Raw genomic sequence first — 111,914 nt, forward strand, 5'->3', positions numbered from 1 at the left:
CCTACTTTTTCGCCCCCCCCCCCCCCCCGCCGGGGGGGGGGGGGGGGGGGGGCCGCCGCCCCCCCCCCCCCCCCACCCCACCTGCTGTGTGTGCGCAGAACACGCGCGCACGTGTGGGCCTTCGCACACTCTCCCGTCGCAGGTCAAGAGCGAGTTGACGGGCCTTCGCGGGGCGTGGTGGACTGCCGGAGCCAAATACGGCGGCAGGAGAGGAAGCCGGTGCGAATCCGGCGCGGTCCCGCCACTGTCACCGGGGAGCGCTCCCCCACACGGAAGTCACGGCCCGTACGGATGGGTTGGAAGGCCGGGGGAAGCGTAGATCCGGGAGCCAGGAGACTCTCACCGCCGGTCACGTCGAACCAGGGCGCGGACCCTGAGTGAGGACATATCGCCATGCGCGGCTGCCGGTTGCCCGATGAGTTGAGCAGTACGAGGAATCTTCCAGGCGTATCGGCGGGCTGACCCCATGCCACCGGCTGATCCGACGCATCCCGCTGGTCGCATGTATCCGGCTGGACCCAGGTATCCGGCCGTTCCAATGCATGCCGAACGTGCCGGGCGCGGGCGCGTCTTCGCGTACGGTGCCGCCGCCGGCCTCCTGGGCGACCTGCTCCTCGGCGATCCGCGCCGGGGCCATCCGGTCGCCGCGTTCGGCCGTGCCGCGGCCGCCGTGGAGGGTGCGCTGTGGCGGGACCACCGCGGGTGGGGCGCGCTGCACACGGTGGTGTGCGCCGGGGGTGCGACCGCTCTCGCCGCGCTGGCCGGCCGTTCCGTACGCACCTCACGTACCGCCTCCGTCGCGCTGACCGCCGCCGCGACCTGGGCCGTGGTCGGCGGCACCTCGCTGGGCCGCGAGGCGCGGGCCGTCGGCGGGGCGCTGGCCGCCGGGGACATCGAGGCCGCGCGGGAGCGGCTGCCCCATCTGTGCGGGCGGGATCCTCAGGCGCTGGATGCCGACGGCATCGCGCGGGCCGTGGTCGAGTCCGTCGCCGAGAACACGTCGGACGCCGTGGTGGGTGCGCTCGTGTGGGGCGCGGTGGGCGGTGTGCCGGGGCTGGTCGGGTTCCGGGCCGTCAACACGCTGGACGCGATGGTGGGGCACAAGTCGCCGAAGTACCGGCGGTACGGGTGGGCTTCCGCGCGGCTCGACGACGTGGCCGGGTGGCCGGGGGCGCGGCTCACCGCGGTCCTCGCCGCCGTTGCCGGTGGCAATCCGCGCGGGGCCATTCGGGCTTGGCGGGCGGATGCCGGGAAGCACCCGAGTCCCAACGCCGGGGTTGTTGAGGCCTCGTTTGCGGGGGCGCTCGGCGTGCGGCTCGGGGGGACCCTCTCCTACGGAGGGAGGGTTGAGCACCGGCCCGTGCTCAACGAGTCCGGCCGCCCTGTCGAGGTCGGGGACATCGAGCGGGCCGTACGGCTTTCTCGGCGGGTCAGTTGGCTTGCTCTTGGAGTGGGTGCCCTCTCGGCGTCTTTGCGGGACTTGGCCCAAAGGCGCCGCGCGTCGTGGGCTGCGCCCACCCTCCCCCAAGCTCTCGGCTTCGCTCGAGCAGAGGGGACCCCCATCGCCCCGCGGAACGCCTGCCCACAGCAGTACCAGCAGGACCAACCAGGAGGGAACCCATGAGCGGTGGCGGGCTATTGGTGGCCGGGACCACCTCCGATGCCGGGAAGAGTGTTGTCACCGCCGGGATCTGCCGGTGGCTCGTGCGGCAGGGGGTCAAAGTCGCGCCCTTCAAGGGGCAGAACATGTCCCTGAACTCGTTCGTCACGCGCGAGGGTGCCGAGATCGGGCGGGCGCAGGCCATGCAGGCGCAGGCGGCGCGCGTCGAGCCGACGGCGCTCATGAACCCCGTACTGCTCAAGCCGGGCAGCGACCGCAGCAGCCAGGTGGTCCTCATGGGCAAGCCGGTCGGTGAGTTGAGTGCCCGGGGCTACCACGGTGGGCGACAGGAGTCCCTGCTCGGCACCGTCCTGGAGTGCCTGGAGGAGTTGCGGGGCACGTATGACGCGGTGATCTGTGAGGGGGCGGGCAGCCCCGCCGAGATCAATCTGCGGCGTACCGACATCGTCAACATGGGCATCGCGCGGGCCGCGCGGCTGCCGGTCGTCGTCGTGGGCGACATCGACCGCGGCGGTGTCTTCGCGTCGTTCTTCGGTACGGTCGCGCTGCTCAGCCCGGAGGACCAGGCGCTGATCGCGGGGTTCCTGGTCAACAAGTTCCGCGGGGACGTGTCCCTCCTCGAGCCGGGGCTCGACATGCTGCAGCAGCTCACCGGCCGCCGTACGTTCGGTGTGCTGCCGTACCGGCACGGGCTCGGGATCGACGAGGAGGACGGGCTGCGGGTCTCGCTCCGCGGCGCGGTCCGGGAGTCCACCGTCGCCCCGCCCGTCGGCGAAGACGTGCTGCGGGTCGCCGTGTGCGCGATCCCGCTGATGTCCAACTTCACGGACGTGGACGCGCTCGCCGCCGAACCGGGCGTCGTCGTGCGGTTCGTGGACCGCCCCGAGGAGCTCGTCGACGCGGATCTCGTCGTCGTGCCCGGCACCCGCGGCACCGTACGCGCCCTGGAGTGGCTGCGCGAGCGCGGCCTCGCGGACGCGATCGCGCGCCGGGCCGCCGAGGGGCGTCCGGTCCTCGGTATCTGCGGCGGGTTCCAGGTCCTCGGGGAGCGCATCGAGGACGAGGTCGAGTCCCGCGCGGGTCAGGTCGAGGGCCTCGGGCTGTTGCCCGTGCGCGTGCGGTTCGCGAAGGAGAAGACCCTCACGCGGCCGTCCGGCACGGCGCTCGGCGAACCCGTCGAGGGGTACGAGATCCATCATGGCGTCGCGGATGTGACGGGTGGGGAACCGTTCCTCGAAGGCTGCCGCGTCGGCGAGGTGTGGGGCACGCACTGGCACGGCTCGCTGGAGTCGGACGGCTTCCGCCGCGCGTTCCTGCGCGAGGTGGCGCAGGCCGCCGGCCGCCGCTTCGTCCCCGCGCCCGACACCAGCTTCTCGGCCCTGCGCGAGGAGCAGCTGGACCTGCTCGGCGATCTGATCGAAGAACACGCGGACACCGACGCGCTGCTCCGCCTGATCGAGACCGGTGCACCCTCCGGTCTCCCCTTCATTGCTCCGGGGGCACCCTCATGACCGTCCTGCTTCTGTCCACCGCCGACACGGATCTGCTGGCGGCCCGCGCCTCCGGCGCCCCGTACCGGATCGGCAACCCCGCGCGCGTCGACGCGGCGGCCGACCTGCCCGCGCTCATCGACGGCTGCGACATCGCCGTCGTACGTCTCCTCGGCGGCAAGCGCGCCTGGGAGGACGGGCTCGCCGTACTGAAGTCGTCCGGGATTCCGACCGTGCTGCTGGGTGGGGAGGCGGTGCCGGACGCCGAGTTGATGGCCGAGTCGTCCGTGCCCGCGGGCGTCGTCGCGGAGGCGCTGCGCTACCTCGTCGAGGGCGGGCCGGGGAACTTCGTGGAGCTGGCGCGCTTCCTGTCCGACACCGTGCTGCTGACGGGGCACGGCTTCGCCGAGCCGCAGAAGATGCCCGAGTACGGCGTCCACGGCGGGCGCGCTCACGATCCGGCGCGCTCGACCGTCGGCGTGCTGTTCTACCGCGCCCACGAGCTGTCCGGGAACACCGCGTTCGTGGACACCCTGTGCGACGCGATCGAAGCCCGGGGCGCCAACGCACTGCCCGTGTACTGCGGTTCGCTGCGGGGTGCGGACGCGGGCCTGTACGAGATCCTCGGGCAGGCCGACGCGCTGGTGGCCACCGTGCTGGCGGCCGGAGGCACGCACGCGTCCGAGGCGTCTGCGGGCGGCGACGAGGAGGCATGGGACATCGGCGCCCTCGCCGACCTGAACATCCCCGTCCTGCAGGGGCTCTGCCTGACCTCCTCGCGCGCCGCCTGGGAGGAGTCGGACGCCGCCCTCTCCCCCATGGACGCGGCGATGCAGGTGGCGATCCCCGAGTTCGACGGGCGGTTGATCACCGTCCCGTTCTCCTTCAAGGAGCAGGGGCCGGACGACGTCCCGGTGTACACGGCCGACCCGGAGCGGGCAGCGCGGGTCGCCGGAATCGCCGTACGCCACGCCCGGCTGAAGCACAAGCCGAACGCCGAGAAGAAGCTCGCGCTGGTCTTCACCGCGTACCCGACCAAGCACTCGCGGGTCGGCAACGCGGTCGGACTCGACACCCCGGCATCGGCCGTCCGCGTCCTCGACGCGCTGCGCGACGCGGGCTACGTGGTCGAGGGCCACCCCGCGGGCGGCGACGAACTGATCCACCGGCTCATCGATGCGGGCGGCCACGACGTGGAGTGGCTCACCGAGGAGCAGTTGGCCGCGGCCCCCGCGCGCGTGCCGCTCGCCGACTACCGCGCGTGGTTCGACAAGCTCGACCCCGAGCTGCGGGACGCCATGCTGGAGGCGTGGGGCGAGCCGCCGGGCAGCCTGTACGTGGACGGCGACGACATCGTGCTGGCCTCCCTGCAGTTCGGGAACGTCGTGGTCATGATCCAGCCGCCTCGCGGCTTCGGCGAGAACCCGATCGCGATCTACCACGACCCGGACATGCCGCCGTCGCACCACTACATGGCGGCGTACCGCTGGCTGGAGGCTGCACCATCGGAGGGGGGCTTCGGCGCGGACGCCATCGTCCACATGGGCAAGCACGGCACGATGGAGTGGCTGCCGGGGAAGGGGCTGGGGCTCTCCAAGGCCTGCGCGCCGGACGCCGTCCTCGGGGACCTGCCGCTGATCTATCCCTTCATCGTGAACGACCCCGGCGAGGGCACCCAGGCCAAGCGCCGCGGGCACGCCACGGTCGTCGACCACCTCGTGCCGCCGATGGCCCGCGCGGACACCTACGGCGACCTGGCCAAGCTGGAGCAGCTCCTCGACGAGTACGCGCTGGTCAGCGATCTGGACCCGGCGAAGGCCCCGGCCGTCCGCGCCCAGATCTGGACCCTCGTCAAGGCCGCCGAGCTCCACAACGACCTGCATGTGGACGCGCAGCCGGACGACGACGAGTTCGACGAGTTCGTCATGCACATCGACGGCTATCTGTGCGAGATCAAGGACGTGCAGATCAGGGACGGCCTGCACATCCTGGGCGGCGGTCCGGTGGGAGAACCCCGGGTCAACCTCGTACTGGCCGTGCTGCGGGCCTCGCAGGTGTGGGGCGGGCAGGCGAACGCGCTGCCGGGCCTGCGGGCTGCGCTGGCCGAGCACTTCGGCCTCGTCGAGAAGGAACTGCTGGGTGAGCCCGGCGCGGCGGTGAAGGTGCCGGACGGGCTGACCTCGCTCGTCGAGGGCCCGTGCCGTACGGCCTCCGACGCGATCGACCTGCTGGAGCAGCTGTGCCGGCGGGTCGCGGAGGGCATGGAGGAGCGTGCCTGGGCGACCGCGGAGGCTCGTGGTCTCGTACGGGAGGTGCTGGGCTTCGAACTCGCCGACGCCGTAGCGGTGCTGGAGTTCGCGTGCCGCGAGGTCGTGCCGCGGCTGGCACGGACGACGGACGAGATCGACCACATCCTGCGGGCGCTGGACGGCGGTTACGTCCCTGCGGGCCCGTCCGGTTCGCCGACGCGCGGGCTCGTCAACGTTCTGCCGACCGGCCGGAACTTCTACTCCGTGGACCCCAAGGCGATCCCGTCCCGCCTGTCCTGGGAGGTCGGGCAGTCGCTGGCGGACTCGCTGGTGGCGCGGTACCTCGCGGACACGGGCGAGTACCCGAAGTCCGTCGGCCTGACGGTCTGGGGCACGTCCGCCATGCGCACCCAGGGCGACGACATCGCGGAGATCCTGGCGCTCCTTGGCTGCCGCCCGGTGTGGGACGACGCGTCGCGGCGTGTGACCGGCTTCGAGGTGGTGGGCCTGGAGGAGCTGGGCCGCCCGCGCATCGACGTGACGGTCCGCATCTCGGGCTTCTTCCGGGACGCGTTCCCGCACGTCGTCGGGCTGATCGACGACGCGGTACGGGCGGTCGCGGAGCTCGACGAGCCCGCGGACCGGAACTACGTACGGGCGCATGCGGACGAGGACACCGCCGTCCACGGCGACCGGCGGCGCGCGACGGCCCGTATCTTCGGCTCGAAGCCGGGCGCGTACGGGGCGGGTCTGCTGCCGCTGATCGACGCCCGCAACTGGCGGAGCGACGCGGATCTGGCCGAGGTGTACGCGGTGTGGGGCGGCTACGCCTACGGCCGCGGGCTCGACGGGCGGGCGGCTCGCGGCGACATGGAGACGGCGTTCCGGCGGATCGCGGTGGCGGCGAAGAATGTGGACACGAGAGAACACGATCTCGTCGACGCCGACGACTACTTCCAGTACCACGGCGGCATGGTGGCCATGGTGCGGCATCTGACGGGGGCCAGCCCCGAGGCGTACGTCGGCGACAGCGCAGTACCGGACCAGGTGAAGACGCGCACGCTCGGCGAGGAGACGCACCGGGTTTTCCGGGCGCGGGTCGTCAATCCGCGCTGGATGGCGGCCATGCGGAGGCACGGCTACAAGGGTGCTTTCGAGATGGCCGCCACCGTGGACTACCTGTTCGGGTACGACGCGACGGCGGGCGTCGTGGACGACTGGATGTACGAGAAGCTCAGCGCGGAGTACGTCTTCGACCCGGAGAACCGGGACTTCATGAAGCAGTCCAACCCCTGGGCGCTGCGCGGCATCACGGAACGCCTCCTTGAGGCGGCGGACCGCGGCCTGTGGGCCGAGCCGGACGCAGAGACGCTGGAGCAGTTGCGGGCCACGTATCTGGAGCTCGAGGGCGATCTGGAGGGCGACGAGTGAGTACCCCCTATCCGTTCACCGCGATCGTCGGGCAGGACGATCTACGGCTGGCGCTGCTGCTCAACGCGGTCTCGCCGGCCGTGGGCGGCGTGCTCGTGCGCGGTGAGAAGGGCACGGCGAAGTCGACCGCCGTGCGGGCGCTGTCGGCCCTGATGCCGGATGTCGAGGTCGTCGCCGGGTGCCGGTTCTCCTGCGACCCCGCCGCGCCCGACCCGAAGTGCCCGGACGGGCCGCACGAGCCGGGCGGCGGTACCGCGCGGTCCGCGCGGATGGTCGAGCTGCCCGTCGGTGCCTCGGAGGACCGGCTCGTGGGCGCGCTCGACATCGAGCGGGCGCTCGCGGAGGGCGTGAAGGCGTTCGAGCCGGGACTGCTCGCCGCCGCGCACCGCGGGATCCTGTACGTCGACGAGGTCAACCTCCTCCACGACCACCTGGTCGACCTGCTGCTCGACGCCGCCGCCATGGGTGCCTCGTACGTCGAGCGTGAGGGTGTGTCCGTCCGGCACGCCGCGCGTTTCTTGCTGGTCGGGACCATGAATCCCGAAGAGGGCGAGCTGCGGCCGCAGTTGCTGGACCGGTTCGGGCTGACCGTGGAGGTCGCGGCCTCGCGGGAGCCCGAGCAGCGGGTCGAGGTCGTACGGCGACGGCTCGCGTACGACGACGATCCGGCCGCCTTCGCCGCGCGCTGGGCCGACGAGGAGGCCGCGGTGCGGGCACGCATCGTGGCGGCGCGGAAGCTGCTTCCGTCCGTGCGGCTCGGCGACGGGGCGCTGCGGCAGATCGCGGCGACCTGTGCCGCCTTCGAGGTCGACGGCATGCGCGCCGACATCGTGATGGCCCGGACCGCGACCGCGCTGGCCGCGTGGGCCGGGCGTACGGATGTACTCGCCGAGGATGTGCGGCAGGCCGCGCTGCTCGCGCTGCCGCACCGGCGTCGCCGCAATCCCTTCGACGCCCCCGGTCTCGACGAGGACAAGCTCGACGAGACGCTTCAGGAGTTCGGCGGGGACGAGGACGACGACCCGGATCCGGACGGGCCGGGCGGTGGCGGCGGGCAGTCGCCCCAGGACAGCGGGCCGGACGCACCGCCTCCGGCCCGTGCGGAGGACGCCCCGGAGCCGGACGGCGGCAGCACTGGGCAGCCGGACGCCGGGGATGCTTCCGCCGCGGCCCGCCCCGGCGAGGCCTCCGACGACGCCGAGGGCCGCGGCGGTCCCGGTCGCGAGCAGACCGCCGTGCGGGCCACGGAGCCGTTCCGTACGAAGACGCTGACCGTGCCCGGCCTCGGTGAGGGTGCTGCCGGGCGGCGGTCGCGGGCGCGCACCGAGCACGGCCGTACGACGGGTGCCCGGCGACCGCAAGGGGCACTCACCAAGCTGCACTTGGCGGCCACCGTGCAGGCCGCGGCGCCGCATCAGCGGGCACGCGGCCGCAGCGGTCCGGGTCTTGTGGTCCGGCGGGACGATCTGCGGCAGGCGACGCGGGAGGGCCGCGAGGGCAACCTCGTGCTCTTCGTCGTGGACGCCTCAGGGTCGATGGCGGCCCGACAGCGGATGAGCGCCGTGAAGGGCGCGGTGCTGTCGCTGCTGCTTGACGCGTACCAGCGGCGGGACAAGGTGGGGCTGATCACCTTCCGCGGGTCGGCGGCCGACGTGGCGCTGCCGCCCACCTCGTCGGTGGACGCGGCCGCGGCGCGGCTCGAGTCGCTGCCGACGGGCGGCCGTACGCCGCTCGCGGCCGGGCTGCTGAAGGCGCATGACGTGCTGCGCGTGGAGCGGCTGCGGGATGCGGCGCGGCGGCCGCTGCTGGTCGTGGTGACGGATGGGCGGGCCACGGGCGGTCCCCAGCCCGTGGAGCTCGCCCGGCGTGCGGCGCGGCTGCATGCGGCCGAGGGCACCGCGTCCGTGGTCGTCGACTGCGAGTCGGGGCCGGTACGGCTCGGGCTCGCCGCGCAGCTCGCAGGCGATCTCGGCGGGACGGCCGTCACGCTCGACGAGCTGAGGGCCGACGCCATCGCCGGACTCGTACGTGACGTTCGGGACGTTCAGGGAACCAAGAGGAGGGCCGCGTAATGCCGCAGGGACAGCCGGCCGTCGTACCGGACGACGGACTCACCACCCGCCAGCGCCGCAACCGGCCGCTCGTCGTCGTGCACACCGGCATCGGCAAGGGCAAGTCGACCGCCGCCTTCGGTCTTGCGCTGCGCGCCTGGAACCAGGGGTGGCCGATCGGGGTGTTCCAGTTCGTCAAGTCGGCGAAGTGGAAGGTCGGCGAGGAGAACGCGCTCAAGGTGCTCGGCGCCTCCGACGAGGGCGGGTCGGTTGCGTGGCACAAGATGGGCGAGGGCTGGTCGTGGATCCAGCGCGCCCCGTCCGACGGGGAGCTCACGAACGAGGAGAAGGCCCGCGAGGGATGGGAGCAGGTCAAACGTGACCTGGCCGCGGAGACGTACCGCCTGTACGTGCTGGACGAGTTCGCGTACCCCATGCACTGGGGCTGGATCGACACCGACGAGGTGATCTCCGTGCTGCGCGACCGGCCCGGCACCCAGCATGTGGTGATCACCGGGCGCAACGCCCCCGAGAAGCTGGTGGACTTCGCGGACCTCGTGACCGACATGTCCAAGGTCAAGCATCCGATGGACGCCGGCCAGAAGGGCCAGAGAGGCATCGAGTGGTGAGCGGTGGCGCGGTGAGCGGCTCGGGCTGCCGGGTCCCCCGGCTGGTCATCGCCGCTCCCTCGTCGGGCAGCGGCAAGACCACCGTGGCCACGGGGCTGATGGCGGCGTTCGCGGAGCGCGGTCTCGCCGTGTCGCCGCACAAGGTCGGGCCCGACTACATCGATCCCGGCTATCACGCGCTGGCGACGGGGCGGCCCGGGCGGAACCTCGATGCGTACATGTGCGGGCCCGAGTTGATCGCGCCCCTGTTCGCGCACGGGGCGCGGGGGTGTGATCTCGCCGTCGTCGAGGGTGTGATGGGGCTGTACGACGGGGCGTCCGGCCGCGGTGAGCTGGCCTCGACCGCACAGGTGGCCAAGCTGTTGCGGGCGCCTGTGGTTCTCGTCGTCGACGCGTCGTCGCAGTCGCGCTCGGTTGCCGCGCTTGTGCACGGGTTCGCCTCGTGGGATCCGGAGGTGCGGATCGGGGGCGTGATCCTCAACAAGGTGGGGTCGGAGCGGCACGAATCGCTGCTGCGAGAGGCGTTGGACGAGTCCGGAGTGCCCGTTCTCGGCGCGTTGCGGCGGGTCCGGCAGGTTCGTACGCCGTCTCGGCATCTGGGGCTCGTACCTGTTGCCGAGCGGCGGGGTGAGGCCGTGGAGTCTGTGCGGGCCCTTGCTGAGCAGGTTCGGCAAGGGTGTGATCTTGAGGGGTTGTTGGCGTTGGCGCGTAGTGCGCCGGCGTTGGCTGGTGGGGGGTGGGATCCGGCTGAGGCTGTTGCCTGCGGCGGCTCTTTCCCCGCTGTGCCCTTTCAGCGCGCTCCGCGCGCGGGCACCCCATCCCGAAACCGGGGCTTCGCCCCGGGCCCCCCTTCGCTGGCCGAGGGCGGTTCTTCGGGTGCGGGCGGGGGGCCGGTTGTGCCCACCCTCCCCCAAGCTCTCGACTCCGCTCGAGCAGGGGGGACCCCCATCGCCGTGCGGAACGCCTGCCCACAACCGGCGCAACCGCCTCGCGTAGCCGTCGCCGCCGGGGCCGCCTTCACCTTTTCCTACGTCGAGCACTCCGAGTTGCTTGCCGCCGCTGGGGCCGAAGTCGTCACCTTTGATCCCCTCCGCGACGAGCAACTGCCCGAGGGCACGCAGGGGCTGGTCATCGGGGGTGGGTTCCCCGAGGTGTACGCGCCGGAGCTGTCCGCCAACGAGACGTTGCGTAAGGCCGTTGCCGAGTTGGCCGGCTCCGGGGCGCCCGTCGCGGCCGAGTGTGCTGGGCTGCTGTACCTGGCTAGGTCCCTGGACGCGAAGCCGATGTGCGGTGTGCTCGACGCCGACGCGCGGATGTCGGAGCGGCTGACGCTCGGCTACCGGGAGGCCGTGGCGGTGTCCGACAGTGTGCTCGCGGCCGCCGGTACGCGGATGCGCGGGCACGAGTTCCACCGCACGGTGCTGGAACCGGGGGCCGGAGCGGCTCCCGCCTGGGGGTTCACCGCCGCCGCGGCAGCCGAACGCCGCGTCGAAGGCTTCGTCCAGCAGGGCGTGCACGCCAGTTATCTGCATACGCACTGGGCCGCCGAGCCCGGTGTGGCCCGTCGGTTCGTCGAGAGGTGCGCAAGGTCATGAGCAGCAGGCTGATAGGTGTCGGGGTCGGTCCCGGCGACCCGGAGCTGGTGACCGTCAAGGGCGTCAACGCCCTTCGCGCCGCTGACGCCGTCGTCGTACCCGTGATGGCCGCGCCCGGCGGGCAGGACGGCGGCGAGCCGGGGCGCGCGGAGGCGACCGTGCTCCACTACGTCCCCGAGGAGAAGGTCGTACGCGTCGTCTTCGCCCTCAACGAGCGCACCGACCGGGCCCGGCGCGAGGCCGCCTGGGACGCAGCGGGCGAGCGGGTGGCCGGGCTGCTGCGGCGGCACGGCACGGTCGCGTTCGCCACGATCGGCGACCCGAACGTGTACTCCACCTTCACGTATCTCGCGCAGACCATCACCGAGTCGGTGCCGGGAACGGTGATCGAGACGGTGCCCGGCATCACCGCGATGCAGGATCTGGCGGCACGGTCGGGTGCCGTGCTGACGGAGGGCACGGAGCCGCTGACGCTGGTGCCCGTCACGGCGGGCTCGGCCGTCCTGAAGGACGCGCTGTCCGGGCCCGGCACCGTGGTCGCGTACAAGTTCGGGCGGCTCGCCGGTGAGGTGGCGGCCGCGCTGCGCGAGACCGGGCGGATCGACGACGCGGTGTGGGGCTCCGCGCTCGGCCTGCCCGAGGAGTCGATCAGCCAGGCCGCGGAGCTGGACGGCGACGCGGTGCTGCCGTATCTGTCGACGCTCATCGCACCCGCGCGGCGCGACGGCGGCCGCGGCGGAAAGCTGTGAGGCCGCATCACTCCCTTCTCCCCGTGAACGACGTGAACGACCCGAGAGGACGACATCCCATGGCCGATGTGGCCGATGCCAACGCCGGCAAGGTGACCTTCGTCGGTGCCGGACCGGGCGCCGCCGATCTGCTCACGTTCCGTGCCGCGCGCGCCATCGCGGACGCCGACGTCGTCATCTGGGCGGCCAGCCTGGTGCAGGCGGAGGTCCTCGAGCACGCGCGCGAGGGCGCCGAGATCCTCGACTCGGCGACGATGTCGCTCGAGGACGTCGTCGCCGTCTACCAGCGGGCCGCGGCCGAGGGCCTGAAGGTGGCGCGTATCCACTCCGGCGACCCGGCGCTGTGGGGCGGTACGCAGGAGCAGGTGGACCGGTGTGCGGAGATCGGCATCGAGACGGAGATCGTGCCGGGCGTGTCGTCGTTCTCGGCGGTCGCCGCGATCGCGCAGCGCGAGCTGACGATCCCGGAGGTGGCCCAGTCGGTGATCCTCACGCGGCTCGGCGGCGGCAAGACGCCGATGCCGCCGGGCGAGGAGGTACGGGAGTTCGCGCGGCACGGCACGACGATGGCGCTGTTCCTGTCGGCCGCCCGCAGCGGCCAGCTGGTGCGGGAGCTGCTGGAGGGCGGCTATCCGACGACCACGCCGGTCGTCGTCGCGTACCAGGCGACCTGGCCGGAGGAGCTCGTCCTCACGTGCACGATCGGCACGCTGGAGGAGACGGTCAAGGAGCACAAGCTGTGGAAGCACACGCTGTTCCTGGTCGGCCCGGCGCTGGACGCGCACGGCACCCGCTCGCACCTCTACCACCCCGGCCACTTCCACGGCTTCCGCAAGGCTGACCCCGAGGCCCGCAAGGCCCTTCGTACGCAGGGCGCGAAACCATGACCGTGATCACGGTCGTCGGTACGGGCACGGGGGCGCCCCTGCCGCCGGACGCCGAGGCCGCTCTCGCCGGCGCCGGTCTGGCGGTCGGCGCACGTCGTCATCTCGACGCCGCCTCGGACTCGCTGCCGGCCGTGGCGCAGCGCATCGTGCTGGGTCCGCTGGCGCCCGCCCTGGACGCGCTCGAGCAGTACGTGAAGGAGTACCGGGAGCAGCCCGGAGCCGTCGGCCCGGTCGTCGTGCTCGCTTCGGGCGACCCGGGGTTCTTCGGGATCGTACGTGCGCTGGCGGAGCGGTTCGGGTCAGCGGCGCTCGACGTACGGCCGGGCGTTTCGTCCGTGGCGGCCGCCTTCGCTCGGAACGGGCTGCCGTGGGACGACGCGGTCGTCGTGAGCGCGCACGGGCGCGATCTGCGTACGGCGGTGAACGTCTGCCGGGCGCATCCGAAGGTGGCGGTGCTGACCGGTCCGGGCGCGGGGCCCGCCGAGCTGGGCGCCGCGCTCGCCCGCTCTTCCCGCGGGCGGACCCTCGTCGTCGCGACCGCGCTCGGCGACCCCGGACGCGAACGCGTCGAGCGGGTCACGCCCGCCGAGGCCGCCGCGCGCGACTGGGGTCCGGCGGTGAACGTGGTCCTGTGCCTGGACGAGTCGCGTGCCCTCGCACCCATGCGCAGTGTCGCCGGGCCTCGGCCCGGACCCGCCCGATGGGCGCTGGACGAGACCGAGTTCGAGCACCGCGACTCGATGATCAGCAAGTTCGAGGTACGGGCGCTGGCCCTGGCCAGGCTCGGGCCGCGCGTCGGCGACCTGGTCTGGGACGTGGGGGCGGGCTCGGGCTCCGTCGCCGTGGAGTGCGCGCGGTTCGGCGCGGCCGTCGTCGCCGTGGAGAAGACGGCCGACGGCGTCGCGCGCATCGCGGCCAACGCCGCGGCGCACGGCGTCGACGTGCAGGCCGTGCACGGCGCCGCGCCCACCGTACTGTCCGATCTGCCGGACCCGGACGCCGTGTTCGTCGGCGGCGGGGGCCGGGAGCTGCCCGCGATCGTCACCGCGTGCGCGCGGCGGGCGCGGCGCGCGGTGGTCGTGGCGATGGCCGCACTGGACCGCGTGCCCGCGGCCCGGGCCGCCCTGACCGGGGCCGGGTTCGTCTGCGACGGGGTCCTGCTGTCCTCGTCCCGGCTTGCGCCGCTGCCGGGGGACGTGACCCGGCTGGCGGCGACCAATCCCGTTTTCCTGCTGTGGGGCACGCGTCCCGCGCCTGCTGAAGGAGTGACCCAGTGATCGGCCTGATCTCCGCGACCGCGGCGGGCGCCGTGGGCTGTGAGCGGCTGGCCGCCGCCTGGCCCGGGCGGACCCGGGTGTACGACGGGGCCGTGGGGGACGCCGTGCGGCGGGCCTTCGGTGAGTGTGAGCAGCTTGTGTGCTTCCTTGCCACGGGGGCCGTGGTTCGCCTTGTCGCCCCCTTGTTGGGCGACAAGGCGTCCGACCCCGGGATCGTGTGTGTCGACGAGGCGGGGCGGTTTGCCGTGTCCCTCGTGGGGGGACACGGCGGGGGCGCCAACCGACTCGCCCAGGAAGTGGGCGAGGTTCTTGGTGCGCAGCCCGTCGTGACCACCGCGACCGACTCCGTCGGGGTGCCTGGGCTCGATACGCTTGGGTTTCCCGTTGAGGGGGACGTTGCGGGGGTTTCTCGGGCCATGCTTGACGGGGAGCCCGTTGCCCTTCAGGCGGAGGTGGCTTGGCCGTTGCCGGCCCTGCCGTCCAACGTGACGTACGACGCGCAGTACCCGCCGTCGTGGGTTGTGCCCACCCTCCCCCAAGCTCTCGGCTCCGCTCCAGCAGGGGGGACTCCCATCGCCCTGCGGAACGGCCCACAACAGTTGCGCGTCACCGATCGGCTGGTTGAGCCCGTCGACGGGCAGGTCGTCCTTCGGCCTCCCTCCCTCGTCGTCGGAGTCGGTGCCTCCAAAGGCGCCCCCGCCGACGAGATCCTCGACCTCATCCGTACCGCTCTCCGTGACGCCGCGCTCTCCCCCCTCTCCGTCGCCGAGCTGGCCACCGTCGATGCGAAGGCCGGCGAGGCCGGGATCGTCGAGGCTGCCCGGCAGCTCGGGGTTCCCGTCGTGACCTACGGCGCGGACGAGTTGGCGGGGGTCGACGTGCCGAATCCGTCGGGGGCGCCCCTCGCCGCTGTAGGGACCCCGTCCGTGGCGGAGGCCGCGGCCCTGGTGCGCGGTGGTGAACTCCTCGTGCCGAAGCGGAAGTCCACGCGACCCGACGGTCAGCCCGCCATGGCCACCTGTGCTGTCGTGCGCAGGCCCGGGCGCGGGCGACTCGCCGTCGTCGGGCTGGGTCCCGGTGCGCGGGACCTGCTCACGCCGCGCGCCAAGGACGAGCTGCGCAGGGCGTCCGTGCTGGTCGGGCTCGACCAGTACGTGGACCAGATCCGCGATCTGCTGCGGCCGGGCACCCGGATCCTGGAGTCGGGTCTCGGTGCGGAGGAGGAGCGGGCCCGTACCGCCGTGGCCGAGGCGCGGCGCGGGCAGGCCGTCGCCCTGATCGGAAGCGGCGACGCGGGCGTCTATGCCATGGCCTCCCCCGCGCTGGCCGAGGCCTCCGACGACATCGACGTGGTCGGCGTGCCGGGCGTGACGGCGGCGCTGGCCGCCGGGGCGATCCTCGGCGCTCCGCTCGGGCACGACCACGCCTCCATCAGCCTCTCCGACCTGCACACTCCGTGGGAGGTCATCGAGCGGCGGGTGCGGGCGGCGGCCGAGGCGGACATCGTCGTCACCTTCTACAACCCGCGCAGCCGCGGCCGCGACTGGCAGCTGCCGAAGGCGCTCGCGATCCTCGCCGAGCACCGGGAGCCGACGACGCCCGTCGGTGTCGTGCGCAACGCCTCGCGCGCGGACGAGTCGAGCCGGCTGACCACCCTGGCCGAACTCGACCCGGCGACGGTCGACATGATGACCGTGGTGACCGTCGGCAACACGGCGACCCGTGAGATCGCGGGCCGCATGGTCACGCCGCGCGGCTACCGCTGGCAGGAGGGGACCGAATGAACCGCGTCGTCCATCCCATCGAGCAGGAGTCGTTCCGGCGGCTGCGCTCCCGCCTCGACACCTCGCACTTCCCGCCGTTGACGCGGGCGGTCGTGGAGCGGGTCATCCACTCCGCGGCCGATCTCGACTACGCGACCGATCTCGTCACCGACGAGAGCGCGCTGGAGAAGGCGCACGCCACGCTGCACTCCGGGGCGCCGGTCGTCGTGGACGTGGAGATGGTGGCCGCGGGCATCACGCGCCGCGAGACCGTGTGCCGGCTGAAGGACGCCAAAGCCACACCTTCGCTGACGCGTTCGGCGCACGCGGTCCGGCTCGCGTACGAGCAGGTCGGACCGGGTGCGCTGTGGGTGATCGGCTGCGCACCGACCGCCCTTGAGGAGCTGCTCACGCTCGACGCCGCGCCGGCGCTGGTCATCGGCCTGCCGGTCGGCTTCGTCGGTGCGGCGGAGTCCAAGGCGGCGCTGCGCGAGAGCGGCCTGCCCGCCGTCAGCAACATCTCTGAGAAGGGCGGTTCGGCGGTCGCCGCGGCCGCGCTGAACGCCCTGCTGTACCACCCTGTTTCAAAGGCTCCGAAGGAGAATCCGTGACCACCCCGCCCGCTCTGCTCATCGCCGGCCACGGCACCCGGGACGAGGCAGGCGCCGAGGCCTTCCGCGACTTCGTACGGGAACTGGGCCGCCGCCACCCCGAACTGCCCGTCGCGGGCGGGTTCATCGAGTTGTCGCCGCCCCCGCTCACCGAGGCGGTGGGCGGGCTCGTGGAGCAGGGGGTACGCCGTTTCGCGGCCGTACCGCTGATGCTGGTGTCCGCCGGGCACGCCAAGGGCGACATCCCGGCGGCCCTGGCCCGCGAGAAGGAGCGGCACCCCGGCATCTCGTACGCCTACGGGCGCCCGCTGGGCCCGCACCCCTCCCTCCTCGCCGTCCTCGAGCGGCGGCTCGACGAGGCGCTGGGCGGCGCGGCCCGCACGCCCGCGGACCGCGCCGACGTGACCGTGCTGCTGGTCGGCCGGGGTTCGACGGACCCGGACGCCAACGCCGAGGTGCACAAGGCGGCGCGACTGCTGTGGGAGGGCCGCGGCTACGCAGGCGTGGAGACCGCGTTCGTGTCCCTCGCGGCACCGGACGTGCCGTCGGGCCTGGACCGCTGCGCGAAGCTGGGCGCGCGCCGCATCGTCGTACTCCCCTACTTCCTCTTCACCGGCATCCTCCCCGACCGGGTGCGGCAGCAGACGGAGGGCTGGGCAGCGGCGCACCCGGACATCGAGGTGCGCTCGGCCGACGTCATCGGCCCCGAGGAGGAGCTGCTCGACCTGGTGATGGAGCGGTACGAGGAGGCGGTCAAGGGCGATCTGCGGATGAACTGCGACTCGTGCGTGTACCGCATCGCGCTGCCCGGCTTCGAGGACAAGGTGGGCCTGCCCCAGCAGCCGCACTTCCACCCGGACGACGACGGCCACCACCACGGACACGGACACCACCACCAGGGCGGCCATGCACACGCCCACTGACGCCGACGGGCCGGATCTGCGGCATCACGGCGACGTCGAGGTACGCGGTGCCTCCGGGCTGACGGACCTCGCGGTGAACGTACGCGCGGGCACTCCGCCGGACTGGCTGAAGGCGCGCATCGCGGCATCCCTCGACTCACTGGCCGCCTACCCGGACGGCCGGACCGCACGGGCCGCGGTGGCACAGCGACACGGACTGCCGCCGGACCGCGTGCTGCTGACGGCAGGCGCGGCGGAGGCTTTCGTCCTGCTCGCACGCGCACTGAAGCCCCGTAATCCCGTTGTCGTGCACCCGCAGTTCACCGAGCCCGAGGCGGCCCTGCGGGACGCCGGACACGAGGTGGGCCGGGTGCTGCTGCGCGAGGAGGACGGCTTCCGCCTGGACCCGGCGGCCGTTCCCGAGGACGCCGACCTGGTCGTGATCGGCAACCCGACGAACCCGACGTCCGTGCTGCACCCGGCCGCGCTCATCGCCGAACTCGCCCGCCCGGGGCGGACGTTGGTCGTGGACGAGGCGTTCATGGACGCCGTACCGGGTGAGCGGGAGGCACTGGCGGATCGCACGGACGTGCCGGGGCTGGTCGTGCTGCGCAGCCTCACGAAGACGTGGGGACTCGCGGGCCTGCGCATCGGCTACGTCCTCGCGGACCCGGAGACGATCAGCACGCTGGAGCACGCCCAGCCGCTCTGGCCCGTCTCGTCGCCCGCCCTCGCGGCCGCCGAGGCGTGCTGCGAGCCGACCGCACTGGCCGAGGCCGAACAGGCCGCGCTCCACATCGCCGAGGACCGCGCCCACCTGGTCGCCGGTCTGGGCGAGTTCGACCAGGTACGGCATGTGGTGGGCCCCGCCGAAGGCCCCTTCGTACTCGTCCGCATCCCCGGCGCCGACCAGGTCCGCGACCGCCTGCGCGACCTCGGCTTCGCGGCCCGCCGCGGCGACACCTTCCCGGGCCTGGGCCCGGACTGGCTCCGCCTGGCGACCCGGGACCGGGCCACGACGGACGCGTTCCTGCTTGCCCTCGGCAAGGCGCTTCAGGGCTGAGTCCGGTGGGCCTACCGGCCCTCGCGTCGGGGTTTCGTCGGCAGGTGCGGCCCGGTGGCCGGTTCTGTGCCCACCCTCCCCCATTGCCTTAAGGGCGTGGGAGGTACCCCCATCGCCCTGCGGAACACCTGCCCACAGAACCGGCGGCGGGCCCCCCTCCAGCCCGCCGCCCGCCCGATCACGCCCGGTCCCCGCCCGCTCAGCGGGGCCGGCCGAGCCAGCCCCGCGACCCGCGGCTCAGCCCTGCCGACGCCGACGCGTCAGCACGAGCGCACCGCCGCCCGCCGCCACCAACACGGCCGCGACGCCCGCGATGTAGGGCGTGGCAGAGCTGCCCCCGGTCTCCGCGAGATCCCCCTCGACGGGTTCCCCGGCGGCCCCCTGCGCCCGTACGTCCTTCTCGGCGCCGGACGTGCCGGACGCGTCCTCTCCGGAAGGCGCGTCGTCGGACTCCTGCGCCGAAGGCGCGTCCGGCGCCTCGCACGTGGCGCCCGCCAGCGTCACGGTGCCCTCCACCTCGGCCACGTTGAGCTTCAGCGGGTTGACGGACACCTTGAGTTCGAGCGCGGTGGCCGCGGCCGTACGCGTCGTGGTGTGCGTCTTCGACAGGTCGAGCCGCACCTCGCCGACGCCCGGCACCTTCACCTCCGACGTGCCACCCGCGGTCAGCGTCACCTTCTTGCCGAACACCGTGACCGCGCCCAGCACGTTGGACTCGGCGACGGGCTGCTTCCCGGCTTCGCAGACCGCCTTCGAGGTGACCTTCTCGACCTCGATGAGCGACAGCAGCGGCAGCCCCGGCACCTGCACCTTGGCGTGTGCGAGGTTGGTGTACCCCTCGGCCTTGTGCTCGTCGACCGTGGCCTTCGCGGTGGCGACGTCCGCACGGAGCACGCTGAACGGCTTGCCGCCGTCGACGCCGTCCAACTGCGCGGTGAGCGCGGTCTTCTCGGCGCTCTGCGGGGCCTGCACCTCGTTGAGCGAGACCGTGAGCGGCACGTTCACGGACTTGTCGAGCAGGGAGACGTCGAGGCCGGTACGGAGCACGACGGCACTCGACTTGCCTCCGTGACCACCGGTCGCCTGGGCGGGGACCGCCGAGGCGAGGACGGCGGGACCCGCGGCGAGTGCGCCGACGGCAGCGGCGGCGGTGAGACGGCGTGCGGGCGTGCGGAACGAGTAGCTGTTCAAGGTGGTGGGACCCCTACAAGAGACAGGAAAACGCGAAGAGAAGACGCACGTGCCGGAGATGACAGGGCGTCACACGACGCCGTCGGTCGCCCCGCCATGGGGACCTCGGCAGTGCGCACCGACGACGCCGATGCGGGAATCCTCACCCACGAGGCTTGAACGATCAGCTACCTGCCGGGAGTTCACTCCAAAGTGAATTTTCCGTGCATCTTTTCGATTCCTGTGACACGTACGTGCCCCCGCGTCACCCGTACCACGTAACGGACAGCCCGCCAGAAAGCGGCCGAAAGGCGCGGGCTAGCCCACCACCCGCCCGTTCAGCACCACCCGCCGCGGAGCCGCCAGCACCCGTACGTCGGCCCGCGGATCGCCGTCGTACACCACGAGGTCCGCCGCGGCGCCCTCCGTCAGGCCGGGGCGGCCCAGCCATGCGCGGGCGCCCCACGCCGTGGCGGAGAGGGCCTCGACGGGCGGGATGCCCGCGGTGACCAGCTCGGCGACCTCGGCGGCGACCAGGCCGTGGGCCAGCGAGCCGCCCGCGTCGGTGCCGACGTAGACGGGCACCCCGGCGTCGTAGGCCGCGCGAACGGTGTCGTAGCGGCGCTCGTGCAGCCGGCGCATATGGGCCGACCAGCGCGGGAACTTCGACTCGCCGCCGTCCGCGAGGCGCGAGAACGTGGCGATGTTGACGAGGGTCGGGACGATGGCGACGCCGCGCTCGACGAAGAGCGGGATCAGGTCCTCCGTCAGACCCGTCGCGTGCTCGATGCAGTCGATGCCTGACTCGACGAGGTCGCGCAGGGACGCGGCGGCGAAGCAGTGCGCGGTCACTCGGGCGCCGAGCCGGTGGGCCTCGGCGATGGCCGGTTCGACGGCCTCGCGCGGCCAGCAGGCGGTCAGGTCGCCGGCCTCGCGGTCGATCCAGTCGCCGACGAGTTTGACCCAGCCGTCGCTGCGGCGGGCCTCCTGGGCGACGTAGGCGACGAGCTCGTCGGGCTCGATCTCGTGCGCGAAGTTGCGGATGTAGCGGCGGGTGCGGGCGATGTGCCGGCCGGCGCGGATGATCTTCGGGAGGTCGTCGCGGTCGTCGATCCAGCGGGTGTCGGAGGGCGAGCCGGCGTCGCGGATCAGCAGGGTTCCGGCGTCGCGGTCCGTGAGCGCCTGCTTCTCGGAGACGTCCTCGGGGACGGGGCCGTGGGTGTCGAGGCCGACGTGGCAGTGGGCGTCGACCAGGCCGGGGAGGACCCAGCCCTCCACCGTCCGGACGTCGCGGGCGGCGGGCCGCTCGTAGGTGATGCGGCCGCCGACCACCCACAGGTCGTCCCGGACGTCCTCGGGGCCGACGAGTACTCGTCCCTTGACGTGGAGCACGGCGTGATCGCTCATGCCTCGCACCCTAACGCTGCGGTGTGCTGGGGCCGTACCCCCCGGTTGCCCTCATGCTTTGCGGTACCCGCCGTCGTGGGCTGTGCCCACCCTCCCCCAAGCCCTCGGCTCCGCTCGAGCAGGGGGACCCCCATCGCCCTGCGGAACGCCTGCCCACAGTGGGTCAGGCCTGGTCCGCCGTCTTTCCCGTTCCCTCCTCCACGTCCGCCGCCGCCGGGTCCAGGACCCTCGCCAGGAAGTGGCGGGTTCGCTCGTGTTGGGGGTCGCCGATGACCTGGGCCGGCGGGCCCTGTTCGACGATCACTCCGCCGTCCATGAAGACGACGCGGTCGGCGACCTCGCGGGCGAAGGTCATCTCGTGCGTGACGACCATCATCGTCATGCCCTCGTCGGCGAGCATTCGCATCACCGCGAGCACGTCGCCGACGAGCTCGGGGTCGAGCGCGGAGGTCGGCTCGTCGAAGAGCATCACCTCGGGGCCCATCGCCAGGGCGCGGGCGATCGCGACGCGCTGCTGCTGCCCGCCGGAGAGCGACGAGGGGTAGGCGCCGGCCTTGTCGGACAGGCCGACACGCTGGAGGTTCTCCGCGGCGGTCCGTGCCGCCCGCGCCTTGTCGCGGCCGAGCACGCGGCGCTGCGGCAGCGTGAGGTTCTCGGTCACCGACAGGTGCGGGAAGAGGTTGAACTGCTGGAACACCATGCCGATGCGGCGGCGCACCGCGTCGATGTCGACATCCGGGTGCGTGAGCTCGCTGCCGCCCACGAAGACCTGGCCCGCGGTCGGGGTCTCCAGCAGGTTGACGCAGCGCAGCAGCGTGGATTTGCCGGAGCCCGACGGGCCGATGACGCAGACGACCTCGCCGGCGGCGATCTCCAGGTCGATGCCGCGCAGCACCTCGTTGTCGCCGAACGACTTGTGCAGGCCGAGGACCTGGATCTCGGGGCGGGCGGTGCCGTCGGTCTTCTTCATCGTGCCCTTCACGGGAGTCTCTGGATTCGCGGAATTCGCGGGGTCCACCGGACTGGACGGGGCTGCCGGGCCGGTCATCGGGGCTCCCCCGCCCTGCCCTCGAGGCGGCGTACGACGAAGCCGAGCGGCACCGTGACGAGCAGGTAGCACAGGCCGGCGACGAGGATCGGCGTGGAGTTGGCGGTCTGGCTGGCCAGGTCCCGCCCGAACTTGGCGAGTTCGCGCTCCTCCAGTGTGACGCCGAGGAACAGCACGAGCGAGGAGTCCTTGAACAGCAGGACGAGCTCGTTGGTGAGCGGCGGGATCACGATCCTGATGGCCTGCGGGATGATGATCGACACCATGGCGCGGGTGTGCGAGAAGCCCAGCGAGCGGGCGGCCTCCATCTGGCCCTTGGGCACGGCCTGGATGCCGGCGCGGATGGTCTCGGCCATGTACGCGGCGGAGACGAGACCGAGGGCCAGCGCGACCTTGCCGTACGTGCCACCGGGGATCTCGGTGCCGGGGAAGGCGAGCGGCACGGCCACGCCGACGAAGATGAAGATCAGCAGGGCGGGCAGGCCGCGGAAGATCTCGATGTAGACGCCGGCGACCCAGCGGTAGGGGCCCACCGACGACAGCCGCATCAGGGCGATGATCATGCCCAGGACCAGGCCGAACACGAAGCCGGACATCGTGTACAGCACGGTGTTGCGCAGCGCGATGGTGATGATGTCCGGGAACAGCTGCTTCGCGAGATCGGGCTGGGCGAACTGGTTCGCCAGCCGGTCCCAGTCGGCGGTGGCGCCGATGGCGACGATCACCGCCACGAAGATCGCGTACTGGGCGCCGCGCGAGACGGCGCGCCGCTGCCGCCGGGTCAGCCCGGACTTGGTCGGCGTCCCGTCGGGGGCCTGGTCACGGGTGGAGCTGCCGGCAGCGCTCATGAGGCGGAGGCGGAAGCGGCCGGGGATGCGGCGGCCTCGTCGTACGGCCCGATCCACTGCTCGTAGAGCTTCTTGTACGTGCCGTCGGCCTTGGCTTCCTTCAGGGCCTTGTTGATCGCGTCGACGAGCGCGGTGTTGCCCTTCTTGACCGTGAAGCCGTACTGCTCACCGGTGTTGAGGTTGTCCACGACCTTGAAGGCGTCGGCGTTGGCCTTGTCCTTCAGCCAGCCCTGCACGACCGGGTAGTCGATGATGACGGCGTCGACCTGGCCGGTGCGCAGGCCGTTGAGCACGGCGTCGGAGCTCTCGAAGGAGACGGAGTCGAAGCCCTTGCTCTGCGCGTACTCCTCGCCGGTGGTCTGGGCCTGGGAGCCGAGCTTCTTGCCCTTGGACTTGATGTCGTCCAGTGAGGTGATGCCGCTCTTCTTGTCGACGAGGACGGCCTGGGTGGCGTTGAAGTAGGGGTCGGAGAAGTCGACGTTCTTCTTGCGCTCCTCGGTGATGGTCATGCCGGCCGCGGCGAGGTCGCACTGGCCGGAGTTGAGGAACGCGCCCGTTTTGAAGTTCTCGAAGGGCGTGTCGACGATGTCCTGCTTGACGCCGAGGTCCTTGGCGACCAGGTCGATCAGCGATACGTCGAAGCCCTGCACCTTGCCGTCGATCTCCGACTGGAACGGCGGGTACGGCAGGTGGGTGCAGGTGGTGAGCTTGCCGGCCTGGACGAGCTGGACGCCGCCCGCGGTGGTCTTCCCGCCCCCGTCGTCGTTCGACGAGCAGCCGGCTGCCAGCAGCAGTCCGGCGGCCGCCGCGGCGGCGGCCAGGGTTCGGGTCCTGCGGCCGTGGACCGTGTTCACGGGATACCTCCTGAGGGATGTCGGGTGATGCGAATCCGCACGTGGGGGGGCAGAGTCCCGAGCCCTCGGGTCGCGGGCAGCACGGAGCGCGCGCTTCCGATTATAAGGAGAGGTTTGGGTTCCTCAAATCAAAGCGATGGTCGAGGGGTCCTGACGCCTGTGATCCACCGGCTGACGGGCCCATCGGGGCGGCCGGTTACGCTCGGACAGCCCGAAAAGACCCCGGAAGAGAGCACCGCCGTGACCCACCCCTTCCTCGACCTGGCCCCGCTGAGCGCCGCGCACTTCGCCGCGATCGAGCAGCGCGTGGCGCGGCTGCTGTCCACCGAGCAGGATGTGGTGATCACGCAGGGCGAAGCCCTGCTGCCGCTGGAGGGCTGCATCCGCGGAGCCGCCCGGCCCGGCACCACGGCACTCAACGTGATCACCGGTCCGTACGGGCAGACGTTCGGGAACTGGCTGCGGGACTGCGGCGCCACCGTGATCGATCTCGCCGTGCCCTTCCACACGGCGGTGACGGCGGACCGGATCGACGAGGCGCTGACCGAGCACCCCGAGATCGACTTCGTCTCGCTGGTGCACGCGGAGGCGGCCACCGGCAACACCAACCCGGTCGCGGAGATCGGCGAGGTCGTACGGGCGCACGGCGCGCTGTTCATGCTGGACGCGGTCGCGTCGGTGGGCGCCGAGCCGCTGCTACCGGACGCGTGGGGCGTGGATCTGTGCGTGATCGGCGCACAGAAGGCGATGGGCGGTCCCGCGGGTGTGTCGGCGGTGTCGGTGAGCGAGCGGGCCTGGCAGCGCATGGCCGGCAACCCGCAGGCGCCGCGCCGCTCGTACCTGTCGCTCCTCGACTGGAAGGAGCGCTGGATCGACGGCGGCCGCAAGGCACTGCTGCACGCCCCGGCGCAGCTGGAGATGCTGGCGCTCGAGGCGTGCCTGGAGCGCATCGAGGCGGAGGGCCTGAGCTCGCTGATGACCCGCCATGCGACGGCCGCGGCGGCCACGCGCGCAGGCGCGCTCGCGCTCGGCGGGGGCCTGGAGCCGTACGTGTACGAGGCCCGGGACGCGGCTCCCGTGGCGACGACGCTGCGCACGCCGGCCGGTGTCGACGCCTCGGAGGTGGTGGCGCGGGCCCTGGCCGCGGACCCGGTGCTGCCGCTGGTCGCGGGCGGTGGCGCGCTGTCCAAGGAGATGATCCGCGTCAACCACTACGGCCCGGACGCGACGCGCGGCGTGGTCCACTCCGCGCTGGCCGCGCTCGGCGGGGCACTGGCCGAGTCCGGCCTGACGGTGAACCTGGAGGCGGCGCGGCGAGCGGTGACGGAGGCCTGGCGCTAGGCCGCGGCCGCCGCGCGCGAAGCGCGACCGTGCGCGTTCCGTAAAGGGAACTCTGGTGCGAGCCTGGCGTGCCAGGCTGCCGTGCATGACGACGACATCCGGCAGCCCGGCACCAGCCTCACCCGACGGCACCGACACGACGTACGAGGAGTACGCGACCCTCCCCGACGGCCGCCCCCTCCCGCTCCTGAGCGGCCCCGAGCGGCCCATGCTGGAGAGCTGGCTCGCGTTCCACCGCGCCACACTGGAGCTGAAGTGCAAGGGGCTCGACGACGCGCAGCTGCGGCAGGCGTCCGCCGAGCCCTCGTCGCTGACGCTGCTCGGCCTGGTGCAGCACCTGGCCGAGGTCGAACGCAACTGGTTCCAGCGGACGTTCGCCGGGCTCGACGTACCGCCCGTGTGCGCGGATGACTCGAGCGGGTACGCCCTCGACCCAGACCGCGGGCTCGCCGAGGCGCTGGCGGTCTGGCACCGGGAGATCGCCCGGGGCCGCGAGCTGTGCGCCGGCCGCTCGCTCGACGAGACCGCCCCGATTCCCGGTGACGGTCCGATGGCGGGCCTGGAGGTCAGCCTCCGCTGGATCCTCGTGCACATGATCGAGGAGTACGCGCGCCACAACGGCCACGCGGACATCGTCAGGGAGCGCATCGACGGGGTGACCGGCGCCTGAAGAGTGACCGGCACCTGAAGGGCCGCTCGGCAGCCGCCGTTCCTTCCCCGATTGTCGCGGAGCTCATTTCAGGGCGCGTTCGCCGAAATTGAGTACGAGAAGCCGAAACACTCCCGCCACAATTCCTGAATTAATTCGGTACAGCTGCCGTTACCTCTTCTGCCCGCTCTCCCGGATCCTAAACGCAAAGATTCTGCGAACACCAACCGACGTAATTCGGTCGCATCTCGCGAGAGTTACACCCATGTGACGCACTCCACATCGCGTCCGCTTCCTCCCCTATTTCCCGGGCAAAACGGTACTTCTCGCAGCCGTTTCGCGCGGCCACTCGCGCCCGCGCGATAACACAGAAACACTTCCGACGTAACCCCGCCCGGCGATGCAATTTACAGAATTGCTCGGTAAATTCACTCCGCATGACCGCTGCACAAGCAGACCTTGCACGTGCCCGACAGGACTTTGCGGAATTGCCCGCCGCGAACCGGCTCGACCGTCCGGAGGTGGCGGACGGATCCGCGATCTGGCGAATCGCCAGAGACTCGAAGACCCTCGATCTCAACTCGTCGTACAGCTATCTGCTGTGGTGCCGTGACTTCGCCGGCACCTCGCTCGTGGCGCGCGGCGCCGACGGCGAGCCGGTCGGCTTCATCACCGGCTACGTCCGGCCCGAACGCCCGGGGACCCTGGTGGTCTGGCAGGTGGCGGTGGACGAGGCGCACCGGGGCCGGGGCCTCGCCGCCGCGCTCCTGGAGGGGCTCACCTCCCGGGTGGGCGCCGAGCACGGGATCAGCTCTCTCGAGACGACGATCACGCCCGGCAACACCGCCTCGGAGCGGCTGTTCACGTCGTACGCCGAGCGGCACGGCGCCCAGGTCGTACGGGAGGTGCTGTTCGACGCGGCGCTGTTCCCCGACGGCGGGCACGACCCCGAGGTGCTCTACCGGATAGGCCCCCTCGGCCCGCTCGACTCGCTCGATCCGCTCGGCGACTGAACGCACGCACTCCCGCACCGTTCAGTCCCTCCACCGATCACTCCCCCCACCCCATCTCCCAGGAGATTCGCTGTGACCATCACCCAGCCCGACCTGAGCGTCTTCGAGACCCTGGAGTCGGAGGTGCGCAGCTACTGCCGCGGCTGGCCCACCGTCTTCGACCGTGCGCAGGGCAGCCGTATGTACGACGAGGACGGCCACGAGTACCTCGACTTCTTCGCCGGCGCCGGCTCCCTCAACTACGGCCACAACAACCCGGTGCTGAAACGCGCGCTGATCGACTACCTGGAGCGCGACGGCGTCACGCACGGTCTGGACATGTCGACGACGGCCAAGCGTGCCTTCCTCGAGTCGTTCCAGAACCTCGTCCTGCGCCCGCGCGACCTGCCGTACAAGGTCATGTTCCCGGGCCCGACGGGCACCAACGCCGTCGAGTCCGCGCTGAAGCTGGCCCGGAAGGTCAAGGGCCGCGAGGCGATCGTGTCGTTCACGAACGCCTTCCACGGCATGTCGCTCGGCTCGCTCGCCGTCACCGGCAACGCCTTCAAGCGGGCCGGCGCGGGCATCCCGCTCGTCCACGGCACGCCGATGCCCTTCGACAACTACTTCGATGGCACGGTCCCGGACTTCCTGTGGTTCGAGCGGCTTCTGGAGGACCAGGGCTCGGGCCTCAACCAGCCCGCCGCCGTGATCGTCGAGACGGTGCAGGGCGAGGGCGGCATCAACGTCGCCCGCCCCGAGTGGCTGCGCGCCCTCGCGGACCTGTGCAAGCGCCAGGACATGCTGCTGATCGTCGATGACATCCAGATGGGCTGCGGCCGCACCGGCGCGTTCTTCTCCTTCGAGGAGGCGGGCATCACGCCGGACATCGTGACCGTGTCCAAGTCCATCAGCGGCTACGGACTGCCCATGTCGCTCTGCCTGTTCAGGCCCGAGCTGGACATCTGGGAGCCGGGCGAGCACAACGGCACGTTCCGCGGCAACAACCCGGCGTTCGTCACGGCCGCCGCGGCCCTGGAGGCGTACTGGTCCGACGGTCCCGCCATGGAGAAGCAGACCCTCGCCCGCGGCCAGCAGATCGAGCAGGCCCTGGTCGCGCTCGCCGACGAACACCGGGACGAGGTCAAGGAGTACCGGGGCCGCGGCCTGGTGTGGGGCGTCGAGTTCCACGACAAGGCGCGCGCGAGCGCCGTTGCGCAGCGGGCCTTCGAACTCGGCCTGCTCATCGAGACGTCGGGCCCGGAGAGCGAGGTCGTCAAGCTTCTTCCGGCCCTCACCATCACGCCCGACGAGCTGGAGGAAGGGCTGCGGACGCTCACCCGAGCGGTGCGCGAAACCGCAGCCTGACCTTACGAACAACGAAGAAAGGCACCAACTCACCGTGATCGTCCGATCGTTCAAGGACATCGAAGGCACCGACCGGCATGTGAAGGCCGAGTCCGGCACATGGGAGAGCAAGCGCATCGTGCTCGCGAAGGAGAGGGTGGGCTTCTCCCTGCACGAGACGACCATGTACGCGGGTACGGAGACGTCGATGTGGTACGCGAACCACATCGAGGCCGTCCTCTGCGTGGAGGGCGAGGCCGAGCTGACCAACGACGAGACCGGCGAGACGCACTGGATCACGCCCGGGACGATGTACCTGCTGGACGGCCATGAGCACCACACGATGCGCCCCAAGACGGACTTCCGGTGCGTCTGCGTCTTCAACCCGCCCGTGACAGGACGGGAGGAGCACGACGAGAACGGCGTCTACCCGCTGCTGACAGAGGAGGCCTGACAGCCCATGACCACCATCACCGACCTGTACCCGACCCGTGGCGCCTCGGAGGTGGCGGTCCCCCGGCAGGACCCGGTCGTCTGGTCGGCGCCGGGCCACCCGGGGCCGATCGCCGCGGCCGACCTCGAGTCGTACGAGCGCGACGGCTTCCTGCCCGTGGAGCAGCTGATCACGCCCGACGAGGTCGCGGTCTACCGCGCCGAGCTGGAACGGCTGATCACCGACCCGGCGGTCCGCGCCGACGAGCGGTCGATCGTGGAGCCGAAGTCGCAGGAGATCCGTTCCGTCTTCGAGGTGCACCGGATCAGCGAGGTCTTCGCAGGCCTGGTGCGCGACGAGCGGGTGGTGGGCCGCGCCCGGCAGATCCTGGGCTCGGACGTGTACGTCCACCAGTCGCGGATCAACGTCAAGCCCGGCTTCGGCGCGTCCGGCTTCTACTGGCACTCGGACTTCGAGACCTGGCACGCCGAGGACGGTCTGCCGAACATGCGGACCGTGTCCGTCTCGATCGCCCTGACCGAGAACTTCGCCACCAACGGCGGCCTGATGATCATGCCCGGCTCGCACCGGACGTTCCTGGGCTGCGCGGGCGCGACGCCGACGGACAACTACAAGAAGTCGCTGCAGATGCAGGACGCGGGCACCCCGTCGGACGAGGCGCTGACGAAGTTCGCGGACCGGCACGGCATCCGGCTGTTCACCGGCCCGGCGGGCTCGGCGACCTGGTTCGACTGCAACTGCATGCACGGCTCGGGCGACAACATCACCCCGTATCCGCGCAGCAACGTCTTCATCGTGTTCAACAGCGTGGAGAACGCGGCGGTGGAGCCGTTCGCGGCGCCCGTACCGCGGCCGACGTTCATCGGCGCGCGGGACTTCACTCCGGTGAAGTGACCGCGTAGGGCTGGGGCGGGCTCGGCATCCCTTCGGGTGCCGGGCCCGTCGTGCTTTGCACCCGCGAGTGGGTCAGCCGGACAGGGCGTCCAGCAACCGGTCGACGTCCGCGGCCGAGTTGTAGAGGTGGAAGGCGGCCCGCAGATTGCCGGCCCGGTCGGAGACCTCGATGCCCGCGCGGCTCAGCTCCGGCTGCAGCCGGCCGAGCCCGGGGACGGAGACGATGGGCGACCCGGGCGCGGGCAGCGGCTCGTGGCCCAGCGAGGCGAGACCGGCGCGGAACCGGTCGGCGAGCGCCAGGTCGTGGGCGCGCACCGCCTCGACGCCGATCTCCTCGACCAGCGCGAGCGAGTGCCGCGCACCGGCGTACGAGTAGAGGCTGGGGCTCTCGTCGAACCGCCGTGCCGAGTGGGCGAGTTCCTCGACGGGTCCGTAGCAGCTGTCCCAGGGGTACTCGCCCGCGACCCAGGACGCGAAGACCGGGCTCAGGCCGCCGAAGTCCTCCGGAACGACGAGGAAGCCGACGCCGCGCGGGCAGACCAGCCACTTGTAGGTGACGGCGGCGGTGAAGTCGTCGGCGTCCGCGTCGAGGGGCAGCCAGCCGGCGGCCTGGGACACATCGACGTACGTCCGCACGCCGTGCGCCCGCGCGGCCGCGCGGATCGCGGGCAGGTCGGCGATCCGGCCGTCGGCGGACTGCGCGGCGCTCACGGCGACGAGCGCCGTGCCCGGGCGCACCGCCTCGGCGAGGCCGTCCAGCGGCACGGCGCGCACCTTCAGGTCCCGGCGGATGTGGAACGGATTGACGACGGAGCTGAAGTCGGCTTCGGCGGTGAGGACTTCGGCGCCCTCCGGCAGCGAGGCGGCGATGAGCCCGCTGTAGACGGCGACGGACGCCCCGGCCGCGACGCGGCTCACCGGGACCCCGGCGAGCCGGGCGAAGGAGGCGCGCGCGGCCTCCACGTCCGCGAACATGTCCGACGGCTTGCCCGCCGCCACGGACTCCACGGCCTGCTGCATGGCGGCGACGGTACGGGCGGGGAGAAGCCCTGTGCTCGCGGTGTTCAGATAGATCGTACGGGGCGCGAACTCGGTGGCGGCAAGGCTGCCTGCGAGAGTCTCCATGGGGCCACTGTGCCGCCCCTCCAACCCGTGGTCCATCGGGTTTCTCTTAGGGGAACCACTAAGGATTCCTTATGTTTGCCCGCTGATCTGCGCTGGACCGGCCTGGCTGAACGGCCCGCATGGCCGCCCCGGACGACCGGCCCGGACGACCGGCCTAGATCACCGGCGGGCGCCCCAGGCGGGTCATCCGCCACACCGTGGTCCATCGCATGGGCCGCCGCCCGCCGCACGGAGTGCGTACGCCCTCGATGAAGCCGCCCGCCCAGGCCCGCAGACCGCCCAGCGACCGGGTGCGGGCCAGGGTGAGAAGGGTCCAGGTGCCGAGGTAGAGAGGGATGAGCGGGTAGGGGAGGCGGCGTCGCGCCAGCCAGACGCGGTTGCGGGCGGTCATCCGGTGGTAGACGGCGTGCCGGGCCGGCGAGGTCTTGGGGTGCCGAAGGAGCAGTTCCGGCTCGTAGAGGATCTTCCAGCCGGCGTCGAGGGCCCGCCAGGCGAGATCCGTCTCCTCGTGGCAGAAGAAGAAGTCCGCCGGCCAGTTGCCGATCTCGTCGAGCATCGGCATCGAGAAGGCGTGCCCGCCGCCCAGGAACGCGGTCACTGGGCCGCGGCGCATCGGGTCCTTGGCCCGCAGGCGCGGCACGTGGCGACGCTGGGTCTCGCCATGCTCGTCGGCGATGCGGAATCCGACGATCCCCAGGCGCGGGTCGCTCGCGAACAGCTGCTGGACGGTGCGGAAGACGTCGGCGTCGACCAGCAGCCCGTCGTCGTCGAGTTCGATGACGACGTCGACGTCCCCGAACTCGCGCAGCCTGGAGATGGCGACGTTCCGTCCGCCGGGGCAGCCGAGGTTGTCGTCCAGCTCGATCACGGTCACGTCGCCGGGGAAGTCGGGGAGCGGGGAGCCGTTGCCCACCACCACGATCCGGGACGGCTGCACGTCCTGCTTGGCCACCGCCTCAAGCAGCGCGTCGACCTCCTTGGGCCGGTTGCCCATGGTCACGATGGCCACACCCAGGCGCGGTTCGGACACGGGAGGTCTCCTCATCTCGGCGACGGTGCCGGTGATCGTAGCCGTTCACCGCGCCGCCCACCCGCAGACGGGCCCTGTTCAACTCGCCCTCGAACGCCGGCACGGCGTGACGACGCCGTGCCGGCAGGCGATCGCAGTGGTGCCGTTACCGCTGGGGCACGGCGCAGCCGTCAGGCCCGCACGCCTCGCCGTCCCCGTCCGTGGCGGTGGCGATCGTGGTCAGCGGCGCGCGGCTGCTCCAGGCCTGCTCAAGGGCCTGGGCGAAGACATCGGCGGGCTGGGCGCCGGAGACGCCGTACCTGCGGTCGAGGACGAAGAACGGCACGCCGTTGGCGCCCAGTTCGGCGGCCTCGCGCTCGTCCGCGCGCACCTCTTCGGCGTACCGGGCCGGATCGGCGAGCACGGCGCGCGCCTCTTCCGCGTCCAGGCCGGCGGTGGCCGCGAGCTCCACGAGACGCTCGTCGTCGCCGAAGACGGACCGCTCCTCGGCGAAGTTCGCCTGGTACAGCACGTTGATCAGATCGTCCTGCCGGCCCTGCTCCTTGGCGAGGTGCAGCAGCCGGTGCATGTCGAAGGTGCTGCCGTGGTCGCGGCCCTCGGTGCGGTACGCGAGGCCCTCGGCTGCGGCCTGCGCGCCGAGGTTGTTCTCACCGGCCTGCGCCTGCGCCTCGCTCATCCCGTACTTCTTGGTCAGCATCCCGAGGACGGGCTCGGTGTCGCCCTTGGCGCGGTGCGGGTCGAGCTCGAACGAGCGGTGCACCACCTCGACGTCGTCACGGTGCGCGAAGGCTCCGAGCGCCTTCTCGAAGCGGGCCTTGCCCACGTAGCACCAGGGGCAGGCGATGTCGCTCCAGATCTCGACGCGCATGTCTACGGCTTCTCTCCACTCGTACGGCCGCGGAGACGCCCTCCGCAACCGTAGGTGAACGTTCAAGCAGCCCCGCTCATTCCCCCGCCACCGAAAACCGCAGGTACAGGTGGTGGTCGCCTTCGGCAGGCGGGTTCTCCGGATCGGGGATCCAGCCCTGACGGGCGTAGAAGGCCTGGGCGCGCTGGTTGTCGACGTGCACATCGAGGACGGCTGTCCGCTTGCCGTCGGCACGCCACTGCTCGACGCAGGCGGCGTGCAGCTCGGTGCCGATGCCGGTGCGCCAGTGATCGGGATCGACGTGGAACTGGAAGAGCTTGACCATGTCGGCGGGGGCGCCTTCGGGGGTGCGGAAGGAGGCGATGGCCGCCAGCCGGCTGTCGCGCACCGCGCACAGCACATGACCGTCGGGGCGGTCGACGGCCCCGCGCCAGACGGCGTGCCAGTCGACGCCGTCGTCCGGGAGCCCGTCCGGGTAGTACGTGGCGCGGGCGCGCACGTGCAGTTCGGCGACGGCCGCCGCCTCGGCGGGCAGGGCGGCCCGGATCTCCAGGGACCCGGTGGTTCGGTGCGCTCTGATCATGCGGCGGAGGACGTGCCGCGGGCCTCGGCGGTTCCGATGCGGCTGAACTGCGCCCGGTACGCACTCGGCGTGAGCCCCGTCCGTCGGACGAGGTGGCCGCGGAGGGAGTCCGCAGTGCCGAGGCCGCAGGCCCGGGCCACCTGGTCCAGAGGCAGGGCCGTCGTCTCGAGGAGTTCCTTCGCGCGCTCGATGCGCTGGTGCAGCAGCCACTGCAGGGGGCTCACGCCGCTCTCGGCGTGGAAGCGGCGGGTGAGGGTCCGCACGGAGACGCCCGCGTGCCGGGCCAGATCCGTGAGGGTGAGCGGCTTGTCGAGGTTGCGCATCGCCCACCCCCGGGTGTCGGCGCACGCGTTCCCGCGCTCCGGCGGCAGCGGCGTCTGAGTGAACTGGGTCTGCCCGCCGGGCCGTACGGGCGCGACGAGGGCGCGCCGGGCCACCTCGTTGGCGACCGCGGCACCGTAGTCGGTCCGGATGATGTGCAGGCAGAGGTCGATCCCGGCGGCGTATCCCGACGCGGTCATCATCTGCCCGTCCTGGACGTAGAGGACGTCGCCCTTGAGGTCGAGCGCCGGATAGCGCTGGCGCAGCTCCTCGGCGAGCTCCCAGTAGGTGGTGGCGCTGCGCCCGTCGAGCAGCCCGGCCTCGGCGAGCACGAACGCGCCGCTGCAGATGGAGGCGATCCGGCGGCCGTCCGCCGCGGCCTCGCGCACGGCTTCCACGGTGCGCGGGTCGGGCTCGTAGCGGTGTCCGGTGCCCGCGACGAGCACGGTGTCCGCCTCCCTCAGCGCATCGAGACCGCGGTCCACGTGCAGGCCGAGCCCTCCCGTGGTGGTGATCGGGCCGGGCTCCGGGGTGCACACCGTCACCTCGTATCCCGGACGGCCGTCCACCTCGACCTTCTCGAAGATCATCTCGGGGATCGCGAGGTTGAACATCGACACGGGGGACGGGGCGATCACGGCGATACGGTGCGCCCGGCCCGGCAGGGGCTGCGGCGAACCCGCACGGGACTGCGGCGCCCGCGACCGGCTCGGCGACGAGGAGGGCATGGCCAGAACCTCCGGATGTATGGCATTCAGGCCACTACTGTACGCGCCGGCGGATCGAGACGCTGGGGGGCATGTCAACGAACTCCGTTACGCACACCTCTGGTTCGACCGCATCAGGTGCGCCCGGCGGCTCCGGCGATCCCGGGGGCCCCGGTGCCTCTCACCGCCCCTCGCCCACTCTCACCCTCACCGCCGCCCTCCTCGGCTTTGCGTTGATCACGCTGGACGCCTCGGTGGTGAACGTGGCGCTCCCGGCGATCGGCGACGCCCTGGGCGGCGGGATGTCCGGGCTGCAGTGGGTCGTGGACGCGTACACGCTGGCGTTCGCGGCGCTGATGCTGTCCACCGGCGCGTTCTCCGACCGGGTCGGCGCCACCCACGCGTACGCGATCGGCGTCGCGGTGTTCACGCTGGCGTCGGCGGCCTGCGGCCTGGCCCCCTCGCTGCCCGTACTGATCGCCTCCCGCGTGGTGCAGGGCGTGGCGGCGGCGGTGATGCTGCCCGCCTCGCTCGCACTGGTGCGCCAGGCATACGCGGACCCGGCGAAGCGAGCGCGCGCCGTGGCGGCGTGGGCGGCGGGCGGCTCGGCGGCCGTGGCGCTGGGCCCTGTCGCGGGCGGCGCGCTCACCACCGCATGGGACTGGCGCGGCATCTTCTTCGTCAACCTGCCGCTGGGCGCCGTGGCGCTCGCGCTGCTCGTCCGCGCCCCGCGCTCGGGGCGCCGCCCGGCCCCGCTCGACCTGCCGGGTCAGCTGGCTGCGGTGGTCGCGCTCACGGCGCTGACGTTCGCGGTCATCGAGGGGGGTACGACGGGTCTGGTCGCGCTCATCGTCGCGGTGGCGGCCACCGTGGCGTTCCTGAGGATCGAGGCGCGGCAGCCGCACCCCGTCGTACCGCTCGGCCTGTTCCGCGACCGCACGGTGGCCGTCACGGTCGCCGCGGGCGCGGCGTGCAGCGTGGCCTTCTTCGGCATGGTCTTCGTCTTCTCGCTCTTCTTCCAGCAGGTGCAGGGGCGTTCGGCGCTGAACGCCGGGCTGATGTTCCTGCCGATGACCGGGCTGATCGCGGTGACGAACATCGTCGCGGGCAGGCTGGCGGGCCGTTTCGGTCCGCGGGTGCCGATGCTCGTCGGCCAGGTGCTGGCCGTGGCCGGGCTGCTGCTGGTATTGGGCGTCGATGCGCACACGCCCGGTCCGGTGCTGGCGTTCATGCTGGTGCCGCTCGCGCTGGGCTGCGCGCTGACCGTCCCGCCGCTGACCGCCGCGATGATGGACGCGGTGCCGGCGGAACGCGCGGGGCTTGCCGCGGGTGTCCTCAACGCGGCCCGGCAGGTGGCGGGTGGCCTGGGCATCGCGGCCTTCGGAACGCTCGTCTCGGACGGGTTCCTCGCCGGGATGAGGATCAGCCTCCTGATCAGCGCGGGGTTGCTGGTCGCGACAGCCGTCGCGACGCTGCGTCTCCGCCGGGGGACGGCGTCATAACCCGGCGATGGGGCACTGCGACGCCGGTCCCGGCGGCAGTGCCCCGCGCGTGTCAGGTGCCGTCCCGTCCCGCGAGTGTCAGGTGCCGTCCCGCAACCCCTGCGGCCAGTTGGGCCGGAACTCGATGCTGTCGAAGACGGCCACGCACCCCTCCCCCACCGGCGACTGCGCCATGAAGCCGACGAGGGCGGCGGCCGACTCCTCGGTGTCGCCGAGTGTGAAGAGGCGGATGAAGGTCCACTCCTTGCCGTCTCTCGACGCGTGGAAGGCGAACGCCCTGTCGGTGCGGCTGACGCGGAGCCAGACGCTGCTGCCGTCCACGACGAAGGAGTTGGCGTCGTCGGAGTGGCCCCGGGTCACCACCGTGCACACGGTGGGCAGGTCGGGCGAACGCTCCAGGCAGAGCTTGGCCCACGCCCGCTCGCCGACGTGCACGTACAGCACGCCCGCGTCGAAGGCCGCCGCGAAACCGACCGTGACCTGGGCGATCAGCTGGAAGTCCCCTTCCGGCGCACCCAGCAGCCGGGGCGCGTCGGATGCGGGGTCCATGGCCTCGCCCGTGGGAGGGACGAACCGGTCCTGGCGGGCGCCCGCCCAGCCCGTGAGTGTGCCGTCCTCGTACGACCAGTGGCCGTCGGGGCCGTAGGTGCGCAGCGGGAACGGGAGTTCGGGGAGTTCGAAATCCATCGCCACAGTGTTCCAGGTGGGCGGGGTGTTCCGCCCACGGATCGGGCATACGTCGGTGCGGGCCGCGGGCGCTCGTCGGCTGTGCCCGCGGCCATGCGTCGGCGTAAGCGGCTCAGATCTCCATGCGCCCGTTGAACCGGCGCGGCAGCCCCAGCGGGTTGTCGTCGCGCAGCTCGGGCGGGAGCAGGGCCTCGGGGGTGGTCTGGTACGTGACCGGGCGCAGCCAGCGCTCGATCGCGGTGCCGCCCACCGAGGTGGAGGTGGACGTGGTCGCCGGGTACGGGCCGCCGTGGTGCTGAGCCGGGGCGACCGCGACACCGGTCGGCCAGCCGTTGACGAGCACGCGCCCGGCGAGCGGGGTGAGTTCGGCGAGGATCTCCGCGCCGTTGCCCTGACCGGCGACCTCATCCGACGAGAGGTGGACGGTGGCCGTCAGGTTGCCGGGCAGGCGGGACAGTACGGCGGTGACCTCCGCCTCGTCCTCGTAGCGGGCGACCACCGTGACCGGGCCGAAGCACTCCTCCAGGAGGACGTCGTGCTCGCCCTCGGCGGCCAGCTTGGCGGCGGGCACGGTGAGGAAGCCGGGTGCGACGGTGTGCTCGCCGCCCGCGCCGGGGGTCACCGGGGCGTCCACGTCGGGCAGTTCGGCGCGCTCGCGGACGCCCGCGACGAAGTTGTCGCGCATGCGGTGGTCGAGCAGGACGCCCGCGTCGGTGTTGCTGACGGCCTCGGTCAGCGACTTCACCAGGCGGTCGCCCTCGGTGCCGGACGGCGCGAGGACGAGACCCGGCTTGACGCAGAACTGGCCGACGCCCAGCGTCATCGATCCGGCGAGGCCGGTGCCGATCTGCTCGGCGCGCTCGGCGGCCGCGGCCTCGGTGATCACGACCGGGTTGAGCGAGCCCAGCTCGCCGTGGAACGGGATCGGCACGGGACGGGCCGCTGCCGCGTCGAACAGCGCGCGGCCGCCGCGTACCGAACCGGTGAAGCCCGCGGCCGCGACGAGCGGGTGCTTGACGAGCTCGACGCCTGCCTCGAAGCCGTGGACCAGACCGACGACGCCCTCGGGGATGCCGTGCTGGGCGGCGGCCCGGCGCAGTACCGCGGCGACCAGCTCGGACAGCGCCGGGTGGTCGGGGTGGGCCTTGACGACGACCGGGCAGCCCGCGGCGAGCGCGCTCGCGGTGTCGCCGCCGGGCACGGAGAAGGCGAAGGGGAAGTTCGAAGCCGAGTAGACGGCGACGACGCCCAGCGGCACCTTGTAGCGGCGCAGGTCCGGGACCGGCGGGGTCGCGGTGTCGTCGGGGTGGTCGATGACGATGCCCAGGTAGGCGCCCTCGTCGACGATGCCGGCGAAGGCCCGCAGCTGGTAGCAGGTGCGGGCGAGCTCGCCGGTCAGCCGGACCGGACCGAGCGCGGTCTCGGCGTCCGCGGCCTCGACGAGCTGGTCCTTGGCGCCCTCGAGGAGATCCGCCGCGGTCCGCAGGAAAGCGGCCCGCACGGTGCGGTCGGCCAGGGCTCCCCGGGCGGCGTACGCGGCGCGGACTGCCTGGTCCACCTCCTCGGCTGTGGCCTCCACCGCAACCTGCTCGCGCTGCTTCCCGGTTCGGGGGTCGACACTCCAGACTGGTGCTGCTGCCACCGCGGGTCCCTCCTGATGTAATGCCGCAATTCTTGTGCCACTCACCAGGGCTGTTCGATATGCTGAACGCTGTCTCTGATGATGAACTCATCTCGGAGACTATTTCCCGGCGAACGAAGGGGTCAAGGGCGATGTCGGCTGGCGAGACGGGCGGCGGGGCGCAGGTCAAGTCCGCGGTACGGACCGTGGAACTGCTCGAGTACTTCGCCGGCAGGCCCGGAATGCACTCGCTGGCCTCCGTCCAGGAAGCCGTCGGCTACCCCAAGTCCAGCCTCTACATGCTGCTGCGCACGCTGGTCGACCTGGGCTGGGTCGAGACGGACGCGACGGGCACGCGGTACGGCATCGGCGTACGCGCCCTCCTCGTCGGCACGTCGTACATCGACGGCGACGAGGTCGTGACGGCCGCCCGCCCGACGCTGGACCGGCTCTCCGACGACACGACGGAGACGATCCACCTGGCGCGCCTCGACGGTACGAACGTCGTCTACCTCGCCACGCGCCAGTCGCAGCACTATCTGCGCCCCTTCACACGCGTCGGCCGCCGGCTGCCCGCCCACTCGACGTCCCTGGGCAAGGCGCTGCTGGCCACGCACACCGACGAGCAGGTGCGCAAACTGCTGCCGGAGACGCTGCCCGCGCTCACCGAGCACACGATCACCGACCGCGAGAAGCTCATAGAGGAGCTGCACCAGGTCCGCGAGCAGGGCTTCGCGGTGGACCGCGAGGAGAACACGCTCGGCCTGCGCTGCTTCGGCGTCGCGATCCCCTACCGCACCCCGGCGCGCGACGCGATCAGCTGCTCGGTGCCGGTGGCCCGCCTGACCGCGGCCCACGAGCAGATGGTCAAGGACGCCCTGTTCGACGCCCGCGACCGCCTGACACTCGCCACGCGCCGGCTCTGACCCTCGCCGCCCGCAGCCCGCCGGGCCTCGCCGCCCATCTACGCCCACGTACGCCCGCGGACGCCCGCCACCCGCAGACTCTGACGCCCGCCCCCGGAGGCTCTGATGCATGTACTGCTGCGCGAGGTCCACGACAGCGATCTGCCGGTCTTCTTCCGGCAGATGAACGACCCCGAGGCGCTGCTGATGGCCGCCTTCACCGCCCAGGACCCGTCGGACCGGGCCCGCTTCGACGCCCACTGGGCGCGCATCCGCAACTCGTCGGACGTCGTGCGGACGGTCCTCGCGGATGGCGACGTCGTGGGGAGCGCGGCGGTGTACGGAGAGCCGGGCGAGCGCGAGGTGACGTACTGGATCGACCGAGCGTACTGGGGCCGCGGGATCGCGACGGCCGCTCTTCGGGAGCTGCTGGCACTGGTCCCTGAGCGCCCGCTCTACGCCCGCGCCGCTGCCGACAACGCAGGGTCTCGCCGGGTCCTGGAGAAGTGCGGCTTCGGGGTGACGGCGCACGCCAGGGGTTACGCGAATGCCCGGGGCGAGGAGATCGACGAGGTGGTGCTGATCCTGAAAGGCTGAGCGGTCGTCACCGACTGTGAACGGCGCATACCGGCCGTGAACCGCGTATGAAGAATTCCTGAGAAACCGGGCCGAACGGCACGAGACGGGAACGATCCGCTCCGCCCCGCTCGTCCTTCTGGGCGGCATGAACAAAACGATCAGGCGCGCTTCGGTCTTCAGCCTGCTGCTCGTGCTCGCCCTGCTGGTCAGGGCGACGTGGGTGCAGTTCTACGAAGGCCAGGCCCTCGCGGACAACAAGAACAACCGGCGGATCGCGATCGAGAAGTACGCGTATCCGCTGGGCGACATCATCGTCGGCGGAGAGGCGATCACCGGCTCCGAGCGGACGACGGGCAGCGACCTCGCGTACAAGCGCACGTACAAGAACGGCAAGCTGTACGCGGCGGTGACGGGCTACAGCTCGCAGGTGTACGGGGCGACCCAGCTCGAGGGGATCTACCAGGACCTGCTCGACGGCAAGGACACCCGGCTGAAGAACCCCGTCGACACGGTCACGGGCAAGCGCGCCGATCCCGGCGATGTCGTCACCACCATCGACCCGGACGTGCAGAAGGCGGCGTACGACGCGCTCGGCGGCAAGAAGGGCGCGGCCGTCGCCATCGATCCGTCCACGGGCAAGATCCTCGGCCTGGTCTCGACGCCGTCGTACGACCCGTCGGAGATCAGCGGCACCACGGACTCCGCGGCGTGGAGCGCGCTGACCAAGGACAGCGACAAGCCGATGACGAACCGTGCGCTGCGCCAGCCGCTGCCGCCGGGCTCGACGTTCAAGCTGGTCGTCGCGGCGGCGGCGCTCGAGGATGGCCTGTACTCCTCCGTGGACACCAGGACGGACAGCCCGAACCCGTACACGCTGCCCGGCACGACCACGGTGCTGAGGAACGAGAGCTCGTCGGCGCCCTGCGAGAACGCCACGATCCGCACCGCCCTGCAGTACTCGTGCAACAACGTCTTCGCGAAGATGGCCGTCGACCTGGGCCAGGACAAGGTGAAGGCGACGGCGGAGAAGTTCGGCTTCAACGACGCCGAGCTGGATGTGCCGGTGCGGGCGTACGAGAGCGTGTATCCGTCGGACATGGACAAGGCGCAGACGGGCCTGTCCGGTATCGGGCAGTTCGACGTCACCGCGACTCCGCTGCAGATGGCGATGGTGTCGGCGGCGATAGCCAACGGCGGCGAAATGGTGTCGCCGCACATGGTGTCGCAGATCAGCGACGCGGACGGCAATGTGCTGAGGGACTACGACGACAGCACGGACACGAAGCGGATCGTCAGCTCCTCTACGGCCGAGCAGCTGCAGTCCGCGATGGTCACGGTCGTCGAGGAGGGCACGGGCACGAACGCTCAGATAGCCGGCGCGACGGTGGGTGGCAAGACCGGTACGGCACAGCACGGCGAGAACAACAGCAAGACGCCGTACGCCTGGTTCACCTCATATGCGAAGGACGACAGCAGCGGCAAGGAGGTCGCGGTCGCCGTGGTCGTGGAGCAGTCGGACGCGGCCCGCTCGGAGGTCAGCGGCAACGGGCTGGCGGCGCCGATCGCGAAGGCGATGATGCGGGCCGCGCTGCAGCAGAACTGAGCCGCCGCGCTCCCAAAGGGCCGTCCGGCCCCACAGGCGAGGGCCGCCCCCAGTCCCCCGGGGGGCGGCCCTCTTTGTCACTGAGTGGTCACTTCACGCCGAGCAGCTGCTCCAGCGGGTCGATCGCGAAGTAGACGAGGAACAGCGCGGAAGCGGCCCACAGCAGCCAGTGCACCTCGCGGGCCTTGCCCAGGACCGTCTTGATGACGACGTACGCGAGGAAGCCGGCGCCGATGCCGTTGGTGATGGAGTACGTGAACGGCATGACCGCGATGGTCAGGAAGGCGGGGATCGCGATGTCGTAGCGGTCCCAGTCGATGTGCTTGACCTGCGTCATCATCAGGAAGCCGACCGCGACGAGGGCGGGGGCGGCCGCCTGCAGCGGGACGATCGTGAGCACCGGCGTCAGGAACAGCGCCAGCGCGAACAGGCCACCCGTGATCAGGTTGGCGAAGCCGGTGCGCGCACCCTCGCCGACGCCCGCGGCGGACTCGATGTACGAGGTGCTGGAGGACGCGGACGCGGCACCGCCGGCGACCGCCGCGGCGCCGTCGATGAGCAGGACGCGGCCGAGGTTCGGCACCTTGCCGTCCTTGTCGAGCAGCCCGGCCTCGGCGCTGATGCCGACGACCGTGCCCATCGTGTCGAAGAAGTCCGACAGGATGAGCGTGAACAGCAGCAGGACCACGGTGATGACGCTGACCTCGCCGAAGGAACCGAAGAGGCTGAAGTCGCCGAGCAGTCCGAAGTGCGGGGCGGAGACGATGTCGTCCGGGATCTTGGGCGTGGTAAGACCCCAGCTCTTCGCGTCCACGTCCGCGACCGCGTTGATGACGATGGCCAGCGCGGTCATCACGACGATGCTGATGAGGATCGCGCCCTTGACCTTGCGCGCCAGCAGCCCGATGGTCAGCAGCACACCGAGGCAGAAGACGAGGATCGGCCATCCCGCGAGCGTGCCGGTGCCGCCGAGCTGAACCGGCACGGTGGTGCCCGCGACATCCGGGATACGGGTGACGAACCCGGCGTCGACGAAGCCGATGAACGCGATGAACAGGCCGATGCCGACGCTGATCGCCTGCTTCAGCGGCTGCGGAATGGCGTGCATGACGGCTTCACGGAGCCCGGTGACGACCAGGACGCAGATGAGCAGGCCTTCGAGGACCACGAGGCCCATCGCGTCGGGCCAGCTCATCAGCGGGGCTATCTGGAACGCGACGACGGCGTTCAGGCCGAGACCCGCGGCCAGCGCGAGCGGAAGGTTTCCGCCGACGCCCATGATCACGGTCATCACGGCGGCCACCAGCGCGGTGGCGGTGACCAGTTCGGGCCCGTCCAGCTGATGGCCGAACTTGTCCTTCGCGCTGCCCAGGATGATCGGGTTGAGCACGAGGATATAGGCCATGGTGAAGAACGTGGCGAAGCCGCCGCGTATCTCACGGGCGAACGACGAGCCCCGGGCGGTGATGTGGAAGAACCGGTCCACAGGGCTGGCGGCCGTGCCGCCCCCCGGCGGCCGACCGGTCACCTGGCTCGTCTTGCTGGTCTCGGGCATGGGATCGGGCTCCTTGGATCATGCATGCGGATGCTGGCTGGATTGTTCCCGTGGTGAACGCGTTTCAGGTTTTCTCCGTGTTACGGAAAGGGTTCGGCGAATCGTACGAGCCTGTGCACGCCGTTCGAATCCCTGTGTGGTCACTGGTACGCTCTCGCTCCTCGCCTCGGCGAGCACGGGGGCACCACAGACCGCACACATCACGGACACCACCGCACGCGTCTACCCGCATGCATGCGAGCAGCGCAGGGGGAAGGGGAGGAATCCGTGGGCACTGCCGTCGACGACCCGGCCGCGGAGTTCCATGCCTTCTTCGAGAACCACTACGCCGAACTGGCCCGGCTGGCCCATCTGTTGACCGGTGAGTCCGATGCCGCGGACGATCTGGCGGCCGACGCGTTATTGGCGCTGTGGCACCACTGGGACCGGGTGCGCGCGGCAGACCACCCGGTGGCGTATGCGCGGGGCGTCGTGGCGAACCTCGCCCGCACGCGCATACGCAGCGCGGTGCGGGAGCGGCGGCGTATCGCCCTGTTCTGGTCGCACCGCGACGAACGGACCGAGAACCCGGACGTGTCGGCGGTCGTCGACGTCCAAGAGGCGCTGCGGCGGCTGCCGTTCCGCAAGCGGGCCTGCGTCGTGCTGCGACACGCCTTCGACCTGTCGGAGAAGGACACCGCGCTCGCCCTCGGCATCTCGGTGGGTACGGTGAAGAGCCAGACGTCGAAAGCCATGGCGGAACTGGAGCGGTCACTGGGCGCGGTGGACGCGCCCCGGCGGATGCAGAGCGCGGCGACCGCCACGAGACTGACCCGGCCGGCGGAAGGGAGGGACTGATGGACGACGAACTGCGCACCCGGCTGCGCGAGGCCGCCGAGGCCCACCAGCCTGACCGGGCACGGATGCTGGCGCGCATCGAACGCGGCATGGCCGCCCCGGATGTGTCCGGTTCCCACCGTCTTTCCCCGCGTCCGGTGCTGGCGTGGGCGCGGATCGTCGGTGCCACGGCGGCCGTTGCGGGTGTGATGGCCGTGGGCGGCTACGCGGTCGCCTCGGCCGTACGCGACGACACCCCCGAGCAGAGGGTGGCGGTGTCGCCGACCCCGGAGCCGTCGCCGTCGGTGACGACGAGCCGTGGATCGCTGCCGGACGAGACGCCGTCGCCGTCCCCTTCGCGTCGCACCTCGAAGCCGAGCCCGAAGCAGTCGCCCACGCAGGAGCAGCAGGAGCCGTCGCGCGCCCCGCAGACACCGCCCGCGGCGCGCACCGAGGACGGGCCCCTGTGGTCGGACGGGTCGGTCGACCCTGGCAGCGGCGAGTACTGGGGTCAGAGCGATGTCACGTTCAAGACGACCAAAGTACTGACGGCGCTGACCGTCGAGCTGCGCGTCGCCCAGACCGGCGGCGTCACCTCGGCGGGCGGCTGGCGGACCCTGCCCGAGCAGGACTTCACCTTCACGGTCGAGGAGAAGAACGGGTTCCTCGTCTACCGCTGGACGCTCAAGGACGGGCGCACCGTACCGGCGGGCGAGCACCGGTTCGCGGGCCAGTACAACCACGAGCCCGGCCGCCGGGACGCCGGCGACGACTGGTACGCGGTGACGGCCGAGGCGGACGGTGAACCGTTCGCGGTACGGGGAGACTTCGCGCCCGTCTCCGACGACTGACGGCACCGGACACCGGCCCGGTCCACGCTCGACGGACCCGGAAAGACCCGACAGACCCGGAAGGATCCGACGGACCCGGAAAGAACGGACCTCGAAAAAAATCTTCCGGTCCGGGGGCAACCCCTTCCCCCGGCAGCGGCAACCACAAGACGCAGAGCGTCGGTTACCCGCACCCGGAGGAACGGATCATGACCTCAAGACCCGGAAGCCGCGCACGACATCGGCGCCGCGCCAGCCGCAGGCGCGCCGTCATCGCCGGGGCCGGCGCGTTCGCGCTGACCGGTGCCGCCCTAATGACCAGTGCGATGCTCTCCTCGGCCGGCGCGGCCGCCGCGTGGCCGACCGCGAAGGGCACCCAGGCGGTCTCCTCCACCATCGAGGTCTCGGGCACGTTCGACGGCGGCCTCAAGCGGTACTACGGCAGCGGCGACCTCGGCGGCGACGGCCAGGACGAGGGCCAGGACCCGGTCTTCAAGCTCGAGGACGGGGCCGTGCTCAAGAACGTCATCCTGGGCACGCCGGCCGCCGACGGCGTTCACTGCCAGGGCAGTTGCACACTGCAGAACGTCTGGTGGGAGGACGTCGGCGAGGACGCCGCCACCTTCAGGGGCACCGCCTCGTCGGCCGTGTACACGGTGTACGGCGGCGGCGCGAGGAAGGCGTCGGACAAGGTGTTCCAGTTCAACGGCGCCGGAAAGCTCGTCGTCACCAAGTTCCAGGTGGCGGACTTCGGCAAGCTCGTGCGCTCGTGCGGCAACTGCTCGACGCAGTACAAGCGGTCCATCATCGTCAACGACGTGGACGTGACCGCGCCGGGCAGCTCGATCGTCGGCATCAACTCCAACTACGGCGACACGGCTGCCCTGCGCAGCGTCCGGATCCACGGCGACAGCAGCAAGAAGATCAAGCCGTGCGTCCGCTTCCAGGGCAACAACACGGGCGCCGAGCCCGTTCAGATCGGCAGCGGCCCCGACGGCACGTACTGCCGCTACACGGCCTCCGATCTGACCTACGACTGACGGGACCGCGTCGCCCCCCGACGTCTGAGCCCGTCCGAAGGAGCCGCCGCCTCCCTCTTCCCCCCGTGGAGGCGGCGGCTCACCACATACGCGGGTCGGTGCACGGCAGCCGATGCCCGTCCGTGGCCGCTGTCAGTTCATGGTCGATCCGATGGTGGTCGAACCGGTCGTGAGGAACGTGGTGGCGGGCAGCGAGCCGTCCGCCTTCCGGGCGCCGTAGGCGGTCGTCGCGTCGGTGGACTTGAAGGACGGTGTTGCGATGCCGCTGTCCCAGTTGTTGCCCGCGGAGACCGTGGACGAGCCCAGCTTGGACAGGCCGCCCTTGTTGCTGACGGCGAGGTTCTTGCCGAGCCGCGCGGAGCCGGTGGCGAAGTAGAAGCCGGACTCGGTGTTGGCGTAGGCGGTGTTGCGGTTGAGGTTGATCGCGCCGGTGTTGCTGTTCTCGGTGAAGCCGTGGAGCGTGTTGTTCCAGGCCGCGTTGTTGTTGACGACGTGTGCGACCGAGGCGCCCCCGCCGCCCAGCTTGAAGCCGTTGCCGTTGCCCTCGAAGGCGCTGTCGTTCCAGCGGTTCTTGCCGTTGCCGTAGGCCCAGCTGTGCTCGATGGTGACGGGGCTGGAGAACTGCCACAGGTCGAGGCCGTCGTCGGAGTTGTTGTACAGGCGTGCGCCGGTCACCTTGTTACCGGTCCCCGAGCCGAACTTGATGGCGATGCCGTCGGCGTTCTGGCCGTGGTTCGCCGCGTCGTAGTTGCCGTAACTGTCCAGGTTCTGCACGAGGTTGTTCGTCGTGCCGTCGCCGCGCAGCGTGAAGCCGGAGTCGCCGTTGTCCGCGGTGACCAGGTTCTTGAAGGTGCCGCCGACGGAGGAGGTGGCGACGAAGCCCTGGGCGGGCGAGTTCTGGAAGGTGAGGCCGGACACGGTCCAGTAGTCGCCGTAGATCCCGGCGAGCCAGGAGCCGTCGGGGAGCTTCGAGCCGTCGATCTTCACCTTCTCGCTGCCGTACGCGGTGAGGGTGACGCGGGCCTGCGGGGTGCCGTTGGCCGTGGACTTGAGGGTGCTCGTCGGGTAGTACGTGCCCGCGCGGAGCTGAATGGTGGTGCCGGCCTGGGCGTTCGCGACCGCCGACTGCAGCTGGGCGGTGGTGGAGACGACGACGGTCGTCGCGGCGCCGGCGTTGCCGGGAGCGAGGCCGAGGTAGACGCCGCCCGCACCCGCGGCGGCCGCAACCGCGGCGGCGATCGAGAGGGTGCGGGTCCTGCGGTGGCGTCCGGAACGGAAGCTCACTGCGGTTCCTTTCCTTGGGGGGTGGGACGGAGAGGGCCGGAAACCCCCTCCGGAGAGTGCCTCCGGAGGGGTCTCCCTTCCCGCTTCCGCTCCCTGGTCGCCGCCGCGGCCGGAAAGGGTTGCCGCGGGCATACGCCGGATTTTCGGGCTACGCCGCGTAGAGGCCGCCTACTCCACGTAGTAGGTCGGGTTCGGGAACTTGTACGTCTTGTCGGCGTAGCCGCCCTCGAGGTCCGAGTACTGGTCGCCGAAGTTGGCCACGATGTCGTAACCGAGCGACTCGATGTGCTTGCGCGTCCCGGACTTGTACTGCACGGTCGTGCAGGTCCAGGTGCCCGCGTTGGCACAGTCGCTCAGATACGCGGGCGGGTCCGCCTTGTCCTTCAGGAACATGTGATCGGTGTCGAGGTTCACGTCGACGCCGACCTTCTTGAGGTTCTCGACGGCGTACGGGCGCTGCACCTCGCTCAGCCCGGAGTTGTAGAAGACCTCGATGCCCTTCTTCTCCGCGTACGCGATCAGCTCGGGCGTGCCGAAGACGGCCGGGCGGTCGGCCTTGGCCACGTAGTCGGCCCACGTGGTGCCGTTGTAGGTGTAGTTGGTTCTCTTCTCGTAGTCGAGGCTGAGCAGCAGGGTGTCGTCGATGTCGAAGACGACCGCGGGCTTGACGCCCTTGTGCTCGTCTTGGGCCGCGGCCTTGGCGATGTACTTCTTGGCGGCGGCCTCGATGCGCGCCAGGTCCTGGGCGTACGGGCTGTCCTCGGACGCCTGGTAGACGCCGTTGCTGTCGAGCGTGGTGCCGTAGTAGGAGTCGATCTCCTTGACGAGGAGCCCGATGTTGTGGGGCTCGGCCGTGGTGTTCTCCGTCGGGCGGTCGGCGGAGGCGACGCCGGTGCCGTAGAGGGCGGCGCCGGCGAGGGCACAGGAGGCAGCCGCCACGGCGGCGATGCGTATGGGCTTATGCATGACAGGTGTCTACGCGCATCACATGGCGCGGCGCGACGCCCGTTGCCCGATCGATACCGTTTCCACAGGGAAAGTTGAACGACTTCCAAGAGAAAGCGGAACAACCGGGCTCCGGTCCGCGCGCGTGGTGCGCCGGGCGTCAGTCCATCGTCGCGCCGATGGTGGTGCTGCCCGTGGTCAGGAAGGTGGTCTTGGGCAGCGACCCGTCCGACTGGCGGGCGTTGTACGTGGTCGACGCGTCCGTGGAGACGAAGGACGGGGTGGAGACCCCGGAGTCCCAGTTGTTGCCGGAGGAGACGACCGACGAGCCCTTGTTGACCAGGCCGGAACCGTTGCTCACGGCGAGGTTCTTGCCCAGCCTGGCCGCACTGGTGGCGAAGTAGTAGCCCCACTTGCCGTTGGCGTAGGCCGTGGTTCGGTTGATGACGATGGCGCCCTTGTTGCTGTTCTCGGTGAAGCCGTTGCCGGCGTCGTCCCAGGCCGCCGAGTTGTTGACGACGTGCGCGACGGTCTCGCCGTCGCCGCCGAGCTTGTAGCCGTTGCCGTCGCCCGCGAAGGCCGAGTCGCCCCAGCGGTTCTTGCCGTTGCCGAAGGACCAGGTGTGCTCGATCGTCACCGGCGAAGAGAACGACCACAGGTCGATGCCGTCGTCCGAGTTGTTGTAGAGGCGGGCCCCGGTGACGAGATTGCCCGTGCCGGAGCCGAACTTGATGGCCACGCCGTCCGCGTTCTCACCGTGGTTGGCCGCGTCGTAGTGGCCGTAGCTGTCCAGGTTCTTGACCGTGTTGTTCGTGGTGTTGTCCCCGGTGAGCGTGAACCCGGAGTCGCCGCCGTTGATCGTCTTGATGTTGCTCCAGTACGTGGAGGCACACGACTGGCACACGACAGCGCTGTCCGGCGAGTTCTGGAACGTGATGTTGGAGACGGTCCAGTAGTCGGCGGTGAGCTTGAAGATCCAGTCGCCGTCGGGCAGGTTCGACCCGTCGATCTTCACGGTCTCGGAGCCGTACGGCTGCAGGTAGATGCGGCTGGAGGAGGTGCCGTTGGCCGTGGACTGGAGCGTGGCCGTGGGGTAGTAGGTGCCGCCGCGCACCTGGATGGTGGTGCCCGCCGTGGCGCCCGCGAGAGCGCTGGAGAGCTCGGCGCTGGTGTCGACCACCACGGTGGCGGCCTGGGCCTGCGTGGGGAGCACGGCGAGCCCGGCGCCGAGGGCCAGGGCTGTGGCGAGGGTGGTTGCGGTACGACGCTGCATGCTGCGGGTCCTTTCGTGGGGGGTGGAACCTCGGATGGAGCCTCTATGCGGTTCCGGGGAAGTGCGGCTGTGCGTACGGCGTCCAGTCACCGAGGTACGTCGCGCGGGTGTGCAGGCCGGCGTCGTCGGCGGTGAGCTGGGGCCGGTTCTCGGGCACGGTGATCTCCGCGCCCGGGCCTGTGTTGCGGTACTCGCGGAAGCGCATGGTCTGCCAGGGGTAGGCCTCGCGCATGTTGGTGTAGGGGGCGACGGGGTCGATGCCCGGACCGAGCCAGGTGTCCCGCACGACGAGCGACGGCCACGCGGTCGTCTCGTACGAGGGCACCCATGGCCGGGCGATCTTGTACGCGGCGTCCTCGGCACCGGACGTGACGCGGCAGCGGGCGGCCAGGAACCCGTACGGGTTGGCGCGGGCCGTCGACGGCGCGAAGACCATGCCCTCGGGCTTGAAGGCGACGTCCCGGTCAAGGGTGTGGAAGTGGCAGTGCTCGAAGACCGCCCTGGCCCGCCCGAACACGAAGTCCACGTCGCCCTCGATGTAGCAGTGCCGGTAGTAGTGCCGGTCGAAGGCGTCCAGCGCGGTGGTGTCCGCGAAGAGCGTGTCCTGATGGGCCAGGAGGCGCACGTACTCGAAGAGCGAGCGGTCCCCGGTGACATACGCGGCGACCGCCTGTGTTCCCGTGATCTCCGGGTGGTCGGCGCGCAGCCAGTCGTTGGCGAGGGTGAGGCCGCGGACCGTCAGTCCGTGGGCGGCGGAGGTGAAGGTGGCGGAGCCCGCCGTGCCGTAGGTCCCGGAACCGTCGGGCTTCTGGGTGCCGTTGGCGTTGTCGTACACGATGACGGCGTCGCGCGGGTCCCCGGACGCGCCGACGAGGGTGAGCCCGGCGGCGGTGGCGGGGACGGTGACGGTCTCGCGGTACGTCCCGGGGTGGACGACGATCGTCCAGCCGGGGCCGGAGACGGCGTCCACGGCGGCCTGGACGGAGTCGCCGGGGTGGACGTGGAGGGCGCGGCGGCCGGACGTGCTGCTCGGGGCGCCATGGGCCGGAGCGTTGCTCCCGGCGGCCAGAGCGGCCGCCGCTGCGGCGGTCAGGAGGGTGCGGCGGCGCATGTCAGCCCGCCTTCCAGGGGGTCCAGTCACCGAGGTAGACCTCACGGGTCGCCAACTCGGCTTCCTGATCGGTCAGTTGAGGCCGGTTCTCGGGCACGGTGATCTCGGCGCCGGGGCCCGTGTTGAGGTACTCGCGGAAGCGCTGGTTCTGCCACGGGAAGCCGGACGACATGTTGGTGTAGGGCGCGACCGCGTCGATGCCGGGGCCGAGGTGGGTGTCCCGGACGGTGAGCATCGGCCAGGAGGTGGTGTCGGAGCTGGGCACCCAGGGGCGGGCCAGCTTGTAGTACTCGTCCGGGGCCTCGCTGGTGACCTGGCTCCTGGTCACCAGGTAGCCGCGCGGATTGGCGCCGGCGGTGGACGGCGCGAAGACGAAGCCGTACGGGGCGCCTGCCAGGTCGGTGCGGTCAAGGGTGTGGAAGCGGCAGCGCTCGAAGACGGCGGTGGCCCGGCCGAAGACGAAGTCGACGTCGCCCTCGACGTAGCAGTTGCGGAAGTACTGGCGGGCGAAGACGTCGCGGGCGATCGAATCGGCGTACAGCGTGTCCTGGTGCCCGAGGAACCGGCAGTGGTGGAACGCCGACCGGTCGCCCATCGCCTTGATGGCGACGGCCTGGGTGCCGGTGATCTCCGGGTGGTCGGCGCGCAGCCAGTCGTTGGCGAAGGTGATCCAGCGGGCGGTGAAGCCGTCGGCCTGGACAGTTGTGGTGGCGGACCCGGTGGTGCCGTAGGTCCCACCGCCGGGCTTGGGGGTGCCGCTGGCGTTGTCGTACACGACGACGACGTCGTGCGGGTCCTCGGAGGCGCCGATCCACGTCATCCCGCTGCGGGCGACGCTGACGGTGACCGTCTCGCGGTACGTGCCCGGGGCGATGACGAGCGTGTAGCCGCCGCCGTTGGCCGCCGTGACGGCGGCCTGGACGGAGGTGTGGTCACCCTGCCCGTCGGGGTGGACGTACAGGGTCTGCTCGGTGAGCCGAGCGGCCGGCGAGCCGTAGCGGCCGAAGGGCCGCTCGGCGGTGCAGGCGCCGTCGCCGGCGGCGCGGGCGGGGGTGGCGCCGCCGAGGGCGACGACGGCCCCCGCGCCGGCGAGGAGGAAGGCACGGCGGGTGGGGAGGGGACGGGGACGATACGAGAGCATGCGGATGCTCCTTCGGAGGGATCTGTGGATGGGGCACCGTCGTGGGGCAGCGGCGCGCCGCACCCGTTGTGGGCGGCGCGCGCCACTCCCGTTGTGGGCAGCCGTTCCGCAGGGCGATGGGGGTCCCCCCTGCTCTGGGGGTACCTCCCAGGCCCTTAAGGCACTGGGGGAGAAGCCGAGAGCTTGGGGGAGGGTGGGCACAACCCACGACGGCGGGTGCCGTTACGACTGCAGCAGCAACTGATCAGAGGGGAAACCCACCTCGGGGCTAGCCGGGGAAGCAAGTGGTGCCCGGCGTCGCCGGGGTTCCGCTGTGCCCACCCGTTCCGCCCCTAGCGGAACGCCTGCCCACAGCGGAAGCGACGGCGGAGGCGGCGCCCCGCAAGCGGAGGCGGCGCGAGGCGGGCGCGTGCGGAGGCTGCGTCAGCAGATGCGGCCCGCGCCCGCCCTGTGGTCGACGATGCCGGGAACCGCCCGCGGGTCGTCGACCCGCGTCCGGAGCGTCGGTGTCCACCCGGCCCCGGACTGCAACGTCTCCGACGGAATCTCCGCGTTGTGAACGGCGATCAGATCAACGGCCTCGCCGTTCACGTAGTTGCCGTCCGCAGTGACCGGCGCCTCCTTCCACTTCTTCAGGATCGTCGCCGCACTGACCCCGTCCGGCAGCGTGAACGCGTTCTTCTCGGCGACGAGCTGCGACTCCATGCCGATCCCGAAGCTGTAGCTGTACGCCGCGTCGGCCACGTAGTGGTTGTTGTACGCGTCGACCTTGCCGAACCGCACCCGCGGGGCGCGCTCGACGAGCCCGGTGAAGAGGTTGTGGTGCAGCGTCACGTTGAGGTGCCCGCGGTCGACGGCGGCCGTGGCCGCACTGTCGCTGTTGCCGATCAGAATCGTCTTGTCGTGGTCGGCGAAGACGTTCCACGACGCGGTGACGTAGTCGGCACCCTTGACGATGTCCAGCTCACCGTCGTGCTGCATGTAGATCCGCCCGTAGTACGAGGGCAGCGAACTGTCGGGGTGGGCGCCGTCCGTGAAGGTGTTGTGGTCCAGCCAGACATGCGTGGTGCCGTAGACGACGGCGGAGTCGTACTCGGAGTTCCAGTTGCCGGTGTCCCCGTCGGTCGGGTCCCACTGCGGGAAGCAGTCGAGGGGGCTCTCGAAGGTGAGGTTGCGGACGATGACGTTGTCCACGTCCTTGATCTGGAGGCTGGCGCCGGTGAATCCGGCGTCCTTGCCGACGCCGACGATGGTGGTGTTGGCGGGGACGTTCACCTTGATGGCCTTGTCCTGGTTGGCGGCGGAGGCAGCCCGCAGGTCCTCCTGCTCACCGCTGACGGGCGTGTCGTAACCCCAGACGGCGGGGTCGTAGTCGGCGAGGTACTGGTCGAAGTCGTAGCCCTCGGCCTCGAACGCCTCGCACCCCTGCTCCGTGGCGTTGAGCGTCCCCTTGACTCTGATGATCTTCGGGGCGTCACCGCCGTCCTTCAGCGCGGCTCTGAACTCCTCCCAGGTGGTGACCGTGTACTGGTGCTCGGCATCGGCGGCGGCCCCGCCCGTCGTACCGGTGCCGTACGAGCCCCAGCCGTCACCGGCGGGCAGGGTCTCCCGGCCCAGGTCCCGCCCCTGGGCGGCCTGGCCCGTGACCTGCGCGTGCGCGGTGCCGGCCGTGCCCATGACGGCCACCACCAGGGCGGTGCACGCGGCGGCGAGCGACGTCGCCCGGACACGGACACGCCGCGCCGTGGCGTGATCATGACAGATCGTTGTGTGCATTGCGGCTCCTTGGAGAAACGATTTGCTCAGGCCTCCGGCCAGGTGATCCACGACTCGGGGATCTCGTCGTCGAGGCGGCGCACGTCCCGCGTCGCCAGTACCCGCCGCGCCAGCAGCTGCTCGGCGACCAGCCGGGCCACCGCGATCGCACCCGGCGGGTTGAAGTGGGTGTTGTCCTGCTCGGTGTCGGTCCAGTTGAAGTACTTCTTCGTCTCCTCGACGCCGAGCTTCTGCCAGAGCGCGATCGACAGGGCCTGGATGTCGAGGAGCGCCACGCCCTCCTCCTCGGCGAGGGCTCGCACCGCCGCCGGATAGTCGCCATGCGTCGGCATGGCGTTGCCGGCGTCGAACTTCCTGCGCTCCACGGAGGTGGCGAGCACGGGCCGCGCCCCGCGTGCCCGCGCCCCCTCGATGTACTGGCGCAGGTAGTCCTGGTACGTCGTCCAGGGCTCGGTGCCCCGGGTCGGGTCGGCGGTCTTCTCGTCGTTGTGCCCGAACTGGACGATCAGGAGGTCGCCGGGCCGGATGGCCTCCAGGATGGGCGCGAGCCGCCCCTCGTCGATGAAGCTCTTCGAACTGCGGCCGTTCACGGCGTGGTTGGAGACGGCGATGTCCCGGTGCAGAAAGAAGGGGAGCGCCATCCCCCAGCCGGTCTCGGGTGCCGCGTCGGCGTACTTCTGGGCGGCGGTGGAGTCACCGGCGATGTAGATCGTGCGCATGCGGCGAGAGCCTTCCGTGGTGCTGTCGCCGGCAGACGGGGCCGTGGCGTCGTCGGCGGCCCCGGTGGTGTTCGCGAGCGCGGCCGGGGCCGCGGCCAGCGCGAGCGGAAGGCTCGCGATGGCCGCGACCACGTGTCGGCGGGTGGCCGTCACTGGTTCTGCTGCTTCCACTCGGCCTGCGCCTTGTTGAGCTGGTCCGCGAGGGTGTCCAGGAAGTCCTTCGCGGACATCTTGCCGAGCAGCACCTTCTGGAAGTTCGGCTCGTTGTCGGCCTTGCTGATGGTGTTCCAGTCGGGCAGGTAGTAAGGCAGCTGCACGATCTTGATGGAGCCGTCGTTCAGTGCCTCCGCCGCGAGCTTGGTGGGCTCGGCCTTCTGCACCCAGGCGTCCTTCGCGGCCTCGGTGTTGGCCGGGATGGCGCCCGCCGACTCGTTCCACTTGCTGTTGGACTCGTGCGAGGCCGCGAACTCGATGAACTTCCAGGCCGCGGACTTGTTCTTGCTGGACTTGAACAGGCCGAGACCGTCCACCGGGTTGGACACCTGGACGCGCGTGCCGTCGTCGAGCGTCGGGTTCGGAATGCCGCGGAACTTGTCCGTGCCGAGCGCCTTCACATGGTCCTGGTAGGAGCCCAGGTTGTGGCTCAGCATGCCGATCTGGCCGCTGTCCCACTGGGCGACCATCTTCTTGAAGTCGTTGTTGACGTCGGCGGACGGGGTGTCCTTCTTGTAGAGCCCGACGTACTTCTCCAGCGCCTGGACGTTCTTGGGGTCATTGATGGTGGTCTTGTCGCCGTTCCAGAACGAGGTGATGCCGGACTGCCCGTACGTCGCGTCGATCGCCTGAGCGATGGAGCCCTCGCCGCCGCGGATGGTGTAGCCGAACTTGTTCTTCTTGGCGTCCGTGAGCTTGTCCGCGGCCTCGTAGAACTTGGACCAGGTGGTGGGTGCGTCCAGGCCGGCGGCCTTGAACAGGTCGGTGCGGTACCACAGCGTGCCGTTGTTGGCGGACGTGGGCACCGTGTACATCTGGTCGCCGCCGCCCGCCGAACGGACGCTGTCCACCATGCCCGTGTTCAGCTTGCCCTTGAGCGAGCTGTCGTCGATGCGCTCGTCGAGCGGCTCCAGCGCGCCCTGCGCCGCGATCCCGGCGAGCATCGCCGCGCCCACGCCGCCGACGTCCGGCAGCCCGCCGCCCTGGATGGCGGTGTCGTACTTCGACTGGACGCTCTCGGCGGGGATACCGACGTAGTTGACCTTGATGTTCGGATTGGCCTTCTCGAAGTCGGCGATGATCTCCTTCCAGACGTCGGTGCGGACACCGCCGTTGTTGTCCCAGAAGGTGATCTCGCCCTTGCCGGAGCCCTCGTTCCCCTTGTCGCCCGCGGCACCGCTGCCGTCGTCACCGCAGGCGGTGGCGGACAGCGCGAGTGCGGTGGTCAGGGCGAGAACTGCCGGCGCCCGACGGCGCCCTCTGCTGCTGCGGATGCTGATCATGTCGGCTCTCTTCTTCTGGATCTGACGGTGATCGGTGATCTGACGGTGCGATGTGGGAGGCGGTGGCGGTACGGGGCTCAGCTGTGCGTACCGGTCGGGTCGGCGTCCGTGCCCGTCGGGTGGGCGTCCGTGCCGATGGTCTTCTGCGGGCCCGAGAACTTCGTCACGAGCGCGGGGACTGCGGCTGCGGGATCCAGCCGGTAGTCGTAGAAGTCGCGCGGGTCGAAGGCGGTGCCCCACTCGTCGTGCCGCCCCGTGGTGTCCTTCAGGATCGAGCCGCGCTGCACCAGCTCCGCTGTGGCATCGGCCTGATAGGGGTGCTGGACGTGGTCGTAGTAGCTGTTCTCGATCACCATCTTGGTGTGGCCGCGCGACCAGTTGCCGTAGGTCCACACCGGGTCGCCGTCCGCGACCTGGGCCGAGAGGTAGTTGTTGTAGAGGTGCGCGTAGGCACAGTTGTCGGCCGACGGGTTGCGCTGCTTGGTGCCGCTGAACCAGTTGTGGTCGATGGTGATCTGTGTCTTGACGTTGGTGGTCCAGCCGATGCCGAACGCCTTGTTGTGGTTGTCGAAGCGGTTGTAGGAGACCGTGATGTACTCGCTGTCCTTGCGGATGTCGAGCAGTCCGTCACCCATGTGCGTCAGCCGGTTGTGGTCGATCCAGACGTGGTGGACGGAGTCCATCTGGATGCCGTCGAAGTCCGTGGTCTTGCCGTCCCAGTCGCCCTCGACGTACGAGTCGCGGATGGTGAGGTTGCGGATGATCACGTTGTGCGTGCCGGGATTGAGGTGCAGTTCGCCGTGCACGATCTCGCCGGTGTCGCCGACGCCGATGATGGTCTTGTCGGACCCGACGACTATGTCCGAGCCGAACGGCTCGACGGCGATCGAGCCCTTGACCCGGATGACGTAACGGCCGTCCGCAGCCGCGTACTTGGCGAGCGACGCCTGGTCGGTGACGGTGACGACCTCGCCGCCCGCCCCGCCGGCCGTACCGCCCGCGAGCGAGGCGAAGCCGTGCGCCGTGTCGGACAGCCGACCTGATGATTCCGGCTGTCCGGCCGCCGATGCGGACGGTTCGGCGGTCGAGGCGGAGGTTCCGTCGGCCGCCCGCGCCGGGCTCAGTGCCGCCAGCCCCATGGCGGCAGCGAGCGCGGCGGCGGATGCCACGGCTCGTAGTCTCAAGCGCTTGCTACGGAGGTGCGTCATTGCGGCTCCCAACAGGCGTACGTGCGGATGAAACGGCTCAAGCCATGGTGCGGAACTGCGTGAACGTGGCCGTCCCGGCATGTCCCCGGCCGGGCGGAGCAGTGGCGAACAGACCGAGCAGGGCACCGACCCAGCGCCACGGGGTGGCCGCGAAGACCTGTCCGGAGGGCTGGAATCCGTCGCCCGTGTCCGCGTGGAAGCGGCAGCGGGCGTCCTCCGTGACCTCGATCCGCAGCCGGGCCGTGCCGAGCGGCGCCGGCCGCGGATGCGCGGCGTCCCGGTCCCCGTCGGCGGTCTGCTCAGCGAACCGGTGCACCAGCCGCACCGCCCCGTCGTCGCCGCGCTCGAGCCCGATCCAGCTGTAGGCGTCGCCGAGCACGGCCAGCCCCGCCCTCGCGCCCGGTTCCTCGCTGTCCAGGCGCAACTCGACCTCGGCGGTGAACTCGGCCGCGGGCAGCCGCTGCGTCAGTACGTGCGGCATCCGGCGGAGGTCGTGCCCGTCCCCGGTGCGTATGGGACGTGCGGTGCGTACGCAGGTCAGTCGCAGCCCGTCGCCGGAGTGCGGACTCGTCCAGCCGTCGCCGGGGTTGGCGGTCCACTGCCACTGCGGTCCGTAACGGCCGCCCGGGAAGTCGTCGTCGGAGGCCGGCGCGGACACCGCCTGCTCCGGTAGGACCGGCTTGCGGTGCACGAGGACTGGCTCGCCGTCGTCCCCGAGCACCGGCCACCCCTCGTCCGACCAGCGCATGGGCTGCAGATGGACGACCCTCCCGTACGCACCGCGCTGCTGGAAGTGCAGGAACCAGTCCTCGCCGCCCGCGGTGCGCACCCATCCGCCCTGGTGGGGGCCGTTGACCGCGGTGCGCCCCTGGGTGAGGACGACGCGCTCCTCGTACGGACCGAAGAAGTCCCGTGCACGCAGGGCCCCCTGCCAGCCGGTCTCCACTCCCCCGGCCGGTGCGAGGATCCAGAACCAGCCGTCGTGCCGGTAGAGCTTGGGGCCTTCGAGCGTGAACCAGCCGGGGATCGTGTCGCCGTCGACGATCACCTTGCCCTCGTCGAGCAGCCCGGTGCCGTCGGGCCGCATACGGTGCCCGGTGAGCCGGTTCTTGATGCCGGAGCGGGACCTGGCCCAGCCGTGCACGAGATACGCCTCGCCGGTCTCGTCGTCCCACAGCGGGCAGGCGTCGATCAGGCCCTTGCCGGGCTTGACGAGGTGCGGGCGCGTCCAGGGGCCGCGTATGTCCGGGGCGTTGACTTGGTAGATGCCGTGGTCCGGGTCGCCCCAGAAGATCCAGAAGCGGTCGTCGTGGTGGCGGATCGACGGTGCCCACACGCCGCAGTCGTGGCGGGGAACGGCGAACGCCTCGGCGGGTTCGAGCCGGTCCAGGGCGTGCCCGATCAGCGTCCAGTTGACCAGGTCGCGGGAGTGCAGCAGCGGCAGCCCGGGGGCGCGGCCGAAGCTGGACGCGGTGAGGTAGAAGTCGTCGCCGACGCGCACCACGTCGGGGTCGGACCAGTCGGCGTTGAGGACCGGGTTGCGGTAGGTGCCGTCGCCGAGGTCTGCCGTCCAAGCCATCGGGCTCAGGGAACTCATGCACCCACCGCCTTCCGTACGAGGGCTGCCGCCTGGTCCCGGTCGAGGCGGCCGTCGGCGACGACGGTGACGACGCGGCGTACGGCGGTGCCGCCCGGTTCGACGGGCAGCCGCGCGTCATGGGCGAGCGATGAGCCGACGCCGGGGTACTCGGCGGTGCGCACGAACCACGGATCGCGGCGGGTCTCCTCGGTGGCCCCGGCGAACACCAGCGTCCAGTCCCGGCCCACGAGGGCCAGCCAGGGGGCGCGGCTGCCGTGCACCGCCCGCTCCCCCTCGGCGTGTGCCGTGAACACCTCGGGTGCGACGGCCTCCTTGTGGGCCCGCCAGAAGAAGCCGCCGTACGCCGCGCCGGGCCGCCCATTGGTGGCGGGACTGCCGATCGACATGACCCGCTCGGTCGTATTGGTGAGGGAGAAGGTGAAGTCCAGCGCCCAGGCCGTGTCGTTCAGTGCGGTGGCGGCCACCGTGCGCCGCTCGCGCAGCAGCTCGCATCCGCCCGCGACCCAGCGGAGCTCTTCCACGAACCCGTCGGGGTCGCTGAGCTGGAACGCGTGGTGGCGCTGGGCGCCGTGGTTGTCGAGCTCGGTGGGGCCGTGGCCTCGGACGAAGGTCCGGCCGCCCCAGAAGTTGTACCCCTCGACGTCGGGAACGGCGACACCGACGCCGAGGTGGTGCTTGTGGTCCGCCGGGCCGAGCTCGGTGACGGCCGTGCCGCCCAGCGTGGTGACGGGATGCAGATACGGGCGGGGGGAGAGCCGCGGGTCCAGTTCGGGCCGGACGACGTAGCGGCCGACCGGCCGGCCGGCGCACATCAGCACGACCGACGTGGCCGTCACGGATGTGTTCACGATGCGGTCACCTCCTCGGACAGCGCCCAGGAGGCGCCCAGCTCGGAGTAGAGGGAGAGGGTGTCGGCGGCGGCCGCGACCAGCCCGTCGACACCGGGCACGACCCGGCGGGGAGCGCTCTCACCCGGCGGTCCCCCAAGCTCTCGGCTTCGCTCGGGCAGGGGGGACCCCCAGCGCCAGGCACCGGGCGGCAGCGCCACCGGATCGGGAGCCTGCCGAATCGCCTCGACGACCCGCATGAAGGCGCCCGTCGACTCGGGGGTGATCAGCAGGTCGGCGCGTCCGGCCAGGTGGTCGACGAGATTCTCGAGCAGGTCGGTCCTGTCGTACAGGACCTCGCTGGGGCCGTGTCCTGCCCGCTGGATGAGCACGCGGTCCTGCTTGTACCAGAAGGTGATCCGGCCGCTGGTGCCGTGCACAAGGACATACGGCTCGTCGGGCCGCTCCGCGCACAGGGTCGCGGCGACGGCCACGGTGCTGCCGCGTGCCGTGGTGACGCGTACGCACGAGGTGTCGTCGGACTCGATGGCGTTGGCGCGGAACAGCTCGGTCTCCACCGATGCCACGTCCTCGGCGCGGGTGGCGCCGTCGAGCGCGAGGGCGGTGGCGACGGCGTGCGCGAGCGGGTTGGTGAGCGCCCCGTCGATCACGTCCACGCCGTCGAGGCGGCGGCGCCCTGCCCAGGGGGCGCGCCGGTAGTACGCCTCGTCGCGCGCCCACGCCCCGGCGGCGCCGATGCCCATCGGCTCGCCGATCGCCCCCTCGGCGACGAGTTCGCGGATGGCCGGGATCGCGTGCGAACCGAGCGACTGGAAGCCGATCTGGCAGGCCACACCGGCCGCGGCCACGCCGTCGGCGATCCGCCGGAACTCCGCGTACGAAGGCGCGGGCGGCTTCTCCAGGAGCAGGTGCACTCCGCGCTCGGCGGCGGTCAGGGCCAGATCCGCGTGCGTGGGGATCGGGGTGCAGACGACGGCTGCGGCGGCGCCCGTGGATTCGAGGAGGGCGGCGAAGTCCGCGGACTGCTGCACCGGGCCGAGACCGTCGAGCTCCTCCGCGGTGAGCGGCGTCAACTCGCAGACTCCGGCGAGCCGGACCAGGCCCTTCGCCTGGAGTCGGCGGATGTTCTCCAGGTGCCAGCGGCCGTGGCCGCGCGCTCCCGCGAGGACGACGGGGAGCGGCCCCTCGGCTGCGGGTACGGGTGCGGGTGCGGGTGCGGGTGCCGTGCTCATCGGATCCTCCCGGCTCCGGCGCCGCGCGCGACGTCGTGGTCGGCCTTGGCCGCGCTGTCGACGGGGCCGTGCAGCGGCGGGGTCCAGCCGACGTCGGCGGTGAGGTCCCGTTCACTGCCGGAGTTGTAGGCGTTGTTGATGGCGAGCAGATCGACCGGGAAGCCGTTGAAGAGCGTGCCGGTCTGGTGCAGGGCGCTGCCGTTCCAGCTCTTCACCAGGTCGGCGGCCTCGACATGGCCGGGCGTGGTGAACGCGTTGTTCTCGGCGTAGATCGCCGACTCGACCGATACGCCCCAGGAGTAGCGGTAGTCGTGGGCGTCCTCGGGGACGACGTAGCGGTTGTTGTAGACGTGGACCTGGCCGAAGCGGACGCGCGGGGCGCGCTGCACGACCGACTCGAACTCGTTGTGGTGCAGGGTGATGCGCAGCTTGCCGCGGTCGCCCGTCGCGGAGTCGCTGTTGCCGATGAGCATCGCCTTGTCGTGGTCGGCGAACCGGCTCCAGGAGACGGTGACCAGGTCGGAGGCGTTGGTGATGTCCAGCAGGCCGTCGTGGCGGAGGTAGTTGCGGCCGAAGTAGGTCGGCTCCTCGGCGTCGGGGTGGTCCCCGTCGGAAGCGGTGACGTGGTCGATCCAGACGTGCGATGCACCACGCAGCCAGAGGTTGTCGTACGCGGTCTTCCAGTCGCCGAGGCCGCCGGTGTTGGGCTGCCACACGGGGAAGCAGTCGTAGGCGTCGCGGAACTCCACATTGCGGATGATGACGTTGCCCACGTCTTTGATCTGGAGGCTCGCGCCCTCCAGGACGGCGCTGTCGCCGAGCCCGACGATGGTGGTGTTGGCGCCGACCGCGATCTCCACGCGTTCCGCCTGCCGGGCGGCCGACGCCTGCCGGGCCTCCTCCTGCGGTCCGGAGGGCTTGGCGGCTCCCCAGATGCGCGGGTCGTAGGCGGCCAGATACTTCTTCAGGCTGTAGCCGTCGGTGGCGTAGTCGGCGCAGTCCAGCCGGCGGCCGTCGTCGTCCGTGTTCGCGTCGATGGTGCCCGCGATCCGGATGATCTTCGGCGTCGCGCTGCCGCCGTCGAGCGCGCGGACCAGCTCGGCCCGGTTGCGCACGGTGAAGACGTGCGCGTCGTCGGCGGCCGCTCCCCCGGTGGTGCCTCCGTCGGCGGCGGCCCAGCCGTCGTCGGCGGCCAGGGTCTCGCGGCTGAGGTCGCGGGCGTCGTCCGCCGACGCGGGGGCGCCGAAAGCCGCCAACAGGGCGATACCAAGGGTGACTTGGAGGGCTCGGCGGCCTCTCAGTGAAACCTGCAAGAGTCTCATCCCTTCACCGCCCCGGCGCTGAACCCCGTGACCAGCCACTTCTGGATGAACGCGAAGACGATCACGACCGGCACCGCGGCGACGACACCGCCGGCGGCCAGTGCGCCCAGGTCGACGCTGTCCGCGCTCATCAGGGTCGCCAGGCCGACCGGAATCGTCTGCTTCTCCTGGTTGCTGAGGAACATCAGGGCGAACAGGAAGTGGTTCCAGCTGTGCACGAAGGCGAAGGAGCCGACGGCGATCAGTCCGGGCCGCAGCATCGGCAGGACGATGGCGCAGAAGCCGCGGAAGCGGCCGCAGCCGTCGACCCAGGCGGCCTCCTCCAGGGAGTACGGCACGTTCTTGATGAAGCCGCTGATGAGGATCATCGACAGCGGCAGCTGGAAGACGGTCTCGGCGATGATGACGCTGCCCAGCGAGTTGATCATCCGCAGGTTGGCGAAGATCTGGAAGAGCGGCACCAGCATCAGCGCGCCCGGGATGAACTGCGAGCACAGCAGCGCCAGCATGAAGCCGCGCTTGATGCGGAAGTCGAAGCGGGCCAGGGCGTAGCCGCCGGCGAGTGCCACGACCGTGGTCATCAGCATGGAGGCGACGCCCACGAGGAGGCTGTTCTGGAAGAACACCCCGAAGCTGCGCTCGGTCCACACCTTCTCGAAGTGCTCGAAGGTGAGCGGCCACGGCAGCAGCGAGGTGGAGCCGGCGGGCCGGATCGCGAAGAGCAGCATCCAGTAGAACGGGACGAGCGTGAAGAGCAGGTAGAGGCCGAGCGGCACGTAGATCTGCCAGCGCGGGACCTCGTCCCAGGCGCGCCTCCGGCGACCGGGTGCGGGGCTGTTCACGACCGGGGGCGCGGCAGGGGCGGCGGGTGCGGTGGTTTCCACCATGTCGGCGTCCTTGGTGATCACTTGTCGTCGCCTCCGAACTTGCTCAGCCGCAGATAGACCATCGAGCAGAAGAGGAGGATCACGAAGGCGATGGAGGTCAGCGCGGAGGCGTAGCCGAAGTCGTGGGAGTCGACGGCGATCGATGCGATACGCAGCGGCAGCGTCGTCGTCTCACCGGCGGGACCGCCGCCGGTGAGCGTGTAGAGCAGGTCGACGTTGTTGAACTCCCAGACCGCGCGCAGCAGCGTGGACAGGATGATCGCGTCCTTCAGGTGCGGCAGCGTGATGTGGAAGAACTGCCGGATGCGGCTCGCGCCGTCGACCTCGGCCGCCTCGTACAGGTCCTTCGACACGGACTGCAGGTCGGCGAGGATGAGGATCGCGAAGAACGGCACGCCGCGCCAGAGTTCGGCGGTGACGACCGCCGGGAAGACGGTGCTGGTGTCGGACAGCCACGACGTTCCGTACGAGCCGATCCCCACGTCGGCGAGGTAGCGGGTGATGCCCGTCTGGGAGTTGTAGATCAGCAGCCAGATCGTCGAGGTCAGCACGCCGGAGACGGCCCACGGCGAGAAGACCATGGCACGGGACAGCGCCCGGCCGACGAAGCTCTGGTTCACGATCAGCGCGAGCCCGAGGCCGAGCAGCAGCTGCAGGACCACCTCGACGACCACCCACTGGAGGCTGAAGCCGAGGGTCGACCAGAACTGCGGGTCCTCGGTGAAGGCGGTGACGAAGTTCTCGAAGCCCGCGAAGCCGTTCCGCCACGGCTTGGTGGGGTTGTAGTGCTGCAGGCTGTAGTAGAAGACGCTGAGCACCGGGTAGGCGATGAAGCCGAGCATCAGCAGGGCGGCCGGCGCGATCAGCAGATACGGGAGCCGGCGCGGTGTCGCGCCCGTGCGGCGCCGTCGGGGCAGCCGGGACTGGCCGGGCGCCCCGGGTGGTCGTTTCGCCACGGCTGCGGCTTGGGCCATGACTGCGCTCCGTTCTGGGGGTTCTGGTTCGGCGGGGCAAGCGCTTTCTTGCTGGTCAGGGTCGAAGTGCTTGCCGGACGGCTCTCGGGGACAGCGGCGGAACAGTGCGAGGGGCAGGTGACGCAGAGGTCAGGCGGGGGCGGCGGCCGGGTCAGCCCGCGTAGGGATCCGGCACCTTCCCCGGTCTGGCCAGGAAGGCGAAGTCGCAGCCGGTGTCGGCCTGGGTGATCTGCTCGTGGTACAGCGCGCCGTAGCCGCGCTCGTACCGCTCGGGCGGCGGCGTCCACTCGGCCCGGCGCCGCGCCAACTCCTCGTCGGATACGCCGAGTTGGAGGGAGCGCGCCGCGACGTCCAGGGTGATCGGATCCCCCGTCCGTACGAGGGCGAGCGGCCCGCCGACGTACGACTCGGGCGCGATGTGCAGCACGCACGTCCCGTACGACGTGCCGCTCATCCGGGCGTCGGAGATCCGCACCATGTCCCGCACGCCCTGCTTCAGCAGATGGTCGGGGATGGGCAGCATGCCGTACTCGGGCATGCCGGGGCCGCCCTTGGGGCCGGCGTTGCGCAGCACCAGCACATGGTCCGGGGTGATGCCGAGGGCCGGGTCGTTGATGGTGCGCTGCATCGTCTTGTAGTCGTCGAAGACGACGGCCCGGCCGGTGTGCTTGAGGAGGTGCGGCTCGGCGGCGATGTGCTTGATGACCGCGCCGTCGGGGCAGATGTTGCCGCGCAGCACCGCGACTCCGCCCTCGGCTGCGACGGGGTTGTCGCGGGTGCGGATCACGTCGTCGTTGTGCACGAGGGCCCCGTCGAGCTGCTCGCGGAGGGTGTCGTGGGCGACCGTGGGCCTGTCCAGGTGGAGCAGGTCGGTGATGCGGAAGAGGAAGCCGGGCAGGCCGCCCGCGAAGTGGAAGTCCTCCATCAGGTACGGGCCGCCGCCGGGGCGGATGTTGGCCAGCACCGGGACCGTACGGGCGATGCGGTCGAAGTCGTCGAGCGTGAGCCGCACCCCAGCCCGCCCGGCCATCGCGATCAGATGGATGACCGCGTTGGTGGAGCCGCCGAGGCCGAGGACGGTCGTCACGGCGTCCTCGAAGGCCTCGGGAGTCAGCAGGTCGGACAGCTTCCGGTTCCGGCGGACCAGTTCGACGATCCGCAGTCCCGCTGCGGCCGCCATCCGGTCGTGCCCGGAGTCGACGGCGGGGATCGACGACGCGCCCGGCATCGTCACGCCCATCGCCTCCGCCGCGGCGGTCAGCGTGGACGCGGTACCCATGGTCATGCAGTGGCCGGGCGAGCGGGCGAGGCCGCTCTCCAGCTCGCTCATCTCGCAGTCCCCGATGAGCCCGGCGCGCTTGTCGTCCCAGTACTTCCACATGTCGGTTCCGGAGCCCAGGACCTCGTTGCGCCAGTGGCCCGGCAGCATGGGCCCGGCAGGCACGAACACGGCGGGCAGGTCGACGCTCGCCGCTCCCATCAGGAGCGCGGGAGTGGACTTGTCGCAGCCGCCCATCAGCACCGCGCCGTCGACGGGGTAGGACCGCAGTAACTCCTCGGTCTCCATCGCCAGCATGTTGCGGTAGAGCATGGGGGTGGGCTTCTGGAAGGTCTCGGACAGCGTGGAGACCGGGAACTCGAGCGGGAAGCCGCCTGCCTGCCACACCCCGCGCTTCACCGCCTGCGCGCGGTCCCGCAGGTGGACGTGGCAGGGGTTGATGTCGGACCAGGTGTTGAGGATCGCGATGACGGGCTTGCCCAGGTGTTCCTCGGGCAGATAGCCGAGCTGGCGGGTGCGGGCGCGGTGGCTGAAGCTGCGCAGCCCGTCGGTGCCGTACCACTGGTGGCTGCGGAGCTGTTCGGGTCGGCGCGCCGGGTTCTCGGCGGGCTTCGGGTTCTCGCCGGGCATCGGGTTCTCGCCGGTCATATCGACCACCTCTCGCTGGTCATGCGGACCACCCCGCGACGATCGCGGCGACCTCTGCGCGCTGGGCCTCGGGCAGCACCTTGCTCGGGGCGCGTACGTCACGGCGGCACAGGCCGAGCGAGGCGAGGGCCTCCTTGACGACGGTGACGTTGTTGGCGTTGCCGTGTGCGGCACGCAGCTCCTCGAAGCGCCGGATCTGCTCCCAGACCTTCATCGCGGCCGGGTAGTCGCCGGATCGAAGCGCTTCGATCATGTTCATGGAGACAGCGGGTGCGACGTTCACGAGCCCGGAGGTGAAGCCGGTGGCGCCCGCGGAGAAGTACGAGGGTGCGTACGGCTCGGCGAGGCCCGCGACCCATACGAAGCGGTCCAGGCCCGCGTCGCGCGCGAAGCCCGCGAAGCGGGCGGCGTCCGGCACCGCGTACTTCACGCCGATGGCGTTGGGGCAGGCCTCGCCGAGCTCGGCGAGACGCTCGCCGCTCAGCGCCGCGTTGCGGATGTAGGGCACGACGCCCAGCTCGGGGACGGCCTCGGCGACCGCCCGGTGGTAGTCGACCCAGCCGCCATCGGAGACGTACGGATGCACGGGCTGATGGACCATCACCATCTGTGCCCCGGCCTCGCGGGCGTGGCGGGCGGCGGCGACGGCGGTCGGCACGTCGTGGCCCACCCCGACCAGGACCGCGGCCCGGTCGCCCACCTCGTCGATCGTCAACTCGGTGATGGTGCGGCGCTCTTCGGGCGTGAGGGCGTAGAACTCCCCGGTGTTGCCGTTCGGGGTGAGGATGCGCACGCCGCCGTCGAGCAGCCGGCGCAGCAGGGCGCGATACGCGCCCTCGTCGACCGTGCCGTCCTCGGCGAACGGCGTCACCGGGATCGCCACAACGTCGGCGAGCGCCGACCGCTGGGGCTCGAACGTTGCTGTCATGCCTGCTCACCCACTCCCTTGGCCTCCCCGGGCTCGGGGAAGGCCCGTTGCACGAACGACGCGATGTGCGCGTGGAGGGCACCAGCCGCACCGTCCGCGTCGCCCTCGAGGGCGAGCCGCAAGATCTCCCGGTGCTCGGCGGCCTCCCGCTCCCAGGAGGGGTCGGCGGCCCAGGCGACCGCGGAGACCAGGGCCGCCTGGTCGCGGACCTCGTCGAGCATGCGGCCGAGCAGCGGATTGCCGCAGGGCACGTAGAGGGCACGGTGGAACTCCCGGTTGGCGAGGGAGCGCTCGGCGGTGTCGGTGGCCTGGTCGGCGCGGGTCAGGGCGTCGCGGGCCGCGTCCAGGGACGCGCCGCGCCGGACCGCCCGCCGCAGCGCCTCGGGCTCCAGCAGCAGTCGCACGTCGTAGACCTCGCGCGCCATGTCCGCGTCCACCATGCGCACCGTGACGCCCTTGTACTGGCTCATCACGACGAGCCCGGTGCCGGCCAGCGTCTTGAGCGCCTCGCGCACGGGCGTCTTGGACACCCCGAACTGCGCGGCGAGCTCGGTCTCGACCAGCGCCTGCCCCGGCGTCAACTGCCCGGTGAGGATGCGGTGTTTGATCCCCTCCAGCACGAACTGCGTGCGGGAGGGGATCGGTGTGGGCACAGAGGTCATGCGCGCCTCTCGGATCTCGCATATCGCGTCTCATATATGACGTACGAAGTACGACGCGTTGAAGGTAGGAGGGGGCCTGTGTTTCGTCAACGCTTCTGACAGAAGAAGTTTTTGAACAGGCCTGAGGGGCCTGCGAGTTACGCGTCGGGTTACGCGTCTGCGCGTTACGCGCCGACCCCGATGACGTGCACGTTCCCTTCGCGGGCCGTCACCGTGGGTCCGCCGAATGCGGCGGCGGCCCGCTCGGTCGCCGACTCGGGCGTGAGTGTCGGCCCGACATGGGTGATAGAAGCTCGCGGACACCCGCGATGCTACGTCGTGTGCCACTGCAATTCAGCGAACGTTCCCGCGGTCGCACGCACGCGTGCAGGAGTTCCCGTGGACGTACCTACCTTATGTAGGTACATTGGAGCACATGAAGACCATCGGGCTGCGCGAACTCAACCAAAACCCATCCAAGGCCGTGGCACTCGTCAGATCCGGCGTGCCGATACTGGTCACCGACCGAGGCAAGCCCGTGCTGCGCATGGTGCCCGAGACCGAGGCCCCGAGTGTGCTGCAGCGCATGCTCGAATCCGGCGACGCCCACCCACCCACGGAACAGGGGATGCCGGACCTGGTCCCGGACCTCGCGCCCGAGCTGCCGAGCCTGTCAGACCTGTTGATCGATGAACGAGACCGGGAGCGGCGGCGTTGATCTACCTGGATGCGTGTGCGCTTCTGAAGTTCATCAAGGCGGAGAAGGAGACGTCAGCGCTGCGAACCTGGCGGGCGGCCCTGCCGGACGGCACCGAACTCGTCACCAGCGAGCTGGCCCGGCTGGAGATCACCCGCACGCTGCACCGGGCGGGCGTTGATCACCAGCGCGTGCCGTACTACGTCGCACAGGCCGTCCGCGGCATCTACCTCATCGACCTCACCAGCACCGTGCTGGCGCGCGCCATGGCATACCAGACGCGACAGCTCGGCTCGCTGGACGCGATCCATCTTGCGAGCGCTGACCCGTTCCGTACGGACCTCACGGAGTTCGTCACCTATGACCTTGAGCTGGCCAAGGCCGCCGAGGACCTTGGTTTCCCGGTCACCGCGCCGTCCGAGTAGTCAGGCCGGCGTCCAGCCCGGGTCGCGGCCGCTCAGGCCGATGACGCGGTCCAGGAGCGGGGCGTCGGACGGGACGGGGACGACCGGGCCGAACAGGCCGCCGCCGTTCGGGTCCTTGGCCGCCTCGGCGAGGAGGCTGTGTGCGGCCTCCAGGCTCGGGGTGTCGGGGGCGTAGTCCTGGCCCGTGGCGCGGGCCAGGTCCCAGCCGTGTACGACGAGCTCGTCCATGGCGACGGCGCCCGCCACGGCACCGGGCAGGTCGACGCTGCCCGCGCGGGTCATGCCCTCCCACGCCTGCGGGTCCCGCCACGCCTCGGCCAGTTCGTCGAGCAGCTTCGGCAGGACGCTTCGCCAGTCCGGTTCCACGTCGGGTACGAACGATCCGGGGTCGGTGTTCGTCGTCGGGCCGAGGTCCTTGCGTGCGGCGTCCCGGAAGGCCCCGGTCAGCCCGACGACATGGCCAAGCAGGTGGTGTACCGCGTAGTCGGGGCAGGGGGTGACGGCGCCCAGCTGTTCCTCGGTCACGTGCTCGGCGAGCCGTGCCACCAGCCTGGTCTGCGCTCCGAAGTCGACGGTCGGCGAAGTCATGGGATTCTCCTTGCTGGTCCTGGCCTCATCGCCTTATCAGGCCCCCGTACCTCATAAGACCCCCGGCAGGCCGGAAACTCATCGCCGATCCCCAGGGAACCACGAGAAGCAGGACGGACACCTTCCCGATCCTCGCTCCGGGCCTTGGACGGGCGTCAGGCCAGCGCTGTCCGCACCGCCTCCAGGTCCGCGTCCGACGCCAACCCCGCGTGGTACAGCCGCAGCTCCGTCGCCCCCGAGTCGGACGCGCGGGCCGCGTCGGACGCCAGGGTCGCCGGGCTGCCGCCCATGCCCGAGACGATCGTGAAGTTGGCCGCGAGGACGCCGCGCTCCCCGAGGTGCTCGGCGAAGGGGGCCAGCAGGCCCGTACCGCCCGTGCAGGGCACCACGACACCGTCGGCCACGGACAGGATGTGCGCGGGGTCGACGCCCGCGTTCGCTCCGCAGTGGTACGGGACGGGGTCCGCGTGCAGCAGTACCTGGAAGTCGTCCGCACCCGACCGGGAGGCGGCCGCGCGTACCGCCGACACCGCGACCTCCTGGAGCGTGCGGGCCGTTTCGTCGCGCCACGCGCGCGTGGCCGCCGCCTTGTCGGCGCCGAGGAGCTTCTCGATGGCCGGCCACCCCCCATCCGAGGGCGCGCCCCGCCATACGGGCTCCAGGGCACTCCGGACCGCGGCCGCCAACTCGTCTGGGTCCAAGCCCTGTTGCGCGTAACCGTGGCGGCATGACGGGCAGAAGCAGAGCGACATCAGGTACTGCTCCGCGTCACCGAGCCCGACACCCGCGGTCTTGTCGTGGGCGTGCAGGTGCGCGAGCCCGTACCAGCCCAGCGACTCCAGCTCGGTGCCGCGCGCGCCGGGCCGTACAGCCGCCTCGGCCGCGAGGTCGATCAGGTACGCGCGCGTGGCGGGCTGCGCGATGCACGGCGCCCAGGGATAGCGGTCGCCGTAGGCGTTGACGACGGACGTGTCCGGATGTTCGGCGCCCAGGCGGGAGTTGTGCGCGAGGACCACCCAGGTGTGCACGTCGAGGCCGGCTGCGGCCAGTGCCTCGGCGGCCTCTCCGAAGGCGTCACCGGGCGCCCAGTCCCCGGCGGCGTACGGCCGCAGAGTCCGCCCGTCCCACCGCTCGGGGGAAGGCGGGTACAGCACGGCGGCGTGCTCGGCGGTCACGATGCGGTGGCGGGGATGGCGCGGGGTCAACGCGCGCGTGGAGTGGTAGGCGGACGCGAGGGTCACCTGCTGGACGCCGAGGTCCGCGATGCGGGCGGCGGCGTCCGGGTCGCCGATGACGTCCCAGGGGTAGACGAACACGGAGGCCTTCAGACGGCCCTTCGGACGGTTCATCATGCGTCGTTCTCCTGCAGCAGGGCGTAGCCGCGCTCGATCAGCTCGGCGAGGCGCTTGACGTGGTCACCGGCGGGTTCGTGCAGCGGCGGCCGCACCTCGCCCACGTCGAGGCCGCGCAGCCTGACACCCGCCTTGACCAGCGAGACAGCGTATCCGCGGCCCTGGTTGCGCAGCTCGACGAGGGGGCGGTAGAAGCCGTCGATGAGGCGGCCCGCGGTGGCGTCGTCGCCCGAGTTCAGTGCCTTGTGGAAGGCGAGCGCGATCTCGGGCGCGAAGCAGAAGACGGCCGAGGAGTAGAGCGTGACGCCGATGCCGCGGTAGGCGAGACCGGTGAGTTCGGCGGTCGGCAGGCCGTTGAAGTACAGGAACTCCTGGCCGGGCAGCTCCTGGCGCACGGCACTGACGATGCGCTGCAGCAGGTCGAGATCTCCGACCCCGTCCTTGAGGCCGACGATCCGGGGGTGGCGGGCCAGCTTGACGACCGTCTCGGGCGTGAACACGGCGTTGTCGCGCTGGTAGACGATGACGTCGAGCGAGGTCGCGTCGGCGAGCTGCGTGTAGTGCCGCACGAGCCCGTCCTGCGCGGCGATCACGAGGTACGGGGGCATGGCGAGCAGTCCGTCGGCCCCGGCCTCCTCGGCGAGCTTTGCGTACCGCACGGCCAGCGCGGTGCCGTATCCCGCGCCCGCGACCACGGGAACGCGGCCCGCCGCCTCCTCGACGGCCGCGGCGACGCAGGCCTGGAACTCCTCCGGCGTGAGCGCGTGAAACTCGCCGGTGCCGCAGCAGGCGAAGACAGCGGCCGCACCGGCCTCTACACCGTCGCGTACGTGGGCGCGGTAGGCGTCGAGGTTGACGGAGCCGTCGGGGCCGTAGGCGGTGACAGGGAAGAACAGCGGCCCGCTGGGGTTGCGGAGTCGAGCGGCGAGTGGGGCTGACGTCACGGGCTCTCCCTTGGGCGTCGCTGATCCAAGCTGGCGTGCACGTTTCTGATTAACGTCTATATCTCTGAACCTGCTCAAGCTAAGACGGTCTCCAGGGGCCGGTCAAGCGGGCAAACCCCCTCTATAGAAGGGGATTTCCACCGTTCACGGAACGCCCGCGGAACACTCCGGAGCACCCGGCAGACACTTGACTCCACCACGAGCCGATCCCTAGCGTTTCCAAGGATGTGAATTCTGTACATGCACAAGGTCGTCTATGGCGGCCTTGCCCCGAGGAGACCCGCATGCCCGCTCCCCGCACCGTCCTGCTCACCGGCGCCGCCGGCGGCCTCGGCACCCTGATGCGGGGGCTGCTGCCCGCCTACGGCTATGAGCTGCGCCTGTTCGACATGGTGCCGATCGAGGGCGAGCCGGACGCGATCACCGCCGACCTCGGGGACAGGGACGCGCTGCGCGAGGCCGTGCGCGGGGTCGATGCGATCATCCACCTCGCGGGCATCTCCCTGGAAGCGTCCTTCGACAAGATCCTGAAGGCGAACATCGAGGGCACGTACAACCTCTACGAGGCCGCGCGCGAGGAGGGCGTCCGCAGGATCGTCTTCGCCTCCTCCAACCACGCGGTCGGCTTCACCCCGCGCCCCCAGGGCACGCCTGTGTCCGGCGATTCCCTGATCCCCATCGACACCCCGCGCCGCCCCGACACCTTCTACGGCCTGTCGAAGTCCTTCGCCGAGGACCTCGCCCAGTTCTACTGGGACAAGCACGGCCTGGAGACCGTGTCGGTGCGCATCGGCTCCTGCTTCATGGAGCCGACGAACGTCCGCATGCTCTCGCTCTGGATGTCACCGGGCGACGGCGCCCGCCTCTTCCACGCGGCGCTGACCGCGGAGAACGTCGGGCACACCGTCGTCTACGGCTCCTCCGACAACACCCGCCTGTGGTGGGACCTCTCGACGGCCCGCGCGCTGGGCTACGAGCCGCAGGACGACTCCGAGCAGTACGCCGAGAAGCTCATCGCCGAGCACGGCGAACTCGACCCGGACAACCCGGACCACGCCCACCTGGGCGGCCACTTCTGCACGAACCCGCCGATCTGGCCGTACTGACGACGACTGACACCAGCGCACTGCGCCGACGGAAACCGGCGAAACCGCGGGCGGGCACCAAACGGGCCCGCCCGGCATCTTGTTCGGGCACGTGAAGCGCCCGAAACCACTCGCACCAACGCTCCCTGCCTGGTCCGCCGCGGGCACGCCCCCTGTCGAACGGACATAAACGGGCGATATCGACTCTGCAACGAGCCTGGTCACCACGTTTCCCCCGCTGTAGAACTTCCCCACAGAGCCCGAACGGGTTCCCCGGAGCCCGAACGGGCATCGCATGCGGGAAGCGGCAAGGAGGTGTGGTGACCATGACAGCGGAGGAGCGCCAGCGCGCAATAGTCCGTGCGGCACGCCTGGCGGGCTCGGTCGACGTCGCCGCACTCGCCGCCGATCTGGGCGTGGCCAGGGAGACGGTCCGCCGCGATCTGCGCGTGCTGGAGGACCACGGTCTGGTGCGCCGTACGCACGGTGGCGCCTATCCCGTGGAGAGCGCGGGATTCGAGACGACCCTCGCCTTCCGCACCACCATGCACGTACCCGAGAAACGCCGGATCGCCGCCGCCGCGGCGGAGCTGCTCGGGGACGCCGAGACAGTCTTCATCGACGAGGGGTTCACGCCGCAGCTGATCGCCGAGGCACTGCCCCGAGACCGGCCGCTGACCGTGGTCACCGCATCACTGGCGACCGCAGGCGCGCTCGCGGAGGCCGAGAACACCACCGTGCTGCTGCTCGGCGGCCGGGTGCGCGCCGGGACACTCGCGACCGTCGACCACTGGACGACCCGGATGCTCGCCGGATTCGTGATCGACCTGGCGTACATCGGGGCCAACGGCATCACCCGCGAACACGGTCTGACGACGCCCGATCCCGCGGTCAGTGAGGTGAAGGCGCAGGCCATGCGCGCCTCACGGCGCACGGTCTTCACCGGAGTCCACACCAAGTTCGGAGCCGTGAGCTTCTGCCGTTTCGCCTCGGTCGGCGATCTCGAGGCGATCGTCACGTCCACCCGACTGCCCCTGTCCGAGGCCCATCGCTACTCCCTGCAAGGGCCGCAGGTCATCCGAGTCTGACTCACCCCCATCTGCGTACCGGACCTGCGCCGGACGTGGTTCACCACACCCACTCACAGCCGTTATATCGCCATAAATCCAGCCGTCCACGTGCACAACCCTGCAGCCGACACGCACAACCCAGGAGCCGACATGCGCAACCAGAGCCGACCAAGCCCACGTTCCCTGATCGCCGCGGCCGCAGCGGGCGCGCTGCTGCTCTCCGGCTGTGCTGGTGCCGGAGCCGGAGGGGGCGGTTCCGACGGAGGCGACTCCATCGACGTGCTGATGGTCAACAACCCGCAGATGCTGGAGCTGCAGAAGCTCACGGCCGCGAACTTCACCAAGAAGACCGGCATCAAGGTGAACTTCACCGTGCTTCCGGAGAACGACGTCCGCGACAAGATCAGCCAGGACTTCGCCAACCAGGCAGGCCAGTACGACGTCGCCACGCTCAGCAACTACGAGATACCGATCTACGCCAAGAACGGCTGGCTGCACGATCTCGACGCGTATGTCGCCAAGGACAAGGCCTTCGACCAGAAGGACATCCTGCCCCCCATGCGCCAGTCCCTGACCGGCGCGGACGGCAAGCTGTACGGCGAACCCTTCTACGGCGAGTCGTCCTTCCTGATGTACCGCAAGGACATCTTCGCCAAGGACCACCTGACCATGCCCGAGAAGCCGACCTGGCAGCAGGTGGCGGACCTCGCGGCCAAGGTGGACGCTGCGGAGAAGGACATGAAGGGCATCTGCCTGCGCGGGCTGCCAGGCTGGGGTGAGGCGCTGGCGCCGCTGACCACCGTGGTCAACACCATGGGCGGCACCTGGTTCGACAAGGACTGGACGGCGCGCCTGGACTCCCCCGAGTTCAAGAAGGCGACGAAGTTCTATGTCGACCTGGTACGCAAGCACGGCGAGGCGGGCGCGGCACAGTCCGGGTATGCGGAGTGCCTGAACAACGTCACCCAGTCCAAGACCGCCATGTGGTACGACTCCACGGCCGCGACCGGTTCGCTGGAGGCCTCCGGCTCCCCGGTCAAGGGAAAGATCGGCTACGTGCCCGCTCCGGTCGACGAGACTACGAGCTCCGGCTGGCTCTACACCTGGGCGTGGGGCGTGCAAAAGGCCTCCAAGTCCCCCGACGCCGCATGGAAGTTCGTCTCCTGGGCGTCGAGCAAGGAGTACGAGGAGCTGGTGGGCAAGAAGCTCGGCTGGGCCAATGTGCCCGCGGGCAAGCGGGCCTCGACCTACGAGCGGCCCGAGTACCGCAAGGAGGCGGCGGCCTTCGCGGACGTGACGCGCACGGCCATCGAGTCCGCCCGGCCGAACGACCCCGGGATGCAGCCGCGGCCGGCACCCGGCATCCAGTTCGTCGGCATCCCCGAGTTCACCGACCTGGGCACCAAGGTCTCGCAGGAGATCAGCGCGGCCATCGCGGGCCGCCAGTCCGTCGACGCCGCTCTCGCGAAGTCGCAGAAGCTCGCCGAGAAGGTCTCGGAGAAGTACAAGTGACGACGACCACCACCGCTCCTCGTATGACGGCCGCACACCGTGCCCGGACGGCCAAGCCGCCGGGCCGGCTGCGGGCCTGGGCCACCCGGGCCCCGCTCCTGCCGGCCCTGGTCTTCATGATCGTGGTCACCCAGCTGCCCTTCGTGGCCACGCTGGTGATCTCCCTCTTCGACTGGAACGCGCTGTATCCGGACGCCCGACGGTTCGCCGGTCTCGCCAACTACGGTGAGGTGCTGACGGACCCGGACCTGCGGAACTCGGTGCTGACGACCATCCTGCTGACCGCCACGGTGGTCCTGGTGAGCCTGGTACTCGGGCTGGGCCTGGCGCTGCTCCTGGACCGCAAGTTCCGCGGCCGCGGCCTCGTCCGCACGCTGCTGATCGCGCCGTTCCTCCTGGTGCCCGTGGCCGCCGCGCTGCTGTGGAAGCACGTGCTCTACAACCCCGAGTACGGACTCCTCAACGGCCTTCTGCACCTGGTGGGCGGCCCGCAGCCGGACTGGATCTCCAGCACTCCGCTGCTGGCGATCGAGGCGTCGCTCGTCTGGCAGTGGACGCCGTTCATGATGCTGATCCTGCTGGCCGGACTGCAGAGCCGCTCGCACGACGTCATGGAGGCGGCCCGTATGGACGGCGCCTCGAACTGGCAGATCTTCCGCTACATGACGCTGCCGCATCTGCGCCGCTATCTCGAACTGGGCGCGCTGCTCGGCTCGATCTACATCGTCCAGAACTTCGACGCGGTGTTCACGATCACCCAGGGCGGCCTCGGCACCGCGAATCTCCCCTACACCGTCTACCAGACCTTCTACGCGGCGCACGAGAACGGCCTGGCCTCCGCCGCCGGCGTCCTCGTCGTCATCGGCTCCATCGTCATCGCGACCTTCGCCCTGCGGGTCGTCTCGTCCCTCTTCCGTGAGGAGGTGTCCCGCGCATGAGCACACTCACCGTCGTACGCAAGGGCGGCGTGCGCAACAGCGGCGTCCGCGACAACGGCATACGCAGCCGTGGGGCGGCCCTCGGCCTGCTCGCCTGGCTGAGCGGCATCGTGTTCTTCCTGCCCATCGCGTGGATGGCGCTGACCTCCTTCCATTCCGAGGAGGACGCCGCCACCAACCCGCCGTCCTTCGCCGCCGCGCTCACCCTGGACGGCTACCGCGACTTCTTCGGCGCGGGCGGCGGCGCGAGCCCCTGGCCCGCGCTGATCAACTCGGCGATGGCGTCCGTGGTTTCGACTCTCTGCGTACTGCTGCTGGCACTCCCGGCGGCGTACGCGCTGTCGATCCGCCCGGTGAAGAAGTGGACCGACGTCCTGTTCTTCTTCCTGTCGACGAAGATGCTGCCCGCAGTGGCGGGCCTGCTGCCGATCTACCTCTTCGCCAAGAACACCGGGCTGCTCGACAACATCTGGCTGCTGGTCGTCCTCTACACCTCGATGAACCTGCCGATCGCGGTGTGGATGATGCAGTCGTTCCTCGCCGAGGTGCCGGTCGCGATCATCGAGGCCGCGCAGATCGACGGCGCCCGGCTGCCGACCGTCCTCGCGCGCGTGGTGGCACCCATCGCCGCGCCCGGCATCGCCGCGACCGCGCTGATCTGCTTCATCTTCAGCTGGAACGAACTGCTCTTCGCGCGGGTGCTGACCGGCACCGTCGCCCAGACCGCACCCGTGTTCCTCACCGGCTTCATCACCAGCCAGGGCCTGTTCCTGGCGAAGGTGTGCGCCGCGTCGCTCGTCATCTCCCTGCCGGTGCTCGCCGCGGGGTTCGCCGCCCAGGACAAACTGGTCCAGGGTCTGTCACTGGGAGCCGTCAAATGAAGGCCGCCGTCATCGAGACCGTCGGCAAGGCAGTCGTTGCCGAGGTGCCGGACCCGACGCCCGGGCCGCGCGAGGTCGTCGTCGAGGTCGCGGCCTGCGGGCTGTGCGGCACCGATCTGCACATCCTGCAGGGCGAGTTCGCGCCCACCCTGCCGGTCATACCGGGCCACGAGTTCGCGGGCGAGGTGGTCGGCCTGGGCAGCGCGGTCACCGAACTGGCCCTCGGCGACCGAGTGGCCGTCGATCCGTCGCTGTACTGCTTCGAGTGCCGCCACTGCCGTAACGGGCACAACAACATGTGCGAACGGTGGGCCGCGATCGGCGTCACCACGGCGGGCGGCGCGGCGCAGTACGCGGTGGCCCCGGCCGCCAACTGCGTCAAGCTCCCCGACCACATACGCACCCAGGACGCGGCCCTCGTCGAACCGCTGTCCTGCGCGGTACGCGGCTACGACGTGCTGCAGTCCCGGCTCGGCGCCCACGTGCTGATCTACGGCTCCGGGACCATGGGCCTGATGATGCTGGAACTCGCCAAGCGGACGGGCGCGGCGAGCGTCGACGTGGTCGACATCAACGCGGACCGCCTGGCGACCGCGCGGCGGCTCGGCGTCTCGGGTTCCGCCGCGAACGCCGACGAGCTGGACCGCCCCCAGGGCTGGGACGTCGTCGTCGACGCGACCGGGAACGCGGCGGCGATCCAGGACGGCTTGGGGCGGGTGGCGAAGGCCGGCACGTTCCTTCAGTTCGGCGTCGCCGACTACGCGACGCGGGTCACGATCGACCCGTACCGCATCTACAACCAGGAGATCACCATCACCGGTTCGATGGCGGTACTGCACAGCTTCGAACGGGCGGCGGAGCTCTTCGCCGGCGGCGTGCTGGATCCGGAGGTGTTCATCAGCGACCGGATGCCGCTGGTCCAGTACCCGGAGGCACTGGACCAGTTTGCTTCGGGGGTGGGGCGCAAGATCGTGGTGGTGCCGTGAGATTCGCCGGACGGGCTGAATTTTCAGCCCGTCCGGCGATTGAGGACCGGGAGTCCAGAGGGCTGGCCCCCTGGTTACGGGAAGGGGGGGTGGGGAAAAGAACGCGCCAAGAACACCCGAGGTAAGGGAACGGTAAAGCGTACCCGTTCGTTACCCCAGGCATGACAGCTATGACCCCCGGCTCGAACATCCCTCTCACCGCCCCCCGCGTGGCGGTCGACGTCGCCGCCCCGGTGCGGCTCGACGTATCGGGCCTGCTGCTCACCGCCGACGGCAAGGTGCGCTCCGACGACGACTTCATCTTCTACAACCAGCCGGCAGGGCCCGGTGTCAGCTACCGATCCGGCGGCGGCACCGGACCGGACGCGATCACCGTGGACACGGCGGCCGTGCCCCCCGGCATCGAGAAGATCGTCGTGACGGCGAGCCCGGACGCGGCGGGACAGACGTTCCAGGGAATCGAGCCCACGGCCACCATCCGTAACGCCGACGACGGCTCTGTCATCGCCACCTTCACCCCGCCTCAGCTCGGCGCGGAGACGGCGCTAGTGATCGTCGAGATCTATCTGCGCAACGGTGCGTGGAAGGCGCGCGCGGTGGGCCAGGGGTATGCGAACGGCCTGGCCGGCATCGCGACGGACTTCGGGGTGACGGTCGAGGAGGAGCCCGCCCAGGCCCCGGCCCCGGCGGCCCCGGTCCAGACGCCGCCTGCGCCGCCGGTGACGCCGCCCGCGCCCCCGGTGGACCCGCGCATCGCGGCCCCGGCGGCCCCCGCCGCTCCCCCGGCCGCCGCGCCCGCCGCCCCCGCGCCCGGCACGGGGAAGATCAACCTCGACAAGGGCCGCGTCAGCCTGCAGAAGAACCAGACGGTGTCCCTGGTCAAGGGCGGCCGCCCGCTGTTGTCGCAGGTCAAGATGGGCCTCGGCTGGGAGCCTGCGTACCGCGGCAAGGACATCGACCTGGACGCCTCGGTCATCGCGTACGGCCCGCAGCGCAACCACGTCGACAGCTGCTACTTCGGCAAGCTGTCGATCGTGAACGGCGCGATCAAGCACTCCGGCGACAACCTCACCGGCGAGGGCGGCGGGGACGACGAGGTGATCGTGGTCGACCTGGGCCGGCTGCCCCAGGATGTGACGGGCCTGGTCTTCACGGTCAACTCGTTCTCCGGCCAGAAGTTCACCGAGGTCGCCAAGGCGTACTGCCGTCTCCTCGACGCGACGACCGGCGAGGAGCTCGTCCGCTTCGACCTGACGAGCGCCGAGCCGCAGACGGGCGTGATGATGGCCAAGCTGATCCGTCAGTTCTCCGGCGAGTGGGAGATGACCGCGATGGGCGACTTCGTAAAGTCCCGCACGGTCCGCGGCATGGTCAAGCCGGCGGCGCAGGCGCTGTAGGAGAGCGCGCCGCGGGCGCCGTCGGATGCCGCCCCGGGCACCGACACCAGGCACCGGGCACCGACGCCGCGCGGCACTGGCGTGGCCGGCAGCGAGAGGCCTGTTCGACCTCCCTGCCGGTCCACCGCGCGCGTCATTCCCGGCCCCGCCTGACGGTCTCAGGTCTTCCCAGGTGCTTCATGTCCACGGGACCCACACCACCAGCCTGGGCCATTCAGGTGCGTCAGAGCTTGACGAGCTTGGAAAAGGGGGTCAGGAACCTCCCCTGCCGACCACCGAAATCGACGAGCACGGCTTGATCGCCCTCGACTCCGCTGACTCTTCCGAGCCCGTACTGATCATGTGATACCCGGTCTCCCACGGCGAACTGCTCGATGGGAAGCGCCGGTGGTGCCGGCACATTGAAGGGGCTTGAGGGCAGATGGCGTCGACTAGCTGGTGGTTTCGTCATTGAACGAAGTATGCGCCTCGTCGGCTCCGGGACGCCAGGTCTGCCGTGGCCGGGGTAGCGCCCTGCGCCGACCGGGAAGAACGCCGGGGCCGCAGCCAAGCCCTGCCCGGGCAGCCCGCGGGGCCCGGCGCAGCCCTGCTCAGGCAGCCCGCGGGCCCCGGCGCAACCCCGCTCCGGCAGCCCGCGTCGGACCCGTGGGCTGCGGCCGCGCACTTCAGTTCAGCCACGGCCACGTCGCATTCCGCGACGCCTCCAGCAGCGGCACCATCCGGAAGGCCGCGTCCGAGAGGCCGCCGAAGACGTGCCTGTTCCCCTTCCCGGAGCCCGCGCGGCCCGCCCGGTACCCGGCCAGGTTCCAGGTGTACACCGGGACGTGCGCCGGGACCTGCTCGGTCGGGTCGCCGGCCCCGTGGTACGTGGCCTGCTCGTCGGTGACGATCAGCACGCGGTCGTGCCGCCTGTAGTGCCGGCGTACCGCCTCGGTGGTGTTCGTGCCGCCGAGGTCGCCGAAGCGCCCCAGGATCTGAAGGGGGAATTCCGGGTGAGGACCGTCTGCAACTACCTCAGGCACCGGAGGTGATGGCCTTCAGAGCCGTCCCGGCGAAACCCTCGATGCGGTAAAGGGCGGATGAGCGTCAAGGCACTCACATCCAATAAGGCCTGCGGCCGACGCGGACATGGTGTCCCCGCGTCGGCCGCCAGAAGGTCCGGGGTGCTGGAGCTCAACCCGTGACTACGAATGAGTTCAGCCTCTACTCTGCCGCTTCCAGGGTCCCGTGATCGCCACCAGAATCCCCGGCGTCTGGATGTTCGCGTACAGGGTCTTGCCGTCGGGCGAGAACGTGACTCCCGCGAACTCGCTGTATTCCGGCTCCTCCTCGGTGCCGATGTTCAGGTCGTTGCGCGCGATGGGGTACGTGCGGCCGCTGTCGGTCGCGCCGAAGAGGTGCTGGACGCCCTCGCCGTCCTCGGCGAGGACGATGCCGCCGTAGGGCGAGACGGTGATGTTGTCGGGACCGTCGAAGGCGCCGTCCTTGGACGGGTCCGGGTTGACGCCGAGCAGCACCTTCAGCGTGAGGGTGCGCCGCTTGGGGTCGTAGAACCAGACCTGCCCGTCGTGCTGGACGGGGCTCTCCTCGCGGGCGTACGAGGAGACGATGTACGTGCCGCCGTCGCCCCACCACATGCCCTCGAGCTTGCGGGCGCGGGTGATCTCGCCGGTGGCGAACTGCTTGCGGACGGACACGGTCTTCGCGTCGCGGTCGGGTACGTCGACCCAGTCCACGCCGTACACCGTGCCGATCTTCGTGGCGCGGGAGAGGTCGTCGACGAAGCGGCCGCCGGAGTCGTAGCACTTGGGGGCCTGCAGCACGCCCGCGTCGTCGGCGAGGGTGCGCAGCTTGCCGCGGCCGTGCTCGAAGCCGGCCGGCGGGGTCCAGCGGTAGAGCAGGCCGTTGGGGCCCGCGGCGTCCTCGGTGAGGTAGAGGTGGCCGCGCTTGGGGTCGACGACGACAGCCTCGTGGGCGTAGCGGCCGAGGGCCTTGATGGGCTTCGGGTCGCGGTTGGCGCGGCCGTCGCGCGGGTCGACCTCGAAGACGTAGCCGTGGTCCTTGGTCATGCCGTTGGAGCCGGCCTTGTCCTCGGTCTCCTCGCAGGTGAGCCAGGTGCCCCAAGGGGTGGTGCCGCCCGCGCAGTTGGTGGAGGTGCCGGCGATGCCGACCCACTCCGCGACCTCGCCGCCGGGGCGCACCTCGACGACGGTGCAGCCGCCGGACGCGGCGGGGTCGTAGACGAGGCCGTCGGTGAGTGGCACGGGGTACTTCCAGTTGGCGCGCGGGCCCTTCAGCTCGTGGTTGTTGACGAGCAGCGTCGTGCCGCGCGGGCCCTCGAAGGTGCCGGTGCCGTCGTGGTTGGACGGGGTGTACTCGCCGGACTCCAGCTTCGTCTTGCCGCTGTAGGTGACGATGCTGTACGAGAAGCCGGCGGGGAGGGCGAGGATGCCCTCGGGGTCCTCGACGAGGGCGCCGTAACCGATGCCGCCGAGGGCGTCGGCGGTGTCCTCGAGGTCCGCGCCGTCCACGGGCTCTGTGTCCTGGCTGGCGAGGGCACCGGGCGTGGTGGCGAAGGCTCCGACGCTGCCGACCAGCGCGACACCGGCGCCGGTGATCGCGGATCGTCTGGCGAAGTCCCTGCGGGTGAGCGACATGGTTTCTCCTGAGGCCTGAGGGCGCGTACGGCTGGGGCTTGGCGGGGGGTGGCGCGGCGGGACCGTTTCGACGGTCACCGTGCCGCCCGCGCATAAACGCCAGTTGAACGCAGCCCGACTTCTCCGGCCTTGGGAGGCGTCGGTCCGTGGGCGGGGTTCTCTCCCCCACCCCTTCCCGCAACTATGGGCGCTGCCCTGGACCCCGCTGGGGGCTCCGCCCCCAGACCCCCGATCGCCCTGACGAGCTCGTCCTCAAGCGCCGGACGGGCTGGAATCAGGCCCCGGTCAGGACAAGCCCGCGTCAGCCCCCGTGCGCCGACCGCGCCTTGAACGCCGCCTTGCGCGCTTCCTTCGCCACCTTCTTGTCGGGGTGCAGGCGGCCCATCGCCTCGAGGACGTCGGCCGTGCCGGGGTGGTCGACGCGCCATGCCGTGTCGAAGAAGCCGCTGTGCTGCTGTGCCAGGCCCTCCACCAGGGCCTGGAGCTCGGCGGAGTTGCCCTCGGCGGCGAGCTGCGCGGCGAGCGTGTCGATCGTCAGCCAGAAGATCATGGACTCGGGCGGCGGCGGCACGTCGGCCGCCCCGTGCTCGCTCAGCCAGACGCGCGCGAGTCCCCCGAGCTCGGCGTCGTCTAGTACGGCACGAAGCGCGGGCTCGGCCGCGCCGCCGACCAGCGACAGCGCCTGCTGACAGCGCAGCCGCCGCAGCGGCGCTCCTTCGTCGCCGCCCCGTGCGGCGGCGAGGAGCTCCTCGGCCGCGGCGAGCGGTTCACGCCGGGCGAGCCACTGCTCGATCTCGGCCTGCGCCGCGCCCTGCGGGAATCCGGCGGTGCCGTCGAGCAGGCCGTCGGCACCCTTGTCCGCGAGGTCGCCGACGGCGGGCGCGTCGAGGCCCGCCTCCTGGAATCGGGCGCGCATGCCGTAGAGGCCGAGCGGGGTGAGCCGGACCATTCCGTACCGCGTGACGTCGATGTCGTCGGCGGATGCGCCCGGCTCCTCGCCGGCGCCTTCGGTGTCGGCCAGCAAGGTCTCGTCGACCGGCTGGAACTCGATGAGACCGACGGGTTCCAGCATCCGGAACTGGTCGTCGAGCCGCATCATGGCGTCCGAGACCTGCTCGAGGACGTCGTTGGTGGGCTTCCCCATGCCGTCGGGCACGATCATCGACGCGGCGAGCGCGGGCAGCGGCACGGGCTCGTCGCCGGGCCCGTCCTCGCTGACGCTCAGCAGGTAGAGGTTGCCGAGCACGCCGTCGAGGAACTCGGCCTCCGCCTCCGGGTCCCAGTCGAGCTGCTCGAAGTCGATCTGTCCGTCGTCCTCGATGGCGTCGACGAGGTCGTCGAGGTCGGGCACGGCCGCGTCGGCCAGCACGGTCTCCAGGGCGTCGAGCCAGAGGCCGAGGATGTCGCTGGGGCCACCGGAGGCGATGAGGCCGAGGTTGTCGCCGCCCGTGACGGTGCCCTCCTCCTCGTCCGTGATCTCGACGAGGCCGGTGTCCACGGCGACGCGCCACGCCTCGCTCGCGTACGCCGTCCCGTCCTCGTCGTCCGCGAGGCCCAGCTCCGCCGCGGCGGCCGGGAGCTGCTCGTCCACGAGCTCCCCGCCCGCTCCGACGCGGGTGTCCGGCCCCGCCCAGCGGGCGAGCCGCACGGCGCGGGAGAGCAGCGGTGCGGCGAGGGCGTCCCTTGCCAGCTCCGCTTCGGAGTGCAGCCGCACCGGCGGCAGCGTGGAGGGGCTTACGGACATCGGTTGGTTCTCCTCGGGACGTGTGGGGCGGCCGGTCCGCGAAGGTCCGACCGGCCCAGCCTAGACCGATATGACCGCGTGCCGCCTGCCCGGCCGCCTCCCTGGACCGCCCCGCCGCCCTGCCCGGAACCGGATCAAGCCACCCGCCGCTCCCGTTCATGTTTCGGTCGGGGGTCGTTACCCGGTCATCCCTTGACAAGTCCCTTGGCGGCACAAGAGATTGACGCGCGTAGAGAACGAACGCGGGTCTCCACGTTCGCGGTTCCGGCCCTTCCGTTCGCGGTTCCGGCCTTTCCCGTTCGCGGTTCCGGCCTCGTCCCGTTCGCGGTTCCACCCTCGTCCCGGCGCTCTGACCAACGTCCCCGGAGGGATCCCTTGCCGAGCAAGACCTCGTCGCGCATCGCCGCGCTGACCGTCGCCGCCGTCTGTTCCGCCGTGTCCGCCGTCGTCCTCACGCCGTCCGCCGAGGCGGCCGAGGTGCGCATCCACGACATCCAGGGCAGCACCCGAATATCGCCGCTCGCAGGTCAGCAGGTCACGGGCGTGACCGGGATCGTGACGGGCACCCGGACCTACGGTTCCTCCAGAGGCTTCTGGATCCAGGATCCGGACCCGGACGGCGATGCCGCCACCAGTGAGGGCGTCTTCGTCTTCACCGGTTCCACGCCGACGGTCACCGTCGGTGACGCGGTGACGGTGTCCGGCACGGTCTCCGAGTTCGTTCCCGCGGGCACGTCGTCCGGCAACCAGTCGATCACCGAGATCACCAAGCCGACGGTGACGGTGGTGTCGTCCGGCGACCCGCTGCCCGCGGCCGCGGTCATCGACGCCGACGCGGTGCCGGACACGTACACGGCGGACGGCGACACGGCCGCGCAGGGCTCCGTCAACGGCCTGCCGCTCCAGCCGGCCAAGTACGCCCTCGACTACTACGAGTCGCTGGAGGGCATGAACGTCCGCATCGGCTCGTCCCGCGTGGTCACCGCGACCGACGCGTTCGCGGAGCTGTGGGTCACGGTCAAGCCGCACGAGCACCCCACCCGCCGCGGCGGCACCGTCTACGGCTCGTACACCTCTCAGAACACGGGCCGGCTTCAGATCCAGTCGCTGGTGCCCACCGCCCAGCAGCCCTTCCCCACCGCGAACGTCGGCGACGTGCTGGAGGGTACGACCGAAGGGCCGCTGGACTACAACCAGTTCGGCGGGTACACGCTGACCGCCCGGACGCTCGGCACAGTCATCGACGGGGGCCTGCAGCGGGAGACCACCCGCAAGCAGAAGAGCGGTGAGCTGGCCGTCGCGACATACAACGTCGAGAACCTCGACCCGACCGACGCGCAGGACAAGTTCGACAAGCTCGCGGACGGCGTGGTCACACATCTGCAGTCGCCCGACATCGTCGCCCTGGAGGAGATCCAGGACGACAACGGAGCGAAGAACGACGGTACGGTCGCCGCCGACCAGACCGTGCAGAAGTTCGTGGACGCGGTCGTCGCCGCGGGCGGCCCGCGGTACGAGTGGCGCTCGATCGACCCGGTCAACAACGCGGACGGCGGCGAGCCCGGCGGCAACATCCGCCAGGTGTTCCTGTTCAACCCGGAGCGCGTCTCCTTCACCGACCGGGCGGGCGGCGACTCGACGACCTCGACCGGCGTCACGGAGGTGGACGGCAAGGCCGCGCTCACCGCGTCGCCGGGCCGTATCGATCCGGGCAACGGGGCCTGGACGAACAGCCGCAAGCCGCTGGCGGGCGAGTTCGTCTTCCGCGGCCGCACGGTCTTCGTAATCGCCAACCACTTCGCGTCCAAGGGCGGCGACCAGGCGCTGCACTCCCAGTACCAGCCGCCCACACGCAGCTCGGAGACCCAGCGCCACCAGCAGGCGACGGCCGTGAACGCCTTCGTGAAGGAGATCCTGAAGACACAGAAGAGCGCGGACGTCGTCACGCTCGGCGACATCAACGACTTCGAGTTCTCCACCACCACGAAGCTCCTGGAGGACGGCGGCGCGCTGTACTCGGCCATCAAGTCCCTGCCGAAGAGCGAGCGTTACACCTACGACTACCAGGGCAACAGCCAGGTCCTGGACCAGATCCTGGTGAGCCCGTCCATCCGCTGCGAGGACTTCTCGTACGACAGCGTGCACATCAACGCGGAGTTCGCGGACCAGAACAGCGACCACGATCCGCAGGTGCTGCGCTTCCGCCCGTGACAACCGCGCTTGGCGCCCGTGCATGACCGAGCCCGGCCTTCACCAGGAGTCACCAGGAGTTCAGAAGGCCGGGCTCAGGCATGCCGTCGGGGACGGGCGCAGGCGTACCGCGGGTGCGGGCACAGGCGTACCGCGGGCGGCGGATCAGGCGCCGAACACCCCGTTCAGCCAGTCCTGCCAGGCGAGTTCGTTGCGCTTGGCGTCCGCGTCCGGCGCGAAGTCGTGGACGCTGATGCCGACCGGGGCGCCCCAGTGGTTGCGGCCGAAGAAGCGGATGAGCGCGTGGTCGGTGCGCAGCCCGATGAAGTACGGGTTACGGAAGTCGACCACGACGTCGAGGGGCCGGCCCTCGGGCCCCCGGGCCTGGACCCGCGCTCCCTCGGCGGTGTCGTCCGCGAGGCCGAGCGCCCGCCCGACCGCGGCGAACGCGTCGGCGGCCGTGGACGCCTCGGGCCCGTTGAACGTGGCGAACGCGACGGGACGACCCGCGAAGTGCGTCACGTACTCGCGCAGGGTGTGCAGATAGAAGTCGGTGTGCCTGGAGGCGCCGTCGTACTGGTTGTCCCAGTCGTCGGTGAAGATCCCGCTGTGCACATACCGCACCCAGGCGCTCCGGCCCTCGTCGCGGGGCTCAATGGTGTGGTCGAGCTGATTGAGCGACTGGGTCGGGAACCCGACGTCCTCGCTGCGGACGGTGAACCGGTTCGGCGGATCCCAGTTGACGATGGTGCTGCCGAAGGGCCCGGCGCCGCCCTCGCGCGGCTCGAATTCGCTTGGCCACAGCCAGCCGCCGGTGCCGGTGGTGATGGCCTCCCAGACCTGTTCGGGACTGGCGTCGACCTCGAACTCCCGGGCGATCTCGAATTCCTTGGACATGGTGGTGGCTCCTGCGGGATCAGTGGGTCTGCGGATGTGCGGGGAGTGCGGTTGCGGGCGAGGCGGTGTCCGCCTCGGCTTCGGGGCGGGCGGCCGGGGACTGCGCATCCGAGGGCCGCGCATCAGGAGCACTTCCGTCCTTGACGGTGGGGTGCACGCCGATGACGATCCGGTGATCGCGGCCGCGCTCCGCGGTCCCGTCGTGGTACTTGCGGATCAGCGCTCCGACGCCCTGGGTCAGCTCCTCCATGAACGCGGCGCGGTCCGCGGCGGAGGCGAAGCGCACCTCACCGTCGAGTGCGTATGTGGCAAGCCGCTTGCGGGCCTTCGTGGCGCCCGTGATCAGCGACCCGACGTCCCGCACCAGACGGGCGGCGAGCGCGAGCAGCCAGCGCGCCGAGAGCTGGTCGCGGGCGCGGTCGGGATCGGGCTGCACCGCGCCCAGGGCCAGGGGCGAGATGACGTACGACGCGGCGGTCGCGCGCATCAGCCGTTCGGTGACATTGCCCTTGCGGCGTTCTCCGGCCAGCTCGACGAGGCCGTGCCGCTCCAGCGCCTTGAGGTGGTAGTTCACCTTCTGCCGCGGCAGCCCGACCCGTGGGGCCAGCATCGCGGCGGAGGCGGGGCCCCCGGCCAGTTCGGCCAGCAGGCGGCCCCTGATGGGGTCGAGCGAGACGGCTGCCGCCGCAGGGTCCTCGATCACGGTCACGTCCAGCATGCGTCCACCGTCCCACCGACAACAATTTTTGTCCAGACTTCTGAGCTTGTCGGTGTGGCGCGGGCGCTACGTGACCTGGGGCGCTGCGCTACGTGACCTGGGGCGCTGCGCTGCGTGACCTGAGACGCTGCGTGACCTGGGATTCACGCGCCGACGCGGTCCGCGTGACGACCACGGAAAAACTTGAAGCGGAAACGTGAAGCGGAAGAACGTAAAACAGCGGTCTGCCGGCGGAGTCCCATCCGCCGGCAGACCGCCGGTTCGGCAGGCCGTCTCGTTCAGCCCGTTACGGCACCGTCACCCTCGACTCAGCATCTCGACCACCTGGTGGCCGCGACCCCGGTGGTGGCCCCGGCGGCCGCCGATCAGACGGTCCAGGCCGCTGGGGAGGTAGCTGTGGCTACGGCGGCGCAGGCCGCTCGAGACAAGCGCACTTCGGCTCAGACCACTCGGGAGGCTCAGGCCGCTCGGGACAAGGGGACTGCGGCGCAGGTTGCTCCGGATGAGGCGGCGGCCGAGCGGGGCCCTGACCACTTGACCGGCGCCGCTGCGGTTCCACAGCACCCCCGTCGCGACGGCCGCACCAGTCCCGGCCCCCGCGATCAGCAGCGCCCGCGGGTGGCGCCGTCCGGCCCGGAATGCGGCGCTGGTGGCGCTTCGTACGGGCTGGGGTGCGGCGAGCCGCACATGGTGCGCCGCCTGCGGGGCCGTTTCCTGGGTCTGGGCCGCGGCGCCCTCGGCCAGCTCGCCTGCCTGTTCGGCGCGACCCTGCAACTGTCGCCTCGCTTCCGCCGCGCGCTCCTGGAACTGTTGCTCGGCGTGGCCTGCACGCCCGCGCATCCGCCCCTTCGCGTGCGTGGCCCGTTCGCTCATCCGGCCGCGCATCTCCGCGGCCTTCTGCCGGGCGCGGGCCTTCACATCCGTCTTAGCCGCCAACTCCTCGACCGTCGCGCCGAGTTCCGCGCGCGTCTCCTCGATCTGCCGGCGCAGTTCGTCGGGCCCCTTGGCGCCGGCCCTCATGCCGTCTGTCATCGGTGCGCCCTTTCCTTGAGCTCCTCGACATCGGCCCTGACGCTGTGCATCGCCCGCTCGGGCAGCGGCGGAGCCGCGCCGCGCAGCTGACGGCGGCCGATCAGGGCGAGCACGCCGGCGATGGCGAAGAGCACCCCGGCGATGATGAGCGCGCTCGCCCACACCGGCAGCGCCAGGGAGAGGGCGGCGGCGGCCGTGGCGGCGAGGGCCATCACCCCGACATAGGCGAGGGCGCCGGCCGCGCCGAGCAGCCCCCCGCCCCGCCCGGCCCGCCTGCCTTTGTAGGCGAGCTCCGCGGTGGCGAGCCGCATCTCCTGCCGCACGAGCGCGGAGAGCTGTGCGGTCGCCCTGCTCACCAGCTCTCCGACCGAGTGTTCCGTACGACGCTGATCCGTGACCGCGGTCATGTCCCGCCTCCCTCCGTCTGGGAGGCCCGAGTACCCACCGATGGCCGCACTACCCCTGCTGCGTCCACGCCTGCTGCGTCTACCCCTGCTCCGTGCCGTCCTGTCCGCCGTCCAGCCGCGCCAGCCGGCTCTGGAACAGGTCCAGCCTCGCCTGCAGCAGCGCAGCCTCGGCGATCAGCTCGGGTACGCCAGTGCCGGCGTCCGCAAGAGGGGCGGGCGCGTCGGCGGCAGCCACCGTGTGGCCCGCCCGCACCGGCCCGGCGACGCCCGCGACCACCTTCAGCCCCTCGCCGCCCAGCCGCGCGAACTCGTCGAGCGGCAGCGCCGGGCGTCCGCGTAGGCACGCCGCGCAGGCCGCCTCCAGCGCAGGCCAGCCCGGCCTCCCCCATCCGGCGTCCGCGAGCGCCGAAGCGGGCGCGCCGCAGCGGCACGGCCCGACCGTCGCGGTGCGCACCCGCTGACGCGCGTACCGGAATCCCTCCTCGAAACGGATGTACGCGCCGAGCACGCGGACCTCCAGCAGGACTGCGGCGCGGTGCTCGGTGGTGCAGAGCAGCGCTTCGGCGGTGCTGCGCCGGTGCACGCAGTGGAAGCCGCAGTCGCAGCGGCGGTGCGGGGTGCGATGCCGCAGTCCGTACACGCAGTGCGCCTCGTCGAGCACGCGGTACGGCAGGGCGGCACCCAGGGAGACGCCGGTGAACCCGGCCCGGGTGCCGCCCTGCGACAGCACCGGGTAGGCGATCTTGTATCCGGTCGGCGGCTCCGCCGGGCGTTCCTCGGGGAGCCGCAGCCTCATCCGGCGACCGGTGCCGGGGCCTGCGCGGCGGCCTCTACGGGCGACTCACTCCCCGACTCCTCGGCGCGCGCCGCGGCTTCGGGTTCCGCACGGTCGTACTCCGCGTCCACACGCGGCCGTTCCTCCGCCACACCGGTGGCGAGTGCCTTGCCCAGCCTCATGACGCCTCCCCTGTGCTGCTGCTGGTACCGACCTCGCCATGGTGACCCATATCGGGCGAGTTGGCACCAGCGCCTCGGACGAGCACCTCGTAGCGTTCCTTGCGCATATCGCTTAGCAGAATTAAGTGGAGCTTCACCGTCACTGCGCCGAAACTTCAGGCATGACGACCCCACGCACGACCGCTCCCTTCGGCCGCGCGCTCTGCGCGATGATCACGCCCTTCACCGACTCCGGTGAACTGGACCTGGACGGGGCCCAGCAGCTGGCCGAGCGGCTCGTAGCGGACGGCTGCGACGGGCTCGTCCTGTCCGGTACGACGGGCGAGTCGCCCACCACGACCGACGCCGAGAAGTCGGCTCTCGTGCGCTCCGTGGCCGAGGCGGTCGGCGACCGTGCGGTGGTCGTCGCGGGCGTCGGCAGCTCCGACACCCGGCACACGGTCGAGCTCGCGCTGGAGGCGGAGAAGGCGGGCGCGGACGGTCTGCTGGTGGTCACGCCGTACTACAGCAGGCCGCCCCAGGACTCCCTCGAGGAGCACTTCCGGGAGATCGCGGACGCCTCCGGGCTGCCGCTGATGCTCTACGACATCCCCGGCCGCACCGGCACCCGGATCGAGCCGGAGACGATGCTGCGGCTCGCGGAGCATCCTCGGATCGCCGCCGTGAAGGACTGCGCGTACGACCTGCTGGGCACCCAGAAGGTCCTCGCGCGCACGGACCTCGCGTACTACACAGGCTGCGAGGAGTTCATCCTGCCGCTGTACGCGGTGGGCGGTGCGGGCTATGTGTCGACGGTCGCCAATGCCGTGCCGCACCATCTGCGCGGGATCCTCGACGCGTATGACGCGGGTGACACAGCGGGTGCCGCGCTGCGGCAGCAACGGGCAATCCCGCTCATCGAGTTGATGATGGCGTCCGGGCTGCCCGGCACGGTCACGGCGAAGGCGCTGCTCGGGGCGCTCGGGCTGCCCGCGGGCCCGGTGCGGGCACCGCTGAGGCCCGCCGGCCGCGAGGCGACCGACGGGCTGGTGGCTGCGTACGAGCGGCTGACGACCGCCTGACCAGCGTGCGTTCGAGCGGCTGGTGGCCGCTCGATCAGCGCTTGGCGAAGATCGGCGTCCAGCGCCCGGCCGCGCCGTCGTTCCCCTTGCGGAAACCGCTCAGCGGTACGACCTTGTCGCTGCCGATCGTGACGAGCACGAGCCGGTTGTGGAACTCGTTCGAGCCCGGCGTGATGTCCCAGGCGATGAGCCGCTTGTCGTCGACCCAGGCGAGCAGCTGCTGCCCGTTCACCTTGGTGACCCGCTTGCCGGTGTAGGGGTCGAGGAGCTCGGAGGCGGACTTCTTGTTGTCGCCCGCGTAGCCGCCCGCGACGAGCTTGCCGTCCGGGGACAGTCCGGCGTCGTTGAACCAGTGCACGTACTCCTCGTTCGCGGGCTTCGCGACCTCGTTGCCCTCGAAGTCGTAGTACTGCATGTGGGGAGCCGTCGTGAGCCCGGAGTACACCAGCTTGCCGTCGTGGCTGAAGGCGAAGTCCTGGCGGACGTTGAGGTCTTCGCTGTTGTACGTGACCCCGCTCCAAGAGCCGTTGCCTGAGCCGACGTCGATGACGTAGAAGCCGGTCCGGCTGGACTGGCCGTACTGCGGCATCCAGTCGTTCTTCTTGCCGTCGCCGTCGCTGTCGTAGTCCGCCTTGTACCGCAGGTCGGGGTTCTTGCTGTACGTCGTCGCGACGAGCTTGCTGCCGTCGGGCGAGAACTCGACCCCCGCGACGCCGCGGTCGACCGGGATCCAGCGCTCGACCTCGCCGGTGAGCAGGTCGAGCAGGCCGATCCGCTTGGCGGGCAGGTCCTTCTCCAGGACGGCGGCGGTCCGCATGCCGGGGGCGACGGCGATGTAGGACCACTTGGTGGTCTTCACGTACTTGCCGGTCTTCTGGTCCAGAAGCCAGTACGTGCGGACGGCGGTGCCGCGGTCGTCCGTCTGCTTGACGGTGCTCCAGGTGTAGTACGAGGCCAGCGCGACGTTCCCCGCCGCGATCAGGTCGCGCGGCGGTGTCTGGTCCGGGTGGGCGATGATGTCGCTCGGGTTCATCTCGCTCGCCAGACGCACGTCGTCCTTGCCGGAGTCCAGCAGGGGCACCGCCACCGAGACGGCGACCACGGCGGCGGTGGCCGCGGCGACGCACGCGATGGTACGGGTCCGGCGGCGGCGTCGGACCGTCAGCACCCGGTCGGCGAAGTCCGGCCCCAGCGGGGGCTGTTCGGCGGCCTGTTCCCGCAGGGAGTCACGCACCAGCTCTTCGACGTTCACGGACGCACCTCCACGGGCGAGAAGTCACGGGACGGCTGCTGCTCGGCGTCGGCCGGGCCGAGCGCGGACAGTTCGGGGGCGAGGTCCCGCAGCCGGGCGAGGGAGCGGTGTGTGGTGGAGCGCACCGTGCCGACCGAGCAGCCGAGGAGACGGGCCACGTCGGCCTCGGGCAGGTCCTCAAAGTAGCGCAGGACGAGGACGGTGCGCTGACGGGCGGTGAGCCGGGCCAGTGCGGCGCGCATGACGATGCGCAGGTCGGCCGCGCCCGGCCCGTCGTCGGCACCGGGGTGCGTGGCGCTCTCCGGCGGCTCGGAGACGCTCAGTTCGCGCCGCGGCCACTTCAGCCGCCAGCGGCTCACCTGCTGCCGGTAGAGGATCTGCCGTACGTACGCCTCGGGCTCGTCGATGCGGTGCCAGCGTCCGGCGGCCTTGATCAGCGCGTTCTGCAGCAGGTCTTCGGCCGCGTGCCGGTCGCCGCCGCTGAGCAGGACGGCGGTCTTCAGCAGCGCGGACGACCTGTTCGCCACGAACTCCCGGAAGTTTTCCTGGCCCTCGGCATCCATCGTCACCTTCTCTGGTTCGCATTCCCCGGATCGTCTTCGATCTTCTCGGGATCTTCTTGGGCGGACCTTGCTGTCCCTGGTGACGTGCGTGGCGGCCCCCCGCTATGCCTGTGCGCGCAAAAAATAACCGGACCTGCCCGCGACTTACACTTGCCCGAGCTGGAGCTGCCAGCCGTGTCCGTACCTGGGAGTCGCCCCATGGATCACCGCTCTCGCCGGCTTCTCAGGGGCGTTCTGAACTGTGCCGGTGTGCTGTGGTTCGGCTACCAGGCGGTCGCCGGAGACGGCCCCATGCAGGTGTTCTCGGTCCTCGTGATGATCTTCCTCGGGGTGCTGGCCGTGCTCACTGTCCTCGATCGGATTCTCCCCCCGCGGAAGCGGCGGCGGGCGCGGGAACGTGACGGCACAGCAGAGCGCCCTCCCGGGCCGTCTCAGGGCCTCGGAAGGGCGCTCGGCGACAAGTCGGACGGTTGAACCGTACGAGGTCGCGGGCGGCAGCCGCGCCAGGTCAGTTGTGGCTGTGGAGCACCTCGTTAAGGCCGCCCCACACGGCGTTGTTCGGGCGGGCCTCGACGGCGCCCGTCACGGAGTTGCGGCGGAAGAGGATGTTGGAGGCGCCGGACAGCTCGCGGGCCTTGACGATCTCGCCGTCGGGCATGGTCACGCGGGTGCCTGCGGTGACGTAGAGGCCGGCCTCGACCACACACTCGTCGCCGAGCGCGATGCCGACGCCCGCCTCGGCGCCGATGAGGCAGCGCTCGCCGATGGAGATGACCACGTTGCCGCCGCCGGACAGGGTGCCCATGGTGGAGGCGCCGCCGCCGATGTCGGAGCCGTCGCCGACGACGACGCCGGCCGAGATGCGGCCCTCGACCATCGACGTGCCGAGCGTGCCCGCGTTGAAGTTCACGAAGCCCTCGTGCATCACGGTGGTGCCCTCGGCGAGGTGCGCACCGAGCCGCACCCGGTCGGCGTCGGCGATACGGACGCCCTTCGGCGCGACGTAGTCCGTCATGCGCGGGAACTTGTCGATGCTGGTCACCTGCAGATGCAGGCCCTCGCCGCGGGCGTTCAGCCGGACCTTCTCGAGGTCGTCCACGGCGACCGGGCCGAGCGAGGTCCAGGCGACGTTGGCGAGGAAGCCGAACATGCCGTCCAGGCTCTGGCCGTGCGGCTTCACCAGGCGGTGCGAGAGAAGGTGCAGACGCAGGTACACGTCGTGGGCGTCCAGCGGCTTGTCGTCGAGGGACGCGATGACCGTACGGACCGCGACGACCTCGACGCCGCGGCGGGCGTCCGGGCCGATGGCCTTCGCGGCGCCCTCGCCGAGCAGCTCGACGGCGCGCTCGGCGCTCAGCCGCTCCGTGCCGGCGGGGCCGGGCTCGCCGGACAGCTCGGGCGCGGGGAACCAGGTGTCGAGAACGGTGCCGTCGGCGGTGACGGTGGCAAGGCCGGCGGCGACGGCGCCGGTGGTGCGAGGTGCAGTAGCAGTCGTGTCGGTCATGCCAGAAACCTAACCGGCGGGGGGCCGGGGAGGCTAACTGGTGGGCCCGGCGTCTCAGGGTGCGGGCCGATCGGCCGGTGCACCCCGGGACCTCACATGCCGGACGTGCCACCGGTCGGCTGTGGACACCCCCGTCGCCCACAGCCGACCGGCTCGCGGCAGCGGCCCCGCGCGCGCCGTGGACACCCCCGTCGCCCACGGCGCGCCCCGGGGTCAGGGCAGCTGCCCCTTCTCGTCGACCACGGCCGCGTCGAGCCGTGCGCTCTGGATCACGATGTCCCCCTCCTTCCACGGACGCTCCGGGGTGTCGCCGCCCGGGTACTTCTCGGCGTAGTCGCGGACGACAATCCAGCGCCGTCCCACGGGCTCGTAGGTATGGGCGTCGATGAGGATCTCGGTGCGGGTGGTCGCCTTGGCGCCCCCGTTCCGGTGGATCTCGATGGCGTCACGACCAGCGACGTCCTTGACCAGCTGGTGGCCGACGTCCACGCCGGGCACCGTGGCGAGCGCCCGGTACAGCTTGGCGAGTCCCTCCGGCGGCATGGGGTACGAGTCGAGGAGCACGCTCAGGGCACGGAAGTCGTGCTCGGCAGGGGTCTCCTTGCTCCCTTTACCGGACGGGTAGAACTTGCGTGCCTTCTCCAGCAGCGCCTCCGGGTCGTCCGGGAGCTGCTGGATGAACCGGAACCGCTCCCGGGGCGAGTGGTCGTCGCCCTCCCGCCAGTTCTCGAAGCGCGGGTCGGCGTACTTCGTCCAGCCCTCGTCGGTGCGCGGAGGCTCCTGCGTACCGCTGGGCCAGCCGCCGCTTGACTGGCTCATCGTCTTCTCGTAGATCCACTGGCTGTCGCCGGGCGTGGCGACGGGCTTGTAACCCTCGACGGTGTCCGCGGCCCGTCCGAGCACCTTTGCGGCGCTGTCCAGCGCGCTCTCCGAGGTGGCCGGTGTCACCTCGTGACCGGAGCCCGCCCCTCCGACGAGCAGCGAGACGGCAACAGCCACCGCGGTCACGGCCGCGACGACTCCCGCGATCACGAAGTGCCGACGGGCCCACGCCGTACGCGGGCGCTCGCCCTTCTGCACCGCGTCGAGCAGCCGTACGCGTCCGGGAGCGAGCCGGGCACGGTCCGGCGAAGGAACATCGGCGCGCAGCTCGCGCACCCGAGTCATCTCGTCCATGGCTACGCCACCTCCGCTGCGTCGCTCACGAAAGCCGGATCGGCGCCCAGCGCCGTGCGTACCTTGCGTCGGGCCCTGTTGAGCCGTGACCGGACCGTCCCGACCGGGATACCGAGCGCCTCGGCGACCTCCGGGTAGGTCAGGTCGGCCCAGGCGACAAGCAGCAGGACGTGCCGGTCGCCCGCCGCGAGCGAGGCGAGGGCACCGGCCAGCGGTGCCTGTGCGTCGACCCTGTCCTCGGTGTCCTCGACCCAGGTGGCGGCGACGGAGTCGTGTCCGGTGCGGGCCATGGCCTTGAGCGCCCGTACCTCGGCTCGGCGATGCTTGCCGATGAGGTTGCCCGCGATGCCGTACAGCCAGGGGCGCGCGTTGGGCCGCGCCCGGTCGTAGCGGGCGCGGATGCGGAAGGCCGTCAGGAACGTGTCCGCCGTGATGTCGTCCGCCGCGGCATCGCCGAGGCGGCGGGCGGCATACCGGTGGATGTCGGCCGCGTACCGGTCGTAGAGCTGCGCGAACAGCTCCGGCTGCTCCAGGGACTGTGCGACGACGTCGGCGTCGTCCTGCACCTTGGGAGTCGCCTGTGGCGTCGCTGGTGGTCCGGTCACAAGGCCTCCGTCTTCGGGGTGGGTTCGAGCGTTGCACCCCCTGTTCCCCGATGGGCCCTGGAGAGTTCACGCTCTTCCGGACGTACGTTTCTCTCGCCGCCCCACCTCCGGCCCGCCCCCAGGACCGCCACTCCCGCAAGCGCGCCGAGCGCCGCGCAGACGGGCCACAGCGCGCCGGGCGCCGCCTGGTAGAGCGCGCCGCCAAGGGGTGCCGCCAGGACCATGCCGCTGATGGACGCGCCCGCGTACAGCGACTGGAAGCGACCCTGGACGTGTGCGGGGGCCTGGTCGGCGACGTACGCCGTGGCGGTCGTCTTGTACAGGACCTCGCCGAGCGTGAGCAGCGCCATCATCATGACGGCCGTGCCCAACCCGGCGCCGAGCAGGAGCCCGGCATAGCCGGCGGCGACAAGGAGCAGGCCGGTGCCGACGATGCCCAGTGGCGAGCGGCGGCGCAGCGCGAGGGCTGCGGGCAGTTCCAGGCAGAGGATGACGCCTCCGTTGACGGCCAGCAGGGCGCCGTAGACGCGGGCGTCCATGCCGTGGTCGGCGAGGAAGAGGGGGAAGGTCGAGTACTGCTGCCGGTACACCAGGTCGATGACGAGGATCGAGGCGAGCAGCACCAGCACGGCGGGGCGCGCCCTCAGTTCGGGCCAGAGCCGGCCGGTGACCGCCTCATGCGCCCGTGCGGCACCGCGCGCGGGGACGACGCGGGCCGTCCAGCACGCGAAGAACAGGGTGCCGATGCCGTCGGCGACGAAGAGCCAGTCGTACGAGACCTGGGTGGCGACAAGCGCGCCCAGCGGCGGCCCCGCGGTGAAGCCGCCGTTGCCCGCGGCACGGATCACCGCGAACGCCTGGCGGCGGGTGCCTTCGGGCACGATGACCGCGACGAGCGCGGAGTTGGCGGCGCGCAGGACGCCTGCGGCGTACTCGGACAGCGGGAGAGTGACGTACAGGGCGGCCGTCGGCAGCGCGGGGAGCGTCATGAGCAGCAGTCCTGCGACGGTGGCCGCGACGAGCAGGACGCGCCGGTGTCCGAAGCGGTCGCCGAACCAGCCGCCGGTGAAGTTGCCGGCGACGACGCCGACTCCGCCGATGCCGCTGATGACGCCGGCCTCGCCGACTCCCAGGCCGCGCGGTCCTGTGAGATAGAGGAAGAGGTAGACGAAGCTGACGCTGACGAGCGAGTTGAAGAACACGCCGCCGGCCAGCAGCCATACGGTGCGCGGTAAGTCCTTGAACGCCTGCACGGCGACTGCCTCCAGCACGGTGTCAGCAAGTTCAGCGCGATCAGTGATCGGTGAGATCAGCGAGATCAGCGAGATCCTCGGCCGCTTTTCTTCCGCGCTTCCCAGTGAGTTCCCTTTAGGAACGGACTATGGCAGCGTGGCAGTCTCAGGTCAATCGGGTCAACACCCCACCGGCGAAGGGACTCAGGACCATGCCCCGTCGGACCACTCTCGGCGACGCCGACTGCGCCATCGCACAGGCCCTGGACGTCGTCGGCGACTGGTGGACCCTGCTGATCGTGCGAGACACGGCGCGCGGGGTGCACCGCTTCGACGACCTGCAGCGCGAACTGGGCCTGTCCCGCAAGGTGCTGACGGAGCGGCTGCGTCTGCTGGTGGATGCGGACGTCCTCACGCGCGTGCCGTACCAGGAGCGCCCCGTGCGCCACGAGTACCGCCTCACGCCGCGCGGCCGCGCGCTGCTGCCCGTACTGATCGCCCTGCAGGACTGGGGAGACACCTGGCTACTGGGCGACGGGGAGACGACGGCGACGGCGGCGGAGGCGTCCAGGGAGGCCCAGCGGATACATGGTCTGCGCGGCACGCGCCTGCCGGAGCTCCGACTCATCGATGACGAGGGCGAGTTGCGCGACCCGGTGGCGGGCACCCCGTACACCGTCCTGTACTGCTTCCCCGGCGCCTACGCCCGCAGCGACGCCTATCCGCCCGGCTGGTCCGAGATCCCCGGCGCGCCCGGCTGCACCCTGGAGTCCTGCACGTACCGCGACCGGCTCGCCGAATTCACCGCGGTGGGGGCCACCGTGCACGGAGTCTCCACCCAACGCCCGGACGAACAGCGCGCGTTCGCGGACGCCGAGCGGCTGCGCTTCCCGCTGCTGTCCGACGCGGATCTGACACTCACGGCGGCACTGCGCCTGCCGACGTTCCGCGCGGCGGGCGTGAGCCGCCTGAAGCGTCTCACGCTGATCATCGACCGGGACCGGACGGTCCGCGAGGTCTTCTACCCGGTTACGGACATCACGGCGAGCGTCGCGGCGGCCCTCGACGCCGTCAGGGAATGAGCCGCGCCAGCATCTCCCGCGCATACGCCTCGTCGTAATCGCCGCCCGTCAGCAGCACCTGCAGACAGATCCCGTCCATCAGCGCGACGAGCGCCCGTGCCGTGACCGGGTCCGTGCGGTCGGCGATCAGGTCGGCGAGGTCCTGGCACCACTCAGCGGCCACGGGGCGCAGCGCCGGGCGGCGGAGGGCGGCGAGATAGAGCTCGTACTCGAGCTCGACCCCGGTGCGCTCGCCGGCGAGCCACTCCCCCATCAGCCCGGCGAGTTCACCGGCGAGGTCGATGCGCCGGTCCTCGAGGGCGCCTCGACTCCGCACCACCTTGGCGAAGCCCTCGTTGGCCTGGCGCAGGGCGGCGACCATGAGCTCGTCCAACGTCTTGAAGTGATACGTGGTGGAGCCGAGCGGCACATCGGCCTCGGCCGCGACGGACCGGTGACTGAGTCCGGCGATGCCCTTGTCGCCGACCACCCGGATCGCGGCGTCGATGATGCGCTGCCGCCGCTCGGGGTCGTACCGCCGGGCGGCCATCAGTGGGCCCCGCCGAGGTTGAGCAGCACGACTCCGCCGATGACGAGCGCGACGCCCGCCACCTTGGCCGCGGTCATCGTCTCGCCGAGGAACACCATGCCGATCGCCGCGATCACCGCGGTGCCGACCCCGGCCCAGATGGCATACGCCGTGCCGACCTCGATCGTCTTGAGCGTCTGCGCCAGCAGTGCGAAGGCGATGAGGTACCCGGCGACGGTGGCGAGCGAGGGCCAGAGCCTGCTGAACCCCTCGCTGTACTTCATCGCCGTGGTGCCGGCCACCTCGGCCGCTATGGCTCCCGCGAGCAGTGCGTATCCCATGCGTACGAGTGTACACATCGTTGCGTACGCCCGTACACAACAGAGGTTCCGAGCAGGTTCACTTCCGGCCCGTGCCCATCCGGCAGCACAGGCCGGGAGCACACCGGTTATCGTGTCGCGATCACGTGGGGGCCACGGGATGTGGACACCCGGGCCGCGCGGCGGCCCGGCGGTGATACGGAGCGTGCAAGAGAGCCATGGCGGATACATCAGGGCGGGGCGACAGACCTGCGGACTCTCCAGGTCCTTCGCACGCAGGCGGACCAGGCGGACCCAACGGCCCAGGCGGACCGGCCGGCCCGGGCGGGCCCATGGGCTACGGCGGACCCGAAGGCTGGGGCGCCGGGTGGTGGGCGCCGCCCCCTCCACCGCCGCCGAAGCCGGGCGTCATACCGTTGGCGCCCCTGGGCCTCGAAGCCGTCTTCGGCGGCGTGTTCGCGACGCTGCGGCGCTACGCCAAGCCGCTCTTCGGTTCCGCCCTGGCGGCGTACGCAGCGCTGACGGTCCTCCTGGCGGGCCTGGTCGCGCTCGCCTACGCGTCCGTGAAGGACCAACTGGACGCCATCTATGTGCCGGACGCGCACGTGGAGTGGGATGACGTTCGCCCGATCCTGACCGCGTTCGGCGTGGTCTGGGCCGTCGGCGGGCTCGCGGCGCTAGCGGTCTCGGCCTTCGTGCAGGCGTCGTGCGCGGCCACGCTCCGCGAGGCGGTGCTGGGCCGCCGTACGACCGTCAGGGCCGTCGCCCGGCACGCGCTGTCCCGCACGCCGGCGGTCCTCGGCGTCATGCTGCTGATGGCCCTGATCGTGCTGGTGCCCATGGCGCTGATCTTCGCAGGTGGCATCGCCTTCTTCTTCGGCGTGATGGCGACCGGGTCCGGCCCGGCCCTGGCGATCGTCCCCGTGTTCCTCCTCTTGCCGCTGACCATGCCGCTTGCGATCTGGCTGTACGTCCTCTTCGGCTTCGCGCCCGCCGCGGCCGTACTGGAGTCGGCGGGCCCGGTGACGGCGATGCGCCGCTCGGCACGGCTCGTGCGGGGCGCGTGGTGGCGGATATTCGGGATCACCCTGCTCGGCGCTCTGATGGTGCTGGTCGCATCGCTCGTGGTGCAGATGCCCCTGATGTTCGCCGCGCCCGCGGCTGCCCCGTACTCGCCCGCCGACCCGTCACCAACGCTCTCCGACGTACTGCCCCACATGGGCGCGTATCTGGTGCTGTCCATGCTGGTGAACCTGCTGGTGCAGCTGCTGACGGCGGTCTTCCTCCCGCTGATCACCACCCTGCTCTACGTCGACCAGCGCATCCGCAAGGAGGGCCTGGCCACGTCACTGGCCGCGGCCGCGGCCAGGCCCCCATCGGCGTAGCTCTCGCGACGCACCCCCACCCGAGCTCAGTCGATCAGCGACTTCTTCGGGCGCAGGACGCAGAACTCGTTCCCCTCGGGATCTGCGAGCACCACCCACGTGGCGTCCTCACTCTGGCCGACGTCCACCCGTCGTGCCCCGAGCCCGATGATGCGCTCGACCTCGGCGGCCTGGTCGTCGGGGGCAAGGTCGATGTGGAGCCGGTTCTTGACGGTCTTCTTCTCGGGGACGGGGAGGAAGCACATCCCGGGCATCGCGTGCTCGTCGGCCCCGATGACGATCTCGTCCTCGGCCTCGAAGAGCACGCGCCAGTCCAGCACTTGGCGCCAGAAGCGGGCCAGCGACGGCAGATCGTGCGTGTCGACCACCAGGTGGTACAGAGAAACAGCCATGTCCGGCAGTCTCCCCCGCCACCATCACCGCGAATCCGTACACCCGAACGGCCCCCGTGCAGTGTGCACAGGGGCCGTTCGACAAGCATGACCGGGCGCGGTCCTCGGTCCTCGGACGGTCAGGCGCTCAGACGTTGAACCCCAGCGCCCGAAGCTGCTCCCGCCCGTCGTCCGTGATCTTGTCCGGGCCCCACGGCGGCATCCAGACCCAGTTGATACGGAGCTCGCTGACGAGTCCGTCCGTCGCCGACTTCGCCTGGTCCTCGATGACGTCGGTCAGCGGGCAGGCCGCGGACGTCAGCGTCATGTCGACGGTGGCGATGTTCGCGTCGTCGACGTGGATGCCGTAGATCAGGCCGAGGTTGACGACGTCGATGCCCAGCTCGGGGTCGACGACGTCCATCAGGGCCTCACGGAGCTCTTCCTCCGAGGCCGGCTTCATCTCAACGGTCTCGCTCATGCGGTCTTCGCCTCCTCCGCGAAGGCCTGGGCCGTCGCGTCCTTCCACGCCATCCAGCTGAGCAGCGCGCACTTCACTCGGGCCGGGTACTTCGAGACTCCGGCGAACGCGACCGCGTCCTCCAGGATCTCCTCCATCGCGTCGTCCGGCTCGATGCGGCCCTTGGACTGCATCAGCTCCAGGAAGACGCCCTGGATCTTCTGCGCCTCGGCCAGCTCCTTGCCGACGAGCAGCTCGTTCAGCACGGAGGCCGAGGCCTGGCTGATCGAGCAGCCCTGGCCCTCGTAGCTGATGTCCTCGATCCGCTCCCCGTCGTACTTGACGCGCAGCGTGATCTCGTCGCCGCAGGTCGGGTTGACGTGGTGCACCTCGGCGTCACCATCACGCAGACCGCGCCCGTGCGGGTGCTTGTAGTGGTCCAGGATGACGTCCTGGTACATCGAATCAAGCTTCACTGGCAGCAGCCCCTCAGCCGAAGAAGTTCCGTACGTGCTCCAGGCCGTCCACCAGAGCGTCGATCTCGGCCGGCGTGGAGTACAGATAGAACGACGCTCGCGTGGTCGCAGGAATTCCGTACCGCAGGCACACCGGGCGGGCGCAGTGGTGGCCGACCCGGACCGCGATGCCCTGCTCGTCGAGGACCTGGCCCACGTCGTGGGGGTGTATGTCGCCGAGCGTGAAGGAGATCGCGGCGCCCCGGTCCTCGGCCGTCATCGGGCCGATGATCTTGAGGTCGGGGACCTCGAGCAGGCGCTTCACCGCGTACTCCGTGAGCGCGTGCTCGTGGGCGGCGATGTTCTCCATGCCGATGGAGTTCAGGTAGTCGATGGCCGCGCCCAGACCGACCGCCTGCGCGATCGGCGGGGTGCCCGCCTCGAACTTGTGCGGCGCCGGGGCGTACGTCGACGAGTGCATCGAGACGGTCTCGATCATCTCGCCGCCGCCGAGGAACGGAGGCAGGTCCTCGAGGAGTTCCTGCCGTCCCCACAGGACGCCGATGCCCGTCGGGCCGCACATCTTGTGGCCGGTGAAGGCCACGAAGTCGGCCTGAAGGGCCTGGACGTCGAGCGGCATGTGGGGCGCCGCCTGGGAGGCGTCGATCAGCACCAGCGCACCGACCTCCTGGGCGCGGCGCACGATGGCCTCGACCGGGTTGACCGTGCCCAGGATGTTGGAGACCAGGACGAAGGAGACGATCTTCGTCTTCTCCGTGATGATCTCGTTGATGTTGGAGAGGTCGAGCCGGCCGTCGTCGGTCAGCCCGAACCACTTCAGCTTCGCGCCGGTGCGCTGCGACAGCAGCTGCCACGGAACGATGTTGGAGTGGTGCTCCATCTCGGTGATGACGATCTCGGTCTCGTGGTCCACGCGGTAGGGCTCGTCGGCCCAGCCCAGCATGTTGGCCACGAGGTTGAGCGACTCGGAGGCGTTCTTGGTGAAGATGACCTCGTCGCGGCTCGGCGCGTTGATGAAGGCGGCGACCTTGTCGCGGGCGCCTTCGTACTCCGCCGTGGCCTCCTCGGCGAGAACGTGCACGCCGCGGTGGACGTTGGCGTTGTACCGCTCGTAGTAGGCGTTGAGCACGTCGAGCACCTGGCGCGGCTTCTGCGAGGTCGCCGCGTTGTCCAGGTACACGAGCTTCTTCCCGTCGTGGACCAGGCGGTCCAGGATCGGGAAGTCCTTGCGGATCGCCTCGGTGTCGAGGAGGCCCGGCAGCTGTGTCACGCGGATGCGCCACCCTTCGTGTATGCCTCGTAGCCCTCGTTCTCCAGCTTGTCGGCGAGCTCGGCGCCGCCGGACTCGACGATACGGCCGGCCGAGAAGACGTGGACGTAGTCGGGCTTGATGTAGCGGAGGATCCGCGTGTAGTGCGTGATCAGCAGGGTGCCGACCTCGCCGGTCTCGCGTACGCGGTTGACGCCCTCGGAGACGACGCGCAGGGCGTCGACGTCGAGGCCGGAGTCGGTCTCGTCGAGGATGGCGACCTTCGGCTTGAGCAGCTCCAGCTGAAGGATCTCGTGGCGCTTCTTCTCACCGCCGGAGAAGCCCTCGTTGACGTTGCGCTCGGCGAAGGCGGGGTCGATCGAGAGGCGCTCCATGGCCTCCTTGACCTCCTTCACCCAGGTGCGCAGCTTGGGGGCCTCGCCGCGGACGGCGGTGGCGGAGGTGCGCAGGAAGTTGGAGACCGAGACGCCGGGGACCTCGACCGGGTACTGCATGGCGAGGAACAGGCCGGCGCGGGCGCGCTCGTCGACGGACATCTCGAGGACGTCCTCGCCGTCGAGGGTGACGGTGCCCCTGGTGATCGTGTACTTCGGGTGACCCGCGAGGGAGTAGGCGAGGGTCGACTTGCCCGAGCCGTTGGGGCCCATGATGGCGTGCGTCTCGCCCTGCTTCACGGTCAGGTCGACGCCCTTGAGGATCTCCTTGGTGGAGTTGTCGGCCTCGACGGTGACGTGCAGGTCTCGGATTTCAAGCGTTGCCATGGGTGCCTCAGGACTCCTGGGTGAGGGAGACGAGTACGTCGTCCCCTTCGATCTTTACGGGGTATACGGGGACAGGGCGCGTCGCGGGTAGGCCGGACGGCTTGCCGGTGCGGAGGTCGAAGCTGGAGCCGTGCAGCCAGCACTCGATCTGGCAGTCCTCCACCTCGCCCTCGGAGAGGGAGACGTTCGCGTGCGAGCAGATGTCGTAGATCGCGAACACCTCGCCCTCGGTACGGACGACCGAGACCGGCGTGCCGTCGATGTCCACCCGCTTCGGGGTGTCATCCTCCAGCTCGCTCAGTCCGCAGACGCGTACGAACTTCGACGGGTCAGTCATCCGACCGCCGCCTCCAGCTCTTCCTCGATCTTCGCGATGAGGCGCTCCTCGATGTCGGCGACACCGATCTGCTGGACCAGCTCGGCGAAGAAGCCGCGGACGACGAGGCGGCGGGCGTCCTGCTCCGGGATGCCGCGGGCCATCAGGTAGAAGAGCTGCTCGTCGTCGAAGCGGCCGGTGGCGCTCGCGTGGCCGGCCCCGACGATCTCGCCGGTCTCGATCTCCAGGTTCGGCACGGAGTCGACGCGGGCACCGTCGGTCAGAACCAGGTTGCGGTTCATCTCGTAGGTGTCCGTGCCCTCGGCCTTGGCCTCGATCAGGACGTCGCCGATCCACACCGCGTGCGCGTCGTCGCCCTGGAGCGCGCCCTTGTAGGCGACGTTGGACTTGCAGTGCGGGGTGTTGTGGTCGACCAGGAGGCGGTGCTCCTGGTGCTGGCCCTTGTCGGTGAAGTACAGGCCGAACAGCTCGGCCTCGCCGCCGGTGCCCGCGTACTGCACGCGCGGGTGGAGACGGACGAGGTCGCCGCCGAAGGTGACGACCACGGACTTGAAGGTCGCGTCCCGGCCGACCAGCGTGTTGTGCTGGGCGACGTGCACGGCCTTCTCGTCCCAGTCCTGGATGGAGACGACGGTGAGCTTGGCGCCGTCGCCCAGGATGTAGTCGACGTTGGCGGCGAGCACGGCGTCACCGGTGTGGTCGATGACGACGACGGCCTCGGCGAAGTTGCCCAGCTCGATCACCTGGTGGCCGAAGGCGACCCCGCCCTCGCCGTGCACGGCGATACGGACGGGGGTGTCGAGGACCTTCTCCTTGGGGACGGTCACGACCGAGGCCTTCTCGAAGGACGAGTACGCCTGGGCGGCGACGCGGTCCACCGGGGTGCCAGCCTTGCCGAGCCGGGCGTCGTCGCGCCCGACGGTCTCGACGGTGACGCCCTCGGGGGCCTCGACCTCGACCTTCACACCGGTTCCGTTGGCGACCGCGGTGCCGTCGTGCAGCCCGCGCAGCCGCTCCAGCGGCGTGAAGCGCCACTCCTCCTCGCGGCCGTGCGGCACGGGGAAGTCCGCCACGTCGAAGGACGGCGGCGCGCTCATGCGCGTGGCGACGGTCGACTCCGCAGCGACCGCGATGGAGCCCGCGGTGGTGGAGCCCACCGGGATGTTCTGAGCCTCAGCCATGGCTGTCGTGTTGCTCTCTTCCTACGTCAATGAGTCTTCAGGCTGCTGTGCGGGAGCGGGCCGGGTCAGCCGACCGCGCCCTCCATCTGCAGCTCGATCAGCCGGTTGAGCTCCAGCGCGTACTCCATGGGCAGTTCCTTGGCGATCGGCTCGACGAAGCCGCGCACGATCATCGCCATCGCCTCGAACTCGGAGAGACCGCGGCTCATCAGGTAGAAGAGCTGGTCCTCGGAGACCTTGGAGACGGTCGCCTCGTGGCCCATGGACACGTCGTCCTCGCGGACGTCGACGTACGGGTAGGTGTCGGAACGCGAGATCGTGTCGACCAGCAGCGCGTCGCACAGCACGTTGGACTTCGAGCCCGCGGCGCCCTCGCCGATCTCGACCAGGCCGCGGTACGAGGTACGACCGCCGCCGCGCGCCACCGACTTGGAGACGATGTTGGACGACGTGTTCGGCGCCATGTGGACCATCTTGGATCCGGCGTCCTGGTGCTGGCCCTCGCCCGCGAAGGCGATGGACAGGGTCTCGCCCTTGGCGTGCTCGCCCATCAGGTAGACGGCCGGGTACTTCATCGTGACCTTGGAGCCGATGTTGCCGTCGATCCACTCCATGGTCGCGCCCTCGTACGCCACGGCACGCTTGGTGACCAGGTTGTAGACGTTGTTGGACCAGTTCTGGATGGTCGTGTACCGGCAGCGGGCGTTCTTCTTGACGATGATCTCGACGACCGCGGAGTGCAGCGAGTCCGACTTGTAGATCGGGGCCGTACAACCCTCGACGTAGTGCACGTAGGCGCCCTCGTCGACGATGATCAGGGTCCGCTCGAACTGGCCCATGTTCTCCGTGTTGATCCGGAAGTAGGCCTGGAGCGGGATCTCCACGTGCACGCCCGGCGGGACATAGATGAACGAGCCACCGGACCACACGGCCGAGTTCAGCGAGGCGAACTTGTTGTCGCCGACCGGGATGACGGTGCCGAAGTACTCCTTGAAGAGCTCCGGGTGCTCCTTCAGCGCCGTGTCGGTGTCGAGGAAGATGACGCCCTGCTCCTCCAGGTCCTCGCGGATCTGGTGGTAGACGACCTCGGACTCGTACTGGGCCGCGACACCGGCGACGAGACGCTGCTTCTCCGCCTCGGGGATGCCGAGCTTGTCGTACGTGTTCTTGATGTCCTCGGGCAGGTCCTCCCAGGACTCCGCCTGCTTCTCCGTGGAGCGCACGAAGTACTTGATGTTGTCGAAGTCGATGCCCGACAGGTCCGAGCCCCAGGTCGGCATGGGCTTCTTCTCGAAGAGCCGCAGACCCTTGAGACGGAGCTTGGTCATCCACTCCGGCTCGGACTTCTTGGCGGAGATGTCCCGGACGACGTCCTCGTTCAGGCCGCGCTTGGCAGAGGCACCGGCCTCGTCGGAGTCGGCCCAGCCGAATTCGTAGTTGCCCAGGCCCTCGAGCTCAGGGTGAGCAGTCTCCGTGGGGAGAGTCATGCGGGGTTCCTCCCGGCCGTGCTTGCAGATGGGTTGTTCGTGGTCTGTGGGGTGTGCGGGCTCTGTCCCTCGGTGTGCCCTGCTGGGTCGCTCCGCGGGATGAACGTCGTGCAGACGCCGTCACCGTGGGCGATGGTGGCCAGCCGCTGGACGTGCGTCCCGAGCAACTGGGAGAAGACCTCGGTCTCCGCCTCGCACAGCTGCGGGTACTGCTCCGCGACGTGGGCCACCGGACAGTGGTGCTGGCACAGCTGCTCGCCGTTGGCCCGACCGGGTGCGCTCCGCGCCGTAGCAGCGTACCCGTCGACACTCAAAGCCTTGGCCAGAGCCTCGGTGCGCTCCTCCGGGGCCGCCGCGTCGACCGCCTTGCGGTAGACCTCGGCCTGCGCCGCGAGCCGGGCGCGGGCGAAGGCCACGACCGCCGTCTGGCCTCCCGCGTTCCGCTCGATCCAGCGCAGCGCGTCCACCGCGAGCTTGTCGTACGACTGGTCGAAGGCGTCCCGGCCGCAGTCCGTCAGCGCGAACACCTTGGCCGGCCGCCCGCGCGTACGCGCGCCGTAGACCCGCTGCTCACGCGCCTCGACGACATCGTCGGCGACGAGTGCGTCGAGATGGCGGCGCACCGCCGCCTGGGTGAGGCCGAGCCGCCCGGCCAGGTCGGCCACGGTCGAGGGCCCGTGATCCAGGATGGACCGCGCGACCCGGTTGCGGGTGGACCGCTCCCCGGTCGCGAGTTCCTCCTGCGGAGCCTCACCGACGTTTTTCACAACGCCATTGTTGCGTAATTCCCGAGAGCCTGACAAGCGGCATCCGGATCAACCACGGTGCGGTGCATCACTTAGGTATACCTAAGCTGACCTGCGGAAATGATCATCGATCGATCAAATCGATGGCGGAGCGACCGGGAGTCCTGCACACTCCCGGAGCATGACAAAACGGCCTCCGACCGGCCCACTCTGTACGCGCACGTCCCTCGCCGCCGAGCTGCGCGAGCTCGGCGTGCAGACCGGCGAGACGCTTCTGGTGCACTCCTCGCTCAGCTCGCTCGGCTGGGTCTGCGGCGGCCCGGTTGCGGTCGTCCAGGCGCTGATCGACGTCCTGGGCGGGACAGGGACGCTGGTGGTCCCGACGCAGAGCGCGGACAACTCCGATCCGGCGGAGTGGAGATACCCGCCGGTGCCCGAGGAATGGTGGCCCGAGATCCGTGATTCGACACCCGCATACGATCCGCGCACCACGCCGTCGCTTGGGATGGGCGTGATCGCGGAAACCGTGCGCACCTGGCCCGGTGCACTGCGCAGCGCTCATCCACAGACGTCCTTCGCGGCCGTCGGGCCGCGGGCGGCCGCCGTCACTGATGGGCACGCCACCGACTGCAGGCTCGGCGAGCAGAGCCCTCTGGCGCGGCTGGAGGAGCAGGGCGCGCGGGTGCTGCTGCTCGGTGTGGGCTTCGAATCCTGCACGGCCTTCCATCTGGCCGAGTACCGGATTCCGTCGCCGGTGGTCGACTCGGCCCGGGCCGTGCTGACGCCCACGGGCCGCCGTTGGGAGACGGCGCGCGAGGTCTCGATCAGCTCGGATCGGTTCGACGAGCTCGGGGCGGACTTCGAGGAGGGGGGACCCGGGCCGGTCGTGTGCGACAGGATCGGTGCGGCCGATGCACGACTGTTCTCGCTCGCCGACGCGGTCGCGCATGCCGAGGTGTGGCTGGCCGAGCATCGGCCCCGGGATCAGTGGATCAAGGAAGAGTCCGGCGGACTCCGCTCCTGAGCCGCCGGACGGCGCCGGCAGGCCGCCCGCCGTCGTCGGGGCCCCGCCCGTCCGGGGTCTCGGGCCGCCCCTAGACTTGGCCCTCATGCGAAACGAGCCCGTCGTCCAGGTCCACGGCCTGATCAAGCGGTACGGCACGAAGACCGCGGTCGACGGACTCGACCTGGTGGCCGGGCCGGGCATCACCGCCGTCCTCGGTCCCAACGGGGCCGGCAAGACCACCACCGTCGAGATGTGCGAGGGATACCGGAAGCCGGACTCCGGCACCGTCCGTGCCCTCGGCCTCGACCCCGTGCGGCAGGCCGCCGAGCTGCGGCCTCGGATAGGTGTGATGCTCCAGTCCGGCGGTGTGTACTCGGGCGCCCGTGCCGACGAGATGCTGCGCCATGTCGCGAAGCTGCACGCAGAGCCGCTGGACGTGGACGCGCTCATCGAGCGGCTCGGGCTCGGCAGCTGCGGCCGTACGACGTACCGGAGGCTGTCCGGCGGGCAGCAGCAGCGGCTCGCGCTCGCCATGGCTGTCGTCGGCCGCCCCGAACTGGTCTTCCTCGACGAGCCGACCGCGGGCCTCGACCCGCAGGCCCGCCGCGCCACCTGGGACCTCGTACGCGATCTGCGTGCCGACGGCGTCTCGGTCATCCTGACCACCCACTACATGGACGAGGCCGAGCAGCTGGCCGACGACGTCGCGATCATCGACACCGGGAAGGTCATCGCGCAGGGCTCCCCCGAGGAGCTCTGCCGCGGCGGGGCCGAGAACACCCTGCGGTTCACCGGGCGCCCGGGCCTCGACATCGCTTCGCTGCTCAAGGCCCTCCCGTCGGACTGCGCCGCGGCCGAGCTGACCCCGGGTGCGTACCGCGTGTCCGGCAAGGTCGACCCGCAGCTGCTGGCCACCGTCACGTCCTGGTGCGCCCAGCACGGTGTGATGCCGGAGAAGATCTCGGTGGAGCGGCACACCCTCGAAGACGTTTTCCTGGAGCTGACCGGTAAGGAGCTGCGCGGATGAGCGCCGGAACGGAAGCGCGGCCGACGAGCGCCGGCACGTACGCCCCAAGGCCCGGAGCGGCTCCGCTGCCGCGGATGATCGCGGCCCAGGCGGCGCTCGAGACGAAGATGCTGCTGCGCAACGGTGAGCAGCTGCTGCTCACCGTCGTCATTCCGACGCTGCTCCTCGTCCTCTTCAGCACGGTCGACATCGTCGACACTGGCGGCGGCAAGGCCGTGGACTTCCTGGCGCCCGGTGTCCTCGCGCTCGCGGTGATGTCGACGGCGTTCACCGGGCAGGCGATCGCGACCGGATTCGAGCGGCGGTACGGCGTCCTGAAGCGGCTCGGCACGTCGCCGTTGCCGCGTTGGGGACTGATGGCCGCGAAGACGTTGTCCGTGCTGGTCACCGAGGTGTTGCAGGTGGTCCTGCTGACGGTGATCGCCTTCTCGCTGGGCTGGTCGCCGCAGGGCAACCCTCTCGCCGTACTGCTCCTGCTGATCCTGGGCACGGCGGCCTTTTCCGGCCTCGGCCTGCTGATGGCGGGCACGCTGAAGGCGGAGGCGACCCTGGCCGCCGCCAACCTGGTCTTCCTGCTGCTGCTGGTCGGCGGCGGCGTGATCGTCCCGCTCGACAAGTTCCCGGACGCGGCGCAGTCGGTACTCGGCCTGCTCCCGATCTCGGCCCTCTCGGACGGGCTGCGGGACGTGCTCCAGCACGGCGCCGGGATGCCGTGGGGCGACCTCGGGATCCTGGCGGTGTGGGCGGTCGTCGGGCTGGGGGCGGCGGGGAAGTTCTTCCGCTGGGAGTGACCCTTTCTGCCCGTCCGGTGAGTGACTCTTTCAGCCCTCCGGCGTTTGAGGACGAGCCCGAAGGGCGATCCCGGGGGTCCAGGGGGCGGAGCCCCCTGGTTACGGGAAGGGGCGGGACTGGGGGAAAGAGCATCAGCGTCGACGGGCGGCCGGAATCGCCAGCAGAGCGACGGCGCAGACAAGCGCGGACGCAGCGAACACGTAGAACACCGTGGTCGGCCCCAGCGCGGCGTCCAGAATCCAGCCACCCAGCAGCGGTGCCACGATCGCGCCGCCACGCCCGAAGCCGGAGACGCAGCCCAGCGCGGTGGCGCGGGCCGAGGCCGGATAGCTGGACGCGACCCAGTCGTTGAGCATCGTCAGCGCCGACTGCGCGCCGACGCCGGCGAGCGCGGTGACGCCGAGGATCACGCCCGTGCTGCCGCCCTGCGACAGGCCCAGCACGGCGACCGCGGCGAGCACGGCGCTGCCTGCGGTGACCAGTCGCGGTCCGATCCGGTCGGCGAGGACGGCGAGCGCGAACGAGCCGACGACGGCACCGAGGTTGAGGACCAGGGTGAAGCGCAGGGCCGAGCCGAGCGGGTAGTCCATCTCGCGCATCAGCTGGGTGAGCCAGGTGTTCAGGCCGTACCAGGCCAGCAGCACCGCGAAGTTGGCCACGGTGAACAGGATGGTGTGCCGGGCGTACGCGCTGGAGAGCACTGTCCGGATACCGGCCGCCTCGCCGTCGCGAGCGGCTCCGCGGACGGCCTCGTCGGCAGCTTCGTGTGCGGGCTCGTGGACCGTCGCGTCGGCGGCGGGCAGGGGCCGGGAATCCGGCAACAGGAAGTAGGCAACGGCGAACACGATCGCCGACAGGGCGCCGCCGACGCCGAAGAGACCGCGCCAGCCCAGGGCTTCACCCCAGGTGGTCGCGGTCAGCGCGGCCAGGACCCCGCCGATGGGGATGCCGGCGAGCACCACGGTCGCCACCAGCGCGGAGCGGCCGCGCGGCGCGTACTCCTTGCTGAGCGCGACGCAGGACGGCATCACACCGCCCATGCCGATGCCCGCGAGCAGCCGGAACAGGCCGAACTGCCAGGGCTCCGCGGCGAGCGCGCACGCCACCGTGAACACGGTGAAGACGGTTCCGGCGGCCAGCAGCAGACGGCGCCTGCCGAGGCGGTCGGCGAGCGGTCCGCAGACCAGGGCGCCGATGAGCATGCCCGCGTAGGCCAGGCTGCCGAGAGTGCCGGCGAGGGACTTGCCGAGCCCCAGTGAGGCGTCGCCGAGCATCGCGGGCAGCGCCACGCCGTAGACGATGAGGTCGAAGCCCTCCACGGTGATCGCCGCCGTGCACAGGGCGACGACCGCCCAGGTCAGTGCGGGCGAGCGCGATGGGGTGGAGGAGTGGGTGGCGGGAGCCTGAGCGTCGATGGTCATGCGGCCACGTCCTGTCGGGGGGAGGCAGGGAACCCTCAGGACGCGGTTTGCGCGCACCGGTGTCCCTCCGGCGGCGCGCGGGCGACCTGTCGGTGACCGGGATGGAATCAGCGCGATTACGCGGAGAGCAACCAGTTGTGGGAATCAGTTCCGCAGAGCGGAACTACACCCCGCCGCCCGGCATCGGACTTCACAGGGCGGCCTCCATCCGCCGTACCGCCTCCAGCAGCACCGCCGCCGCCTCGTCCAGATGCGTCCGCGTGAAGCGCAGCGAGGGCGCCGACACGGTGAGCGCGGCGACGGCACGACCGCCGGGCTCGCGGACGGCGGCGCCCACTGCGGAGAGTCCCCGCTCGGTGTCGCCGATGTTGATCGCATAGCCCCGGCGGCGTACCGCGGCGAGCCGCCGGTGCAGCGTCTCGGGGTCCGTCTCCTCGCCCTGGTCGCCCTTCGCCCCGTAGATCTCGGCGAGTTCGGCCACGCTCAGATCGGCGAGCAGCGCCTTGCCGGCCGAGGCGAGATGCGCGGGCAGGACGGCGCCCGCGCGGCTGCCGACGCGCAGCGCGTGCGTGCCTTCGATGCTGTGCAGGAAGCGCGCCTCGGCCCCGGCGCGCACCACGAGATGCACGGTTTCGCCCAGTTTGCCGTTGAGCCACAGCATGTGGGGCCGGGCGGTCTCGACGAGTTCGTACTCGGAGCGCTGCGACATGCCGAGGCGATAGAGGGCGGGCCCCGGCCGGTACGCCTTGTCGGCGCCCTGCACCGCGAAGCCGCGGCCGCGCAGGGTGGCGAGCAGCCGGTGGGCGGTCGAGCGGGCCACGCCGAGATGGTCGGCGGCGTCACTGAGCCGGAGGCGGCCGTTCTTGCGGAGCAGGAGCAGCAGCGTCAGGGCGTTCTCGACGGATTCCAGGCCAGGGGCGTGGCCCGCGCCGGAAGTGTTCGGCGCGCCGGTGGCCCTGTCGGCTGAAGCGTCTGCGGCTGCGCCCGCTTTTGTGTCGTTTGATGCGT

Annotated in this window: 104 protein-coding genes, 2 pseudogenes and 1 riboswitch (1 of these 107 running past the window's edge); of the genes and pseudogenes, 43 read left to right on the forward strand and 63 right to left on the reverse strand. The window is 70.8% G+C overall.

Translation table 11 applies throughout. The features are described 5' to 3' along the window. Positions 1–209: 209 nt before the first annotated feature. Positions 210–339, forward strand: a riboswitch (cobalamin riboswitch). A 199-nt stretch (positions 340–538) separates the two neighbouring features. The 13 genes from ABT009_RS19680 (at position 539) to cobC (ending at position 18,318) form a co-directional block, all read left to right on the forward strand. Then, the gene (locus ABT009_RS19680) at positions 539–1,624 is read left to right on the forward strand and encodes a cobalamin biosynthesis protein (RefSeq protein ID WP_351296075.1); all 1,086 of its coding nucleotides are present in this window, start codon (positions 539–541) and stop codon (positions 1,622–1,624) included. Continuing rightward, positions 1,621–3,132 carry a cobyric acid synthase gene (locus ABT009_RS19685; RefSeq protein ID WP_351296078.1) on the forward strand — a complete coding sequence of 504 codons (1,512 nt, stop codon included), beginning with the start codon at positions 1,621–1,623 and terminating at the stop codon, positions 3,130–3,132. The genes ABT009_RS19680 and ABT009_RS19685 overlap by 4 nt, the downstream gene beginning before the upstream one ends. Beyond that, the gene (gene cobN, locus ABT009_RS19690) at positions 3,129–6,791 is read left to right on the forward strand and encodes a cobaltochelatase subunit CobN (RefSeq protein ID WP_351296081.1); all 3,663 of its coding nucleotides are present in this window, start codon (positions 3,129–3,131) and stop codon (positions 6,789–6,791) included. Before ABT009_RS19685 ends, cobN begins: the two co-directional genes overlap by 4 nt. Continuing rightward, the gene (locus ABT009_RS19695; protein ID WP_351296084.1) at positions 6,788–8,863 is read left to right on the forward strand and encodes a putative cobaltochelatase; all 2,076 of its coding nucleotides are present in this window, start codon (positions 6,788–6,790) and stop codon (positions 8,861–8,863) included. Before cobN ends, ABT009_RS19695 begins: the two co-directional genes overlap by 4 nt. Then, positions 8,863–9,471 carry a cob(I)yrinic acid a,c-diamide adenosyltransferase gene (gene cobO / locus ABT009_RS19700; protein WP_351296087.1) on the forward strand — a complete coding sequence of 203 codons (609 nt, stop codon included), beginning with the start codon at positions 8,863–8,865 and terminating at the stop codon, positions 9,469–9,471. The genes ABT009_RS19695 and cobO overlap by 1 nt, the downstream gene beginning before the upstream one ends. A gap of 11 nt (positions 9,472–9,482) precedes the next feature. Continuing rightward, positions 9,483–11,066 (forward strand): cobyrinic acid a,c-diamide synthase CobB, encoded by a 1,584-nt coding sequence (locus tag ABT009_RS19705; protein ID WP_351296983.1) that lies wholly within the window; start codon positions 9,483–9,485, stop codon positions 11,064–11,066. Beyond that, entirely contained in the window at positions 11,063–11,815 is a 753-nt protein-coding gene (gene cobI, locus ABT009_RS19710; RefSeq protein WP_351296090.1) for a precorrin-2 C(20)-methyltransferase, read from the forward strand. Before ABT009_RS19705 ends, cobI begins: the two co-directional genes overlap by 4 nt. Positions 11,816–11,883: 68 nt before the next feature. Further along, a complete protein-coding gene (gene cobM / locus ABT009_RS19715; RefSeq protein WP_351296986.1) occupies positions 11,884–12,702 on the forward strand; it encodes a precorrin-4 C(11)-methyltransferase in 819 nt (272 codons plus the stop codon). A 2-nt stretch (positions 12,703–12,704) separates the two neighbouring features. Next, on the forward strand, positions 12,705–13,979 hold the full coding sequence (gene cbiE / locus ABT009_RS19720; RefSeq protein ID WP_351296989.1) for a precorrin-6y C5,15-methyltransferase (decarboxylating) subunit CbiE: 1,275 nt from the start codon (positions 12,705–12,707) through the stop codon (positions 13,977–13,979). Beyond that, positions 13,976–15,763: a precorrin-3B C(17)-methyltransferase gene (cobJ, locus tag ABT009_RS19725; RefSeq protein WP_351296093.1), complete on the forward strand. Its 1,788-nt coding sequence runs from the start codon at positions 13,976–13,978 to the stop codon at positions 15,761–15,763. The genes cbiE and cobJ overlap by 4 nt, the downstream gene beginning before the upstream one ends. Beyond that, entirely contained in the window at positions 15,760–16,353 is a 594-nt protein-coding gene (locus ABT009_RS19730; RefSeq protein ID WP_351296096.1) for a precorrin-8X methylmutase, read from the forward strand. Before cobJ ends, ABT009_RS19730 begins: the two co-directional genes overlap by 4 nt. Further along, on the forward strand, positions 16,350–17,276 hold the full coding sequence (locus ABT009_RS19735) for a sirohydrochlorin chelatase (RefSeq protein ID WP_351296099.1): 927 nt from the start codon (positions 16,350–16,352) through the stop codon (positions 17,274–17,276). Before ABT009_RS19730 ends, ABT009_RS19735 begins: the two co-directional genes overlap by 4 nt. Then, positions 17,260–18,318, forward strand: a complete 1,059-nt coding sequence (gene cobC / locus ABT009_RS19740) for an Rv2231c family histidinol phosphate aminotransferase CobC (RefSeq protein WP_502989921.1) — start codon at positions 17,260–17,262, stop codon at positions 18,316–18,318. Before ABT009_RS19735 ends, cobC begins: the two co-directional genes overlap by 17 nt. A gap of 237 nt (positions 18,319–18,555) precedes the next feature. Here the strand turns inward: cobC and ABT009_RS19745 are convergent, their stop codons facing one another. The 5 genes from ABT009_RS19745 to ABT009_RS19765 all read right to left on the reverse strand — a co-directional run bounded on the left by ABT009_RS19745 (position 18,556) and on the right by ABT009_RS19765 (position 23,645). Next, positions 18,556–19,509 carry an SCO1860 family LAETG-anchored protein gene (locus ABT009_RS19745; RefSeq protein ID WP_351296102.1) on the reverse strand — a complete coding sequence of 318 codons (954 nt, stop codon included), beginning with the start codon at positions 19,507–19,509 and terminating at the stop codon, positions 18,556–18,558. Between the two features lie 297 nt (positions 19,510–19,806). Then, positions 19,807–20,895 carry an amidohydrolase family protein gene (locus tag ABT009_RS19750; protein ID WP_351296105.1) on the reverse strand — a complete coding sequence of 363 codons (1,089 nt, stop codon included), beginning with the start codon at positions 20,893–20,895 and terminating at the stop codon, positions 19,807–19,809. A 163-nt stretch (positions 20,896–21,058) separates the two neighbouring features. Continuing rightward, a complete protein-coding gene (locus ABT009_RS19755; protein ID WP_351296108.1) occupies positions 21,059–21,865 on the reverse strand; it encodes an amino acid ABC transporter ATP-binding protein in 807 nt (268 codons plus the stop codon). Positions 21,866–21,939: 74 nt separating this feature from the next. Further along, entirely contained in the window at positions 21,940–22,791 is an 852-nt protein-coding gene (locus ABT009_RS19760) for an amino acid ABC transporter permease (protein WP_351296111.1), read from the reverse strand. Next, positions 22,788–23,645 carry a basic amino acid ABC transporter substrate-binding protein gene (locus tag ABT009_RS19765; RefSeq protein ID WP_351296114.1) on the reverse strand — a complete coding sequence of 286 codons (858 nt, stop codon included), beginning with the start codon at positions 23,643–23,645 and terminating at the stop codon, positions 22,788–22,790. The genes ABT009_RS19760 and ABT009_RS19765 overlap by 4 nt, the downstream gene beginning before the upstream one ends. Before the next feature lie 240 nt (positions 23,646–23,885). On the opposite strand from ABT009_RS19765, the gene ABT009_RS19770 reads away from it, so the two are divergent. The 6 genes from ABT009_RS19770 to thpD all read left to right on the forward strand — a co-directional run bounded on the left by ABT009_RS19770 (position 23,886) and on the right by thpD (position 29,322). Beyond that, entirely contained in the window at positions 23,886–24,986 is a 1,101-nt protein-coding gene (locus ABT009_RS19770) for a pyridoxal-phosphate-dependent aminotransferase family protein (RefSeq protein WP_351296117.1), read from the forward strand. Positions 24,987–25,071: 85 nt separating this feature from the next. Beyond that, positions 25,072–25,656 (forward strand): DinB family protein, encoded by a 585-nt coding sequence (locus ABT009_RS19775; RefSeq protein WP_351296120.1) that lies wholly within the window; start codon positions 25,072–25,074, stop codon positions 25,654–25,656. Positions 25,657–26,072: 416 nt separating this feature from the next. Beyond that, positions 26,073–26,648 (forward strand): diaminobutyrate acetyltransferase, encoded by a 576-nt coding sequence (gene ectA, locus ABT009_RS19780; RefSeq protein ID WP_351296123.1) that lies wholly within the window; start codon positions 26,073–26,075, stop codon positions 26,646–26,648. Between the two features lie 72 nt (positions 26,649–26,720). Continuing rightward, the gene (ectB, locus tag ABT009_RS19785; protein ID WP_351296125.1) at positions 26,721–27,995 is read left to right on the forward strand and encodes a diaminobutyrate--2-oxoglutarate transaminase; all 1,275 of its coding nucleotides are present in this window, start codon (positions 26,721–26,723) and stop codon (positions 27,993–27,995) included. A 34-nt stretch (positions 27,996–28,029) separates the two neighbouring features. After that, positions 28,030–28,428 (forward strand): ectoine synthase, encoded by a 399-nt coding sequence (locus ABT009_RS19790; protein WP_351296128.1) that lies wholly within the window; start codon positions 28,030–28,032, stop codon positions 28,426–28,428. A 6-nt stretch (positions 28,429–28,434) separates the two neighbouring features. Further along, positions 28,435–29,322 carry an ectoine hydroxylase gene (thpD, locus tag ABT009_RS19795; protein ID WP_351296131.1) on the forward strand — a complete coding sequence of 296 codons (888 nt, stop codon included), beginning with the start codon at positions 28,435–28,437 and terminating at the stop codon, positions 29,320–29,322. Positions 29,323–29,394: 72 nt separating this feature from the next. On the opposite strand, the gene ABT009_RS19800 is transcribed toward thpD, so the two are convergent. From ABT009_RS19800 to ABT009_RS19820, 5 genes are all read right to left on the reverse strand, one after another. Continuing rightward, positions 29,395–30,447 (reverse strand): aminotransferase class V-fold PLP-dependent enzyme, encoded by a 1,053-nt coding sequence (locus ABT009_RS19800; RefSeq protein ID WP_351296134.1) that lies wholly within the window; start codon positions 30,445–30,447, stop codon positions 29,395–29,397. Positions 30,448–30,601: 154 nt separating this feature from the next. Next, a complete protein-coding gene (locus ABT009_RS19805; RefSeq protein WP_351296137.1) occupies positions 30,602–31,477 on the reverse strand; it encodes a glycosyltransferase family 2 protein in 876 nt (291 codons plus the stop codon). A gap of 145 nt (positions 31,478–31,622) precedes the next feature. After that, positions 31,623–32,345, reverse strand: coding sequence for a DsbA family oxidoreductase (locus ABT009_RS19810; RefSeq protein WP_351296140.1), 723 nt, complete (start codon positions 32,343–32,345; stop codon positions 31,623–31,625). Positions 32,346–32,421: 76 nt separating this feature from the next. After that, positions 32,422–32,928: a GNAT family N-acetyltransferase gene (locus ABT009_RS19815; protein WP_351296143.1), complete on the reverse strand. Its 507-nt coding sequence runs from the start codon at positions 32,926–32,928 to the stop codon at positions 32,422–32,424. Then, complete coding sequence (locus ABT009_RS19820; RefSeq protein ID WP_351296992.1) at positions 32,925–33,863, reverse strand: GlxA family transcriptional regulator; 939 nt, start codon at positions 33,861–33,863, stop codon at positions 32,925–32,927. The genes ABT009_RS19815 and ABT009_RS19820 overlap by 4 nt, the downstream gene beginning before the upstream one ends. A 185-nt stretch (positions 33,864–34,048) precedes the next feature. Between ABT009_RS19820 and ABT009_RS19825 the strand changes: the two genes are divergently transcribed. Further along, entirely contained in the window at positions 34,049–35,458 is a 1,410-nt protein-coding gene (locus ABT009_RS19825; protein WP_351296146.1) for an MFS transporter, read from the forward strand. A gap of 78 nt (positions 35,459–35,536) precedes the next feature. On the opposite strand, the gene ABT009_RS19830 is transcribed toward ABT009_RS19825, so the two are convergent. Both ABT009_RS19830 and ABT009_RS19835 read right to left on the reverse strand, forming a co-directional pair. Continuing rightward, on the reverse strand, positions 35,537–36,145 hold the full coding sequence (locus ABT009_RS19830) for a DUF1349 domain-containing protein (RefSeq protein WP_351296149.1): 609 nt from the start codon (positions 36,143–36,145) through the stop codon (positions 35,537–35,539). A gap of 112 nt (positions 36,146–36,257) precedes the next feature. Further along, positions 36,258–37,787 (reverse strand): aldehyde dehydrogenase (NADP(+)), encoded by a 1,530-nt coding sequence (locus ABT009_RS19835; RefSeq protein WP_351296152.1) that lies wholly within the window; start codon positions 37,785–37,787, stop codon positions 36,258–36,260. Positions 37,788–37,918: 131 nt separating this feature from the next. On the opposite strand from ABT009_RS19835, the gene ABT009_RS19840 reads away from it, so the two are divergent. From ABT009_RS19840 to ABT009_RS19850, 3 genes are all read left to right on the forward strand, one after another. Beyond that, entirely contained in the window at positions 37,919–38,692 is a 774-nt protein-coding gene (locus tag ABT009_RS19840) for an IclR family transcriptional regulator (protein ID WP_351296155.1), read from the forward strand. Positions 38,693–38,797: 105 nt separating this feature from the next. Beyond that, complete coding sequence (locus ABT009_RS19845) at positions 38,798–39,268, forward strand: GNAT family N-acetyltransferase (RefSeq protein WP_351296157.1); 471 nt, start codon at positions 38,798–38,800, stop codon at positions 39,266–39,268. 127 nt (positions 39,269–39,395) lie between these two features. Beyond that, positions 39,396–40,853 carry a peptidoglycan D,D-transpeptidase FtsI family protein gene (locus ABT009_RS19850; RefSeq protein ID WP_351296160.1) on the forward strand — a complete coding sequence of 486 codons (1,458 nt, stop codon included), beginning with the start codon at positions 39,396–39,398 and terminating at the stop codon, positions 40,851–40,853. An 88-nt stretch (positions 40,854–40,941) separates the two neighbouring features. Here ABT009_RS19850 and ABT009_RS19855 read toward each other — a convergent pair whose 3' ends face one another. Continuing rightward, positions 40,942–42,408 carry an NCS2 family permease gene (locus ABT009_RS19855; RefSeq protein ID WP_351296163.1) on the reverse strand — a complete coding sequence of 489 codons (1,467 nt, stop codon included), beginning with the start codon at positions 42,406–42,408 and terminating at the stop codon, positions 40,942–40,944. A gap of 267 nt (positions 42,409–42,675) precedes the next feature. Here ABT009_RS19855 and ABT009_RS19860 point away from each other — a divergent pair, with 267 nt between their 5' ends. The 3 genes from ABT009_RS19860 (at position 42,676) to ABT009_RS19870 (ending at position 45,094) form a co-directional block, all read left to right on the forward strand. Then, positions 42,676–43,245, forward strand: a complete 570-nt coding sequence (locus tag ABT009_RS19860; protein ID WP_351296166.1) for a SigE family RNA polymerase sigma factor — start codon at positions 42,676–42,678, stop codon at positions 43,243–43,245. Next, the gene (locus tag ABT009_RS19865) at positions 43,245–44,075 is read left to right on the forward strand and encodes a hypothetical protein (RefSeq protein ID WP_351296170.1); all 831 of its coding nucleotides are present in this window, start codon (positions 43,245–43,247) and stop codon (positions 44,073–44,075) included. The genes ABT009_RS19860 and ABT009_RS19865 overlap by 1 nt, the downstream gene beginning before the upstream one ends. A gap of 188 nt (positions 44,076–44,263) precedes the next feature. Next, positions 44,264–45,094, forward strand: a complete 831-nt coding sequence (locus ABT009_RS19870; RefSeq protein ID WP_351296173.1) for a pectate lyase — start codon at positions 44,264–44,266, stop codon at positions 45,092–45,094. Between the two features lie 132 nt (positions 45,095–45,226). Here the strand turns inward: ABT009_RS19870 and ABT009_RS19875 are convergent, their stop codons facing one another. From ABT009_RS19875 to ABT009_RS19960, 18 genes and pseudogenes are all read right to left on the reverse strand, one after another. After that, the gene (locus ABT009_RS19875) at positions 45,227–46,378 is read right to left on the reverse strand and encodes a right-handed parallel beta-helix repeat-containing protein (RefSeq protein ID WP_351296176.1); all 1,152 of its coding nucleotides are present in this window, start codon (positions 46,376–46,378) and stop codon (positions 45,227–45,229) included. Positions 46,379–46,546: 168 nt separating this feature from the next. Then, on the reverse strand, positions 46,547–47,344 hold the full coding sequence (locus ABT009_RS19880) for an HAD family acid phosphatase (RefSeq protein ID WP_351296178.1): 798 nt from the start codon (positions 47,342–47,344) through the stop codon (positions 46,547–46,549). Between the two features lie 139 nt (positions 47,345–47,483). Next, positions 47,484–48,596, reverse strand: a complete 1,113-nt coding sequence (locus tag ABT009_RS19885; RefSeq protein ID WP_351296181.1) for a right-handed parallel beta-helix repeat-containing protein — start codon at positions 48,594–48,596, stop codon at positions 47,484–47,486. Between the two features lie 43 nt (positions 48,597–48,639). Continuing rightward, complete coding sequence (locus ABT009_RS19890; protein ID WP_351296184.1) at positions 48,640–49,707, reverse strand: pectinesterase family protein; 1,068 nt, start codon at positions 49,705–49,707, stop codon at positions 48,640–48,642. Position 49,708: 1 nt separating this feature from the next. Next, the gene (locus ABT009_RS19895) at positions 49,709–50,848 is read right to left on the reverse strand and encodes a pectinesterase family protein (RefSeq protein ID WP_351296187.1); all 1,140 of its coding nucleotides are present in this window, start codon (positions 50,846–50,848) and stop codon (positions 49,709–49,711) included. A gap of 423 nt (positions 50,849–51,271) precedes the next feature. After that, positions 51,272–52,624: a pectate lyase family protein gene (locus ABT009_RS19900; RefSeq protein WP_502989922.1), complete on the reverse strand. Its 1,353-nt coding sequence runs from the start codon at positions 52,622–52,624 to the stop codon at positions 51,272–51,274. A gap of 26 nt (positions 52,625–52,650) precedes the next feature. Next, positions 52,651–53,496 (reverse strand): rhamnogalacturonan acetylesterase, encoded by an 846-nt coding sequence (locus ABT009_RS19905; protein WP_351296190.1) that lies wholly within the window; start codon positions 53,494–53,496, stop codon positions 52,651–52,653. Continuing rightward, positions 53,493–54,839 carry an ABC transporter substrate-binding protein gene (locus ABT009_RS19910; protein WP_351296193.1) on the reverse strand — a complete coding sequence of 449 codons (1,347 nt, stop codon included), beginning with the start codon at positions 54,837–54,839 and terminating at the stop codon, positions 53,493–53,495. Before ABT009_RS19910 ends, ABT009_RS19905 begins: the two co-directional genes overlap by 4 nt. A gap of 125 nt (positions 54,840–54,964) precedes the next feature. Beyond that, positions 54,965–56,047: pseudogene (locus ABT009_RS19915) on the reverse strand (pectate lyase family protein); the annotation flags it as partial. Positions 56,048–56,084: 37 nt separating this feature from the next. Beyond that, positions 56,085–57,644, reverse strand: a complete 1,560-nt coding sequence (locus tag ABT009_RS19920; protein ID WP_351296196.1) for a glycoside hydrolase family 43 protein — start codon at positions 57,642–57,644, stop codon at positions 56,085–56,087. Beyond that, positions 57,641–58,459, reverse strand: coding sequence for a DUF6807 domain-containing protein (locus ABT009_RS19925; protein WP_351296998.1), 819 nt, complete (start codon positions 58,457–58,459; stop codon positions 57,641–57,643). Before ABT009_RS19925 ends, ABT009_RS19920 begins: the two co-directional genes overlap by 4 nt. A gap of 32 nt (positions 58,460–58,491) precedes the next feature. Further along, on the reverse strand, positions 58,492–59,727 hold the full coding sequence (locus tag ABT009_RS19930; RefSeq protein WP_351296198.1) for a Gfo/Idh/MocA family protein: 1,236 nt from the start codon (positions 59,725–59,727) through the stop codon (positions 58,492–58,494). After that, positions 59,724–61,040: a pectate lyase family protein gene (locus ABT009_RS19935; RefSeq protein ID WP_502989923.1), complete on the reverse strand. Its 1,317-nt coding sequence runs from the start codon at positions 61,038–61,040 to the stop codon at positions 59,724–59,726. Before ABT009_RS19935 ends, ABT009_RS19930 begins: the two co-directional genes overlap by 4 nt. Before the next feature lie 5 nt (positions 61,041–61,045). Further along, entirely contained in the window at positions 61,046–61,936 is an 891-nt protein-coding gene (locus tag ABT009_RS19940; protein WP_351297003.1) for a carbohydrate ABC transporter permease, read from the reverse strand. A gap of 17 nt (positions 61,937–61,953) precedes the next feature. Beyond that, on the reverse strand, positions 61,954–62,910 hold the full coding sequence (locus ABT009_RS19945) for a carbohydrate ABC transporter permease (protein WP_351296201.1): 957 nt from the start codon (positions 62,908–62,910) through the stop codon (positions 61,954–61,956). 151 nt (positions 62,911–63,061) lie between these two features. Next, a complete protein-coding gene (gene araD / locus ABT009_RS19950) occupies positions 63,062–64,819 on the reverse strand; it encodes an L-arabinonate dehydratase (protein WP_351297006.1) in 1,758 nt (585 codons plus the stop codon). A gap of 37 nt (positions 64,820–64,856) precedes the next feature. After that, positions 64,857–65,765, reverse strand: a complete 909-nt coding sequence (locus tag ABT009_RS19955; RefSeq protein WP_351296204.1) for a dihydrodipicolinate synthase family protein — start codon at positions 65,763–65,765, stop codon at positions 64,857–64,859. Beyond that, the gene (locus ABT009_RS19960; protein ID WP_351296207.1) at positions 65,762–66,427 is read right to left on the reverse strand and encodes a GntR family transcriptional regulator; all 666 of its coding nucleotides are present in this window, start codon (positions 66,425–66,427) and stop codon (positions 65,762–65,764) included. The genes ABT009_RS19955 and ABT009_RS19960 overlap by 4 nt, the downstream gene beginning before the upstream one ends. Positions 66,428–66,842: 415 nt before the next feature. On the opposite strand from ABT009_RS19960, the gene ABT009_RS19970 reads away from it, so the two are divergent. Beyond that, positions 66,843–67,124: a type II toxin-antitoxin system Phd/YefM family antitoxin gene (locus tag ABT009_RS19970; protein WP_351296210.1), complete on the forward strand. Its 282-nt coding sequence runs from the start codon at positions 66,843–66,845 to the stop codon at positions 67,122–67,124. Next, complete coding sequence (locus tag ABT009_RS19975; RefSeq protein WP_351296213.1) at positions 67,121–67,528, forward strand: type II toxin-antitoxin system VapC family toxin; 408 nt, start codon at positions 67,121–67,123, stop codon at positions 67,526–67,528. Before ABT009_RS19970 ends, ABT009_RS19975 begins: the two co-directional genes overlap by 4 nt. On the opposite strand, the gene ABT009_RS19980 is transcribed toward ABT009_RS19975, so the two are convergent. The 3 genes from ABT009_RS19980 to ABT009_RS19990 form a co-directional block, all read right to left on the reverse strand. Then, entirely contained in the window at positions 67,529–68,116 is a 588-nt protein-coding gene (locus ABT009_RS19980; RefSeq protein ID WP_351296216.1) for a TIGR03086 family metal-binding protein, read from the reverse strand. A gap of 155 nt (positions 68,117–68,271) precedes the next feature. Continuing rightward, positions 68,272–69,444 (reverse strand): hypothetical protein, encoded by a 1,173-nt coding sequence (locus ABT009_RS19985; protein WP_351297008.1) that lies wholly within the window; start codon positions 69,442–69,444, stop codon positions 68,272–68,274. 20 nt (positions 69,445–69,464) lie between these two features. Next, positions 69,465–70,412, reverse strand: a complete 948-nt coding sequence (locus ABT009_RS19990; RefSeq protein ID WP_351296219.1) for a 5-dehydro-4-deoxyglucarate dehydratase — start codon at positions 70,410–70,412, stop codon at positions 69,465–69,467. 284 nt (positions 70,413–70,696) lie between these two features. On the opposite strand from ABT009_RS19990, the gene ABT009_RS19995 reads away from it, so the two are divergent. The 7 genes from ABT009_RS19995 (at position 70,697) to ABT009_RS20025 (ending at position 78,281) form a co-directional block, all read left to right on the forward strand. Further along, entirely contained in the window at positions 70,697–71,518 is an 822-nt protein-coding gene (locus ABT009_RS19995) for an NAD-dependent epimerase/dehydratase family protein (protein WP_351296222.1), read from the forward strand. A 305-nt stretch (positions 71,519–71,823) separates the two neighbouring features. Next, positions 71,824–72,585, forward strand: coding sequence for a DeoR/GlpR family DNA-binding transcription regulator (locus tag ABT009_RS20000; protein ID WP_351297011.1), 762 nt, complete (start codon positions 71,824–71,826; stop codon positions 72,583–72,585). A 132-nt stretch (positions 72,586–72,717) separates the two neighbouring features. Next, the gene (locus ABT009_RS20005) at positions 72,718–74,079 is read left to right on the forward strand and encodes an ABC transporter substrate-binding protein (RefSeq protein WP_351296226.1); all 1,362 of its coding nucleotides are present in this window, start codon (positions 72,718–72,720) and stop codon (positions 74,077–74,079) included. After that, entirely contained in the window at positions 74,076–75,017 is a 942-nt protein-coding gene (locus tag ABT009_RS20010; RefSeq protein ID WP_502989924.1) for a carbohydrate ABC transporter permease, read from the forward strand. Before ABT009_RS20005 ends, ABT009_RS20010 begins: the two co-directional genes overlap by 4 nt. Next, positions 75,014–75,898, forward strand: a complete 885-nt coding sequence (locus tag ABT009_RS20015) for a carbohydrate ABC transporter permease (RefSeq protein ID WP_351296229.1) — start codon at positions 75,014–75,016, stop codon at positions 75,896–75,898. The genes ABT009_RS20010 and ABT009_RS20015 overlap by 4 nt, the downstream gene beginning before the upstream one ends. After that, complete coding sequence (locus ABT009_RS20020; RefSeq protein ID WP_351296232.1) at positions 75,895–76,884, forward strand: zinc-dependent alcohol dehydrogenase family protein; 990 nt, start codon at positions 75,895–75,897, stop codon at positions 76,882–76,884. Before ABT009_RS20015 ends, ABT009_RS20020 begins: the two co-directional genes overlap by 4 nt. Before the next feature lie 170 nt (positions 76,885–77,054). Further along, positions 77,055–78,281 (forward strand): TerD family protein, encoded by a 1,227-nt coding sequence (locus tag ABT009_RS20025; protein ID WP_351297017.1) that lies wholly within the window; start codon positions 77,055–77,057, stop codon positions 78,279–78,281. A 223-nt stretch (positions 78,282–78,504) separates the two neighbouring features. Here the strand turns inward: ABT009_RS20025 and ABT009_RS20030 are convergent, their stop codons facing one another. The 4 genes and pseudogenes from ABT009_RS20030 to ABT009_RS20045 all read right to left on the reverse strand — a co-directional run bounded on the left by ABT009_RS20030 (position 78,505) and on the right by ABT009_RS20045 (position 82,682). Beyond that, positions 78,505–78,732 (reverse strand): hypothetical protein, encoded by a 228-nt coding sequence (locus ABT009_RS20030; RefSeq protein ID WP_351296235.1) that lies wholly within the window; start codon positions 78,730–78,732, stop codon positions 78,505–78,507. Positions 78,733–78,946: 214 nt separating this feature from the next. Next, positions 78,947–79,270 (reverse strand): annotated as a pseudogene (locus tag ABT009_RS20035) (TROVE domain-containing protein); the annotation flags it as partial. A 207-nt stretch (positions 79,271–79,477) separates the two neighbouring features. Next, positions 79,478–80,938: an alkaline phosphatase PhoX gene (locus ABT009_RS20040; RefSeq protein ID WP_351296238.1), complete on the reverse strand. Its 1,461-nt coding sequence runs from the start codon at positions 80,936–80,938 to the stop codon at positions 79,478–79,480. A 301-nt stretch (positions 80,939–81,239) separates the two neighbouring features. Further along, positions 81,240–82,682 (reverse strand): hypothetical protein, encoded by a 1,443-nt coding sequence (locus tag ABT009_RS20045; RefSeq protein WP_351296241.1) that lies wholly within the window; start codon positions 82,680–82,682, stop codon positions 81,240–81,242. Between the two features lie 375 nt (positions 82,683–83,057). Between ABT009_RS20045 and ABT009_RS20050 the strand changes: the two genes are divergently transcribed. Next, positions 83,058–84,893, forward strand: a complete 1,836-nt coding sequence (locus tag ABT009_RS20050; RefSeq protein ID WP_351296244.1) for a DUF8508 domain-containing protein — start codon at positions 83,058–83,060, stop codon at positions 84,891–84,893. A gap of 144 nt (positions 84,894–85,037) precedes the next feature. On the opposite strand, the gene ABT009_RS20055 is transcribed toward ABT009_RS20050, so the two are convergent. The 6 genes from ABT009_RS20055 to ABT009_RS20080 all read right to left on the reverse strand — a co-directional run bounded on the left by ABT009_RS20055 (position 85,038) and on the right by ABT009_RS20080 (position 88,883). After that, the gene (locus tag ABT009_RS20055) at positions 85,038–85,769 is read right to left on the reverse strand and encodes an SRPBCC family protein (RefSeq protein WP_351296247.1); all 732 of its coding nucleotides are present in this window, start codon (positions 85,767–85,769) and stop codon (positions 85,038–85,040) included. A gap of 19 nt (positions 85,770–85,788) precedes the next feature. Further along, positions 85,789–86,487 carry an ArsR/SmtB family transcription factor gene (locus tag ABT009_RS20060; RefSeq protein ID WP_351296250.1) on the reverse strand — a complete coding sequence of 233 codons (699 nt, stop codon included), beginning with the start codon at positions 86,485–86,487 and terminating at the stop codon, positions 85,789–85,791. A 297-nt stretch (positions 86,488–86,784) separates the two neighbouring features. Next, positions 86,785–87,519 carry a DUF3618 domain-containing protein gene (locus ABT009_RS20065; RefSeq protein WP_351296253.1) on the reverse strand — a complete coding sequence of 245 codons (735 nt, stop codon included), beginning with the start codon at positions 87,517–87,519 and terminating at the stop codon, positions 86,785–86,787. After that, positions 87,516–87,926 (reverse strand): phage holin family protein, encoded by a 411-nt coding sequence (locus tag ABT009_RS20070; protein ID WP_351296256.1) that lies wholly within the window; start codon positions 87,924–87,926, stop codon positions 87,516–87,518. The genes ABT009_RS20065 and ABT009_RS20070 overlap by 4 nt, the downstream gene beginning before the upstream one ends. 79 nt (positions 87,927–88,005) lie before the next feature. Then, positions 88,006–88,722 carry a hypothetical protein gene (locus ABT009_RS20075; RefSeq protein ID WP_351296259.1) on the reverse strand — a complete coding sequence of 239 codons (717 nt, stop codon included), beginning with the start codon at positions 88,720–88,722 and terminating at the stop codon, positions 88,006–88,008. Beyond that, a complete protein-coding gene (locus tag ABT009_RS20080) occupies positions 88,719–88,883 on the reverse strand; it encodes a hypothetical protein (protein ID WP_351296262.1) in 165 nt (54 codons plus the stop codon). The genes ABT009_RS20075 and ABT009_RS20080 overlap by 4 nt, the downstream gene beginning before the upstream one ends. A 161-nt stretch (positions 88,884–89,044) precedes the next feature. On the opposite strand from ABT009_RS20080, the gene dapA reads away from it, so the two are divergent. Next, positions 89,045–89,944, forward strand: a complete 900-nt coding sequence (dapA, locus tag ABT009_RS20085) for a 4-hydroxy-tetrahydrodipicolinate synthase (RefSeq protein ID WP_351296263.1) — start codon at positions 89,045–89,047, stop codon at positions 89,942–89,944. Between the two features lie 34 nt (positions 89,945–89,978). On the opposite strand, the gene ABT009_RS20090 is transcribed toward dapA, so the two are convergent. Together ABT009_RS20090 and ABT009_RS20095 are read right to left on the reverse strand one after the other, a co-directional pair. Further along, positions 89,979–91,196, reverse strand: a complete 1,218-nt coding sequence (locus tag ABT009_RS20090) for a WD40 repeat domain-containing protein (protein ID WP_351296266.1) — start codon at positions 91,194–91,196, stop codon at positions 89,979–89,981. Further along, positions 91,193–91,759 (reverse strand): SigE family RNA polymerase sigma factor, encoded by a 567-nt coding sequence (locus ABT009_RS20095; protein WP_351296269.1) that lies wholly within the window; start codon positions 91,757–91,759, stop codon positions 91,193–91,195. Before ABT009_RS20095 ends, ABT009_RS20090 begins: the two co-directional genes overlap by 4 nt. Positions 91,760–91,957: 198 nt before the next feature. Between ABT009_RS20095 and ABT009_RS20100 the strand changes: the two genes are divergently transcribed. After that, entirely contained in the window at positions 91,958–92,233 is a 276-nt protein-coding gene (locus ABT009_RS20100) for a hypothetical protein (protein ID WP_351296272.1), read from the forward strand. A 34-nt stretch (positions 92,234–92,267) separates the two neighbouring features. On the opposite strand, the gene dapD is transcribed toward ABT009_RS20100, so the two are convergent. The 4 genes from dapD to ABT009_RS20120 form a co-directional block, all read right to left on the reverse strand. After that, entirely contained in the window at positions 92,268–93,263 is a 996-nt protein-coding gene (gene dapD / locus ABT009_RS20105; RefSeq protein ID WP_351296275.1) for a 2,3,4,5-tetrahydropyridine-2,6-dicarboxylate N-succinyltransferase, read from the reverse strand. A 213-nt stretch (positions 93,264–93,476) separates the two neighbouring features. Then, positions 93,477–94,439: a CU044_5270 family protein gene (locus ABT009_RS20110; protein WP_351296278.1), complete on the reverse strand. Its 963-nt coding sequence runs from the start codon at positions 94,437–94,439 to the stop codon at positions 93,477–93,479. A 2-nt stretch (positions 94,440–94,441) separates the two neighbouring features. Beyond that, positions 94,442–95,044 (reverse strand): RNA polymerase sigma factor, encoded by a 603-nt coding sequence (locus ABT009_RS20115; RefSeq protein WP_351296280.1) that lies wholly within the window; start codon positions 95,042–95,044, stop codon positions 94,442–94,444. After that, complete coding sequence (locus ABT009_RS20120) at positions 95,041–96,297, reverse strand: MFS transporter (protein ID WP_351297019.1); 1,257 nt, start codon at positions 96,295–96,297, stop codon at positions 95,041–95,043. Before ABT009_RS20120 ends, ABT009_RS20115 begins: the two co-directional genes overlap by 4 nt. Positions 96,298–96,488: 191 nt before the next feature. On the opposite strand from ABT009_RS20120, the gene ABT009_RS20125 reads away from it, so the two are divergent. Beyond that, a complete protein-coding gene (locus tag ABT009_RS20125) occupies positions 96,489–97,358 on the forward strand; it encodes a winged helix-turn-helix transcriptional regulator (RefSeq protein ID WP_351296283.1) in 870 nt (289 codons plus the stop codon). On the opposite strand, the gene ABT009_RS20130 is transcribed toward ABT009_RS20125, so the two are convergent. Further along, on the reverse strand, positions 97,348–97,887 hold the full coding sequence (locus ABT009_RS20130; protein ID WP_351296286.1) for a TetR/AcrR family transcriptional regulator: 540 nt from the start codon (positions 97,885–97,887) through the stop codon (positions 97,348–97,350). The two genes, ABT009_RS20125 and ABT009_RS20130, sit on opposite strands and share 11 nt — an antisense overlap. Continuing rightward, positions 97,887–98,207, reverse strand: coding sequence for a DMT family transporter (locus tag ABT009_RS20135; RefSeq protein WP_351296289.1), 321 nt, complete (start codon positions 98,205–98,207; stop codon positions 97,887–97,889). The genes ABT009_RS20130 and ABT009_RS20135 overlap by 1 nt, the downstream gene beginning before the upstream one ends. Before the next feature lie 311 nt (positions 98,208–98,518). On the opposite strand from ABT009_RS20135, the gene ABT009_RS20140 reads away from it, so the two are divergent. Then, positions 98,519–99,571, forward strand: coding sequence for a DUF7847 domain-containing protein (locus ABT009_RS20140; RefSeq protein ID WP_351296292.1), 1,053 nt, complete (start codon positions 98,519–98,521; stop codon positions 99,569–99,571). Between the two features lie 26 nt (positions 99,572–99,597). On the opposite strand, the gene ABT009_RS20145 is transcribed toward ABT009_RS20140, so the two are convergent. The 9 genes from ABT009_RS20145 to ABT009_RS20185 all read right to left on the reverse strand — a co-directional run bounded on the left by ABT009_RS20145 (position 99,598) and on the right by ABT009_RS20185 (position 106,681). After that, positions 99,598–99,963: a VOC family protein gene (locus ABT009_RS20145; protein ID WP_351296294.1), complete on the reverse strand. Its 366-nt coding sequence runs from the start codon at positions 99,961–99,963 to the stop codon at positions 99,598–99,600. Between the two features lie 127 nt (positions 99,964–100,090). Next, complete coding sequence (locus ABT009_RS20150; RefSeq protein WP_030403776.1) at positions 100,091–100,423, reverse strand: metal-sulfur cluster assembly factor; 333 nt, start codon at positions 100,421–100,423, stop codon at positions 100,091–100,093. Then, positions 100,420–100,878 (reverse strand): Fe-S cluster assembly sulfur transfer protein SufU, encoded by a 459-nt coding sequence (gene sufU / locus ABT009_RS20155; RefSeq protein ID WP_351296297.1) that lies wholly within the window; start codon positions 100,876–100,878, stop codon positions 100,420–100,422. The genes ABT009_RS20150 and sufU overlap by 4 nt, the downstream gene beginning before the upstream one ends. Before the next feature lie 13 nt (positions 100,879–100,891). Next, positions 100,892–102,148: a cysteine desulfurase gene (locus ABT009_RS20160; protein ID WP_351296300.1), complete on the reverse strand. Its 1,257-nt coding sequence runs from the start codon at positions 102,146–102,148 to the stop codon at positions 100,892–100,894. Further along, positions 102,145–102,909 carry a Fe-S cluster assembly ATPase SufC gene (gene sufC, locus ABT009_RS20165; RefSeq protein ID WP_351296303.1) on the reverse strand — a complete coding sequence of 255 codons (765 nt, stop codon included), beginning with the start codon at positions 102,907–102,909 and terminating at the stop codon, positions 102,145–102,147. The genes ABT009_RS20160 and sufC overlap by 4 nt, the downstream gene beginning before the upstream one ends. A gap of 7 nt (positions 102,910–102,916) precedes the next feature. Beyond that, a complete protein-coding gene (locus ABT009_RS20170) occupies positions 102,917–103,246 on the reverse strand; it encodes a non-heme iron oxygenase ferredoxin subunit (protein WP_351296305.1) in 330 nt (109 codons plus the stop codon). Next, entirely contained in the window at positions 103,243–104,427 is a 1,185-nt protein-coding gene (sufD, locus tag ABT009_RS20175; RefSeq protein ID WP_351296308.1) for a Fe-S cluster assembly protein SufD, read from the reverse strand. The genes ABT009_RS20170 and sufD overlap by 4 nt, the downstream gene beginning before the upstream one ends. A gap of 65 nt (positions 104,428–104,492) precedes the next feature. After that, positions 104,493–105,914 carry a Fe-S cluster assembly protein SufB gene (gene sufB / locus ABT009_RS20180; RefSeq protein ID WP_067271546.1) on the reverse strand — a complete coding sequence of 474 codons (1,422 nt, stop codon included), beginning with the start codon at positions 105,912–105,914 and terminating at the stop codon, positions 104,493–104,495. Beyond that, positions 105,911–106,681 carry a helix-turn-helix transcriptional regulator gene (locus tag ABT009_RS20185; protein WP_351296311.1) on the reverse strand — a complete coding sequence of 257 codons (771 nt, stop codon included), beginning with the start codon at positions 106,679–106,681 and terminating at the stop codon, positions 105,911–105,913. Before ABT009_RS20185 ends, sufB begins: the two co-directional genes overlap by 4 nt. A gap of 160 nt (positions 106,682–106,841) precedes the next feature. Here ABT009_RS20185 and ABT009_RS20190 point away from each other — a divergent pair, with 160 nt between their 5' ends. From ABT009_RS20190 to ABT009_RS20200, 3 genes are all read left to right on the forward strand, one after another. Continuing rightward, on the forward strand, positions 106,842–107,684 hold the full coding sequence (locus tag ABT009_RS20190) for an AAC(3) family N-acetyltransferase (protein WP_351296314.1): 843 nt from the start codon (positions 106,842–106,844) through the stop codon (positions 107,682–107,684). Between the two features lie 85 nt (positions 107,685–107,769). Continuing rightward, positions 107,770–108,693: an ABC transporter ATP-binding protein gene (locus ABT009_RS20195; RefSeq protein ID WP_351296317.1), complete on the forward strand. Its 924-nt coding sequence runs from the start codon at positions 107,770–107,772 to the stop codon at positions 108,691–108,693. Beyond that, the gene (locus ABT009_RS20200; RefSeq protein WP_351296320.1) at positions 108,690–109,484 is read left to right on the forward strand and encodes an ABC transporter permease; all 795 of its coding nucleotides are present in this window, start codon (positions 108,690–108,692) and stop codon (positions 109,482–109,484) included. The genes ABT009_RS20195 and ABT009_RS20200 overlap by 4 nt, the downstream gene beginning before the upstream one ends. A 132-nt stretch (positions 109,485–109,616) precedes the next feature. Here ABT009_RS20200 and ABT009_RS20205 read toward each other — a convergent pair whose 3' ends face one another. Both ABT009_RS20205 and ABT009_RS20210 read right to left on the reverse strand, forming a co-directional pair. Next, on the reverse strand, positions 109,617–110,906 hold the full coding sequence (locus ABT009_RS20205) for an MFS transporter (RefSeq protein WP_351296323.1): 1,290 nt from the start codon (positions 110,904–110,906) through the stop codon (positions 109,617–109,619). A 190-nt stretch (positions 110,907–111,096) separates the two neighbouring features. Continuing rightward, positions 111,097–111,914: the 3' portion of an IclR family transcriptional regulator gene (locus ABT009_RS20210; protein ID WP_351296326.1), read on the reverse strand. 25 nt of this gene lie beyond the right edge of the window; the window shows 818 of its 843 coding nt (coding positions 26–843); its start codon lies beyond the right edge, outside the window — the gene reads right to left on this strand; its stop codon occupies positions 111,097–111,099.

This window comes from Streptomyces sp. NPDC002896, assembly GCF_040295225.1.
Taxonomy (GTDB): Bacteria; Actinomycetota; Actinomycetes; order Streptomycetales; family Streptomycetaceae; genus Streptomyces.

What these genes read in the sequence shown, in the direction of transcription:
- ABT009_RS19680 (WP_351296075.1), top strand. Translation starts at nt 539, where the DNA reads ATGCATGCCGAACGTGCCGGGCGCGGGCGCGTCTTCGCGTACGGTGCC.
- ABT009_RS19685 (WP_351296078.1), top strand. Translation starts at nt 1,621, where the DNA reads ATGAGCGGTGGCGGGCTATTGGTGGCCGGGACCACCTCCGATGCCGGG.
- cobN (WP_351296081.1), top strand. Translation starts at nt 3,129, where the DNA reads ATGACCGTCCTGCTTCTGTCCACCGCCGACACGGATCTGCTGGCGGCC.
- cobO (WP_351296087.1), top strand. Translation starts at nt 8,863, where the DNA reads ATGCCGCAGGGACAGCCGGCCGTCGTACCGGACGACGGACTCACCACC.
- cobI (WP_351296090.1), top strand. Translation starts at nt 11,063, where the DNA reads ATGAGCAGCAGGCTGATAGGTGTCGGGGTCGGTCCCGGCGACCCGGAG.
- ABT009_RS19730 (WP_351296096.1), top strand. Translation starts at nt 15,760, where the DNA reads ATGAACCGCGTCGTCCATCCCATCGAGCAGGAGTCGTTCCGGCGGCTG.
- cobC (WP_502989921.1), top strand. Translation starts at nt 17,260, where the DNA reads ATGCACACGCCCACTGACGCCGACGGGCCGGATCTGCGGCATCACGGC.
- ABT009_RS19750 (WP_351296105.1), bottom strand. Translation starts at nt 20,895, where the DNA reads ATGAGCGATCACGCCGTGCTCCACGTCAAGGGACGAGTACTCGTCGGC.
- ABT009_RS19755 (WP_351296108.1), bottom strand. Translation starts at nt 21,865, where the DNA reads ATGAAGAAGACCGACGGCACCGCCCGCCCCGAGATCCAGGTCCTCGGC.
- ABT009_RS19760 (WP_351296111.1), bottom strand. Translation starts at nt 22,791, where the DNA reads ATGAGCGCTGCCGGCAGCTCCACCCGTGACCAGGCCCCCGACGGGACG.
- ABT009_RS19775 (WP_351296120.1), top strand. Translation starts at nt 25,072, where the DNA reads ATGACGACGACATCCGGCAGCCCGGCACCAGCCTCACCCGACGGCACC.
- ectA (WP_351296123.1), top strand. Translation starts at nt 26,073, where the DNA reads ATGACCGCTGCACAAGCAGACCTTGCACGTGCCCGACAGGACTTTGCG.
- thpD (WP_351296131.1), top strand. Translation starts at nt 28,435, where the DNA reads ATGACCACCATCACCGACCTGTACCCGACCCGTGGCGCCTCGGAGGTG.
- ABT009_RS19800 (WP_351296134.1), bottom strand. Translation starts at nt 30,447, where the DNA reads ATGGAGACTCTCGCAGGCAGCCTTGCCGCCACCGAGTTCGCGCCCCGT.
- ABT009_RS19810 (WP_351296140.1), bottom strand. Translation starts at nt 32,345, where the DNA reads ATGCGCGTCGAGATCTGGAGCGACATCGCCTGCCCCTGGTGCTACGTG.
- ABT009_RS19815 (WP_351296143.1), bottom strand. Translation starts at nt 32,928, where the DNA reads ATGATCAGAGCGCACCGAACCACCGGGTCCCTGGAGATCCGGGCCGCC.
- ABT009_RS19820 (WP_351296992.1), bottom strand. Translation starts at nt 33,863, where the DNA reads ATGTTCAACCTCGCGATCCCCGAGATGATCTTCGAGAAGGTCGAGGTG.
- ABT009_RS19825 (WP_351296146.1), top strand. Translation starts at nt 34,049, where the DNA reads ATGTCAACGAACTCCGTTACGCACACCTCTGGTTCGACCGCATCAGGT.
- ABT009_RS19830 (WP_351296149.1), bottom strand. Translation starts at nt 36,145, where the DNA reads ATGGATTTCGAACTCCCCGAACTCCCGTTCCCGCTGCGCACCTACGGC.
- ABT009_RS19840 (WP_351296155.1), top strand. Translation starts at nt 37,919, where the DNA reads ATGTCGGCTGGCGAGACGGGCGGCGGGGCGCAGGTCAAGTCCGCGGTA.
- ABT009_RS19845 (WP_351296157.1), top strand. Translation starts at nt 38,798, where the DNA reads ATGCATGTACTGCTGCGCGAGGTCCACGACAGCGATCTGCCGGTCTTC.
- ABT009_RS19850 (WP_351296160.1), top strand. Translation starts at nt 39,396, where the DNA reads ATGAACAAAACGATCAGGCGCGCTTCGGTCTTCAGCCTGCTGCTCGTG.
- ABT009_RS19855 (WP_351296163.1), bottom strand. Translation starts at nt 42,408, where the DNA reads ATGCCCGAGACCAGCAAGACGAGCCAGGTGACCGGTCGGCCGCCGGGG.
- ABT009_RS19865 (WP_351296170.1), top strand. Translation starts at nt 43,245, where the DNA reads ATGGACGACGAACTGCGCACCCGGCTGCGCGAGGCCGCCGAGGCCCAC.
- ABT009_RS19870 (WP_351296173.1), top strand. Translation starts at nt 44,264, where the DNA reads ATGACCTCAAGACCCGGAAGCCGCGCACGACATCGGCGCCGCGCCAGC.
- ABT009_RS19880 (WP_351296178.1), bottom strand. Translation starts at nt 47,344, where the DNA reads ATGCATAAGCCCATACGCATCGCCGCCGTGGCGGCTGCCTCCTGTGCC.
- ABT009_RS19885 (WP_351296181.1), bottom strand. Translation starts at nt 48,596, where the DNA reads ATGCAGCGTCGTACCGCAACCACCCTCGCCACAGCCCTGGCCCTCGGC.
- ABT009_RS19890 (WP_351296184.1), bottom strand. Translation starts at nt 49,707, where the DNA reads ATGCGCCGCCGCACCCTCCTGACCGCCGCAGCGGCGGCCGCTCTGGCC.
- ABT009_RS19895 (WP_351296187.1), bottom strand. Translation starts at nt 50,848, where the DNA reads ATGCTCTCGTATCGTCCCCGTCCCCTCCCCACCCGCCGTGCCTTCCTC.
- ABT009_RS19900 (WP_502989922.1), bottom strand. Translation starts at nt 52,624, where the DNA reads ATGCACACAACGATCTGTCATGATCACGCCACGGCGCGGCGTGTCCGT.
- ABT009_RS19910 (WP_351296193.1), bottom strand. Translation starts at nt 54,839, where the DNA reads ATGATCAGCATCCGCAGCAGCAGAGGGCGCCGTCGGGCGCCGGCAGTT.
- ABT009_RS19920 (WP_351296196.1), bottom strand. Translation starts at nt 57,644, where the DNA reads ATGAGTTCCCTGAGCCCGATGGCTTGGACGGCAGACCTCGGCGACGGC.
- ABT009_RS19925 (WP_351296998.1), bottom strand. Translation starts at nt 58,459, where the DNA reads ATGTGCGCCGGCCGGCCGGTCGGCCGCTACGTCGTCCGGCCCGAACTG.
- ABT009_RS19930 (WP_351296198.1), bottom strand. Translation starts at nt 59,727, where the DNA reads ATGAGCACGGCACCCGCACCCGCACCCGCACCCGTACCCGCAGCCGAG.
- ABT009_RS19940 (WP_351297003.1), bottom strand. Translation starts at nt 61,936, where the DNA reads ATGGTGGAAACCACCGCACCCGCCGCCCCTGCCGCGCCCCCGGTCGTG.
- ABT009_RS19945 (WP_351296201.1), bottom strand. Translation starts at nt 62,910, where the DNA reads ATGGCCCAAGCCGCAGCCGTGGCGAAACGACCACCCGGGGCGCCCGGC.
- araD (WP_351297006.1), bottom strand. Translation starts at nt 64,819, where the DNA reads ATGCCCGGCGAGAACCCGAAGCCCGCCGAGAACCCGGCGCGCCGACCC.
- ABT009_RS19955 (WP_351296204.1), bottom strand. Translation starts at nt 65,765, where the DNA reads ATGACAGCAACGTTCGAGCCCCAGCGGTCGGCGCTCGCCGACGTTGTG.
- ABT009_RS19960 (WP_351296207.1), bottom strand. Translation starts at nt 66,427, where the DNA reads ATGACCTCTGTGCCCACACCGATCCCCTCCCGCACGCAGTTCGTGCTG.
- ABT009_RS19970 (WP_351296210.1), top strand. Translation starts at nt 66,843, where the DNA reads ATGAAGACCATCGGGCTGCGCGAACTCAACCAAAACCCATCCAAGGCC.
- ABT009_RS19980 (WP_351296216.1), bottom strand. Translation starts at nt 68,116, where the DNA reads ATGACTTCGCCGACCGTCGACTTCGGAGCGCAGACCAGGCTGGTGGCA.
- ABT009_RS19995 (WP_351296222.1), top strand. Translation starts at nt 70,697, where the DNA reads ATGCCCGCTCCCCGCACCGTCCTGCTCACCGGCGCCGCCGGCGGCCTC.
- ABT009_RS20000 (WP_351297011.1), top strand. Translation starts at nt 71,824, where the DNA reads ATGACAGCGGAGGAGCGCCAGCGCGCAATAGTCCGTGCGGCACGCCTG.
- ABT009_RS20005 (WP_351296226.1), top strand. Translation starts at nt 72,718, where the DNA reads ATGCGCAACCAGAGCCGACCAAGCCCACGTTCCCTGATCGCCGCGGCC.
- ABT009_RS20015 (WP_351296229.1), top strand. Translation starts at nt 75,014, where the DNA reads ATGAGCACACTCACCGTCGTACGCAAGGGCGGCGTGCGCAACAGCGGC.
- ABT009_RS20020 (WP_351296232.1), top strand. Translation starts at nt 75,895, where the DNA reads ATGAAGGCCGCCGTCATCGAGACCGTCGGCAAGGCAGTCGTTGCCGAG.
- ABT009_RS20025 (WP_351297017.1), top strand. Translation starts at nt 77,055, where the DNA reads ATGACCCCCGGCTCGAACATCCCTCTCACCGCCCCCCGCGTGGCGGTC.
- ABT009_RS20030 (WP_351296235.1), bottom strand. Translation starts at nt 78,732, where the DNA reads ATGACGAAACCACCAGCTAGTCGACGCCATCTGCCCTCAAGCCCCTTC.
- ABT009_RS20040 (WP_351296238.1), bottom strand. Translation starts at nt 80,938, where the DNA reads ATGTCGCTCACCCGCAGGGACTTCGCCAGACGATCCGCGATCACCGGC.
- ABT009_RS20045 (WP_351296241.1), bottom strand. Translation starts at nt 82,682, where the DNA reads ATGTCCGTAAGCCCCTCCACGCTGCCGCCGGTGCGGCTGCACTCCGAA.
- ABT009_RS20055 (WP_351296247.1), bottom strand. Translation starts at nt 85,769, where the DNA reads ATGTCCAAGGAATTCGAGATCGCCCGGGAGTTCGAGGTCGACGCCAGT.
- ABT009_RS20060 (WP_351296250.1), bottom strand. Translation starts at nt 86,487, where the DNA reads ATGCTGGACGTGACCGTGATCGAGGACCCTGCGGCGGCAGCCGTCTCG.
- ABT009_RS20065 (WP_351296253.1), bottom strand. Translation starts at nt 87,519, where the DNA reads ATGACAGACGGCATGAGGGCCGGCGCCAAGGGGCCCGACGAACTGCGC.
- ABT009_RS20070 (WP_351296256.1), bottom strand. Translation starts at nt 87,926, where the DNA reads ATGACCGCGGTCACGGATCAGCGTCGTACGGAACACTCGGTCGGAGAG.
- ABT009_RS20075 (WP_351296259.1), bottom strand. Translation starts at nt 88,722, where the DNA reads ATGAGGCTGCGGCTCCCCGAGGAACGCCCGGCGGAGCCGCCGACCGGA.
- ABT009_RS20080 (WP_351296262.1), bottom strand. Translation starts at nt 88,883, where the DNA reads ATGAGGCTGGGCAAGGCACTCGCCACCGGTGTGGCGGAGGAACGGCCG.
- dapA (WP_351296263.1), top strand. Translation starts at nt 89,045, where the DNA reads ATGACGACCCCACGCACGACCGCTCCCTTCGGCCGCGCGCTCTGCGCG.
- ABT009_RS20095 (WP_351296269.1), bottom strand. Translation starts at nt 91,759, where the DNA reads ATGGATGCCGAGGGCCAGGAAAACTTCCGGGAGTTCGTGGCGAACAGG.
- ABT009_RS20100 (WP_351296272.1), top strand. Translation starts at nt 91,958, where the DNA reads ATGGATCACCGCTCTCGCCGGCTTCTCAGGGGCGTTCTGAACTGTGCC.
- dapD (WP_351296275.1), bottom strand. Translation starts at nt 93,263, where the DNA reads ATGACCGACACGACTGCTACTGCACCTCGCACCACCGGCGCCGTCGCC.
- ABT009_RS20110 (WP_351296278.1), bottom strand. Translation starts at nt 94,439, where the DNA reads ATGGACGAGATGACTCGGGTGCGCGAGCTGCGCGCCGATGTTCCTTCG.
- ABT009_RS20125 (WP_351296283.1), top strand. Translation starts at nt 96,489, where the DNA reads ATGCCCCGTCGGACCACTCTCGGCGACGCCGACTGCGCCATCGCACAG.
- ABT009_RS20130 (WP_351296286.1), bottom strand. Translation starts at nt 97,887, where the DNA reads ATGGCCGCCCGGCGGTACGACCCCGAGCGGCGGCAGCGCATCATCGAC.
- ABT009_RS20135 (WP_351296289.1), bottom strand. Translation starts at nt 98,207, where the DNA reads ATGGGATACGCACTGCTCGCGGGAGCCATAGCGGCCGAGGTGGCCGGC.
- ABT009_RS20140 (WP_351296292.1), top strand. Translation starts at nt 98,519, where the DNA reads ATGGGCTACGGCGGACCCGAAGGCTGGGGCGCCGGGTGGTGGGCGCCG.
- ABT009_RS20145 (WP_351296294.1), bottom strand. Translation starts at nt 99,963, where the DNA reads ATGGCTGTTTCTCTGTACCACCTGGTGGTCGACACGCACGATCTGCCG.
- ABT009_RS20150 (WP_030403776.1), bottom strand. Translation starts at nt 100,423, where the DNA reads ATGAGCGAGACCGTTGAGATGAAGCCGGCCTCGGAGGAAGAGCTCCGT.
- sufC (WP_351296303.1), bottom strand. Translation starts at nt 102,909, where the DNA reads ATGGCAACGCTTGAAATCCGAGACCTGCACGTCACCGTCGAGGCCGAC.
- ABT009_RS20170 (WP_351296305.1), bottom strand. Translation starts at nt 103,246, where the DNA reads ATGACTGACCCGTCGAAGTTCGTACGCGTCTGCGGACTGAGCGAGCTG.
- sufD (WP_351296308.1), bottom strand. Translation starts at nt 104,427, where the DNA reads ATGGCTGAGGCTCAGAACATCCCGGTGGGCTCCACCACCGCGGGCTCC.
- sufB (WP_067271546.1), bottom strand. Translation starts at nt 105,914, where the DNA reads ATGACTCTCCCCACGGAGACTGCTCACCCTGAGCTCGAGGGCCTGGGC.
- ABT009_RS20190 (WP_351296314.1), top strand. Translation starts at nt 106,842, where the DNA reads ATGACAAAACGGCCTCCGACCGGCCCACTCTGTACGCGCACGTCCCTC.
- ABT009_RS20195 (WP_351296317.1), top strand. Translation starts at nt 107,770, where the DNA reads ATGCGAAACGAGCCCGTCGTCCAGGTCCACGGCCTGATCAAGCGGTAC.
- ABT009_RS20200 (WP_351296320.1), top strand. Translation starts at nt 108,690, where the DNA reads ATGAGCGCCGGAACGGAAGCGCGGCCGACGAGCGCCGGCACGTACGCC.
- ABT009_RS20205 (WP_351296323.1), bottom strand. Translation starts at nt 110,906, where the DNA reads ATGACCATCGACGCTCAGGCTCCCGCCACCCACTCCTCCACCCCATCG.